Origin of the sequence: Nocardia sp. NPDC046763, assembly GCF_040645495.1 — a bacterium.
Classification (GTDB): domain Bacteria; phylum Actinomycetota; class Actinomycetes; order Mycobacteriales; family Mycobacteriaceae; genus Nocardia.
Genome location: NZ_JBEYYI010000014.1, coordinates 1 through 114719 on the forward strand (window position 1 = coordinate 1; position 114719 = coordinate 114719).

111 protein-coding genes (1 of these 111 running past the window's edge) are annotated in these 114719 nt (G+C 68.5%); 51 read left to right on the top strand and 60 right to left on the bottom strand.

Features of this window, described 5'->3' with window-relative positions:
* Positions 1-446: 446 nt before the first annotated feature.
* From tyrS to ABZ909_RS22620, 3 genes are all read right to left on the bottom strand, one after another.
* Positions 447-1727, bottom strand: coding sequence for a tyrosine--tRNA ligase (gene tyrS, locus ABZ909_RS22610; RefSeq protein WP_357002739.1), 1281 nt, complete (start codon positions 1725-1727; stop codon positions 447-449).
* Positions 1728-1942: 215 nt separating this feature from the next.
* Positions 1943-2368, bottom strand: coding sequence for a DoxX family protein (locus ABZ909_RS22615; protein ID WP_357002741.1), 426 nt, complete (start codon positions 2366-2368; stop codon positions 1943-1945).
* 105 nt (positions 2369-2473) lie between these two features.
* Positions 2474-3148, bottom strand: coding sequence for a FadR/GntR family transcriptional regulator (locus ABZ909_RS22620; RefSeq protein ID WP_357003069.1), 675 nt, complete (start codon positions 3146-3148; stop codon positions 2474-2476).
* Positions 3149-3363: 215 nt separating this feature from the next.
* Here ABZ909_RS22620 and ABZ909_RS22625 point away from each other — a divergent pair, with 215 nt between their 5' ends.
* On the top strand, positions 3364-4971 hold the full coding sequence (locus ABZ909_RS22625; protein ID WP_357002743.1) for a 2-isopropylmalate synthase: 1608 nt from the start codon (positions 3364-3366) through the stop codon (positions 4969-4971).
* A 6-nt stretch (positions 4972-4977) separates the two neighbouring features.
* Here ABZ909_RS22625 and ABZ909_RS22630 read toward each other — a convergent pair whose 3' ends face one another.
* From ABZ909_RS22630 to ABZ909_RS22650, 5 genes are all read right to left on the bottom strand, one after another.
* On the bottom strand, positions 4978-5553 hold the full coding sequence (locus ABZ909_RS22630) for a Clp protease N-terminal domain-containing protein (RefSeq protein WP_357002745.1): 576 nt from the start codon (positions 5551-5553) through the stop codon (positions 4978-4980).
* Between the two features lie 112 nt (positions 5554-5665).
* Positions 5666-6289, bottom strand: coding sequence for a DNA-3-methyladenine glycosylase (locus tag ABZ909_RS22635; protein ID WP_357002747.1), 624 nt, complete (start codon positions 6287-6289; stop codon positions 5666-5668).
* 91 nt (positions 6290-6380) lie between these two features.
* The gene (locus ABZ909_RS22640) at positions 6381-6674 is read right to left on the bottom strand and encodes a DUF3761 domain-containing protein (RefSeq protein WP_357002749.1); all 294 of its coding nucleotides are present in this window, start codon (positions 6672-6674) and stop codon (positions 6381-6383) included.
* Between the two features lie 122 nt (positions 6675-6796).
* The gene (locus ABZ909_RS22645; protein WP_357002750.1) at positions 6797-7720 is read right to left on the bottom strand and encodes an RNA polymerase sigma-70 factor; all 924 of its coding nucleotides are present in this window, start codon (positions 7718-7720) and stop codon (positions 6797-6799) included.
* A gap of 39 nt (positions 7721-7759) precedes the next feature.
* Positions 7760-8944 carry an FAD-dependent oxidoreductase gene (locus tag ABZ909_RS22650; protein WP_357002752.1) on the bottom strand — a complete coding sequence of 395 codons (1185 nt, stop codon included), beginning with the start codon at positions 8942-8944 and terminating at the stop codon, positions 7760-7762.
* Between the two features lie 179 nt (positions 8945-9123).
* Between ABZ909_RS22650 and ABZ909_RS22655 the strand changes: the two genes are divergently transcribed.
* Positions 9124-9843 (top strand): DsbA family oxidoreductase, encoded by a 720-nt coding sequence (locus ABZ909_RS22655; protein WP_357002754.1) that lies wholly within the window; start codon positions 9124-9126, stop codon positions 9841-9843.
* A gap of 6 nt (positions 9844-9849) precedes the next feature.
* On the opposite strand, the gene ABZ909_RS22660 is transcribed toward ABZ909_RS22655, so the two are convergent.
* Both ABZ909_RS22660 and ABZ909_RS22665 read right to left on the bottom strand, forming a co-directional pair.
* Complete coding sequence (locus tag ABZ909_RS22660) at positions 9850-11058, bottom strand: low temperature requirement protein A (RefSeq protein WP_357002756.1); 1209 nt, start codon at positions 11056-11058, stop codon at positions 9850-9852.
* Between the two features lie 71 nt (positions 11059-11129).
* Positions 11130-11702: a class I SAM-dependent methyltransferase gene (locus ABZ909_RS22665; protein WP_357002758.1), complete on the bottom strand. Its 573-nt coding sequence runs from the start codon at positions 11700-11702 to the stop codon at positions 11130-11132.
* A gap of 424 nt (positions 11703-12126) precedes the next feature.
* On the opposite strand from ABZ909_RS22665, the gene ABZ909_RS22670 reads away from it, so the two are divergent.
* Positions 12127-12840 carry a response regulator transcription factor gene (locus tag ABZ909_RS22670; protein ID WP_357002760.1) on the top strand — a complete coding sequence of 238 codons (714 nt, stop codon included), beginning with the start codon at positions 12127-12129 and terminating at the stop codon, positions 12838-12840.
* Complete coding sequence (locus ABZ909_RS22675) at positions 12830-13861, top strand: HAMP domain-containing sensor histidine kinase (RefSeq protein ID WP_357002762.1); 1032 nt, start codon at positions 12830-12832, stop codon at positions 13859-13861. The genes ABZ909_RS22670 and ABZ909_RS22675 overlap by 11 nt, the downstream gene beginning before the upstream one ends.
* Here the strand turns inward: ABZ909_RS22675 and ABZ909_RS22680 are convergent.
* The 4 genes from ABZ909_RS22680 to ABZ909_RS22695 form a co-directional block, all read right to left on the bottom strand.
* Positions 13788-14243 carry a hypothetical protein gene (locus ABZ909_RS22680; protein WP_357002764.1) on the bottom strand — a complete coding sequence of 152 codons (456 nt, stop codon included), beginning with the start codon at positions 14241-14243 and terminating at the stop codon, positions 13788-13790. The two genes, ABZ909_RS22675 and ABZ909_RS22680, sit on opposite strands and share 74 nt — an antisense overlap.
* Positions 14240-15346 (bottom strand): molybdopterin-dependent oxidoreductase, encoded by a 1107-nt coding sequence (locus ABZ909_RS22685; RefSeq protein WP_357002766.1) that lies wholly within the window; start codon positions 15344-15346, stop codon positions 14240-14242. Before ABZ909_RS22685 ends, ABZ909_RS22680 begins: the two co-directional genes overlap by 4 nt.
* A gap of 364 nt (positions 15347-15710) precedes the next feature.
* Entirely contained in the window at positions 15711-16400 is a 690-nt protein-coding gene (locus ABZ909_RS22690; protein ID WP_357002768.1) for a DUF2064 domain-containing protein, read from the bottom strand.
* Positions 16397-17062: a glycosyltransferase family 2 protein gene (locus ABZ909_RS22695; protein WP_357002770.1), complete on the bottom strand. Its 666-nt coding sequence runs from the start codon at positions 17060-17062 to the stop codon at positions 16397-16399. Before ABZ909_RS22695 ends, ABZ909_RS22690 begins: the two co-directional genes overlap by 4 nt.
* A gap of 125 nt (positions 17063-17187) precedes the next feature.
* Between ABZ909_RS22695 and ABZ909_RS22700 the strand changes: the two genes are divergently transcribed.
* Positions 17188-18573, top strand: coding sequence for a hypothetical protein (locus ABZ909_RS22700; RefSeq protein WP_357002771.1), 1386 nt, complete (start codon positions 17188-17190; stop codon positions 18571-18573).
* Between the two features lie 15 nt (positions 18574-18588).
* Here the strand turns inward: ABZ909_RS22700 and ABZ909_RS22705 are convergent, their stop codons facing one another.
* The gene (locus ABZ909_RS22705) at positions 18589-19647 is read right to left on the bottom strand and encodes an NAD-dependent epimerase/dehydratase family protein (RefSeq protein WP_357002773.1); all 1059 of its coding nucleotides are present in this window, start codon (positions 19645-19647) and stop codon (positions 18589-18591) included.
* A 209-nt stretch (positions 19648-19856) separates the two neighbouring features.
* On the opposite strand from ABZ909_RS22705, the gene ABZ909_RS22710 reads away from it, so the two are divergent.
* Genes ABZ909_RS22710 through ABZ909_RS22720 form a run of 3 tightly spaced genes read left to right on the top strand, consistent with a single transcriptional unit; the run spans position 19857 to position 22004 of the window.
* Entirely contained in the window at positions 19857-20591 is a 735-nt protein-coding gene (locus ABZ909_RS22710; protein WP_357002775.1) for an ABC transporter ATP-binding protein, read from the top strand.
* Complete coding sequence (locus ABZ909_RS22715) at positions 20588-21376, top strand: ABC transporter permease (RefSeq protein WP_357002777.1); 789 nt, start codon at positions 20588-20590, stop codon at positions 21374-21376. The genes ABZ909_RS22710 and ABZ909_RS22715 overlap by 4 nt, the downstream gene beginning before the upstream one ends.
* 16 nt (positions 21377-21392) lie before the next feature.
* Entirely contained in the window at positions 21393-22004 is a 612-nt protein-coding gene (locus ABZ909_RS22720) for a TetR family transcriptional regulator (RefSeq protein WP_357002779.1), read from the top strand.
* Positions 22005-22053: 49 nt separating this feature from the next.
* On the opposite strand, the gene ABZ909_RS22725 is transcribed toward ABZ909_RS22720, so the two are convergent.
* The 5 genes from ABZ909_RS22725 to ABZ909_RS22745 form a co-directional block, all read right to left on the bottom strand.
* Complete coding sequence (locus ABZ909_RS22725; RefSeq protein WP_357002781.1) at positions 22054-22884, bottom strand: SAM-dependent methyltransferase; 831 nt, start codon at positions 22882-22884, stop codon at positions 22054-22056.
* A 24-nt stretch (positions 22885-22908) separates the two neighbouring features.
* On the bottom strand, positions 22909-23817 hold the full coding sequence (locus ABZ909_RS22730) for a helix-turn-helix transcriptional regulator (RefSeq protein ID WP_357002783.1): 909 nt from the start codon (positions 23815-23817) through the stop codon (positions 22909-22911).
* Positions 23818-24157: 340 nt separating this feature from the next.
* The gene (locus tag ABZ909_RS22735; RefSeq protein ID WP_357002785.1) at positions 24158-24379 is read right to left on the bottom strand and encodes a Trm112 family protein; all 222 of its coding nucleotides are present in this window, start codon (positions 24377-24379) and stop codon (positions 24158-24160) included.
* Positions 24380-24389: 10 nt separating this feature from the next.
* The gene (locus ABZ909_RS22740) at positions 24390-24887 is read right to left on the bottom strand and encodes a GtrA family protein (RefSeq protein WP_357002787.1); all 498 of its coding nucleotides are present in this window, start codon (positions 24885-24887) and stop codon (positions 24390-24392) included.
* Positions 24884-27118, bottom strand: a complete 2235-nt coding sequence (locus ABZ909_RS22745; RefSeq protein WP_357003071.1) for a hypothetical protein — start codon at positions 27116-27118, stop codon at positions 24884-24886. Before ABZ909_RS22745 ends, ABZ909_RS22740 begins: the two co-directional genes overlap by 4 nt.
* A 370-nt stretch (positions 27119-27488) precedes the next feature.
* Here ABZ909_RS22745 and ABZ909_RS22750 point away from each other — a divergent pair, with 370 nt between their 5' ends.
* Together ABZ909_RS22750 and rffA are read left to right on the top strand one after the other, a co-directional pair.
* The gene (locus ABZ909_RS22750) at positions 27489-28544 is read left to right on the top strand and encodes a glycosyltransferase (RefSeq protein WP_357003073.1); all 1056 of its coding nucleotides are present in this window, start codon (positions 27489-27491) and stop codon (positions 28542-28544) included.
* Positions 28541-29680 carry a dTDP-4-amino-4,6-dideoxygalactose transaminase gene (gene rffA / locus ABZ909_RS22755; protein WP_357002789.1) on the top strand — a complete coding sequence of 380 codons (1140 nt, stop codon included), beginning with the start codon at positions 28541-28543 and terminating at the stop codon, positions 29678-29680. Before ABZ909_RS22750 ends, rffA begins: the two co-directional genes overlap by 4 nt.
* Positions 29681-29733: 53 nt before the next feature.
* Here the strand turns inward: rffA and ABZ909_RS22760 are convergent, their stop codons facing one another.
* Positions 29734-30180 carry a MarR family transcriptional regulator gene (locus ABZ909_RS22760; RefSeq protein WP_357002791.1) on the bottom strand — a complete coding sequence of 149 codons (447 nt, stop codon included), beginning with the start codon at positions 30178-30180 and terminating at the stop codon, positions 29734-29736.
* 143 nt (positions 30181-30323) lie between these two features.
* Here ABZ909_RS22760 and ABZ909_RS22765 point away from each other — a divergent pair, with 143 nt between their 5' ends.
* A complete protein-coding gene (locus tag ABZ909_RS22765) occupies positions 30324-31799 on the top strand; it encodes an MFS transporter (protein ID WP_357002793.1) in 1476 nt (491 codons plus the stop codon).
* Positions 31800-31831: 32 nt separating this feature from the next.
* On the opposite strand, the gene ABZ909_RS22770 is transcribed toward ABZ909_RS22765, so the two are convergent.
* From ABZ909_RS22770 to ABZ909_RS22780, 3 genes are all read right to left on the bottom strand, one after another.
* Entirely contained in the window at positions 31832-32704 is an 873-nt protein-coding gene (locus ABZ909_RS22770) for a sterol desaturase family protein (RefSeq protein ID WP_357002795.1), read from the bottom strand.
* Positions 32705-32785: 81 nt separating this feature from the next.
* The gene (locus ABZ909_RS22775; RefSeq protein ID WP_357002797.1) at positions 32786-33385 is read right to left on the bottom strand and encodes a TetR/AcrR family transcriptional regulator; all 600 of its coding nucleotides are present in this window, start codon (positions 33383-33385) and stop codon (positions 32786-32788) included.
* A 147-nt stretch (positions 33386-33532) separates the two neighbouring features.
* Positions 33533-36496, bottom strand: a complete 2964-nt coding sequence (locus ABZ909_RS22780) for an AMP-binding protein (protein ID WP_357002799.1) — start codon at positions 36494-36496, stop codon at positions 33533-33535.
* Between the two features lie 365 nt (positions 36497-36861).
* Here ABZ909_RS22780 and ABZ909_RS22785 point away from each other — a divergent pair, with 365 nt between their 5' ends.
* The 4 genes from ABZ909_RS22785 (at position 36862) to idi (ending at position 41611) form a co-directional block, all read left to right on the top strand.
* The gene (locus ABZ909_RS22785) at positions 36862-38268 is read left to right on the top strand and encodes a family 2B encapsulin nanocompartment shell protein (RefSeq protein WP_357002801.1); all 1407 of its coding nucleotides are present in this window, start codon (positions 36862-36864) and stop codon (positions 38266-38268) included.
* 15 nt (positions 38269-38283) lie between these two features.
* Positions 38284-40107, top strand: a complete 1824-nt coding sequence (locus ABZ909_RS22790) for a family 2 encapsulin nanocompartment cargo protein terpene cyclase (protein ID WP_357002803.1) — start codon at positions 38284-38286, stop codon at positions 40105-40107.
* A gap of 68 nt (positions 40108-40175) precedes the next feature.
* Complete coding sequence (locus tag ABZ909_RS22795) at positions 40176-41048, top strand: geranyl diphosphate 2-C-methyltransferase (RefSeq protein WP_357002805.1); 873 nt, start codon at positions 40176-40178, stop codon at positions 41046-41048.
* Entirely contained in the window at positions 41045-41611 is a 567-nt protein-coding gene (gene idi / locus ABZ909_RS22800) for an isopentenyl-diphosphate Delta-isomerase (RefSeq protein ID WP_357002807.1), read from the top strand. The genes ABZ909_RS22795 and idi overlap by 4 nt, the downstream gene beginning before the upstream one ends.
* Positions 41612-41648: 37 nt before the next feature.
* Here idi and ABZ909_RS22805 read toward each other — a convergent pair whose 3' ends face one another.
* The 3 genes from ABZ909_RS22805 to ABZ909_RS22815 all read right to left on the bottom strand — a co-directional run bounded on the left by ABZ909_RS22805 (position 41649) and on the right by ABZ909_RS22815 (position 45023).
* Complete coding sequence (locus ABZ909_RS22805) at positions 41649-42896, bottom strand: globin domain-containing protein (RefSeq protein WP_357002809.1); 1248 nt, start codon at positions 42894-42896, stop codon at positions 41649-41651.
* Positions 42897-42904: 8 nt separating this feature from the next.
* Positions 42905-43363 carry an Rrf2 family transcriptional regulator gene (locus ABZ909_RS22810; RefSeq protein WP_357002811.1) on the bottom strand — a complete coding sequence of 153 codons (459 nt, stop codon included), beginning with the start codon at positions 43361-43363 and terminating at the stop codon, positions 42905-42907.
* A gap of 169 nt (positions 43364-43532) precedes the next feature.
* Positions 43533-45023, bottom strand: a complete 1491-nt coding sequence (locus ABZ909_RS22815; RefSeq protein WP_357002813.1) for an NCS1 family nucleobase:cation symporter-1 — start codon at positions 45021-45023, stop codon at positions 43533-43535.
* Positions 45024-45165: 142 nt separating this feature from the next.
* Between ABZ909_RS22815 and ilvA the strand changes: the two genes are divergently transcribed.
* Positions 45166-46389, top strand: a complete 1224-nt coding sequence (gene ilvA, locus ABZ909_RS22820) for a threonine ammonia-lyase (protein WP_357002815.1) — start codon at positions 45166-45168, stop codon at positions 46387-46389.
* Positions 46390-46416: 27 nt separating this feature from the next.
* Here ilvA and ABZ909_RS22825 read toward each other — a convergent pair whose 3' ends face one another.
* Positions 46417-46740 carry a multidrug efflux SMR transporter gene (locus tag ABZ909_RS22825; protein WP_357002817.1) on the bottom strand — a complete coding sequence of 108 codons (324 nt, stop codon included), beginning with the start codon at positions 46738-46740 and terminating at the stop codon, positions 46417-46419.
* 113 nt (positions 46741-46853) lie between these two features.
* Here ABZ909_RS22825 and ABZ909_RS22830 point away from each other — a divergent pair, with 113 nt between their 5' ends.
* Entirely contained in the window at positions 46854-47483 is a 630-nt protein-coding gene (locus ABZ909_RS22830; protein ID WP_357002819.1) for a class I SAM-dependent methyltransferase, read from the top strand.
* Positions 47484-47621: 138 nt separating this feature from the next.
* Here the strand turns inward: ABZ909_RS22830 and ABZ909_RS22835 are convergent, their stop codons facing one another.
* Complete coding sequence (locus ABZ909_RS22835; protein WP_357002821.1) at positions 47622-50513, bottom strand: LuxR C-terminal-related transcriptional regulator; 2892 nt, start codon at positions 50511-50513, stop codon at positions 47622-47624.
* 188 nt (positions 50514-50701) lie between these two features.
* Between ABZ909_RS22835 and ABZ909_RS22840 the strand changes: the two genes are divergently transcribed.
* From ABZ909_RS22840 to ABZ909_RS22855, 4 genes are all read left to right on the top strand, one after another.
* The gene (locus tag ABZ909_RS22840; RefSeq protein WP_357002823.1) at positions 50702-51049 is read left to right on the top strand and encodes a VOC family protein; all 348 of its coding nucleotides are present in this window, start codon (positions 50702-50704) and stop codon (positions 51047-51049) included.
* Between the two features lie 49 nt (positions 51050-51098).
* Positions 51099-51554, top strand: a complete 456-nt coding sequence (locus ABZ909_RS22845; protein ID WP_357002825.1) for a DUF1801 domain-containing protein — start codon at positions 51099-51101, stop codon at positions 51552-51554.
* 58 nt (positions 51555-51612) lie between these two features.
* Positions 51613-51759 (top strand): hypothetical protein, encoded by a 147-nt coding sequence (locus ABZ909_RS22850; protein WP_357002827.1) that lies wholly within the window; start codon positions 51613-51615, stop codon positions 51757-51759.
* Positions 51760-51941: 182 nt separating this feature from the next.
* Positions 51942-52124, top strand: coding sequence for a hypothetical protein (locus ABZ909_RS22855; RefSeq protein WP_357002829.1), 183 nt, complete (start codon positions 51942-51944; stop codon positions 52122-52124).
* A 60-nt stretch (positions 52125-52184) separates the two neighbouring features.
* Here the strand turns inward: ABZ909_RS22855 and argH are convergent, their stop codons facing one another.
* Genes argH through ABZ909_RS22870 form a run of 3 tightly spaced genes read right to left on the bottom strand, consistent with a single transcriptional unit; the run spans position 52185 to position 55778 of the window.
* Positions 52185-53606 carry an argininosuccinate lyase gene (argH, locus tag ABZ909_RS22860; protein WP_357002831.1) on the bottom strand — a complete coding sequence of 474 codons (1422 nt, stop codon included), beginning with the start codon at positions 53604-53606 and terminating at the stop codon, positions 52185-52187.
* Positions 53603-54520, bottom strand: coding sequence for an SAM-dependent methyltransferase (locus ABZ909_RS22865; RefSeq protein ID WP_357002833.1), 918 nt, complete (start codon positions 54518-54520; stop codon positions 53603-53605). The genes argH and ABZ909_RS22865 overlap by 4 nt, the downstream gene beginning before the upstream one ends.
* A 55-nt stretch (positions 54521-54575) precedes the next feature.
* Positions 54576-55778: an argininosuccinate synthase gene (locus ABZ909_RS22870; RefSeq protein WP_354848500.1), complete on the bottom strand. Its 1203-nt coding sequence runs from the start codon at positions 55776-55778 to the stop codon at positions 54576-54578.
* A gap of 253 nt (positions 55779-56031) precedes the next feature.
* Here ABZ909_RS22870 and ABZ909_RS22875 point away from each other — a divergent pair, with 253 nt between their 5' ends.
* A complete protein-coding gene (locus ABZ909_RS22875; protein ID WP_357002835.1) occupies positions 56032-56799 on the top strand; it encodes a trans-aconitate 2-methyltransferase in 768 nt (255 codons plus the stop codon).
* A gap of 149 nt (positions 56800-56948) precedes the next feature.
* Positions 56949-57107: a hypothetical protein gene (locus tag ABZ909_RS22880; protein WP_357002837.1), complete on the top strand. Its 159-nt coding sequence runs from the start codon at positions 56949-56951 to the stop codon at positions 57105-57107.
* A gap of 25 nt (positions 57108-57132) precedes the next feature.
* On the opposite strand, the gene ABZ909_RS22885 is transcribed toward ABZ909_RS22880, so the two are convergent.
* Positions 57133-57282 (bottom strand): hypothetical protein, encoded by a 150-nt coding sequence (locus ABZ909_RS22885; protein ID WP_357002839.1) that lies wholly within the window; start codon positions 57280-57282, stop codon positions 57133-57135.
* 70 nt (positions 57283-57352) lie between these two features.
* Between ABZ909_RS22885 and ABZ909_RS22890 the strand changes: the two genes are divergently transcribed.
* From ABZ909_RS22890 to ABZ909_RS22940, 11 genes are all read left to right on the top strand, one after another.
* A complete protein-coding gene (locus ABZ909_RS22890) occupies positions 57353-57607 on the top strand; it encodes a hypothetical protein (RefSeq protein ID WP_357002840.1) in 255 nt (84 codons plus the stop codon).
* Positions 57608-57928: 321 nt separating this feature from the next.
* The gene (locus ABZ909_RS22895) at positions 57929-60253 is read left to right on the top strand and encodes a nitrate- and nitrite sensing domain-containing protein (protein WP_357002841.1); all 2325 of its coding nucleotides are present in this window, start codon (positions 57929-57931) and stop codon (positions 60251-60253) included.
* Positions 60250-60678, top strand: coding sequence for a roadblock/LC7 domain-containing protein (locus ABZ909_RS22900; protein WP_357002842.1), 429 nt, complete (start codon positions 60250-60252; stop codon positions 60676-60678). Before ABZ909_RS22895 ends, ABZ909_RS22900 begins: the two co-directional genes overlap by 4 nt.
* Positions 60675-61037, top strand: a complete 363-nt coding sequence (locus ABZ909_RS22905; protein ID WP_357002843.1) for a DUF742 domain-containing protein — start codon at positions 60675-60677, stop codon at positions 61035-61037. Before ABZ909_RS22900 ends, ABZ909_RS22905 begins: the two co-directional genes overlap by 4 nt.
* Positions 61038-61068: 31 nt before the next feature.
* Positions 61069-61605, top strand: a complete 537-nt coding sequence (locus tag ABZ909_RS22910; protein WP_357002844.1) for an ATP/GTP-binding protein — start codon at positions 61069-61071, stop codon at positions 61603-61605.
* Between the two features lie 14 nt (positions 61606-61619).
* Positions 61620-63401, top strand: coding sequence for a gamma-glutamyltransferase (locus tag ABZ909_RS22915; protein ID WP_357002845.1), 1782 nt, complete (start codon positions 61620-61622; stop codon positions 63399-63401).
* Positions 63402-63479: 78 nt separating this feature from the next.
* The gene (locus tag ABZ909_RS22920; protein WP_357002846.1) at positions 63480-65108 is read left to right on the top strand and encodes an ABC transporter substrate-binding protein; all 1629 of its coding nucleotides are present in this window, start codon (positions 63480-63482) and stop codon (positions 65106-65108) included.
* A gap of 5 nt (positions 65109-65113) precedes the next feature.
* On the top strand, positions 65114-66745 hold the full coding sequence (locus ABZ909_RS22925) for an ABC transporter substrate-binding protein (RefSeq protein WP_357002847.1): 1632 nt from the start codon (positions 65114-65116) through the stop codon (positions 66743-66745).
* A 5-nt stretch (positions 66746-66750) separates the two neighbouring features.
* Entirely contained in the window at positions 66751-67707 is a 957-nt protein-coding gene (locus ABZ909_RS22930) for an ABC transporter permease (protein WP_357002848.1), read from the top strand.
* Positions 67704-68675: an ABC transporter permease gene (locus ABZ909_RS22935; protein ID WP_357002849.1), complete on the top strand. Its 972-nt coding sequence runs from the start codon at positions 67704-67706 to the stop codon at positions 68673-68675. The genes ABZ909_RS22930 and ABZ909_RS22935 overlap by 4 nt, the downstream gene beginning before the upstream one ends.
* Before the next feature lie 10 nt (positions 68676-68685).
* On the top strand, positions 68686-70398 hold the full coding sequence (locus ABZ909_RS22940; RefSeq protein ID WP_357002850.1) for an ABC transporter ATP-binding protein: 1713 nt from the start codon (positions 68686-68688) through the stop codon (positions 70396-70398).
* A gap of 749 nt (positions 70399-71147) precedes the next feature.
* Here ABZ909_RS22940 and ABZ909_RS22945 read toward each other — a convergent pair.
* From ABZ909_RS22945 to argC, 6 genes are read right to left on the bottom strand one after another with little or no spacing between them, the layout of a single operon-like run.
* Positions 71148-71645: an arginine repressor gene (locus ABZ909_RS22945; protein ID WP_357003075.1), complete on the bottom strand. Its 498-nt coding sequence runs from the start codon at positions 71643-71645 to the stop codon at positions 71148-71150.
* A gap of 29 nt (positions 71646-71674) precedes the next feature.
* Entirely contained in the window at positions 71675-72619 is a 945-nt protein-coding gene (gene argF, locus ABZ909_RS22950) for an ornithine carbamoyltransferase (RefSeq protein ID WP_357002851.1), read from the bottom strand.
* A complete protein-coding gene (locus tag ABZ909_RS22955) occupies positions 72616-73809 on the bottom strand; it encodes an acetylornithine transaminase (RefSeq protein ID WP_357002852.1) in 1194 nt (397 codons plus the stop codon). The genes argF and ABZ909_RS22955 overlap by 4 nt, the downstream gene beginning before the upstream one ends.
* The gene (gene argB / locus ABZ909_RS22960; protein WP_357002853.1) at positions 73806-74705 is read right to left on the bottom strand and encodes an acetylglutamate kinase; all 900 of its coding nucleotides are present in this window, start codon (positions 74703-74705) and stop codon (positions 73806-73808) included. Before argB ends, ABZ909_RS22955 begins: the two co-directional genes overlap by 4 nt.
* A complete protein-coding gene (gene argJ / locus ABZ909_RS22965) occupies positions 74702-75910 on the bottom strand; it encodes a bifunctional glutamate N-acetyltransferase/amino-acid acetyltransferase ArgJ (RefSeq protein ID WP_357002854.1) in 1209 nt (402 codons plus the stop codon). The genes argB and argJ overlap by 4 nt, the downstream gene beginning before the upstream one ends.
* Positions 75907-76968 (bottom strand): N-acetyl-gamma-glutamyl-phosphate reductase, encoded by a 1062-nt coding sequence (argC, locus tag ABZ909_RS22970; protein WP_357002855.1) that lies wholly within the window; start codon positions 76966-76968, stop codon positions 75907-75909. Before argC ends, argJ begins: the two co-directional genes overlap by 4 nt.
* A 19-nt stretch (positions 76969-76987) precedes the next feature.
* Between argC and ABZ909_RS22975 the strand changes: the two genes are divergently transcribed.
* Positions 76988-78769 carry an LCP family protein gene (locus ABZ909_RS22975; RefSeq protein ID WP_357002856.1) on the top strand — a complete coding sequence of 594 codons (1782 nt, stop codon included), beginning with the start codon at positions 76988-76990 and terminating at the stop codon, positions 78767-78769.
* A 67-nt stretch (positions 78770-78836) separates the two neighbouring features.
* On the opposite strand, the gene ABZ909_RS22980 is transcribed toward ABZ909_RS22975, so the two are convergent.
* Positions 78837-79715: an RNA polymerase sigma-70 factor gene (locus ABZ909_RS22980; RefSeq protein WP_357003077.1), complete on the bottom strand. Its 879-nt coding sequence runs from the start codon at positions 79713-79715 to the stop codon at positions 78837-78839.
* A 243-nt stretch (positions 79716-79958) separates the two neighbouring features.
* On the opposite strand from ABZ909_RS22980, the gene ABZ909_RS22985 reads away from it, so the two are divergent.
* From ABZ909_RS22985 to ABZ909_RS23005, 5 genes are all read left to right on the top strand, one after another.
* Complete coding sequence (locus tag ABZ909_RS22985; protein WP_357003079.1) at positions 79959-80354, top strand: nitroreductase/quinone reductase family protein; 396 nt, start codon at positions 79959-79961, stop codon at positions 80352-80354.
* A gap of 358 nt (positions 80355-80712) precedes the next feature.
* Positions 80713-81459 (top strand): alpha/beta hydrolase, encoded by a 747-nt coding sequence (locus tag ABZ909_RS22990; RefSeq protein ID WP_357002857.1) that lies wholly within the window; start codon positions 80713-80715, stop codon positions 81457-81459.
* A 191-nt stretch (positions 81460-81650) separates the two neighbouring features.
* On the top strand, positions 81651-83213 hold the full coding sequence (locus tag ABZ909_RS22995; protein WP_357002858.1) for an FAD-dependent monooxygenase: 1563 nt from the start codon (positions 81651-81653) through the stop codon (positions 83211-83213).
* A 120-nt stretch (positions 83214-83333) separates the two neighbouring features.
* The gene (locus ABZ909_RS23000; protein WP_357002859.1) at positions 83334-84209 is read left to right on the top strand and encodes an alpha/beta hydrolase; all 876 of its coding nucleotides are present in this window, start codon (positions 83334-83336) and stop codon (positions 84207-84209) included.
* A 2-nt stretch (positions 84210-84211) separates the two neighbouring features.
* The gene (locus ABZ909_RS23005) at positions 84212-85309 is read left to right on the top strand and encodes a DJ-1/PfpI family protein (RefSeq protein ID WP_357002860.1); all 1098 of its coding nucleotides are present in this window, start codon (positions 84212-84214) and stop codon (positions 85307-85309) included.
* Between the two features lie 55 nt (positions 85310-85364).
* Here the strand turns inward: ABZ909_RS23005 and ABZ909_RS23010 are convergent, their stop codons facing one another.
* From ABZ909_RS23010 to ABZ909_RS23025, 4 genes are all read right to left on the bottom strand, one after another.
* Positions 85365-86834 (bottom strand): amino acid deaminase, encoded by a 1470-nt coding sequence (locus tag ABZ909_RS23010; RefSeq protein ID WP_357002861.1) that lies wholly within the window; start codon positions 86832-86834, stop codon positions 85365-85367.
* Positions 86835-86933: 99 nt separating this feature from the next.
* Positions 86934-87173: a hypothetical protein gene (locus tag ABZ909_RS23015; protein WP_357002862.1), complete on the bottom strand. Its 240-nt coding sequence runs from the start codon at positions 87171-87173 to the stop codon at positions 86934-86936.
* Positions 87174-87197: 24 nt separating this feature from the next.
* Positions 87198-88262: a hypothetical protein gene (locus tag ABZ909_RS23020; protein ID WP_357002864.1), complete on the bottom strand. Its 1065-nt coding sequence runs from the start codon at positions 88260-88262 to the stop codon at positions 87198-87200.
* A gap of 22 nt (positions 88263-88284) precedes the next feature.
* A complete protein-coding gene (locus tag ABZ909_RS23025) occupies positions 88285-88794 on the bottom strand; it encodes a hypothetical protein (RefSeq protein WP_357002866.1) in 510 nt (169 codons plus the stop codon).
* 322 nt (positions 88795-89116) lie between these two features.
* Between ABZ909_RS23025 and rho the strand changes: the two genes are divergently transcribed.
* The gene (rho, locus tag ABZ909_RS23030; protein WP_357002868.1) at positions 89117-90289 is read left to right on the top strand and encodes a transcription termination factor Rho; all 1173 of its coding nucleotides are present in this window, start codon (positions 89117-89119) and stop codon (positions 90287-90289) included.
* On the opposite strand, the gene ABZ909_RS23035 is transcribed toward rho, so the two are convergent.
* Positions 90276-91061 carry an alpha/beta hydrolase gene (locus ABZ909_RS23035; protein WP_357002870.1) on the bottom strand — a complete coding sequence of 262 codons (786 nt, stop codon included), beginning with the start codon at positions 91059-91061 and terminating at the stop codon, positions 90276-90278. The genes rho and ABZ909_RS23035 overlap by 14 nt on opposite strands.
* A 263-nt stretch (positions 91062-91324) precedes the next feature.
* Here ABZ909_RS23035 and ABZ909_RS23040 point away from each other — a divergent pair, with 263 nt between their 5' ends.
* Both ABZ909_RS23040 and ABZ909_RS23045 read left to right on the top strand, forming a co-directional pair.
* Positions 91325-91606: a hypothetical protein gene (locus ABZ909_RS23040; protein ID WP_357002872.1), complete on the top strand. Its 282-nt coding sequence runs from the start codon at positions 91325-91327 to the stop codon at positions 91604-91606.
* Between the two features lie 198 nt (positions 91607-91804).
* On the top strand, positions 91805-93256 hold the full coding sequence (locus tag ABZ909_RS23045; RefSeq protein WP_357002874.1) for a DUF222 domain-containing protein: 1452 nt from the start codon (positions 91805-91807) through the stop codon (positions 93254-93256).
* Positions 93257-93625: 369 nt separating this feature from the next.
* Here the strand turns inward: ABZ909_RS23045 and ABZ909_RS23050 are convergent, their stop codons facing one another.
* The 4 genes from ABZ909_RS23050 to ABZ909_RS23065 all read right to left on the bottom strand — a co-directional run bounded on the left by ABZ909_RS23050 (position 93626) and on the right by ABZ909_RS23065 (position 98755).
* The gene (locus tag ABZ909_RS23050) at positions 93626-94075 is read right to left on the bottom strand and encodes an IS110 family transposase (protein WP_357002876.1); all 450 of its coding nucleotides are present in this window, start codon (positions 94073-94075) and stop codon (positions 93626-93628) included.
* Between the two features lie 164 nt (positions 94076-94239).
* Positions 94240-96741, bottom strand: a complete 2502-nt coding sequence (gene pheT, locus ABZ909_RS23055; protein WP_357002878.1) for a phenylalanine--tRNA ligase subunit beta — start codon at positions 96739-96741, stop codon at positions 94240-94242.
* 32 nt (positions 96742-96773) lie between these two features.
* Positions 96774-97832 carry a phenylalanine--tRNA ligase subunit alpha gene (gene pheS, locus ABZ909_RS23060; protein WP_357002880.1) on the bottom strand — a complete coding sequence of 353 codons (1059 nt, stop codon included), beginning with the start codon at positions 97830-97832 and terminating at the stop codon, positions 96774-96776.
* Positions 97833-97945: 113 nt separating this feature from the next.
* Positions 97946-98755 carry an ion channel gene (locus ABZ909_RS23065; RefSeq protein WP_357002882.1) on the bottom strand — a complete coding sequence of 270 codons (810 nt, stop codon included), beginning with the start codon at positions 98753-98755 and terminating at the stop codon, positions 97946-97948.
* A 119-nt stretch (positions 98756-98874) separates the two neighbouring features.
* Between ABZ909_RS23065 and lipB the strand changes: the two genes are divergently transcribed.
* Positions 98875-99546: a lipoyl(octanoyl) transferase LipB gene (gene lipB, locus ABZ909_RS23070; RefSeq protein WP_357002884.1), complete on the top strand. Its 672-nt coding sequence runs from the start codon at positions 98875-98877 to the stop codon at positions 99544-99546.
* Positions 99547-99636: 90 nt separating this feature from the next.
* On the opposite strand, the gene ABZ909_RS23075 is transcribed toward lipB, so the two are convergent.
* Positions 99637-100161, bottom strand: a complete 525-nt coding sequence (locus ABZ909_RS23075; RefSeq protein WP_357002886.1) for a hypothetical protein — start codon at positions 100159-100161, stop codon at positions 99637-99639.
* 27 nt (positions 100162-100188) lie between these two features.
* Positions 100189-101643, bottom strand: coding sequence for an MFS transporter (locus tag ABZ909_RS23080; RefSeq protein WP_357002888.1), 1455 nt, complete (start codon positions 101641-101643; stop codon positions 100189-100191).
* Between the two features lie 102 nt (positions 101644-101745).
* Here ABZ909_RS23080 and ABZ909_RS23085 point away from each other — a divergent pair, with 102 nt between their 5' ends.
* Entirely contained in the window at positions 101746-102315 is a 570-nt protein-coding gene (locus ABZ909_RS23085; protein WP_357002890.1) for a TetR/AcrR family transcriptional regulator, read from the top strand.
* Between the two features lie 15 nt (positions 102316-102330).
* Here ABZ909_RS23085 and ABZ909_RS23090 read toward each other — a convergent pair whose 3' ends face one another.
* The 4 genes from ABZ909_RS23090 to infC all read right to left on the bottom strand — a co-directional run bounded on the left by ABZ909_RS23090 (position 102331) and on the right by infC (position 104606).
* Complete coding sequence (locus ABZ909_RS23090) at positions 102331-103128, bottom strand: RNA methyltransferase (protein WP_357002893.1); 798 nt, start codon at positions 103126-103128, stop codon at positions 102331-102333.
* A 37-nt stretch (positions 103129-103165) separates the two neighbouring features.
* Positions 103166-103546 carry a 50S ribosomal protein L20 gene (rplT, locus tag ABZ909_RS23095; RefSeq protein WP_040807291.1) on the bottom strand — a complete coding sequence of 127 codons (381 nt, stop codon included), beginning with the start codon at positions 103544-103546 and terminating at the stop codon, positions 103166-103168.
* 118 nt (positions 103547-103664) lie between these two features.
* Positions 103665-103859, bottom strand: coding sequence for a 50S ribosomal protein L35 (gene rpmI / locus ABZ909_RS23100; RefSeq protein WP_357002895.1), 195 nt, complete (start codon positions 103857-103859; stop codon positions 103665-103667).
* A gap of 60 nt (positions 103860-103919) precedes the next feature.
* On the bottom strand, positions 103920-104606 hold the full coding sequence (gene infC / locus ABZ909_RS23105) for a translation initiation factor IF-3 (RefSeq protein WP_357003081.1): 687 nt from the start codon (positions 104604-104606) through the stop codon (positions 103920-103922).
* Between the two features lie 330 nt (positions 104607-104936).
* Between infC and ABZ909_RS23110 the strand changes: the two genes are divergently transcribed.
* Positions 104937-105305: a DUF1844 domain-containing protein gene (locus ABZ909_RS23110; RefSeq protein WP_357003083.1), complete on the top strand. Its 369-nt coding sequence runs from the start codon at positions 104937-104939 to the stop codon at positions 105303-105305.
* A gap of 121 nt (positions 105306-105426) precedes the next feature.
* Here ABZ909_RS23110 and ABZ909_RS23115 read toward each other — a convergent pair whose 3' ends face one another.
* Both ABZ909_RS23115 and ABZ909_RS23120 read right to left on the bottom strand, forming a co-directional pair.
* Positions 105427-106041 carry a TetR/AcrR family transcriptional regulator gene (locus ABZ909_RS23115; RefSeq protein ID WP_357002897.1) on the bottom strand — a complete coding sequence of 205 codons (615 nt, stop codon included), beginning with the start codon at positions 106039-106041 and terminating at the stop codon, positions 105427-105429.
* A 6-nt stretch (positions 106042-106047) separates the two neighbouring features.
* Complete coding sequence (locus ABZ909_RS23120) at positions 106048-106884, bottom strand: methyltransferase domain-containing protein (protein ID WP_357002899.1); 837 nt, start codon at positions 106882-106884, stop codon at positions 106048-106050.
* Between the two features lie 127 nt (positions 106885-107011).
* Here ABZ909_RS23120 and ABZ909_RS23125 point away from each other — a divergent pair, with 127 nt between their 5' ends.
* Positions 107012-107713 carry an alpha/beta hydrolase gene (locus tag ABZ909_RS23125; RefSeq protein WP_357002901.1) on the top strand — a complete coding sequence of 234 codons (702 nt, stop codon included), beginning with the start codon at positions 107012-107014 and terminating at the stop codon, positions 107711-107713.
* Positions 107714-107752: 39 nt separating this feature from the next.
* Here the strand turns inward: ABZ909_RS23125 and ABZ909_RS23130 are convergent, their stop codons facing one another.
* On the bottom strand, positions 107753-107977 hold the full coding sequence (locus ABZ909_RS23130; protein ID WP_357002903.1) for a hypothetical protein: 225 nt from the start codon (positions 107975-107977) through the stop codon (positions 107753-107755).
* Positions 107978-108042: 65 nt separating this feature from the next.
* Between ABZ909_RS23130 and ABZ909_RS23135 the strand changes: the two genes are divergently transcribed.
* The 4 genes from ABZ909_RS23135 to ABZ909_RS23150 all read left to right on the top strand — a co-directional run bounded on the left by ABZ909_RS23135 (position 108043) and on the right by ABZ909_RS23150 (position 113944).
* A complete protein-coding gene (locus ABZ909_RS23135; RefSeq protein WP_357002905.1) occupies positions 108043-108867 on the top strand; it encodes an LppX_LprAFG lipoprotein in 825 nt (274 codons plus the stop codon).
* Positions 108868-109270: 403 nt separating this feature from the next.
* Entirely contained in the window at positions 109271-110680 is a 1410-nt protein-coding gene (locus ABZ909_RS23140) for a fatty acid desaturase (protein WP_357003085.1), read from the top strand.
* A 194-nt stretch (positions 110681-110874) separates the two neighbouring features.
* On the top strand, positions 110875-111984 hold the full coding sequence (locus ABZ909_RS23145; RefSeq protein ID WP_357003087.1) for a 3-oxoacyl-[acyl-carrier-protein] synthase III C-terminal domain-containing protein: 1110 nt from the start codon (positions 110875-110877) through the stop codon (positions 111982-111984).
* Positions 111985-112021: 37 nt separating this feature from the next.
* On the top strand, positions 112022-113944 hold the full coding sequence (locus tag ABZ909_RS23150) for an ATP-binding cassette domain-containing protein (RefSeq protein ID WP_357002907.1): 1923 nt from the start codon (positions 112022-112024) through the stop codon (positions 113942-113944).
* Between the two features lie 54 nt (positions 113945-113998).
* Here ABZ909_RS23150 and ABZ909_RS23155 read toward each other — a convergent pair whose 3' ends face one another.
* Together ABZ909_RS23155 and uvrA are read right to left on the bottom strand one after the other, a co-directional pair.
* On the bottom strand, positions 113999-114484 hold the full coding sequence (locus ABZ909_RS23155) for a RidA family protein (RefSeq protein WP_357002909.1): 486 nt from the start codon (positions 114482-114484) through the stop codon (positions 113999-114001).
* A 71-nt stretch (positions 114485-114555) separates the two neighbouring features.
* Positions 114556-114719 carry the end of an excinuclease ABC subunit UvrA gene (gene uvrA / locus ABZ909_RS23160; protein WP_357002911.1) on the bottom strand. The gene runs 2836 nt beyond the window's last position, so the window shows 164 of its 3000 coding nt (coding positions 2837-3000); the start codon falls outside the window, past its right edge — the gene reads right to left on this strand; the stop codon is at positions 114556-114558.

Sequence of the window (114719 nt, forward strand, 5' to 3'; positions counted from 1 at the left end):
ACGGGGGGTGTGAGGCCGGAACCAAATTTCAAAATTTGGCACTGACATTCATCGACACACTATTGAGTTCTCAAAGAACACACGCACAAGCAATCGATCCAAATTTGATTGGATGTCCTGCGAGGCAACTTTTCCAGCCTAGCCGCCAGACTCCGCAGAGTCAAGGGCCAACTTTCTGGCTGGCGTGTTCACGTCCGGCGCTCCTCGTCCAACCTCGTATCCGCTTCCGATGATTTCCAGCCTCTGAGCTGGGCTTTTCGGTCCCGGTCGGTGTCCGTGTCGCTCTGACCTGGACTAAGTTACGCGGCGGATAACGCGAGGTCAAATCCGCTGGTCGCGGATGCGTTTACGCTGGTAAAAGGGTTGCTGACCGGGGCGATCGGCGACCTGAGCCAGCGGTTTGTGACCCAGGTCATTTCGATCTTGTTTCGGTATCGGCGAACTGGTCAGTCGGCCGCGCGGCGCACGCCGGCGAAGTTCTTCTTGCCGCGACGCAGCACCAGCCAGCGCCCATGCAGGTAGTCGGCATCGGATGGGGTCCACTCCGGATCGGACACCTTCTCGTTGTTCACCGCGGCGCCGCCCTCGTTGACGGCGCGGCGGGCCGCACTGCGGCCCTCACACAGACCCGAGTCGACCAGCAGATCCACGATGGTGGAGGTTCCGGTCGCCTCGGCGACCTTGCCGTCGACCGCGGACTCGGCCAGGGCCGCCGACAGCGTGGCCTCGTCGAGCTCGCGCAGATCGCCGCGGCCGAACAGGGCCTGACTGGCCAACTGCACCGCATGGGTGTTCGCCTCGCCGTGCACGAGCGTGGTCATCTCGGCCGCCAGGCGCTTCTGGGCCTCGCGGGCAAAGGGGCGCTCGGCGGTCGCCTTCTCGAGCTCGTCCAGTTCCTCGCGGGAGAGGAACGTGAACCAGCGCAGGTAGCGGACCACGTCGGCGTCGGCCGTGTTCACGAAGTACTGGTACCAGGCGTAGGGGCTGGTCATCTCCGGGTCCAGCCAGAGGCTGCCGCCGCCGGTGGACTTGCCGAACTTCTTGCCGTCGGCCGAGGTCACCAGCGGGACGGTGAGGGCGTGCACGTGCTCGCCGTCGACGCGACGGTTGAGCTCTACGCCCGCGATGATGTTGCCCCACTGGTCCGAGCCGCCGACCTGCAGCGTGCAGCCGTATTCGCGGCGCAACTGCAGGAAGTCGTTGGCCTGCAACAGCATGTAGCTGAACTCGGTGTAGGACATGCCGTCCGACTCCAGCCGGCGCTTGACGGTGTCGCGGGCCAGCATCACGTTCACCGAGAAGTGCTTGCCGATGTCCCGCAGGAACGAGACCGTGCTCAGCGGGCCGGTCCAGTCCATGTTGTTGGCGATGATCGCCGAGTTCGGGCCGTCCAGATCCACGAAGCGCTCGAGCTGGGAGCGGATGCGGCCGGCCCATTCGGCGACGGTGTCGGTGGAGTTCATGGCGCGCTCGCCGACGTCGCGGGGGTCGCCGATGAGACCGGTCGCGCCACCGGCCAGCACGATCGGGCGGTGGCCCGCGCGCTGGAAGCGCTTGAGTGCCAGCAGGGGAACCAGGTGTCCGGCGTGCAGGCTGGCCGCGGTCGGGTCGAACCCGGCATAGAGGGTGATCGGGCCCTTGGCCGTGGCCGCACGCAGGGCGTCCAGGTCGGTGGACTGCGCGATCAACCCGCGCCAGGTCAGTTCATCGATGATGTCGCCGCTCACGCAGTCCATCTTTCCATTCCGCCTCTCCGCGACTTTTTCGCCCGGCCTTGGTGCCGTCGCCAGAACTGCCTGCGGCCGCCGGTGGAGAGCCGAAAGAATTTTGGCCGTCCCCGACGAGTTACCCCGGTCGCAACGAAATCAGTTGTCGCGTGACATACGAGGAACCCGCCGCCGAGTTTCGTCGGCGACGGGCTGGGGTGGAGCGATTGTTCGGGTCACTTCACCAGGTTGGTGAAGGTGGAGAAGGAGGCGCGGCGCTCGTAGGCGATCCAGGCGAAGACGCCGACCAGGATGAGCGGGAAGATCGCCATGGCCGGGGAGCCGAGGATAAAGGCCTGGGTGGCGGCGGCGCACACCATGGTGATGGACAGGCCCGCCGCGGCGGGGCCGTTCAGGCGGGCAACCAGCAGGCCGATGCCGCCGGAGACCTCGACCAGGCCGGTGAAGTAGCGGAACCAGTCGCCCCAGCCGATCTGGTGGAAGACGCGGACGGCGTCGGCCTGGCCCACGAACTTCGGCAGGCCGGAGGCGACGATGAAGAACAGGCCGAGCACGATCTGCAGGGTCCACAGCACACGGTTGCGGAGCTTGCCCGAGGTGGCGGTGGCGACGACGGTCGGGGTGGCGGCGATGGCGGTCATGTCGGATGTCCTTCCGGGGCTTGTCGGTTCGGTGTCGAACTCGCTTGCTCCCTAGGACGGGGGCCGTCGCGGAAACTCATCGCCGCTCGGCAGAACTTTTTTTGGCTAGGGCTCGAAGGCGGCTTTGAGCGCGGTCAGGTGGACGCGACTGGCGGTGGCGGCGGCCTCGGGATCGCGGGCGCGGATGGCGTCGTAGAGGTGCTCGTGCGCGTCGTGGTCGGTGGCCGGATCGCGCATGGGGCGGATGCGGAGCATGTCGATCATGGCGTGGCGCGAGCGCGGGACGAAGGCGTTGAACAGTTCGAGCAGGATGTCGTTGTGGGCGGCGGCCACGACCGTGCGGTGGAAGGCGGTGTCGGCGTCGACCAATCCCTCGACGGAGTCGCCGCTTTCGGCGCGAGCGGCCAGGGCGCGGAGCATGGCGCGCAGGTCGGCGGGGGTGCGGCGGCGGGCGGCCAGGGCGGCGCCCTCGGCCTCGATGGCGATGCGGGCCTCGATGACGGTGACGATGTCCGAGCGGCGCAGCACCGTGTCCCAGTCCTCGGCGACATCCAGGGCGGTGACGAAAACGCCCGCGCCCTGGCGGCTTTCGAGCACGCCCTTGCCGGCGAGTTCGCGAATGGCCTCGCGGAGCGTGGAGCGGCCGACGCCGAGCTGGGCGGCGAGCGTGGTCTCGCCGGGGAGGCGGTGGCCCAGCTGCCACTCCCCCGCACGAATTCGCGAGAGCAGGACCTCGGCGGCCTGGGCGGCGAGCGGATGCCTCTGTACCTGCGCCACTATTGCTCAGCCTCTCTACTTGTCTGAGGAGTGAATCCCCTCTAGTCTAGTCCACATGCTTCTGGGTGCCCTGCTTCTCCTTCACCGCCGCGGCGGGGTCTGACCGACCGGCACCCCGCTAGCGGGCTCGCTGTGCTGCGCCGGTCACCCCCTCCGACGCGAAAGCGAAATCTCCCGTGAGCACTCCCCCGAGCTGGAATCGTCAACAGTCGTCCGTCATGCCCTCGCATCGGTATCGCGATGTGTACCAGCGGGTTTCGGTGCCGCTGACCGAACGTGCCTGGCCCGCCAACCGGATCACGATCGCACCGCTGTGGGTGCCGGTGGATCTGCGCGACGGCAATCAGGCCCTGGCCGAGCCGATGGATCCCGACCGCAAGCGGCGGTTCTTCGAACTGCTGGTGGCCATGGGCTACAAGGAGATCGAGGTCGGGTACCCGAGCGCCTCGCAGACCGACTTCGATTTCGTGCGGTTGATCGGGGCCGAACGGCTGGCTCCCGAGGACGTCACCATCGTCGTCTTCACCCCCGCGCGCCGGGATCTGATCGAGCGGACCGTGGAATCGGTGCGCGGCATTCCCAACGATGTAGTCATCCACATGTACACCGCCACCGCGCCTACCTGGCGGAATGTGGTACTGGGCAAGACCCGCGAAGAGCTGGCCGAGCTGATCACCGCCGGCGGGCGCGATGTGCTGGAACTGGCCGGGGAAATGCCGAATGTCCGGTTCCAGTTCTCGCCCGAGGTGTTCATGCTGACCGAACCGGATTTCGTGCTGGAGGTCTGCGACCGCATGACGACGCTGTGGGACGCCACGCCCGAGCGGCCGGTGACGCTGAACCTGCCCGCGACGGTCGAGGTGGCGACGCCGAATGTGTACGCCGATCAGATCGAGTACATGCACCGGAACCTGGCACGGCGCGACAGCGTGATCCTGTCGGTGCACCCGCACAATGACCGCGGCACTGGGATCGCGTGCGCGGAGTTGGCGGTGCTGGCCGGGGCGCAGCGGGTCGAGGGGTGTGTGTTCGGCAATGGGGAGCGCACGGGCAATGTCGATCTGGCGACGCTGGCGTTGAATCTGCATGCGCAGGGCGTGGATCCGATGATCGACTTCTCCGATATCGACCAGGTGCGGCGGACCGTGGAGTACTGCACACGGCTGCCGGTGCACGAACGCCATCCCTACGCCGGTGATCTGGTGTACACGGCATATTCGGGAACGCATCAGGACGCGATCAAGAAGGGTTTCGCCGAACATCGCGAGCGGGCGGCCCGGCTGGGCCAGCCCGAACGTGAAATCGCCTGGGAGGTACCGTATCTGCCCATCGACCCGGCCGATGTCGGCCGCTCCTACGACGCGGTGATCCGGGTCAATTCACAGTCCGGCAAGGGTGGGATCGCGTATCTGCTGGAGACCGAGTACGGCCTGGAGTTGCCGCGCCGCCTGCAGATCGACTTCGCCCGCCACGTCCAGCACCACACCGATCGGACCGGGACCGAGGTGTCGGCGCGGACGCTGTGGGAGCTGTTCACCACGACCTACGCCGGGAGCCCGGCCGATTCGGATATCCCCGCCGACGCGACGGCCGAGGACGCCATCGGCCTGCTGGGCCGGCGTGGGTTCTCGGTCGAGGTGCTGTCGGTGACGCATCAGAGCGTGGACCACGCCGGAGTCGATCCGGCCGCCGCCTACCTGGAGTACCGCACGGACGACGGTGTGTCCTGGGCCTTCGGTACCGGTGAAAACTCGGCCCGTGCAACGGTTTCCGCCGTGCTGGCGGCCGGGGAACGGGCGGCCCGGGCGGTACCGCTGAGCGTGTAGCCGCGGCTACCCGACGACGTCGCCCTGGACGGTCCCGCTGCCGGGACCGCCCAGGCGGCGCTCGAGTTCGGCCACCCGGTGTTCGAGTTCGGTGATGCGCTGGCGGAGTTCGGCTTCGGCCGAGGGCGCGGCGGTCGGGCGGGGGCTCGCGGCCATGCGGGCGTCGATCCGGCCGCGGAGGTCATCGGGCGTGGCGCTCTCGCTGATGAGGACCTGCGAGGCCACGCCGGAGCCCTCGGCGACCAGGGCGAGCAACAGGTGTTCGGGGCCGATGTAGTTGTGCTGCAGGCGGATTGCCTCGCGCAGCGACATCTCCAGCACCTTCTTGGAGCGGGGTGTGAAGGGAATGTGCCCGGCGGGGGCGTGATTCTCCTGGACGCCGACCGCCTGGTTCACCCGCTCGCGGAGGCCGGAGAGGTCCAGGCCCACGTCCGCGAGGGCCTGCCCGGCGATCGGATCGCCGCCGTGCAGGATGCCGAGCAGCAGGTGTTCGGTCCCTATCCAGTCGTGCCCGAGCAGGCGGGCCTCCTCCTGGGCCAGCACGATGGCGCGGCGGGCAGTATCGGTGAACCGTTCGAACATGGGCTATTCCACCTAGGGTGAGCTGTCGATCCGTCCACCGTAGTCCTCCGGTCCGCCCGCCGATACGGACTCCGGTGCGCCGCTTGGCGCCCGGCGCGCGAACTGATCCGAACTAGGCGGAACGATCCAGCTTGGGAGCGCGCGGGCTGCGGCGGTAGGCCGACACCGCCGGGGAATCCGGCAGCCACAGGCGCCACGGACGATCGGCGGCCAGGCTCACCCCGACCCGTGGGCCGACGGATACGGCCGCGGGATCGGCAATCTCGGGGCCGAGCTCCAGGCGGATCGGCGCGTCCGGGTCGAAGAGGTGAGTTCCATAGTCGTCCAGGCGAATTCCGAGGGCGCTGCCGACATTGCCGGGGCCACGGGCCAGGTCGGCATCGGTTTTGGCGGCGGGGCGGCGGGTGCGGGCGACATCGTGGCCCGCGATGATCTCGCCCGCCCGGACGAGGACGGCACTGGCGACGCCGTCGGGACCGCTGGTGACGTTCACGCAGGTGTGCATGCCGTAGCTGAAGTAGACGTACAGCACGCCGGGCGGGCCGAACATGATCGCGTTGCGCGGAGTGCGGCCGCGGCCGGAGTGGGCTGCGGGGTCGGGCCACGGGCCGACCGGGTCGCTTCCGTAGGCCTCGGCCTCGACGATGCGCAGGCCCACCGGCCCGGACCAGAGCGTGCTGCCGAGCAGGCGCCGCGCGGCGCGCAGTGGTTCGACGGCAAGCTCTTCGGCACTCACGCCGACCTATTGTTCCGCACGGCCGTCCCGCCCGGAGTGCCGGGACGGCCGTGCGGGGCCGGTTACCGCGTGGCCGGAGCCGAACCGGTGGTCAGAGCCAGGCTGCGACGCCACCGTGGTGCGAGCAGGTGCCGCGGCGGTGCTGGCTGAAGCTGTAGGTGCCGTCCTGGCAGCGGGCGGTAGCTCCGTCCGGGACGGCGGGAGACTCTTCCGGACGCGGCACGCAGGCGCCGTTCACGTTCTCGTATTCGCTGGCGGCGCAGGCGGTGTGGAGCACCGGTGCGGCGACCGCGGGGCCGGCGAGCGCGCTGCTCGCACCGATGAAGGCCGCGGCGGCCCAGGGCAGGATATGTCGCGCCGCACGGCGCTTGGTATAGCCGATCACTACGAAATCCTTTGCAGAATAGCGGTGTCGAAGCGGGAGCGGATGCCCCCGATGAGCGCCGAATAGTACGGGACGGCTATCGCCGCGACCCCGGATTCCTGTCGACCGACCGATTCGGCGACCTATTCGCCGCCACCCTGCTGCTGAATACCGGCCAGTTTGTCCGGATTCACCTGGAAGCGGATGGTTTCGATGTGACCATCGCGAATGTCGTAGGTCAGGGCACCCATACGGTAGTCGCCGATCATGGCCAGGACACCGAGTTCGCCATTGATGTAGGCGGATTCGAAGCGGATGCCCGCGCTGCTCGGTTTGGCGATGGCGCCGAGCATCCAGCGAGCCACATGGTCGGGCCCGTAGAGCGGGCGGCGGGCGGCGGTGACCTTGCCGCCGCCGTCGTTCCACAGCGTCACGTCGGGGGCCAGAAGTTCCATGAGCGCGTTGACATCTCCGCCCTGGGCGGCGGCCATGAACTTCTCGGTGACCTCCGAGCGGATCGAGACATCGGTGTCGAAGCGCGGACGGCGCGAGTGCACGTGGGAGCGGGCGCGGTGGGAGATCTGGCGGACGGTGGCCTCGGGGCGGTCCAGGAAACCGGCGATCTCGGCATGCGAGTAGCCGAAGACCTCGCGCAGCACGAAGACCGCGCGCTCGACCGGGCTCAGGGTTTCGAGAACGACCAGCATGGCGGTCGACACGGTGTCGGCCGTCTCGGCCTCCTCTGCGGCGTCGGCGGTGGTGGTGAGCAGGGGTTCGGGCAGCCACGGCCCGACATAGGTCTCGCGGCTGGCGCGCGCCGAGGTGAGGCGGTTGAGCGCCAGATTGGTGACGGCGCGGACCAGATAGGACTTGGGGTGGGTGACCGTGTCCCGGTCCACCTCGTGCCATTTGATCCAGGCGTCCTGCAGGACGTCCTCGGCGTCGGTGACGGTGCCGAGCATCTGGTACGCGGTGCCGAACAGCAGCCGGCGGTGGGCGACGAACGGATCGATCGAATCGCCCTGCCGGGCAGCGGGTGTGGGCTGGTCGGGCGTGTGGTCCTGCATGGGACTCATACCTACCGGGTCTTACGAAATGAATCCATCTCATGCGATCGTGCGCGTGGCGCGGCCGCCGTTGGCGAGCTGCACCTGCATGTTCATGTGCTTGCTCATCTTGTAGACCGGTACCGGGCTGGCGCTGACCTGCTCCTTGTAGGTGACGGCGGCGCGGCCCTTCAGGTACCAGCGGCGCGGGGTGTCGTCGGCCTTGGTGAACTGGATGACCGCGTCCTTGCGGCCCAGGCTCACCGGCTGGTGGATGTAGCCGAAACGGAAGGGCTTCACGGTCTTTCCGCGCAGCCGGCGGGCCAGGCTGTCGGCGGCGTAGGCGGCGGTGGGCATGCCGCTCTGGCAGGTGCCGTGGAGGACGCCGAAGGGCATGCGCACCGCCGCGGCATCGCCGATGGGCAGGATCTCCGGGTGCGAGACCGAGCGCAGGGTGGTGTCGGTGACGATCAATCCGCGCTCGTCCACGGCGATTCCGGCCTGGGCGGCCAGCGGCGACACCTTCACGCCCGCGGTCCACAGGGTCAGGTCCGAGGCGATCAGGTCGCCGGTGGTCAGGCGCACGGCATCGGGCAGCACCTTGGCGACCTGCACACCGACCTTGCGGAGGATGCCGAGCCGGTCCAGAGCGCGGTTCAGGTGCGCGCGGGCCCCGTCGCCCATCATGTGGCCGGGTTCCTGCGCGCCGATCAGGGTCACGGTCAGGCCGGGGTGCGATTCGGCGATCTCGGTGGCGGCCTCGATACCGGTCAGACCACTGCCGACAACGGTGACAGTGCCTGCGGCAGCGGCGATTTCGGTGAGCCGGTGCGAGAAGCGGCGGGCCTGGCGCGGGTCGTTGAGGGTCCAGGCATGGTGGTCGGCGCCGGGCACGATCGAGGTGTCGGTGGCGCTGCCGAGGGCGTAGATCAGGGTGTCGTAGGGCATGTCGGTGGCGTCGTCGAGAGTGACGACGCGAGCCGCGGCGTCGATGGCGACGGCGGCCGCGCGGTGGAAGACCACGCCCGATCCGGCCAGCAGCTCGGGGATGCGGTGGTCGGCCAGTTCCTGCCCGGCGGCGATCTGGTGCATGCGCAGCCGCTCGGTGAAACGGTCCGAGGGGTTCACCAGCGTGATGCGGGCGTCCAGCTTGCGGGTGCGGCGGGCCAGGCGGATGGCGGCCAGCACGCCGGTGTAGCCGCCGCCGAGGACGACGATTCGGTGAGTATTGGTGGTGGCGTTCATGGTCGGCTCCGTGGGGCTCGTTCCTGCTGGGTCGGGCATGAGACAGGACAGCCCCGCGGAACGTGACAACCCGACGCTGTGAACTGGGTCACAGCGGAACATTCGGACCAGGTCGCCGGTTGGCAGAGGGGTGGCCGGACCCTCCGGCCTGCGGAAACAGCGTTGGAGCGTGAGGTGTGATGGCCGTAGAGGTCGAGATCTGGACCGATATCAACTGCCCGTTCTGCTATCTGGGCAAGCGGCGTTTCGAGGAGGCACTGGAGGCGTTCCCGCATCGGGACGCCGTCACGGTGGTGCACCGGTCCTTCGAACTGGACCCGATGCTGCCCCGGGATCACAGCGACGCGGTGGTCCCGCACATCGCGGAGAAGTACGGCATCAGCGAGGCGCAGGCCGCCGCCAATGAGCGCGGCATCGGCGCGCAGGCCGAGGCGATCGGCCTGCCCTATCTGACCTCGGGGCGGGACTTCGGGAACAGCTTCGACATGCATCGGCTGCTGCACTTCGCGCTCGAAAGGGGCAAGCAGGAGCAGCTGCTGGATGCCTTGTACGCGGCCAACTTCGCCGAGGACGAGCCGCTCTTCGGAGATACCGAACGGCTGGTTCAGGTCGCGGTGTCGGCCGGATTCGACGACGTGGCCGTACGCGAGGTGCTCGCGGATCCCGAGGCCTACGCCGATGCGGTGCGTGCCGACGAGGCCGAGGCCGCCCGGCTCGGCGCGCGCGGCGTGCCGTTCTTCGTGCTCGACCGCAAGTACGGGGTGTCGGGCGCGCAACCGTCGGAGGTGTTCGCGCAGGCGCTGGAACGGGCCTGGAGCGATCACGCGCCGGAGCTCGAGATCGTCGCGGACGGTGAGGCCTGCGGTCCCGACGGTTGTACGCTGCCGCAACGGGATTGAGCGCGGCTAGCGATCGCCGTCGCGAATGATCCGGTGCCCGATAGCCGAGACGTCCCGCAGGTACGTGCTGCGCTCACCGGATCGGAGTCGGAGCAGGTCGTCGGCGATCACGAACCCGTAGGCGACCACCATCAGGACCACGAGCTGTCCCCAGGCCACCCAGGCGATGCCGATCGGCGCGGTGGCCACGACGGCGATCGCGGCGATCAATCGCAGGCCCGGGCGGGGAATGCCCAGGGCCAGCCGGAACAGGCACTGGCCCAGCAGGAACAGAGCCACGCCGCCCGAAAGCGCCAGTGCCGCGGCCGTACTCGCGGGCTGATTGCCGTGCGCGATGGTCATGGAGATGCCGGCCGCCGTCAGGATGATGCCGAGCACCAGCACGAACAGTGAATAGCCGTAGGCGAGTACCGCGGTGCGGATCTGCGCCGGGCCCCGCAGTGCCCGCAGCCGGTGCTCACCGCGCTCGTCGTCGAAGCCGAAATAGGCCCACCACAGCACATATCCGAGGGTGAGGCCGAGGCCCGCGGTCGCGACCAGGCCGACGGTGAGGTCCATACCGGTCAGGTTCGCGCCGATGGCCACCACCGATTCGCCCAGCGCGATGATCACGACCAGACCGTGGCGTTCGCAGAAATGGCTGGGGCGGATGACGAATCCCTCGGTGCGGGCCAGGTACGGCGAAACCACCTGCACCGCGACCGCGATCATCCACAGCACGGCGCGCACCCAGCCCTCGGCGATGCCGCCCGCCAGCACCAGCGCCGCGGACACGGCATTGAGCGGCGCGAGTCGCAGGATCGCGGAGCTCGCCCCTCGGCTGGCCGACGTCGCGAACATGACGCTGTGCACCGTGTTGATCACGAAGTACCCGAGCCCGAAGGCCAGCCCGGAACCCTGGAACGCACTCGGAATCGTGATGGCGATGACGAAGAACCCGAACATGCCGATGAGCAGGAACGTGCGGCGCGACGAGTTGTTCGGGGCGACCTCATTGGTGAGGAACACGTACCCGCTGTACATCCACCAGATGATGGCGAACATGAGTGCCACATGCCCCAGCTCGGACCAGCCGGGATGGCGGGTGAAGGCGTGGGTGAGCTGGGTGATGGTGAAGACGAAGACGAGGTCGAAGAACAGTTCCAGGGTCGAGGCCCGGACCTGTCCGCCCTCCGCCTCGACCTCGTCGGCCGGGCCGGACATTTCGCTGGTCACGTCCTGAGCGTAGAGCCGGCCGGCTCCTGTCGCCGCCTGCGCCTGCCCCGGCCATCGCGCGCTCGGTGCGCTCAGGATCGCGCCAGCCAGGCGATCGGCCGCCCCGATACCGTGACCGCGGCGACCACGCGTAGCTCGGCGGCCGCGGCCAGCTCGGGGGCGCATTCGATGCCCACCCGCGCCCATCGCAAGGGCGTAACGGGTGCCGTTGCGAGGTTCGAGCGGGCGGGATGGACGATCGAACCCGTTCCGGCCGGGGCGAATTCGACGATCGCGACGCCGTCGGGGGCGAGCAGTTCCCGGGCCCGCCGCAGCACTCGCACCGGATCGCCGCCGATCCCGAGAATGCCGTCGGCGAGGATGGCGTACGACCACCGCCCGGTGCCGGGGAGCTGGGCGAAAAGGTCGCGATGGAGCGCGGGTACGCCCCGGAATCGGGCGGCGGCCACCGCCATCGGTGACAGATCCACACTCAACGCGGCGACGCCTTGCCGCAGCAGCCGATCGGCGCGCCGTCCCGAGCCGCAGGCCAGGTCGAGGGTCGGACCGTCGCAGCAGCAGATCAGCACTCGATCGAACCGCTCCGCCGCGGCCGCCCGCGTCATGGACCGCCCGGCCAGCCACTGCCGCCCACGCCCCGGCACGGCCCCGAGCCCGCGTCGCGAACCTCGGCGCGCGCCACCCAGCTCTCCGGGTTCCGCCCCGACAGCGTCATATCCCGCCCCCGATCCGGCAGGAAATTCGTTGCCGGGCAAGGCAATCACTGGGGCACGGCGCCTGTTCACCGAAGGCGGGTACTGCGCCGCCGACCCGTTCCCTCGCGCGCCTCGGCCGTGTCCGTAATGCTCGCCCGGTGATCGGTCCGGGCCCGAGCGGGTTCCGGGTGCGTCGGATCCACACTCGCGATGGCCTGCGGAGTCCGGCCTGTCGGGCGCGGGGTTCATGGTTTCGACGGTAGGTCCGTGGGAGCGTTCGAGCCGGTCACCGGTGGTGACGAAACTGTGACGGCGACCGCGGAAATGGCCCGGACCAGGTGATTCACGGTTCGACGCCGCCTAGGGTGGGGAGATGCGGATTCTGGTGGCGGATGACGATCCCGTGGTGCGCGAGGTGGTGCGGCGGTATCTGGAGCGGGACGGGCTCGAAGTGGTCGAGACCGCGGACGGGCCTGCGACCGCGGCCGTGCTGGCCCGGAACGAGATCGATCTGGCGGTGCTGGATGTGATGATGCCGCGGCCGGACGGGATCGATCTGACGCGGGCCGTGCGGGCGGGGGCGCATCCGGAGACGCCGATCATTCTGCTGACCGCGCTCGGCGAGGAGGACGACCGCGTGGTCGGGTTGCAGGCGGGGGCGGACGACTACGTGACCAAGCCGTTCAGTCCGCGCGAGCTGGCGCTGCGGGTGGCGTCGGTGCTGCGGCGCACGCATCCGCAGCCGGTGGCCGACGAGGTGCTGCGCGGAGACGGGGTGGAGTTGAACCGGGCGGCGCGGACCGTGGTGGCGGGCGGGACGCCGGTCGAATTGACCGCGCGCGAATTCGATCTGCTGGCCTTCCTGCTCGCGCATCAGCGGCGCGTCTTCAGCCGGCAGGAGTTGCTGGCCGAGGTGTGGGGCTGGAACTTCGGTGACCTGTCCACGGTCACCGTGCACGTCAAGCGGTTGCGCGCCAAACTGGGCGCCGCACATCGGATCGAGACGGTGTGGGGTCGCGGATATGCCTGGGGCCGCGCCGATCTCGGCACCGATCCAGGAAGCGAGGAGGTGTCCGGTGCCGACTGATACACCCGGGCTGATCGGGTACGCGCTGGCAGGCACGCTGCCGGTGGTGGTGGTCGGCGCACTGCTGCTGCGCTACACCCGCAATCGCGCGATGACCACGAGCATGGCCGTGCTGGTGCTGATACCGACGCTCGCCACCCTGTGCGGGGTGGTGGCGGTGAGCGGGCTCATGTTCGGGGCCGAATTCGAGCGCACCGCAGTGGTATTGGCCGTCGTCACCGCCGTCACCGTGCCCGCGGCGATTCTGCTCGGCCGCGAGCAGGCCCGTGCCACGGTGTGGGAGCGCGAGATGCTCGAGCAGGAGCGCGCGGCGGAACGGTCGCGGCGCGAGCTGGTGGCCTGGGTCAGCCACGATCTGCGCACCCCGCTGGCGGGGATTCGCGCCATGGGCGAGGCGCTGCTGGACGGGGTGGTGTCCCGTCCCGAGGATGTACAGCGGTACGCGGACCAGATTGTGCGCGAGACGAATCGACTCTCCGCGATGGTGGACGACCTGTTCGAGATGTCGAAGATCAATTCGGGAGCGCTGCGGCTGCAGATGGAGCCGGTGGATCTGCGCGAGCTCATCGACGAAGTGCTGGCGGCCAACCGGCCGACGGCCGAACGCGCCCGGATCACCCTGGCCGCAACGCAACCCGAGGACAAGATCGTGGTGGCGGGCAGCGATCGGGCGCTGGGCCGGGTGCTGACCAACCTGGTCGCCAATGCCATCGCGCACACCCCGCCCGGCGGGCGCATCGACATCTCGGCGGGCGCCGACGACGGGCACGCCTGGACCCGGGTCGACGACACCGGGCCCGGTATCTCCGAGGCCGATCTGCCGCGCATCTTCGAAGTCGCGTACCGCGGCAGCTCCGCCCGCTCCCCCGGCGCGGCCGAACTCGGCAGCAGCAGCGGCATGGGATTGGCCATTGCCGCCGGGCTGGTGGCGGCGCACCACGGGGACATCACCGCGCAGAATCGTTCCGACGGTGCGCGATTCGAGGTCCGGCTGCCACTGCTGACGACCGCCGGGCGGTGAACAGCAGGTACACGGCCACCCCCGCCCACACCACGGCGAGCGCGACCAGCAGACCGACGGTGTAGTCACGGTCCAGGATGGTGGCGTTGCCGGGGACCGCGCCCTCGCGGCCGAGGACCGGGACGGCGATGAGGATCAGGGCCAGGCTGATGAACGCGCCCACGGCGTAGGCGGGCCACCAGCGGGCGGGGAGCACGAGGCGGCCGAGCGCGCCGGCGAGGGCCGCGGCCGGGCCGAAGACCAGGTTCTCGGCGAGGATGACGCCGATGAACCAGACCGCGACCGAGCGCAGGTCCGGGGTGCTCATCTGCAGCAGCAGTTCGACGCCGTACGCGGCCAGGCCGATGCCCAGCGCGCCCAGCAGGATTCGTGTGATCGTCATGACAGTTCCTCGATCGATTTCAGCCATTTGGTCTGCAGGACGCCCGGGCGGCTGGGAGCGATGAGGCGGCAGGGGTAACCGTGGTCGAGGGCCAGGTCTTCGCCATTGAGGCGCAGGGCGATCAGCGTGGCGGCATCCACCACGTGGGTGCGAGGCAGGATGGACGAACCGTAGATGCCGGTCATCTCCAGGGACACGAAACGCACGTCGCCGCCGCCATATTCGCCCACCCGGGCCAGCAGGTCGCGCAGACGGACGCCGGACCAGCGGGCCTGCGCGCTCCAGCCTTCCACGCAGGCGATGGGCAGCGCGCTGTCGGTCTGCGGCAGGGCCTCCAGTTCGGCGCGGGAGAAACCGCGTTCGCGGCCACCGACTTTCACCGACAGCGTGTACCGCGGTGAGCCGGCGGTCTCGGTGACTCCAGCGGCTGCGGCAGTCCGGTTGATCGGAACACCTTGCGGGCCTTCGCCACTACGCGGCGCGAGCAGGGAGACCCAGCGCAGGAACGGGATCGACTGCCCCGCCACTGCCGGGCCCGCCACGACCGCGCCGAGTCCGGCCGCGGCGAGCACCGCGCGCCGCGAAACACCCGACTGCGCGTGTTCCGATTCCTCGGTCGCATCGGCATCCGCGACGGGGTCGTCGATCCGCCGCGAAAGCGCTTGCCGCACAATGGGAAGCTTGACCGCCAGATGCACAATGACCGATCCGAAGGCCACGTAGGCCATGGCGTGATGCGTGACGGTGAAGAAGAACTTCCACGGGTACAACTGCGCGGTATTGAACAGTCCGGTCACGATCTGGAACAGCACCGCGCCGATGAGTACCGCCACCGACATGCGTTCCAGCGCGTCCGGAATCCCCCGGCGCAGCGACGGTTTGATGAAGAACCGCGGGTACACCGACCAGAACTTCACCAGCAGCAGCGGGATCATCATGACCCCGACCGTCACGTGCGTGCCCTGCGTGAGCCGGTACAGCCACACCGGATGCGCGGGCCACCAGAACCAGTCCGGCGGATGCTGGATCAGGTGGCTGATCAGGCCGGTCACGAACAGGATGGTGATGCCGACGCCGAGGGCAATGCCCGTCCGCGCGGCCACGGCCGTGGAGCGGGCGGGACTCAGCCGATCGGAAAGCGCAGGCGGCAGCAACAGTTGGAGCGGCCCGGCCCCCTCGATCCGGCCGGGCCCTGCGACCGGGTCGGGCTGGGCCGTCCCGCCCGGCTGGGCCGTCCCGCCGGGTTGAGGTGTCCCGCCGGACTGGGCTGCCCCACCGGGTTGAGATGTCCCGCTGGACTGGTCCGTCTCGCCGGGCCGAGCTGTCGCGTTCGACTGGTCTTTTCCGCCGGATCGGACTGGCCCGCCGGGCAGTGCGGGTTGATCGGGCAGTGCGGTGTGTTCTGACATGGCGTCCGCGGCGGGGCCGGTTCGGGGCCCGCCGCGGGCTCCTTTCGAGGCTCGAATCTCAGAGTGGAACGGGGGTTTTCGCGGTCACCAGATCGGTGACCGCGCGCGCGAAGCGACCCCGGGACACGGCCGCCACGGAGACGGCGTCGGGGTAGGTGTCCACGTCGGTGAGGGTGGGCAGGGAGTGCACCCGGAACCCGCTGTGGCGCAGTGCGGTTGCGGTGAGCTCGCCGGTGCGGGAGGTCGACATGGGGACGTCGCTGAGCAGGTGCGCCGGGCGCGGCTCGGGGAGACCGAGAGCCCACCAGCCGCCGTCCGCCGCGGGACCGAGGACGGTGTCGCCGGTGGCCACCAGGCGCGCGGCCGAGCGGTTCAGCAGGTCCGCGTCGGCCTGCGGGGTGTCCATGCCGACCTGCAGCACCGGGACACCGAACTCGGCGGCATCGACGTGGGCGTTGGCGAGGCGTTCGCCGAAGCTGTCGCCGCGCTGCGGCACCACGGTCACCTCCCGCAGGGCGGCGGCCAGTTCGACCGAACGCTCGGCGCGGTCGAGGTCGCCTGTCCAGGCGACGACGCTGTGCCGGATGCCGCTCTCGCGCACCGCGTCCAGGGTGTCGAGCAGGGCGCAGGCCGCCAGATAGGCGGCGTCGACCGGTGAGAACGGCGGTGTGAGACGGGTTTTGGCGAATCCGGGGATGGGCGATTTGGCCATCACCAGCATGGTGGCGGGGACATCGGTCGGGTTCATCGCACGCTCCAGAAGTCTCGGGCGGCACGCACGGTGCCGAGCCAGGAACCGGAGACCTTGGACTCGCCGTGAGTCCGCGGCCGATAGGTGATGTCACGCTCCAGCACCAGCCAGCCCGCGCGGGCCGCGCCGGTGAGCAGGGCCAGCGGATAGCCGGACCGGGCATGCAGGTGTCCGAGCGCCTGCAGGCGGTCGCGACGGGCCACCCGCATGGCGCCGATATCGTGCACCCGCAGGCCGTAGCGGCGGCGCAGCCGGAAGGCGAAGGCCCAGTTGCCAATTCGCGCGTGTAGGGGTAGTGCGCCGGGTACCGCGGCACGGCGGCGGCCGACCACCATGTCGACGCCGGGGCTGAATTCGGCCACCAGCCGGGGCAGTTCGCCGGGATCGAGGGAGCCGTCGCCGTCCAGGACGGCGACCAGTTCGGTGCGGGCGGCGCCGACGCCGGCATGCACGGCGCTGCCGTAGCCGGGGGTCGATTCGGTCACCACGGTCGCTCCGGCGGCACGCGCGACCTCGGCGGTGCCGTCGGTGGAGCCGTTGTCCACCACGATCACCCGGTAGCCCACCGGAATTGCTGATAGTACGCCGGGAAGCGCTTCCGCTTCGTCCCGGCAAGGGATCACCACCGTGACCGCGGGTACGGAGTCCAATTCGGTCATGGCCTCGACCGTACGGCCAACCGGCGTCTTCCGACCCCGGGACACGCATGACGAAAGTATGACAAGAGCAGTAGAAATGGTGATCCGGACAGTTCCGGCGGGTTTCGGGGCCTAGGGTTTCCGCCATGGCGAACGCTTCCGCGACCCGGGTCGCGCGCTACGTCTCCACCCGTGTCGACGGCTACTGGGCGCTCGCGGCTCTGCTGTTGGTCCTCGTCGCCTTTCTGGTTCCGCGAATCGAGGGCAAACCCTGGCGGGACCGGCTCTACGCCGGGGCCGCGCCGATCTTCGGTGGCTGGCTGCCGCATGTGGGGTGGGGCACGGTGCCGGCCGTCGCCCTGGCCGCGGCCGTGGTGCGCTTCGGCCCGGACCTGGCGCGGCGGCTGTCCTGGGGACGGCTGCTGCTGGCGACGTGGGCGACGGCGGCGGCGTGGGCGTTCGCGCTGGCCATGGTGGACGGCTGGCAGCGCGGCTTCGCCGGCCGGCTCACCACCCGCGACGAGTACCTGCACGAGGTCGGCGGAGTGCACGACATCGGAGCCATGCTGCGCGGATTCTCCGGGCGCATCCTGGATTTCCAGCCCGATTCGTGGACGACCCACGTGTCCGGGCATCCGCCGGGCGCACTGCTGGTGTTCGTACTGCTGGACCGGATCGGACTGGGCGGCGGGGCCTGGGCGGGACTGCTGTGCGTGCTGGTCGGGACCAGTGCCGCGGCGGCGGTGCCGTTCGCCATCCGGGCGCTGGGGTCCGAGCATCGGGCCCGGGCCGCAACGCCTTTCCTCGCGCTCATGCCCGCGGTCATCTGGATCGCGGTCTCCGCGGACGGGCTCTTCGCCGGGGTGGGCGCCTGGGCGGTGGCATTGCTGGCGTCGGCGACCCGGCTGGAGCGGGGCTGGGTCCGGCTCGCACTGGCGTCCGGAGTGCTGTTCGGGTTCACCCTCTTCCTGAATTACGGCTTGGTGCTCATGGTGATTCCGGCCGCGGCGGTGCTGCTGGCCCGGTCGCCGCGGCCCGCGCTGCCGGCGCTCGCGGGTGCGCTCGCGGTGGTGGGAGTCTTCGCGGCGGCGGGATTCTGGTGGCTCACCGGCTATCACCTCGTGGTACAGCGCTACTACCAGGGCATTGCCAGCGAGCGACCCTACTCGTACTGGGTTTGGGGCAATCTCGCGGCGACGGTGTGCGCGGTGGGGCTGGCCACCGCCGCCGCGAGCAGCCGGGTGCTGATCGAGCTGAAGATCCTGCCGGTACAGCCATGGCGGAACTGGCTCTCGCGCTGGCGCTCCCACGTCGATCCGGCGGCGCTACTGGCCGCCGCCGGGATCACCGCCATCCTCATCGCGGACATCAGCGGGCTCAGCAAGGCCGAGACCGAACGCATCTGGCTGCCGTTCGATGTGTGGGCGCTGTCGGCGACCGCGCTGCTCCCCCGCCACAGCACACGCTTCTGGCTCGTCGTGCAGGCGGCGGGGGCACTGCTCGTCAACCACCTGATCCTGACGAATTGGTAATCGCCGCAGCCGAATTCACCGCCAGGTGGGGGCTCCGTTCCCGGAGACCGAGCGCAACGGCGCGGTCGCGAACTCGGCGAGCCCCAGGCTCGGCGTGACGGCGGCGACGAAACCCAGTGAGCGGCGGGCACGTTCGGGACTCGCCACGATGTGGCGGACGTCGCCGGCACGGTAGTCGCCGGTCACCACGGGCTGTTTGCCGCCGTAGGCACGGGCCAGCGTGGCGGCCACCTCGCCGATGGCGATCGGGGTGCCCGAGGCGATATTGAGCGGGGTGAACGCGCCCAGCGGGTGTTCGAGTGCGGCGACATTGGCCTCCGCGATGTCGCGGACGTGGATGAAATCACGGGCCTGCGTGCCGTCTTCGAACACGCGCGGGGCCTCACCGGCCTCGAGTGCGGAGCGGAAGATGGCCGCAACCCCGGAATACGGTGTGTCCCTGGGCATATCGGGTCCGTACACATTGTGGTACCGCAGCGCGGTGACGGTCCCGCCGGTGGCCGCGGCCCAGGCGATGGCGTAGTGCTCCTGCGCCACCTTGGACGCGGCGTAGAGGCTGCGCGGACGCAGGGGCGCGTCCTCGTCGATGGGCGTCCAGGCGAGAGGGCGGCCGTCGGGGCCGCGGTGGTCGAATCGGCCGTTGTCGAGATCGGTGCGGGTGCGCGGGGCCGGCTCGGCGGGCACGCCCGCGGAATCGACGTAGCGGCCCTCGCCATAGACCACCATCGAGGAGGCCAGCACCAGGTGGCGGCAGCGGGCGCGGTCCATGGCCGCGAGCAGCACGGCGGTGCCGAGGTCGTTGTGGCTGGCATAGGCCGGGGCGTCCTGGGCGCTGACGCCCGCGCCGACCACGGCGGCCTGATGACAGACGACGTCGACGCCGTGCAGGAGCTCGCCGAGGGCGTCCGGGTCCCGCACGTCCACCCGGGCGATGCCGGGCGGGGGCAGGGCGGCGGATCCGTGGGCGGCGGCGAGCATGAAGTCGGCCGCGACCACCTCGTGTCCGGCGGCCAGTGCCGCGCGGTGAATGTGCGAGCCGATGAATCCGGCTGCGCCGGTCAGGAGTACACGCATGCGGCGATTCTGGACGGCCCGCCGCCGGAATGCGCCCGGACCGGCCGACCTCGCGTGATTCGTCACGATTTGGTCAGCGTAATCGGTCAGATACGGCCAGATCGCCATGTCAGAAAACGACACGCAGCGGGGTCTTGCCCCGGAGCCCCGGATGGGCGCACAATTCATCGCGTAGTGAATTCAACACTCGATGAATTGAGGGTGACCCCGTGACGGCACCAGCGACGACAACCGACGCCATCGCCATCGAGCACCTGGAAGTGCGGCGCGGCGGGAATCAGGTTCTGCAGAACATCTCCCTGACCGTTCCCCGGGGCAGCATCACCGGACTGCTGGGACCGTCGGGGTGCGGGAAGACGACGCTCATGCGCAGCATCGTCGGGACACAGATCATCGAATCCGGGTCGGTGTCCGTGCTCGGCGAGGAGGCCGGATCGCGCGGGCTGCGGCGGCGGGTCGGGTACGTGACCCAGGAGCCGAGCATCTACGACGACCTCACCGTGGCCGACAATGTCGCGTATTTCGGTGCGCTGTACGGGGCGTCGTCCGCCGAGGTCGAAACGGCCCTGGCCGCCGTGGGTTTGGGCAGTCATGCCGGGCATCGCGGCAACGAGCTTTCCGGCGGTCAGCGCACCCGCGTGTCCCTGGCCTGCGCGCTGGTGGCAGATCCCGAGCTGCTGGTACTGGACGAGCCGACGGTCGGCCTGGACCCGGTGCTGCGCGCCGACCTGTGGGAGCAGTTCCAGGCGCTCGCGAAACAGGGCCGGACACTGCTGGTTTCGAGCCACGTCATGGACGAGGCCGAGCACTGCGACCGGCTGTTGCTCATGCGCGAGGGCCGGCTGCTGGCCCAGCTCACACCCGCCGAATTACGTTCCGACACAGGCGAATCCAGTCTGGAGAACGCCTTCCTCAAGCTGATCCGGATGGGAGAAGAGCTGTGACCGCGACCCTTTCACGCCCCGCGGGCCCACGGCCGCTGGGCTGCTACACCGCCACCACCGTGCGCATCCTGCGCCAGTTGCGCGCCGACAAGCGCACGGTCGCCATGATCGTGCTGGTGCCCGCGCTGCTCATGACACTGCTGTATTTCGTGTACAAGAACTATCCGACCATCCCGCATGCGCCGCGGCTGTTCGACCGGGTCGGCATCACCATGCTCGGCATCCTGCCGTTCGTGGTCATGTTCCTCATCACCGCCATCGCCATGCAGCGCGAACGAGTTTCGGGCACGCTGGAGCGGCTCATGACCACGCCGCTGTCCAAACTGGATCTGCTGGCCGGGTACGGCACCGCGTTCTCCATCGCGGCCGCGGTGCAGGCCGCGGTGGCCTGCCTGGTGGCGTTCTGGCTGCTCGGGTTGCAAGCGGCGGGCAGTCCGGGACTGGTCGTGCTCATCGCCGTGATCGACGCGGTGCTGGGCGTGGCGCTGGGCCTGCTGGCAAGCGCGTTCGCGCGCACCGAGTTTCAAGCCGTACAGTTCATGCCCGTGATCGTGCTGCCGCAGTTCTTCCTGTGCGGCCTGCTGGTGCCGCGTGGGCAGCTGCCGAGCTGGCTGGAGGCGATCAGCAATGTGCTGCCGCTCAGCTACGCCGTCGACGCGCTGGAGCAGGTGTCCACGCACACCGGAGCCACCGGGCAGATGTGGCGGGATGTGCTGATCGTGGCCGCCTTCGCCGCCGTCGCACTGGGATTGGGCGCCGCCACCCTACGCCGGCGCACCGCATGACCGGGAGACACGCGGCGTGAGCGGAGGCAACGGGATCCGCAGCGGACGGCGTCCGGGCAATTCCGGCACCCGGGAGGCGATTCTGGACGCCGCCCGGGTGCGCTTCGCCGAAGTCGGATTCGACCGGGCCTCCATCCGCTCCATCGCCACCGCGGCCGGAGTGGATCCCGCACTGGTACACCACTACTTCGGCACCAAACACCAATTGTTCGCCGCCGCCCTGCAACTCCCCGTCGATCCCCAGACCATCCTCGCCGGCTTCGCCGCAGTCCCGGTGGAAAACCTGGGCGAGCACATCATTCGCACCGTCGTCGGCATCTGGGACTCCCCCGTCGGCATGCCCGCCGTGGCCGCCATCCGCAGCCTCCTCGCCAGCGACGACCCCACCCTGGCCCGCACCTTCCTGCTGGAGGTGGTGCTGAAAGAGATTCGCCCCCTGGTCGATTCGCCGCCCGGCACCGGCGCCCAGCGTGCCGCCCTCGCCGCCTCGCAGCTGGCGGGCCTCCTCGTCACCCGCAAGATTCTCCGGCTGGAACCCATCGCCTCCATGACCATCGAGGACCTGGCCACCAACGTCGGTCCGACCCTGCAGCGCTATTTCACCGGCGACCTGCCCCAACACGACTGAGCACCGAGACCTCCGGTGGCCGCCGACGCCACCGGAGGTCTCGGCGTACTCAGGCCTTGCGGCCGATTCCGGCCCAGTACCAGGCGCTTTCGGCATCGGCGACAGGGGTCGGGCGGTCGGTGAGTTCGGGACGCCAGGCGGCGACAGGGACGAGACCCGGGTCGGTGAGGGTGGTGCCGGCGAACAGTTCGGCGGTGTCGGACTTGCTGCGGGGTTCGAAGGGGATTCCCGAGGCTTCGGCGGCGGCCTTGACGCCGGCCATGGCTTCGGGCGCGAAATCGGCTGTGGGGTGGGTGAGTACGACGTAGCTGCCGGAGGGGACCGCGTCCAGCAGGGTGGCGATGATGTCGTACGGGTGGTCACTGTCGCGGAAGTACATCATGATCGCGATCAGCATGATCGCGACCGGTTCGGACAGGTCGAGGGTCTCGGCCAGGTCCGGGTGGTCCAAGATCGAGCGGGGATCGTGCAGGTCCGCGTGGATGAAGCGGGTACGGCCCTGCGGGGTGCTCGCCATCAGCGCCCGTGCGTGGGCCAGCACGATCGGATCCTTGTCGACGTAGACGATCCGCGCCCCGGGGTCCAGGGCCTGCGCGACCTCGTGGGTGTTGCCCGCGGTCGGGATGCCCGTGCCGATATCGAGGAACTGGGTAATCCCGGCCTCGGCGACCAGATAGCGCACCGCCCTCGCCAGAAACGCGCGATTGGCGCGGGCCATGGTCTTGATGGTGGGCACATGTTCGGCGATAGCGTCGCCCAGCGCCCGGTCGGCCGAGTAGTTCTCCTTGCCGCCGAGCCAGTAGTCGTAGACGCGGGCTTCGTGGGCGACGGTGGTGTCGATTTTGATCGGCAGATGTCCGTCGAAGGGACTGTCGGACATGGACTCTCTGTTCTCGTCGAGACGCTAGGGCGCGTCGGAGGGTTGGGCACTGCGGAGTCGATCGAGGAAATCGCCCGTGCGCGCGGGCGGCGCGGCGCACACGCACAGCCGGTCCCAGACCTCGTTGAAACGATCCAGGTCACCGCGCTTGTCGAGGAACAGCATGCCGTTCGGATGCTCCAGATGGGCGATGTCGCCGAATTCCGGGGCCGCGAACCGCAGCAGGGTGAACGCGGAACCACTGATGGCGGGGCCGCCCACGTGGTCGGGCAGCACCTGCACCGTGATGTTGGGCCGCGCCGACAGCTCGGCGAGGTGCTCCAATTGCCCCTGCCAGACCTCGAATCCGCCGAGGGGGCGGCGCAGGGCGGCCTCCTCGATGACGAGCCAGACCCGTGGGGAATCGACGCGATCGAGCAGCTGCTGGCGGCGGACCAGCTGCTCGACGCGCCGGTGGATGTCGATCGCCGAGGCACAGTGGGCGAGCGCGAGCACAGTGTGCGCATAGGACGGGGTCCGCGCCAGATCGGGAACCAGACATGGTGCGTAGCAACGGATCAGGGAGGAGGCGTCCTCGAGCGCCAGATAGGTTTCCGCGCGCGCCTTGGTCAGATCCGCGCCCACCTGCCACCGCCCGATCGCGTTCGCCCGGTTCGCCATCCGCAGCAGATCCGCCTGGAGATCGCCGTCGTCGACGCCGTACCTGGTCAGCAGGTCCTCGATGTCCATCGCGCGGAACGTCACCCGGCCCGCCTCCAGCCGGCTGATCTTCGAATGCGAAGCGCGGATGGCCCGGCCGGCCGATTCGCCGCTGATACCGGCCTCCTCCCGCAATCTCCGCAAGCGCAGCCCGACCGCCCGCCGCAGCAGCGCCGGATCCTCCTCCGCATCAGCCTCATCACCGGACACCGTACCGACGACATCGTTGATCACTAGCACTCCCGTCGGCATAGGCATCGCGTATCAGAGTGTGCCACAACGAATTCCATCTCACCTGTCGAGCCGCAGCAGGTACCCTGAGCGGGGACGTACGTCGCGGGCCCGGCCACAGGCACACCGACCCGTTGCGGCATCCACCCCGGATGTTGCTGCGTGACAGGGCTGTACGGCGTGCGATACCGCGGCGCGGTGGCAGCGGCAACGAGTGCGAGCACCGTGACGAGCAAGGCCAGGCCCGTCGCCACGAACAGCAGCCACGCACCGACCCCGAGATCACCGAATCCGACCGGGCCGAAGTGGCCGCTCGCGAAAGGAGGCGGTGGGAGTGGGTGACTCAGTTCTGGGTGAGGAAGAGGGTGTGTTCGTCGTCGGAGACGTCGCGGGCCTCGTCGACGAGGAGGACCGGGATGCCGTTGTCGACCGGGTAGGCGCGGCGCAGGCGGGGGTTGTAGAGCACGGTGTCACCGGTGGCGGTGTGGACCAGCTGCAGGGGGCCCTTGTCCTGCGGGCAGGCGAGCAGGCTCAGCAGGGTGGGGTCCAGGTTTTCCTCCGACATGTCCGACAACCTACCGGTCGGCGGGAGTGGGAGGGGAATCGGCGGGGCGACGGAAGCTGATGTGGCGATGGCCGAAGTAGCTGGCCACCGCGACCAGGCCCATGACCACCACGGCGGCCGGTTTGGCGGGGACGCGCAGCAGGGAGACGGCCAGTTGCAGCAGCACCATGTTCAGCACCATGCCAACGGCGTTCACGCCGACGAAGGCCACGAAGTCGCGCAGTAGGTGGCCACGTACCCGGAACACCAGGGTGCGGTGCAGGACGAAGGCCACCACCATGCTGACCGCGTAGGCCAGCGCCACCGACAGCGCCGCGGCCACGTCCTTGGACACCACGCCGCCGAGGACGGTCAGCCATACGATGGTGAGCACCATGCCCATCAGCGTGTTGAAGCCGCCGACCAGGGCGAAGGCGACCTCCTGCCGGCGCACCAGCCGGAGCAGCGGACCGGCCGGTGCGGTCTCGGCGGGCGCGGCTCCGTGCTTCGAGGGGCGCGTCTCGGTCACTTGGCGGTGCCCACCAGTTCGCGGTCCGGGTCGTCGTCGAGCTGTTCGGCCACAGGCGCGTCCTGGCCGCGACGACGCGAGCGAACGTACAACCACTGGAGCAGCCCGAGGCCGACGAGTCCGGCCGCGGCACCGCCGATTCCGATCTTCCAGCCTGGCGGCCGCCAGCTCACCTCCAGCACGGCTTTGTCGGTGCCGGCCGGAATGTCCACGGCCACGAAGACTTTCGCGACGGTGTGGAACGGGACGGTCTTGCCGTTGAGAGTGACGCGGTAGCCGGGCCAGCCCAGGCGCGCGAAGGTGACGCGGCCGCCGGTCTCCGAGGAGACCTGCACACGGCTGGTGGTGTCGGTCTCGTCGAGCGAGGTGGCGGTGGCATCGTGGGCGTCGCCGACGCGGCCGTTGACCGTGGAGATCGGGCCGTTGTCGCGCTCGAGCACCCAGATGTACTTCTCGTGCCCGGGCACGTCGACGAAGTGCCAGCCCTCCGGGGCGGGTTGGTCGCCGGCGTCGGGGAACATGGCCTTCTGCAGCACGACCCGGTCGATCAGCATGAGGTCGGCGAGGGTGCGGCCGGTGGTCGGCTCGGCGCTGAACAGCCGGCGGTAGGCGTCGGGGCAGACGCTGGAGTCCCAGCGCATGCAGAGCATTTCGCCGAAGTAGAAGTGCCCGTTGGGCGTATAGCCGTTGACGTAGTCCTCTTGCAGGTCCTTGGCGTAGTTGCCCCACACCAGCGACCCGTAGGCGCCCTGCAGGTTCTTGTCGGCGGGCTGCAGCAGGCCACGGTCGGAGAGCTGGAGGGTGGTGCCGGCCTGGAACTTCGGGAAGGCCGCCATGGCCTCGTTGCGGTCGGCGGGCAGGTTCCACGACATGGGCGTGGGCTGCACCCACCACACCTGGAACCAGGCGATCGGCACCATGGCGGCGATGACCAGGGCGGTGGCCCCGGTGGCGCCGCGGGTGCGGCCCAGCCAGACCGCGCCGAACCCGAGGGCGATCACCACGGCGGCCGAGCCCAGGTGCCACAGCACGTCGTGCGGGTCGGCGGAGAAGGTGCGCACCCACAGCGCCAGGACCAGCACCAGCGCCGAGATGATCCGCGTGTTGCGGTCCCGCAGCGTGGCGAAGCGCCCCAGCAGCACGCACACCAGCACGAGCAGACCCAGCGCCAGCATCGGCAGCACACGCGCGGGCCAGCGCAGCGGGCCGACAGTGCCGGGCCCGGCGGTCCACATGAGCGCCATCAGTGCGAACAGGGCAATCGCCACGAACTGCTTCCAGTGTTTCTGCGCCGCTTTCCAATCCACGAACGCCAGCGCCGGGATCAGGAACCAGGCGATGTAGGTCATGGGCAACGGCTGCACGTAACCCCACCACGAGGTGAACGCCGGCATGGTGGTCGGCAGGCTGGCATTCAGCGACTCGGACCACGGCACGGTCAGGAACTGGTCGTTATTGATCTGCGAATTGCCGCGCCAGCTCACCTGCGCCGACAGCATCGAGGGCAGGAAGGTCAGCAGACCCGCCGCGCCCGCGCAGGCCGCTGCGGCGGCCAGGCGCAGCAGCGGGCCGAACGCGACGCGCCACTGCGGCCAGGTCCGCGGCCCCCGGCACACCAGGTAGCCGACGGCCACCGCGGCCAGCATGAGCACGGCCTCGACCGCGGGGAACACGTATTGCACCGAGATCGCCAGGTACAGGTACACGAAGACCGGGATCGGACCGCCCTGGCCGCGCAGGTAGCGCTCCGAGGACGCCCAGGCGTGGATCATCCACGCGGTGCCGGCCATGGCGGTGAACCAGCTGGCCGAGTCGAAGAACAGGAAGAAACCGGTGAACGGCATGGCCACCCCGGCCACCGCGGCCCACTGCGGGCGGGCGCCGTACACCAGGCACACCCGGTACATGCCGAGCCCGGTGATGATCGCGAAGACCAGCTTCACGATGGTCGCGTACACGGCCAGGTTGGGCACCGAGGGCGCGATCAGATCGATCAGCAGCTGCGGCGGATTGAACAGTCCCGCTTCCTCATTGGTGTAATTGCCCGTCATCCACTGGTCCGGAATCAGCAGCGGGAAATGGCCGTCGCGGAAGGCGCGGCCGAAGAACACCCACAGGCCCGTGTACTGGGATTCGGTGTCGTCGGTGAAGAAGTGGCGGGAGTTGGCCAGGATGACAGCCAGATAGCCGAGGGTCACCCCGATCGAAGTGACGATGCCCCAGCGGTACACCTCGCGCCGAGCCGCCTTATTGTCCTGCCCGGATTCGGCGGCCCCGACCACCTTGGAAACTGAGCTTTCCACCACGAGTTCCAGACCCTACAGGGCGGCGATGTCGATGGCACTTACGCCAAGCCCTTGGGAGGTATGGGCGCCGTTGCGGGGGGTGGACATGGGGAACGATGGGCCGGGTGTCGATACTTCGCCTCGATTGCCGCGCCGAGCAGCGTGTTAGAGTTCAGCGCGGCTCGGGCTCCGGTTTCCGGTGTGGAGTTCCGGCGCACACCGTCATCGAAAGTACATTCAGCTGATGCCGATTCCGTCCGCCCGCACCTACGCGAGCGACCCCAGCGTGACCTCCGGCAGCGAGCGCCCGGCGCGGGTGCACGCCGTCTCCGTCGTGGTGCCCGTGTACCGCGGCGAGGAGACGATCGCCGCACTGGTCAGTGAGCTGGACAAGCTCGGGGAGCCGGTCGCCACGCCGCAGGGCGCCACCTTCCGGGTCGAGGAGATCGTGCTGGTGCACGATCACGGGCCCGACCGCTCCGACGTGGTGCTGCAGCAGCTCGCCGAAACCTATCCGCAGGTGCGGGTGGTGTGGTTGAGCCGCAACTATGGCCAGGATGCCGCCACCATCGCCGGTATGGCCGCCGCGCAGGGCGACTGGACCGTCACCATGGACGAGGACGGCCAGCACGATCCGGCCTTCATCGCCGACTTCCTGGACACGGCGCTCGAGCAGCGCGCCGATCTGGTCTACTCCAAGCCGGTCAACACCCGCCCGCACGGCTTCCTGCGCAATGTCACCTCGCGCGGCGCGAAGATCGTGCTGGCGACGGTGTTCGCGTTCCCGGACTCCACCCGCTTCGAGAGCTACCGGCTGATCCGCGGCGATGTCGCGCGGCAGCTGGCGCAGGTCGCCTCCAATGGCGTGTACCTGGATGTGGCGCTCACCTGGGTGGTGGGCGAGGCGGCGCAGGTGCCGGTGCAGTTGCGCGCCGAGGGCCGCGAGGAGTCCGGTTACAACTACCGGCGGCTTTTCTCGCTGTTCTGGAAGATGGTGCTGTGCAGCGGAACTCGCGGCCTGCGGCTGGTGAGCATGCTGGGTGTGACGCTGGCGCTGGGCGGGCTGGCCATGGCCGGGTGGGTGGTGTACCACAGGCTGACCGACAGCGGCACCGACCCCGAAGGCTGGGCCTCGCTCATGACGGTGCTGCTGCTGTGCTCGGGTGCGGTGCTGTTCTCGCTGGGTTTGATCGCCGAATACCTCGGTGTGGCACTGCATGTGCTGGTCGGCAAGCCGCTGTATCTGACGGTGGATTCGCCGACGCCGCGGCCGCAGCAGTCGCGCGGCGGCATCCGCTACGACGGTGGAGATCACCACGACGGCACGACGAATCGGTTCGACGAAGACATCGAGGGGGAGCTCCGCGCGTGAGCAGTGACCGCATCATCTTCAGCCGCCCGTTCCGCGCCGCGCGCGAGCTGCCGAATGTGGAGGCCGTGCTGTCCTCGGACCACAGCCACGGCGACGGTCCCTTCACCGCGACGGCCACCACGAAACTGCGTGACATCACCGGTGCGCCGCACGCACTGCTCACCACCTCGTGCACGCACGCGCTCGAAATGGCCGGGCTGCTGCTGGAACTCGGGCCCGAGGACGAGGTGATCGTGCCGAGTTTCGCGTTCACCTCCAGCGCGACAGCCATGGCGTTGCGCGGCGCGACCGTGGTGTTCGCCGATATCGACGCCGCCACCGGCAATCTGGATCCGGAGTCGGTGGCCGCGGTGGTCACCCCGCGCACCAAAGCCGTGATGGTCATCCACTACGGCGGCGTGGCCGCCGACATGGAGGGTCTGCAGCGGCTGGCCGACGCGCACGGCTTCGCCATCATCGAGGACAATGCGCACGGCCTGGGCGGCTACTATCGGGGCCGCCCGCTGGGCACCATCGGCACGGTGGGCGCGCTGTCCTTCCACGACACCAAGAACGTGCACTGCGGTGAGGGCGGCGCGGTGCTGCTCACCGACGAAATACTCATGGCGCGTGCGGAAATCATTCGCGAGAAGGGCACCGACCGGGCTCGCTTCCTGCGTGGCGCGGTGGACAAGTATTCCTGGCAGGACATCGGATCCTCCTACCTGCCCAGCGAATTGAACGCCGCAGTCCTCGACGCCCAGCTCGCCGAATTCGACATCATCCAGCGCAACCGCCACCGCGTGTGGGACACCTACGCAGCCGCCCTCCCGGACTGGGCCGCCCGCAACGACATTCGCCTCATGACGGTGCCGTCGGACCGCGAGCACACCGCGCACCTCTACTACCTGCGCGTACCCACCGAGCACCGTCGCGACGACCTCATCGCCCACCTGTCCCAGCGCGGCATCGTGGCCCCCTTCCACTACGTCCCCCTGGACTCCTCCCCCGCCGGCCTCAAGCTCGGCCGCACCCCGTTCCCGTGCGTGCGCAGCGCCGAGTTCTCGGCCACCCTGGTCCGCCTCCCCCTGTGGCCGGGCCTCACCGAGGATCAGCTGACCCGCGTCGTCGACGGCGTCACCAGCTTCACCGTCTAGTAGCCGCGGGCCCGGCGGCATCGCGGATGCCGTTGCCACACAAGGGGTCCGTGTCAGGGACGGGGGGAGATTCGGTTTCGGTAGCGGTCGATGTCGGCGTTCAGGCGCGAGAGGGAGTCGGCGAGCGCGGTGACCTCCTCGTCGGTCCAGTCGGCGACGATCTCGTCGAGATGGCGGATGCTCTGTGCGCGTTCGCCGTTCAGGCGGGACGCGCCTTCCGGGGTGAGGCGGAACTTGCGGGCGATGCCGCCGTCGGGGTCGGGGATGCGGTCGGCGAGGCCGGCGCGGAGCAGCGCCGCGGTCTGCCGGTTCAGGGTGGAGACGTCGAGGCCGAGGATTTCGCTGAGCCGGCCGATGGACATCGGGCCGTCGGCTTCGAGCAGGCTCAACAGCAGGTAGGCACTGCGATCGAGGCTGGTGTCGGTCGCCTTGCGCGCGATGAGGCTGAAACGGCCCATCAGCATGGTCTGGAATTCCAGCAATTCGGTGGGCTTGGGCACGTCCCGTCCTTCCGCGATCCGCATTGACCTGCGGGTTCAACCCCTGTTCACCCACACCCTAGCGTTGTGCATCCACCATTGCATGTGCATCTTGCACTTTATGTGTACAGTACACATGATTACGCGCATCGTGAGGAGATCCCATGACCCAACCCGATTCCGCTACGGCGTCCGGCTCGACGCCGGCGCGCACGGGCGCGGGCCGCACCCTCGCGGTGCTCGCCTACGCCGGTGTCATCGCGTCGCTCATGCAGACGCTGGTGGTGCCGCTGCTGGGTGAGCTACCCCGCATCCTGAATACGTCGGCCTCGAACACCACCTGGGTCGTCACCATCACGCTGCTCGTCGCGGCCGTCGCCACCCCCGTCGCGGGCCGGCTCGGCGACATGTACGGCAAGCGGCGCATGATGATCGCCTCCACCATTCCGCTCATCATCGGATCGATCGTGTGCGCGGTGTCCGATTCGCTGGTGCCGATGATCGTCGGCCGCGGCCTGCAGGGGCTCGGTGTGGGCATCATCCCGCTCGCCATCGCCCTGCTGCGCGATGTGATGCCCGCCGAACGGCTCGGCTCGTCGATCGCGCTGATCAGCTCGTCCCTCGGCATCGGCGGCGCACTGGGCCTGCCGATCGCCTCGGCCGTCACCCAGTACAGCAGCTGGCGTGTGATGTTCTGGGTCGCAGCGGGTCTGGTGGGCATCGCCACCGCGTTGATCGTGACCCTGGTGCCCGAGGGCAGCTCGGAAGGACCGTCGGGACGTTTCGACATTCCGGGCGCGGTGCTGCTCGGCGCCGGTCTGGTGTCGTTCCTGTTGCCCGTGTCGAAAGGCGCGACCTGGGGCTGGACCAGCGGTACCACGCTGGGCTTGTTCGCTGCGGCGGTCGTCGTCCTGCTCGCCTGGGGTTGGTGGGAGCTGCGGTCGCCCGAGCCGCTGGTGGACCTGCGCACCACCGCGCGTCCGCAGGTGCTGGTCACCAACCTCGCGAGCGTCTCGATCGGCGTCGGCATGTACGCACTGCAGTTGAGCATGCCGCAGCTGTTGCAGCTGCCGACGTCGCTCGGTTACGGCCTGGGCCAGTCGATGATCATGATGGGTCTGTGGATGGCCCCCGGCGGCATCATGATGATGCTCATCTCACCGGTGGGCGCCCGCCTGTCCGCCGCGCGCGGCCCGAAGATCACCCTGTTCACCGGCGCATTGACCATGGCGGCCGGCTACGGGGTGGCACAGCTGACGATGGGCTCCACCTGGGGTCTGGAGCTGGTGAACATCATCTGCAGCACGGGTGTGGCGCTCGCGTACGGCGCGATGCCAGCGCTGATCATGAGTGGGGTGCCGCTGTCGGAGACGGCCGCCGCCAACAGCTTCAACACCCTGATGCGCTCGATCGGCACCTCCGTCTCCTCGGCGGTCGTGGGCGCGGTGCTGGCGCAGCTGACCATCTCGGTTGGCGGCCATGCCATTCCGACCGAGAACGGCTTCCGCACGGTGTTCCTGATCGGCAGCGTGGCCTGCCTGGTATCGGCGGTGATCGCGCTCATGATCCCGGCCCGCAAGGCGGTCGCGGCCCGCACCACCGCAGCGGCCGAGCCACAGAAGGTGCTGGCGGAGAACTGAATCGGGGCACCGGCTCACCGCCCGGTGCGAGCTCAGGCGGGCTGGTCGCGCAGTTCCGCGGGCTGCCAGCCCGGCGGGGCGAAGATGTAGCCGAGTTTGTTGCGGTAGCCGTCGGCGGTGCGGACGTCCCGGATGATGTTGCCGTACTCGCGGTACTGCAGCTTCAGGAGGTTGTAGGTGCCGACCGGTTTGGTGAGACCGTAGGTGGGGCGGTGGATTTCGGGCTGGAAGGTGCCGAACATGCGGTCCCAGATAATGAGGATGCCCGCGTAGTTCTTGTCGAGGTATTCGGGGTCGCTGCCGTGGTGGACGCGGTGATGGGACGGGGTGTTGAAGACGAATTCGATGGGGGCCCGGAGCTTTCCGATGGTCTCGGTGTGGGTGAAGAACTGGTAGATCTGGTTGAGGATGAAGGCGATGTAGATCGTCCAGGGAGCGAAGCCCAGCAGCGGCAGGGGCGCCCAGAAGATGACCTCGGACCACGGATTCCACTTCTGCCGCAGGGCGGTTCCGAAGTTGAAGTACTCGCTCGAGTGATGGGCCTGGTGGGCCGCCCAGCCGATACGGACGCGGTGAGAGAAGCGGTGGTTGAGGTAGTAGAGCAGGTCGAGGACCACCATCAGCAGCACCCAGCTCCACCAGGCGCCGGTCGGAAGGTGCCAGGGTGCGAGATAGGTCCATATCAGGACGAACACCACCAGGCTGGCCGTCTTGAACACGAACGACGACACGATCGAGCCCAACCCCATGCTCAGGCTGGTGCGGGTGTCGCGTGCCAGATACCCGGTCGCATGCTCGCGGTCGGCATCCCGCAGCGACGTCATCTCCACTGCGATACACAGCAGAAAGACCGGGATCGCATAGAGCAGCGGCGTATTGATCTCATGCCAGACCTGCGAAAACATCGAACCTCCACAAATTGACCAATTCGTAATTTACCAATCGGTCAATTCAATGGCAAGAGTCCGCGACCGTTCCCGGTCGAATCAGGTGAGGGCTGCGAACAGGCGGGCGCTGCGCGCGATCATGGCCTCGGCCGTCTCGTCGGGATGGCTCAGCCACCAGTCGACGAGCGCGGCGACCAGTCCGGTCCACACGGCGATCAGCGCGGACAGATCCCGCGGATCGGTCAGCCCGTGCCCCGCCACGAACGCGCCCACGCCCTGGTCGGCTTGTGCATCGATGCGGGCGCGCGCGGCCAGCGCTGCCTCCGCCGCGGGCCCCTCGGCAGGGTGGGATTGGTCGTGCACGACCTTCCAATCGTAGGGCCGCGGTTCGAGCGCGGTGAAGATCGCAGCCAGCGCGCGCTCGGCCATCTCCAGCGACGCCGTCCCCGACATGGCCTCGTCGATCGCATCTCCGAGCACCCCGGCGGCCCGCTCCACGCAGGCCACGTACAACCCGTCCTTGGATCCGAAATACCCGTACACCAACGGTTTCGACACCCCGGCCCCCGCCGCCACCACGGCCGGCGACAGCCCCGCGTACCCGACCCGCGCGATCTCCGCGGCCGCCACATCGAGGATCTGCGCCTCCCGCTCGGCTCGCGGCACCCCCTTGGTCCCCGCCGCGCCGACCCGCTTCACGGCTCCGCTCCCACCTCCGATATCCGATCGCATGCTCGAAAATTACCATTCGGTCAATTCGATGGATCGCAGGCGAAATGCGAACGCGCCCCGGCCCTGCCGTGTCTTCTTCGGTGCGACACGGTGGCGGGGGCGCGTTCGAGACGATCAGCCGAACAGGCGCGCGGCGAGGTCGGGGGTGAGGATCTCGTAGGCCTCGGTGGTGCGGTTGTACCACCAGGTGCGGTCGTCGGGTTCGGCGCGGCCCGCAGCCTGCACCGCCCGCGTCGAGGGACGGTAGGTGGAGCTGCGGGGGATGTCGTCCACGACGTAGACGATGTCGGGGCGCTGGTCGGGAGCCAGGGCCCGGACTGCCTCGGTCACATCCTTGGGAGCCAGGCCGAAGCCCGCACGGACGCTCACCGCGGCGACCGCGAGGATGCGGTCACCGGCGGGGAGGCCGAAGGCCACCTCCATGTCGACGGCGGTGATGTCGTTCAGCACGTCGACGATCGGCTGGGTGTAGACCGGGCCGCGCGGCGTCGGAATGACGGTGTCGCGACGGTCCATGAGCCAGTAGTCGCCGTCGCTGTCGCGCCGGAAGAGGTTCTCGGTGGGCATCCAGGCGTCGCCGGGGGCGAAGACGCCGCGCAGCCCGCCCGCGGAGAGGTCGACGAGGTCGGAGACGGTGCCGATGAGCAGCCCCACCTCGTTGTCGGCGCAGCGCCGCGCGAAACCGCTGTCCTCGACCAGGATTTCGTCGGTCAGCGGGTCGTAGGCGATGAGTTCGACCTTCGCGGTGCCCGGTACCGGACGGCCCTTGGAGCCGATCTTGGCGCCGGAGACGTTGGCCAGCACCACATCTCCCTCGATGGAGGCGTAGAACTCCAGCACCTTGGCGGGCGCGAATCGCTCCTCGGTGCGCCGCCACAGGCCCGCGGGCATACCGGAGCCGATGAACAGGCGGATCGGATGCGCATGCCCGTCGGCGAAGGTGTCGGCGTCGAGGATGTCGCGCAGCATGGTCCAGGTGTAGGTGACCACGGTGACGCCGTAGCGGTGCACCTCCTCGGCGAACCGCGCCGGTTCCAGCGAGCGGGCCAGCGCGATGCGGCTGCCGCCGGCCACCGCGCCACCCAGGCTCACCAGCAATCCGGACGAATGGTGCAGCGGCGCAAGGCAGTACACGGTGTCGTGGCGGCCCAGATCCGCCGCCGACGCGGTGCCGAAGGCCGACAGCGCCCAGCGGTGATTGGTGACCTGCTTGACGTCGAACTTGTCGCCGGTGCCGGTGACCAGGATGAAGGCCAGCTCGCGCGCCAGGCCCGGATTCGGCCGGTACCAGGCGGGCAGCTCCACCTGCGCCGGGTCGATCTGCTCCAGGTCGACCACATCGGCGCCCGGCGGAATATCGAGGCTGCGGGCATTGCCGCCGCCGAGCACCAGCACCCGGTGACCGGTGGCGGCCGCGCTGGCGAGGTTCTCCGGATCGGCGATGAGCAGCTTGGTGCCGGTCAGGTCCGCGACCTTGGAGAGTTCACTCCCCGGCGCCAGCAGCACCGCGACCGCGCCCAGCCGCGAGAGCGCGGCGATGGCGGCCAGCGCGCTCGGCCGGGTCTCCATGACCACGCCGACCCGGGTGGCCGGCCGCACGCCGACGGAGATCAGCCCGCGCACCACATTGTCGATGCGCTGGTTGACCGCCTCCTGGGTGTGCACGCGGTCGTCGAACACGAACAGCTCGCGCTGCGGCGCGCGCCGCGCCTGCTCGGCGACCAAGCGGCCCAGCGAGATTCGGGTGTGCGGCTGGATCATGCCCAGCCGGGTCAGCCGGGGCAGCGCGCGGGCGGCCTCACTGGTGAGTTCGACCGTGCCGCGCAGCGTCTGCCCGGCCACGCCCTCGATGGTCTTCCCGACGCTGGTTCCGGCCTCGGCCAGGGTGCCGAGGGCGTGCACGACCCGGGTGAGCCCGGTGCGCGGGCCGTTGCGGACCACCTCGGTGCTCATGCGCTCGACCTGCTCGGGCAGTTCGCCGCGGCCGCTGAGGTAGTTCACCCAGTCGCGCACCACGGGCCAGGTCTGCCTGGTGGCCGTGGAGCCCGACACCAGTCCGAAATGCCCGGCCACAATGCTGGTCTCGTACACATCGGCATTGGGCGCGGCGTGCACGATGCCGCGCACGGCGGCGGGCTGGCCGATGTCGTCGACCTCGCCGACGAACGCCAGGATCGGGCACTTGATCTCCGCCAGCGAGATGAGCTGATCGCGGATCACGAAGCCGCCCAGCATCATTCGATTGTGCTTGACGAACTGCTGAAGCAGATCGGTGAGCGCGGGACCGGGGTAGCCGAGCCAGCCGTCGACCTCGAGAAAGCGGCGCTGGCGCTCCTTGGGCAGCAGCGCCTCGCGGTTGTGCAGCTGGCGCAGGAAGTCGATGCGGGCGCGGGCGGTCTTGACCGGGTCCAGGGCCTGGAAGCCCAGGCGCACCATGGAATCGGTGATGGGCAGCCGGTTCAGCACGTGGTCGGTGAGGAAGTCGGCGGCGTCGGAGACCAGCCCGTGCGGCAGGCCGAAGGGCATGCCCGCGACGGCGTCGACCGGGCTGCCGAAGGTCACGATGGACTCGACGCCCTTGCCGTAGCGGTAGGCCGCGGTCTGGTAGGCGAACATGCCGCCCTGCGAGTACCCCATGAGATGCACGGCGCGGCCGGTGATTTCGGTGACGGTGTCGACGACACTCGAGACCGCCAGCACGTGGTCGGCCAGATCCCGGTCCCAGCCGCCTTCTTCGGTGGCCGGTGAGCCGAAATCGACCACCCAGCAATCGATTCCGCCCTGGTGCAGAATGCCGACCGCCCCGTCGGCGACATTCACGTCCCAGATCTCGGCGGTCACCATGATGGGCGGCACCAGCACCACCACCGGACGGTCCGCCCCGGTGTCGTCCGGGAAGTAGTGCCGCAGGCGGTACATCCGCTTGCGCTCCACCACCTCGTACGGCGACGATTCGATGTCGTGAACCAGTCCCCCGAACCGGATCACCTCGAGCCCGTTCTGTGCGGTCGCGACGAGTCGCTCGATCGGACCCACCACGGACCTCGTATTGAATTTCACGGCTTCTCTCCCAGACATTTCCTGGCCTTGACCAGCGTCACCCGCCCCGACGCGTCGCGATGAGCTTGCCATACGTCCACCCTACTGCGCTGGCGCTGTGACCAGCACCATGCGGGCTACGCGTGGCGGAGCGATCCGGGCCCGCGCCAAAGCAAACCGGCCGTTCGGGGTTTACGGGGCACAGCAACATCCCAGGCATCATGTTTTGGCATTTCGGCGCGTCGGGTGATCCGGAGCTCTACCATCGGGATCACTGGAAACGCACTGTCGCGCTTGTCAATTCACTCACTTGACTAATTCATGCAGGCCCGTTCGGGTCTGCTGTTTCGCCGTGGACTCCACCGCCTTCCGTCGCGGTGGCCCTTCGAGGTGAGGACCGCAGCATGACCATCGAAATGCCCCTTCAGACCGAAAACGGCCAGCGCAAGTCGCTCAGTACCGCTGCCGCTCACCAGCTGGCGCACACCACCAAATCCGAACCGCAGATGCAGGGCATCAGCTCCCGCTGGCTGACCCGTTCGCTGCCGTGGAGCCAGGTGAAGGGCGGTATCTACCGCGTCAACCGGCGCCTCACGCACACCGTCGGCAACGGCGAGGTGGAGTACGTCATCAACGGCCCGCACGCCCGGGTCATCCCGCTCGAACTGCAGGAGCTGCCGCAGCTGCGCGGCTTCGCCGACGAGGAGATCCTGGCCACCGTGGCCGGCCGCTTCGAGCAGCGGGATCTGCCCGCCGGCACCGTGGTCGCCGAGTTCGGCAACCCGATGGATCAGGTGCTGCTGATCGTGCACGGCAAACTCTCCAAGATCGGCACCGGCGAGTACGGCGAGTCCACCAAGCTGGGCATGCTGGGCGGCGGCGACTTCTTCGGCGACCAGACCCTCACCGATCCGGACGCCATCTGGCCGGTCACCATCAAGACGCTCACGCCCACCACCATGCTGGTGCTCGCCCGCTCCACCGTGAACCAGCTGACCGAGAACATTCCGGCACTGGCGGAACACCTTTCCGCCGTAGCACAGGCCCCGTCGCTGCCGCAGAACAAGTACGGCGAGGCCGAGATCGTGATCTCCTCCGGCCACTCCGGGGAACCGATGCTCGAGGGCACCTACGTCGACTACGACGACCAGCCCCGCGAGTACGAGCTCAGCCTGGCCCAGTCGGTGCTGCGCGTGCACACCCGCGTCGCCGACCTGTTCAACGACCCGATGGATCAGATCGAGCAGCAGCTGCGCCTGACCATCGAGGCCCTCTACGAGCGCCGCGAGTACGACCTGGTCAACAACCCGGACTTCGGCCTGCTCAACAACTGTGACATCAAACAGCGGATCTACACCGAATCCGGCGCGCCTACTCCGGACGATATGGACGAACTGCTCTCCATGCGCCGCAGCACCAAGCTGTTCCTGGCCCACCCCAAGGCGATTGCCGCGTTCGGGCGCGAATGCACCAAGCGTGGAATCTATCCCGACCCGGTGGAGGTGGACGGCCATCGCGTGCCCGCCTGGCGCGGGGTGCCGATCTTCCCGTGCGGCAAGATCCCGGTCAGTGACACCCACACCACATCGATTCTCGCCATGCGCACCGGCGAGAAGGACCAGGGCGTGATCGGCTTGCACCAGACCGGAATTCCGGACGAGTACGAGCCCAGCCTGAACGTTCGGTTCAAGGGCATCGACGATCAATCGATCATCTCCTACCTGGTCAGCTGCTACTACTCGGCCGCCGTCCTGGTCCCCGACGCGCTCGGCATTCTCGACAATGTGCTGGTCGCCCGCCAGTCCGACTGAGCGAGGTGTGCTGTCATGTCGGTGCTCTCACGTGCCGCGGCCCCGCCTGCCACCCATGAGGTGGCGGCGGCCGTCGCCGCCCTGCTGACCAACCTCGACACCACCGCGCCCCAAACCCTGCTCACGGCAACCGAAGCCATTGCCGCCCTCGATGATGATCCCCGCCTCGGCGCCTCCGACGCCGCCGAGGCGCACGCCCCCCGACGGCTGCTCGGCCCCTCCGGCCTCGGGGCCCCGAGCCTCCGCGTGAACCTACCCACCCCCCAGGTGATCACGGAGCTCGCGGGACAGGCATCGCGTCCGCCGTCGCCTGCCGGCGGCGCGGTGCCGACGCCCAGACCCCCGATCTCTCCACTCGCCCAACCCCTCCGCCCCATCCCCCGCACCCTGGGCTCCGGCCACCTCCCCTCCCCTCCGTCCGAAACCCGTGCCGCGGGACAGAGTTCGCCCAGCCCGACGGCGCGGCGGGTTGCGAGCGGCCCCACCGGAATCGGTACGAGCTCGGCATTTCACCGAGGCGGAGTCCCCCGGGGCTTCCCACCGGTCGCGCCGACTTCGCCTGCGGCACGGGCGGACACCGTGGTCCGGGCCGATGCGGCGGCTCCGGCTGTCGCCACCTCGGCGGCTGCTCGGCCCGATACTCCGAGCGCGGCTCCCGAAAGGGCCCTCGATCGGGCGTGGGACCTCGAGTCGATCACCGAGCTGGCTCGCGGGATTCCGGGCTCCACGGCGGTCGAGCCCGGCACCACTATGGCGGGCGGGGCATCGGAGGCCGCGAGTTCTGCTGGGGCCGAGCGGGTTTCGCACGGTCCGAGCGGCATCGGGACCGGATCGACGCGGCGGGCGCGGGGGGCGGCTATTCCGGCGCTCTACTGTCCGCCGCCGGTGCGGGACAATCCGGCGCTGGCGGAGGCTGTGAATTTCGGGATCATCGCGTGGGCCGAGGAGATCGGGCTGTACGAAGGGCGGCTGGATGATCTGCGGAAGGCCGACTTCGGGCGGCTGATCATGCTGGCGCATCCGGATTGCGATGATGCGGACCGATTGCTGGCGGCGGCCAAGTGCGCGGTGTCGGAGTGGTCGGTGGACGACTACTACTGCGAGGAGGACGCCAGCGATATCGCGCCGGACGGCAGCAGGTCGAGCCCCGAGGCCGAGCTCGGGCCGCGGCTCGAATTGGCCGCCGCCGCCATGGATCCCGTGCATCTGCCACCGCGGTACCAGGTCAAGGTGGAGGAGGCCATGCAGAGCGATCCGATTCTGCGGGCATTCCGGACCTCCTTCGAGCATCTGTCGCGATTCGCCACCCCGACCCAGGTGGCGCGGCTGCGCACCGAGATCGCGGGCTGGTTCATCGCCCTGGGCGCCGAGGCGGGGTGGCGCGCGGCGGGCCGCATGCCGCCGGTCTGGGAATACCTGCTGAACCGGCAACCGCACAGCTTCCTGCCCTGCATGGCCCCGATCGACGCGGTCGGCGGCTACGAGGTGCCGGCCGCGGAGTACACCGATCCGCGGGTGCGGCGGGTGGTCACCACCGCCGCGCTGGCCAGCCAGATGGTCAACGACCTCTACTCCATGGCGCGCGAAGACCTCTCCGGCGGACGGGAATTCAACCTCCCCACCGTGCTCGCCGCCGAGGAGCAGTGCTCTCGCCGCCAGGCCGTCCAGCGCACCGCCGAGGTCCACGACGAACTGGTGCACCGCTTCGAGGCCGAGGCGGGCGCCCTCGCCGCCGCCGGCTCCCCGGAGCTGCGCCGCTTCCTGACCGGACTGTGGGCCTGGATGGGCGGCAACCGGGCCTGGCACGCGGACAGCCGCCGCTACAACGAAACCCCGTGAATCACACCGCCCTTCGATGCGCGCAGTACTTCCAGCGTCATATCACCCATTCGAGAGGATGACCTGCCATGACCGCGCTCCACCCCCGGCCGGATGCCGTGCTGAAGACCGAATACCAGAAATCGGTCGCGTCCTACTGGAACAACAATCCCAATGACGATCGCGTCAACACCAAGCTCGGCGAGGTGGACGGGCTCTACCACCATCACTACGGCATCGGCGATCCGGACCTGTCGGTCCTGGAAGGCCCCGAGGAGACCCAGCAGGAACGGATCGTCAAGGAACTGCATCGCCTGGAGACCGCACAGGCCGACATCCTGCTCGGCCAACTCGGCGACGTCCGTCCCGGCGACCGGCTCATGGACGGCGGATCCGGTCGCGGCGGCACCAGCTTCATGGCCAACCAGCGCTTCGGCTGCGAGGTGGACGGCGTCACCATCTCCGAATACCAGGTGGGTTTCGCCAATGAGCAGGCCCGCGAGCGCGGTGTCGCCGACAAGGTGCGCTTCCACTTCGAGAACATGCTCGACACCGGTTTCGAGTCCGGCTCCAGGCGCGGCATCTGGACCAATGAAACCACCATGTACGTGGACCTTCTCGAATTGTTCGCGGAGTTCTCCCGCCTGCTCGAGCCGGGCGGCCGCTACGTCTGCATCACCGGCTGCTCCAATGACGTGTTCGGCGCCCGCTCGGCCTCGGTGAGCTGGATCGACGCCCACTACGGCTGCAATATCCATCCGCGCAGCCGCTACTTCCAGGCGCTGGCCGCCAACGGCCTGGTCCCCATCGCGGTCACCGACCTCACCCCCGCTACCATTCCGTACTGGGAGCTGCGCACCCGGTCCGAACTCGCGACCGGCGTCGAGAAACCCTTCCTGACCTCGTACAAGGAGGGCAGCTTCCAGTACCTGATGATCACCGCCGATAAGGTGGTCCGGTGACCGGCACCCTCGACGCATCCGACACCACCTCGGTGGTGGACCGTGAGACCCTGCTCGTCGAACTGGTCGACGAGCAGGGCCGGGCGCAGGGTGCGCTGTCGGTGGCCGCGGCCCATACCGCGCCCGGGCGGCTGCATCGGGCCTTCTCGGTGCTGCTGTTCGATGCCGCCGGGCGGGTGCTGCTGCAGCAGCGGGCGGGCGTGAAGACGCGCTTCCCGCTGCTGTGGACCAACACCTGCTGCGGGCATCCGGAGCCGGGGCAGGCGGTGGTGGAGGCGGCCGCCAAGCGGCTGCACGAGGAACTCGGCGTCACAGCCGAGCTCTCCGAGGCCGGCACCTTCACCTACCAGGCCACCGATCCGAATACCGGCCGCGTCGAGTTCGAATTCGATCACGTCCTCATCGGACGGCTGGAAGGCGCCGCGCCGCACCCGAATCCGGACGAGGTCGCCGATATCGCGTGGATCCGGCCGGACGCCCTCGCCGAGAACGTGGTGGCCGAACCCGCGCGCTACACCCCGTGGTTGAGCGGAGTGCTGCGGATCATCGCGGCGCGCGACTAGCGTCGATCGCGGCCAGGGCTCGATAGCCCGCCCGCGGTCAGGCGAGGGCGGGCTGCTGATCGGCGTCGAGCAGCCAGTCGTTCGGCGCGAAGAGCTCGAAATGGACTCGGTCCGAGGGGATTCCGGCGGACATGAGCTGGGCGCGCACGTGCTGCAGGAAGCCGGTGCCACCGCACAGGTAGTAGTCCGCGTCCTCCGGCAGATCGACCCGGGTCAGGTCCAGCAGCCCGTGGCCGTCGGCCTCGTACCAGGCGCGGAGGTACACGTCCGCCAGCCGGTGGGCGAGCGCGTCGACCGTCTCGCGCAGGGGGTGCGCGGTGATGGAGCGGTCCGCGTGCAGGATGACCGTCCGGCGCGTGGGGGTTTCGGCCGCCAGGTATTCCAGGATGCCCGCCATCGGGGTGACGCCGATGCCCGCGGAGATGAGCACGACCGGCGTGGTGGCCGCGGTGTCGATGGTGAGATCGCCGAAGGGCAGCGTGATTTCGAGCGTGTCGCCCACGCCGACAGTGTCGTGCAGCCAGTTCGAGACCTCACCGGCCGGCGTGTCCGCGGCGGCGGGCACCTTGCGCACCGTGAAGGCGAGCCGGCCGTCGCCGCCGCGATTGATCAGGCTGTACTGACGCAGCTGGCGGGCGCCGTCGGGCAGCCGGGCGCCGACCGAGATGTACTGTCCCGGAACGAATCCCGGCAGCGGCGCGGACGGATCGGCGGACTCCACCACGAAGGTGGCCACACCCGACGGGTCGTCGATGCGCTGCACCACCCGGGTCTCGCGGAACACGTCACCGGGCACGACGCCCGCGGCGTCGTAGAGTTCCCGCTCGAAATCGATGAGCGTGGTTGCCATCAGCCAATACACGCGATCCCAGGCCGCGGCGATCTCGGGGGTCACCACGTCCGCACCCAGCACCTCGACGATGGCGGCGAACAGATGCTCGTGGACGATGCGGTATTCGGGCTCGGTGACACCCAGTGAGGCGTGCTTGTGGCCGATGCGGGCCAGTAGTTCCCGCGGGTGCGGCAGGCTCGGGTCGACGAGGTGGGTGGCGAACACGGCGATGGAGGCGGCGAGCGCATTCTGCTGTGCGCCCTGATGCTGGTTGCCGCGGTTGAAGCGGTCGCGCAGCAGCTCCGGGTGGGCGGTGAACATCTTGGCGTAGAACAGCGGGGTGATCTGGTCGATGTGCGCGGCCACCAACGGCAGGGTCGCGACGATCACCTCGGCGTGCTCGGGTTCCAGTTCGGGGAAGGTGTTCAGCGTGGAATCCGGCGCGAGCCTCATGAGGTCTCCTAGGTGTCGATGAGTGAAGCCGCCGGGAATACCGGCATATACAGCAGCTCCACGGTGCGCTGATCCACCAGATCGGACAGGACGTACCGATCGAGTTCGGCGTAGAAGGCGTTCTGCGCGGTGGCGAGGACGCCCCGCAAACGGCACGCATTCGCCAATCGGCACGGATTGTCGCCGCCACACTCGATGACTTCGTTATCACATTCGAGCTGCCGAACAATAGTGCCGATGGTGGTTTTTCTACCCGCCTCGGTCAGGAATATCCCGCCGGTCCGTCCGCGCTGGGACTCGACATAGCCCAGTTCGGCGAGCCGGGAGATGGCCTTCGCAACGTAGTTTTCGGAAGCATTCACCTGTCGCGCAATGAGTTTGACGGTGACTCTTTCCTCGGCGCCGCTACTGACCGCTAGGCGCATGAGCGACCGTAAGCCGAGATCGGTGAACCGGGAGAGCTGCATGAGCACATACGGTACTTATTCCGATTGAGAAAAGCAGGTTTTCCTGCTGTGCGCTTTAATACGCGACTCCGTGCGGATTATGTAACGCCGGACACATTTTCGGGAGACGATCTATTACTGATTCAGCAAATCCCTGGCAGCGACCGGCATCGCTGCCAGGGATATCCCCTCAGGCTTCGACCATGAGCTTGCTGCGCGTGGCCAGCGCGTAGTAGATGACCAGTGCCAGACCACATCCGATGAACCAGCTGTACTGGGCCGCGGTGTGCATGCCGTAGACGTCCTTGGCCAGTACCGGGAACACCGCAGCGATGGCGCCGATCACGGTGGCGATCACCGCGACCGGATTGAAACCGTTGCGGTACCAGTACTTTCCGCTGTCGGCCATGGTGAACAGCTCGTCCACCACAATGGTCCGCTTGTGCACCAGGTAGTAGTCGGCGATGAGCACCCCGAACAGCGGGCCGATGAACGCGCCCAGTACCTCGAGGGTGTAGTGGATGACGTCCGGATTGTTGTACAGGTTCCACGGCGTGATCAGCACCGACCCGACCGCGGCGATCATCCCGCCCATGCGCCAGCTGATCTTCTGCGGGCTCACGTGCGAGAAGTCGAAGGCCGGGGAGATGAAGTTGGCGACGATATTGATGCCGACCGTGGCGATGGTGAAGGTCAGCGCGCCCAGCACGATGGCGAAGGTGGAGTCGATGCGCGAGACGGTCTCGACCGGATCGGTGATGAGCTCGCCGTACACCGGGATGGTCAGCGACGCGGTGATCACCACCAGCAGCGAGAACGCCAGGAAGTTGACCGGCAGCCCGAGCAGGTTGCCGCGCTTCACCGCCGCCATGGACTTGCTGTAGCGGGAGAAGTCACCGAAGTTCAGCATCGGCCCGCAGAAATAGGACACCACCAGCGCGATCGCGCCCAGGACCACGGGTAGCGCGTCCCAGCCGCGGTACTTCACCGCACCCAGCTGCAGGTCGATGGCGCTCCAGCCGGCCTTGTAGATCAGGTACCCACACAGGAAGAACATGACGACATACACGGCGGGACCGCAGAAGTCGATGAACTTGCGGATGGACTCCATGCCCTGCCAGAACACGGCCGCCTGCACCAGCCACAGCACCAGGTAGGCACACCAGCCCAGCAGCGACAGGCCGAGGAACCCGTAATCGCCGGACTTCGCGTAAGGCGCCAGGCTCGGGAAGAGCTTGACCGCCACCACGATCAGCGCCGCCGAGGCCAGGTAGGTCTGAATCCCGTACCAGGCCACCGCGATCAGGCCGCGGATGATGGCCGGGATGTTCGCGCCCTTCACACCGAAGGCGCTGCGACACATGACCGGATACGGCACGCCCGCCCGCTGGCTGGGCGCGGCCACCAGATTGCACAGGAAATATACGATCATGATGCCGATGAGCAGGGCGGCCAGCACCTGCCAGCCGGCCAGCCCGAGGGCGAAAAGGCTGCCCGCCGTGACGTATCCGCCGACGCTGTGCACATCCGACATCCAGAAGGCGAAGATGTGGTACGGGCCCCAGGTCTGTTTCTTCAGGGGGGCGAGATCGTCATTGGTCAGCCTGGGGTCGTAGTCTGGAGCGGGTGTCGCCGCGGTGGGCTCCGCGCCCGCCGACGCGGGGGTGACGATGTCGGTCATGGGGTGGTATCCGATCCGAAAGCCGATGATGGTGGGCCCAAGGTAGGAACGAGCCGTTCCCCGTGGATTGCTTTTCGGTTTCCGGGCCATTGCGCGATCCGTATATCTTTCGGGAACGACAAGCGGGTGAATACCTGGCAACATGGCCCGCATGGAGCTCATGGCGCGGATCGAAGCGGCGGCGACCCTGCTGACACCGGTGATCCGGCGGACTCCCGTGGTGGCCTCGCGGGTGCTGTCGGAGCGTATCGGGCACGAGGTCTGGTTGAAGTGCGAGAACCTACAGCGCACGGGATCATTCAAGCCGCGCGGCGCCTACAACCGGATCGCCAATCTGTCCGCGGCCGAGCGGGCGCACGGGGTGGTGGCGGCCAGCGCGGGCAATCACGCGCAGGGGGTGGCGTGGGCGGCGACCTCGCTCGGGATCGACTCCACGGTGTTCATGCCGGTGGGTGCGGCGCTGCCGAAACTGGTAGCCACCAGGGCCTATGGCGCGACCGTGCATCAAGTGGGCGATACCATCGACCAATCCCTCTCCGCCGCACGGGATTTCGCGGAACGCACCGGAGCGACCCTGGTGCACCCGTTCGATCACATCGATATCGTGGCCGGACAGGCGACGGTCGGGCTCGAAATCCTCGACCAGCTCCCGGATGTCGGCACGGTGCTCGTGCCGACGGGCGGCGGCGGCCTGCTCGCCGGGGTGGCCGCGGCGGTGCAGCGGCTGAAGCCGCAGGTCCGGGTGATCGGTGTGCAGGCCGCCGAGGCGGCCGCGTGGCCCGCCTCGCTCGCGGCCGGGAAACCGGTGGCGCTGGAACAGATGTCCACCATGGCCGACGGCATCGCCGTGGGCCTGCCCGGTGAGGTGCCGTTCGAGCACATCGTGGCCAGCGCGCCCACCATCGTCACGGTCGACGAGGATTCGCTGTCCAAGGCGCTGCTGTTGTGCATGGAGCGGGCCAAACTGATCGTCGAGCCCGCGGGCGCGGCGGGCGTCGCGGCGCTGATGGCCTGCAGCCCAGCCGAACTCGCGCTGGAGGGGCCGGTCTGCGCCATCTTGTCCGGCGGCAATATCGACCCGCTGCTGCTGACCCGCGTGATCGGCCACGGCCTCAGCGCCGCCGGCCGCTACCTGGCGGCCCGCATCACCATCTCCGACCGCCCCGGCAGCCTGTCCCGCCTGCTCGCCGAGCTCGGCCGCACCGGCGCCAGTGTCCTGGACGTGGTCCACTCCCGCACCGGCGCCTGGCTCGCCATCGACGAGGTCGAGGTGCTGCTGACCCTCGAAACCCGCGGCCCCGCCCACCGCGACGAGATGCTCACCGCCCTCACCGACGCCGGATACCTGGTGCGCGTACAGGATTGACGAGAGCGGGGACCGCACTGCCCACAGTCAGTGCGCCCCACCGAGTTCCAGCGCCAGCACCCCCGCGATCACCAGCACGATCCCCCCGAGCTGCATCGCGGTGATTCCCTCGTCCAGGAACAACGCCCCGATCGTTGCCACCGCCACCACCCCCACCGCCGACCAGATCCCATACGCCACCCCGATCGCCATCCCCCGCTTCAGCGCCTGCGACAGAAAATAGAACGCCGCCCCATATCCGATCACGACGATGATCGAAGGCACCAGCCTGCTGAACCCCTCCGAGATCTTCAGCGAAACAGTCGCCGTCACCTCACACGCAATCGCCAGCGCAAGCAACAACAAGGTCATGACCGCACAATAACCAGCCTCCGCCGCACCACCGGAGTGCCTGTGCGACACCCGCTGATCGAGGTGTCGACAAGTTCCTCTCCGCTCGGCGGTGAGCGGACTACTCTACAGCGATGAGGATGGTCGGGCGCGGGCTGGCCGGGATCGCCGGGCAGCTCGGAAATCCCCACGGGTGGGCGGGGTCGGTGGTCGCGGCCGTGCTGAACCGGGGAAATCGGTATCTGATCGAGGCGGCCGTGGATGCCGCGCAGGTGCGGCGCGGCCAGACCGTGGCCGATATCGGATTCGGTGGCGGGGCGGGGCTGGGACTGCTGCTGGAACGGGCAGGGGCGAACGGCACCGTGCACGGGATCGAGATCTCGCGGGATATGTTGTCGCGGGCCGGGTATCGCTACGGACGGTTTCTCGAAGCGGGACGGCTGCGGCTCGAACCCGGGTCCCTGACCGAATTGCCGCTCGCCACGGCGAGTGTGGATGCCGCCATCACGGTCAACACGGTGTACTTCCTGGCCGAGCTGGAGCGCGCGTGCGCCGAGCTGCGACGGGTGCTGCGGCCCGGCGGCCGGGTGGTGGTGGGTGTCGGCGAGCCGGAGGCCATGGCGAGAATGCCGTTCACCCGCTACGGGATCCGGCTGCGGCCGGTGGCCGAGGTGATCGGAGCGCTCGAACGGGCCGGTCTGGTCGTCGAGCACGGCGTCATCGAACGCTGGCCGATCGACGGGCACTTCCTGGTCGGTCGATGAGGCCGGTGCCGGACCGCACCCGGGCCGATGCCCTGGTCACCGTGCTCGACACCGATGCTAAGCAGCGCAAGGATAGAGCGAAATGCCAGGTCAAGTCGGTGTCCGGGTCGGCGGAGCCAAATATGCGGTGCTGAACCGTCAGAGGTGCACGAGCGCGGTCATCGGGGCGACACCCAGGGTGGTGAGCATGGCCGCCCCCTCGGTGGCGTCCGCGCCACCGGCCAGGATCCGGGTCCGGGCGGACTGGTAGACGCAGCCTGCGGCATCGAACGTGGTTGCGGTGGACAGCAATCGGTCCCGATCCTTGGCCAGCAGCGCTTCGGCCCGGTCGATGATGGCCGCGGCCACCGGGTTTCCGGTGACCTCGGTCCGCGCCTGCGCGAGATCGCCTGAGGCGGCGGTGTTCCCGGTCATGGCGGCTGCTTCGGCGTGCAGGGCCAGATACCACGGCAGCCACACGCCGGTCACCCGGGCGCGCGCCTCGGCCGGGGTCAGTTCGGTGCGTTCCAGCGCGTCCTCCGGCTGGCCGTGGTGCAGCATGAGCAGCGCGTCGAAGACGGCCTGGTAGCCATCGGCATCCGTGGCCGGGGTGCCGAGTTGCTGGAGTACGCCGGTCCATTCGCGTTCGGCGTCGTAGTCGTCGCGCAGGCCGTGGATCATGCGCACCCCGGCCACGGCCGCGCCGAGCGCCGAGCGGGCCGGGCGTTCCTCGCGATGCCAGGCCTCGAGGAAGCGAGCGCTGTGGGTGAGGACGTCATCGACATTGCCCGCCAACGCATCCGCCACCAGCAGGCGGCTGGTCGCGGTATGTCCGACCTCGGCCAGCATGGGATGCTCGGCAAGCTGCCGTCCCCAGCGGCGCGCTCCGGCCAGATCGCCCACCCCGAGGCCGAATTCGGTCGCCTGGCCCAGCGCGTCGATCAGTTCGTGGGTGCCGACCGGGTTGTCCGGCGTGGTCGAGAGCAGCCGGATACGCCGCCGTGCGGTGGCCGCGGCGGCGCGCAACTCCCCGGTGCGACTCTGGGCGGCGGCGAGAGCATCGAGGGCAGCGGATTCGGCGAACGGGTCACGGGTGCTGTGCGTGAGCTCGACAGCTCGCTCCGCACTCGAAACCGCTTCCGGCGCAGGAACATCGGTAACGCGCTGCGGCGCACCGAAGGGATTGGCGAGCAGGACGGCCTCGGCCAGTGCGATGGCGGCCCGCGCCGGATCAACCGCGACGACCCCGGCCCGAGCGATATCGGGCGGAGCAGCGGAAGTGGGCACGGTATCTGCCCCCGCCGCAACGGCCGGGGCGGCGGAGGTTGGTGCGGCGGCGAGGCGGCGCGCCTCGGCGACGAGTGCGACCAGGTCTTCGCGGGCCGGGATGTGCTCGAACTTGCCCCAGAATCGGTAGGCGGATGCTGCCGCGGTCGCCAGGTCGATGGATGCGGCGGCGGAATCCCCGGCACGCTGGGCGAATTCGGCGGCGGCGTGGTGCAGGCGGTACATGTCGTCGCCGTTGCCCTGACAACCGGCCGCGGCCGCCGCGTGCCGCAGCAATTCCGCTGCGGCGGCCGGGTCGTCGGAGAGGTAGGCGGCTTGCTCGTAGCGCCATTGGGATTCGCCGGTGAGGTGCCGGGTGAACATCAAGGGGGCAAGTAGCCGCGCCAGGCCGTAGGCGTCGCTTCGGCGGTCGGGTTGTTCGCAGGCCCAGCCCAGCGCGGCACGGAAATCGTCTGCGGCGGCATCGAATCGGGCCCGCCAGTCGGCGCGCACTATCGAGAGGTCGCTCGCCTCGGCCAGGCACCAGCGCAGATGTCCGGCGCGGGCGTCGGCCGTCTCGCCGGCTGCCTCGAGCTGTTCGAGCCCGTACTGCCGGATGGTCTCCAGTGCGCGGAATTGGGTACCGGTCGGCGTATCCGTCACCACCAACAGGCTCTGTTCGACCAGTCGCGCCAATCCGGCTGCCACCGCGCCTTTATCGAGGCCTGCCGCGTCCGCCGCGGCCTCGACGGGGAACACGGTCATGAATACCGAGACCCGCCGCAGCAGCATCCGGTCCTCGGGCTCGAGCAGGGCGTGGCTCCAGTCCAGGGCCGCGCGCACCGAGCGGTGCCGATCGTCGGCGCGGGCGCCGCCGGAGAGCATGCGCAGTTGATCGTCCAGACCGGCTGCGAGCCCGTCCAATCCGAGCGTGGTCCAGCGGGCGGCCGCCAGCTCGATGGCCAGCGCCACGCCGTCGAGGCGCTCGCAGAAGGTCGCGACCCGGTCGCGCATGGCGTGGTTGGGCGGCCAGCCGCCCGCCGCCGCCCGATCCATGAACAGGGCGACCGCGTCCGAATCACCTTCCCCGGCAAGCGACATCGGCGGGACGGTGTACACGCGCTCGAAGGGCACCATCAGCCGGGCGCGGCTGGTGGCCAGCACGCTCATCCCCGGACACGCCTCCAGCAACTGCTCCACGAACGGGGCGACGCCGTCCCGCACGTGTTCGCAATTGTCCAGCACCAGCAGCGCGTTCCGGTCTGCGAGCGCGGCCAGCACGGCTCGGTCGAAGCCGCGGCCGGGCTGCTCACCGATGCCGAGCGCCATGGCGACGGTGCCCGCGACCACACACATATCCGGGCTGGTGATCGGCACCAGGTCGACGAACCACACGCCATCGGCGAAGTCGGCGGCCACGTCCGCCACGGCCGCCAGGGCGAGCCGGGTCTTGCCGACGCCGCCGGGGCCGACCGCGGTGACCTGCCGCTGCGTCTTGATCAGCTCGGTGAGTTCGGCCCGCTCCCGGGTGCGACCGATGAACGAGGTCAACGGTTTCGGCAGCGCGGGCGCGGGTCGCGGACTCGCGGTGCGGGTCGCGGCGGCGTACAGAGCCAGGGCCCGCCGGTCGGACATGTCCAGCTTCCGCAGCAGCGAGGACACGTGGCTCTCCACCGTGCGCACCGAGATGAACAGTCGCGCACCGATCTCGGCATTACTGAGGTGCTCGCCCACCAGGGTCAGCACTTCCGCCTCACGAGAGGAGATCTCCGACGTCACAGCCATGAATTCAGTCTGCCGCATCGGCCGTCGGAAGACGGTACCGGTGGGTTCGGTGTTGCTCTCCGTGGTGGATTCCGTGGTCACCACGGATGTGACCGAGGGGCCCCGGGAGCGAAGCTGAATGCACACCGGGTTCGCAGGAGCCAACCGGACGACAGGGTCGCTTCGGACCCCCACTCACCAGGAGAATCATGACCACGCTGGGCATCAGGACCGTGCTGCACCCCGTCTCCGACCTCGCCGCCGCCAAGACCGTCTACGCCGCGCTGCTGGGCATCGAGCCCCAGACCGACTCCCCGTACTACATCGGTTTCGAGTCCGCGGGCCAGCACATCGGCCTGGTCCCCGCGGGCAGCCCGCAGAGCCCGGCCGCCCCCGTCTCCTACTGGCACGTCGGCGATATCGAGGCCAAGGTCGCCGAGCTCACCGCCGCCGGCGCGACCGTCCAGCAACCCGCGCGCGAGGTGGGCGGCGGCCGCCTCGTCGCCACCCTCACCGATGCCGACGGCAATGTCCTGGGCCTCATCCAGGACCGCTGACCGCTCCCCCACCCGGTCCTCTCCCTTACTCCCGCAAAGGAATCCAGCCATGGCCACCGAGACCACCACCAAGAAGACCACCGTCGGCTTCAGCGCCGAAGAGCGCGCCGCCATGAAAGCCCATGCCGCGGAACTGAAGACCGCCGCCCGCCGCGGCTCCCGCTCCGCCAAGGCCGACGGCGAACAGGACGTGCTGGCCAAGATCGCCGAAATGACCGGCTCCGACCGTGAGATCGCCGAACGCCTTCACGCCCTCATCAAATCCGTGGCCCCCGAACTCACCTGCAAGACCTGGTACGGCATGCCGTCCTACGTGCGCGACGGCAAGATCGTCTGCTTCTTCCAGACCGCCGCCAAGTTCAAGACCCGCTACGCCACCCTCGGCTTCAACGACATCGCCAACCTCGACGATGGTGACCTGTGGCCCGTCAACTACGCACTGCAGGCCATGACCCCCGCGGTCGAAGCCCGCGTCACCGAACTCGTGAAGAAGGCCCTGGGCTAGTACCGCCTCCGGGAAGGTTGACGGTGTAACCCAGCCACCCATGGTGGCGGGTTACACCATGGGGCGTCGACCTGGTGATGCGGCGGGCCGTGCGCAGCAGCTACGCGGGTGGGTCGGTGCGGCCGCCGTCGCGGAACCCGACGAGGTTGTCCGCGCCGAGCTGGTGAAACTCCTGGAGCGGGCGACCTTGGACCTCGAGCAATAAATGGGATGCGTCGAACGCCCGGGCCCGGTTACGGTGCTCCGCATGTGGCTGCAGCTGTTCTCCTGAGCACGATTCGTTTGTGACGCCCGGCGGTCTGCCGAATTGACCGTGCCTGTGGCATTCCCGATTCCGACCGGCGATCGAACCCGGTCCGTCGGTCACGCATACCCATAGGAGGACTCATGCCCGAGCACTTTCCGCTGCCCGAAATCCCTGCCGAGGACCCCGTCGAACGCCCGTTGTCGCGGCGCGAACGGCGCGGGAAGGGCGACAAGAAGCAGCAGACCACCGCGAACGGCAAGGTGCACGACTCCGGTCGTGCCGCGGTGCCCGCCGCGAAACACGTGAATTATCGACGCGGATGACGAAAGCGGCCCGTTGGGTTTCCAGGTCGGAAATCCAACGGGCCGTTACCGTTTCGAGTATCAGCTGAGCCAGGCGCGCTGGGTGGCGGCGGTGCCGCGCACCTCCTCGAGCTGCTTGGCGACCTGGGTGCCGGCCGTGCCGCCGCGGGCATTGCGGGAGGCGATGGAGCCTTCGACGGTGAGGACCTCACGGACACCGGGGGTCAGGGCCGGGTCGACGGCGGCGAACTCCGCGTCGGTGAGCTCGTCCAGGCCGACGCCGCGCGACTCGGCGACGCGAACGCAACCGCCCGCGGCCTCGTGCGCGACGCGGAACGGAACACCCTGGCGGACAAGCCATTCGGCGATATCGGTGGCGAGGGTGAAGCCCGCGGGGGCGAGCTCGGCCATGCGGTCGGTGTGGAAGGTCAGGGTGGAGACCAGGCCCGCGATGGCGGGCAGCAGCAGTTCGAGCTGGGCGACCGAGTCGAAGACCGGCTCCTTGTCCTCCTGCAGGTCACGGTTGTACGCCAGCGGCTGGGCCTTCAGGGTCGCGAGCAGGCCGGTGACATTTCCGATGAGGCGGCCCGCCTTGCCGCGGGTGAGCTCGGAGACATCCGGGTTCTTCTTCTGCGGCATGATCGAGGAGCCGGTGGACCAGGCGTCGGCCAGGGTGATGTAGCCGAATTCCGGTGTGCTCCAGATGATCACCTCTTCGGCCATGCGACTCAGATCGACGGCGATCATGGCCAGCACGAACGCGGCCTCGGCGGCGAAGTCGCGCGAGGAGGTTGCGTCGATGGAGTTCGCGGCGGAGGAGTCGAAGTTCAGTTCGGCGGCAATGGCTTCCGGATCCAGGCCCAGCGAGGAGCCCGCCAGCGCGCCGGAACCGTACGGCGACACCGCGGCCCGCTTGTCGAAGTCGCGGATCCGGTCGATGTCGCGCAGCAGCGGGTGGGCGTGCGCGAGCAGGTGGTGGGCCAGCAGCACCGGCTGGGCGGCCTGCAGGTGGGTCTTGCCCGGCATGACCGCCTCCGGGTGCGCGGCGGCCTGCTCGACCAGGGCGTCCACCACGTCGAGCACCCCGGAGGCGATGCGCCGCACCGCATCCCGCAACCACATGCGGAACAGCGTGGCCACCTGGTCGTTGCGGGAGCGGCCCGCACGCAGGCGGCCACCGAGCTCGGTGCCGACCCGGTCGATCAGCCCGCGCTCCAGCGCGCCGTGCACGTCCTCATCGGATTCGAGGGGGCCGAACGCGCCCGATTCCACGTCCGTCGCAAGCTGATCCAGGCCCGCGAGCATGCCCGCGAGGTCGGTCTCCGACAGCAGCCCGGCCTTGTGCAGCACGCGCGCATGGGCCTTGGAGGCGCGAATGTCGTACGGCGCGAGCGCCCAGTCGAAGTGGGTCGACTTGCTCAGCGCCGCCATCGCCGCGGCCGGGCCGGACGCGAAGCGTCCACCCCACAGCGCGCCTTCATTGGTGCTGCCGCCCTGGGTCATAGCGTGTCGTCTCCTCGCGGTTTCGTCGCGGTCATCAGAATGTGTTGGGTCATACCGGCCCTGACCGCCTCGGGAACGGCCCGGCCGCGGTCCTCGAGCAGGGTGACCGGGTCGCCCTCGGTGACCAGCCAGCGGTGCATGGCGAACCAGCCGCGGGGGTCCTGTCGGTCCTCCCACGGGTAGAGCAGGTCTTCCAGGTCGAGCTTCAGCCCGGCATCCGCCATCACCTTGCGGCGCCGCTCCCGGAACTCGTCGCCCAGATCACCGGACCCGGTGCCGAGGTTGATCGCCATCCGGCTGCCCGGCGCGCTGAGCTCCACCACGCGCTCGAGCAGTCGAGTCTGGGCGTGACCGGGCAGGTAGCGCAGCAGCCCCTCCGCCAGCCAGGCGGTCGGCTGGTCCGGTTCGAAACCCTTGTCCAGCAGGGCTTTCGGCCAGTCCTGCCGCAGATCGACCGGCACCTCGCGACGATCGGCCGTCGGCTCGTCATCGGCGAGCGCCCGGGCCTTGAACGCCAGCACCTTCGGCTGATCGAGCTCGAAAATCCGGGTCTCCGAGGGCCATTCGAGCCGGTAGGCCCGCGCGTCCAGCCCGGCGGCCAGGATCACGATCTGCCTGATCCCGGCCCGCACGGCCGCGGCGAAATACTCGTCGAAGTAGACGGTGCGGGCCACCAGGACATTGCCCATCGACCAGGCCTGGTAGTCGCCGTCGCTGATGCTCCGGCGGCTCAGCGCCCCGGACATCATGGCGTTCCAGCCCTCGGACCCGACCGCCGCCACCAGCTTCGCCGCGTACGCGTCGTGGAACAGGGCGTCCTCGCGGCTGGTCTCGTAGGCGCGAATGGCCGCGACGCCGATGGCGGTCGCGCCCACGCTCTCCGTGATGTCCCAACTGTCGTCATCGGTTCGCATGGGCGCGTCTCCTTCGGCCGGTGCTCGGAACAAAAACCGCCCCGGTCGCAGGCTACTACTTGCTGTTGAGATCCCGCCGCGCCGCGACCTTGGAGGACAGGCCGTGGATCTGGACGAAGCCCTTGGCCAGCGACTGGTCGAAGGTGTCGCCCTCGTCGTAGGTGGCGAGGTTGAAGTCGTAGAGCGACTCGTCGGAGCGACGGCCGTTGACCACGACGCTGCCGCCGTGCAGGACCATCCGGACATCGCCGGACACGTGCTGCTGGGTCTCGGCGACGAACGCGTCCAGCGCGCGCTTCAGCGGCGAGTACCACAGGCCGTCGTACACCAACTCGCCCCAGCGCTGTTCGACCTGCCGCTTGTAGCGGCCCAGCTCGCGCTCGATGGTCACCGCTTCCATCTCCTGGTGCGCGGTGATCAGCGCGATGGCGCCGGGGGCCTCGTAGATCTCGCGGCTCTTGATGCCGACGAGCCGGTCCTCGACCATGTCGAGCCGGCCCACGCCCTGGCGGCCGGCCCGCTTGTTCAGCTCGGTGATGGCCTCGAGCATGGTGACCGGGCGGCCGTCGATGGCGACCGGCACACCCTTGTCGAAGGTGACGATGAGCTCGTCGGGCGCCTCGAAGTTGACGGTCGGGTCGACGGTGTAGTCGTAGACGTCCTTGGTCGGGGCGTTCCACAGGTCCTCGAGGAAGCCGGTCTCGACCGCGCGGCCCCACAGGTTCTGGTCGATGGAGAACGGCGACTTCTTGGACACGTTGATCGGCAGCTTGTTCTCGCCGGCGAACTCGATGGCCTTCTCACGGGTCCAGGCGTAGTCGCGGACCGGCGCGATGACCTTCAGGTCGGGCGCGAGCGCGCCGATGCCGACCTCGAAACGGACCTGGTCGTTGCCCTTGCCGGTGCAGCCGTGCGAGACGGTGTCGGCGCCGTGGTACTCGGCGGCCTCGACCAGGTGCTTGACGATCAGCGGCCGGGAGATGGCCGAGACCAGCGGGTAGCGGCCCATGTAGAGGGCGTTGGCCTGGATGGTGGGCAGGCAGTACTCGTTGGCGAACTCGTCGCGCGCGTCCACGACGATGGACTCGACGGCGCCACAGTCCAGCGCGCGCTGGCGCACGTCGTTCATGTCCTCGCCACCCTGGCCGAGGTCGATGGCGACGGCGACGACCTCCGCGCCGGTCTCCTTACCGATCCAGCTGATGGCGACTGAGGTGTCCAGCCCGCCGGAGTAGGCGAGTACGACGCGCTTGGTCATAGTCCGTGTGCTCCTCGATTGTTCGTATAGGCCCTCGACCGGTGCGCTGCCCCGCGGTCCCGTCCCGGTCCCTCTGGCGCGCTCCGTCGTCCTGCAAATGATTATGCATGACGATGCAATCCCATTCATAACCGGGGCCTTCACCTGCGTGGGTCCGACCGCCGGCGACCGTCACATCCTTGCACCGGAACCCGGCGAGGAATACAGTACGAACGTACGGTTTGGGAAATTCGACGTTCATGCGGAGGGACCCATGTGGGATCCGGACAAGTACCTCGCCTTCGACGACCTACGCGCGCGGCCGTTCTTCGATCTGGTCGGGCGGGTCGGTGCGGACAAACCCCGGCGGGTGGCCGATGTCGGCTGCGGCCCGGGGAATCTCACCGTGGCACTCGCGGCCAGGTGGCCGGAAGCAACCCTCGAGGCGTTCGACTCCTCACCTGAAATGGTCGCCGCGGCACGGGAACTCGGCATCGATGCCACCGTCGCTGATGTCCGCGACTGGCGGCCCGCACCGGACACCGACGTGGTGGTGACCAACGCCGTGCTGCAGTGGGTACCGGATCATCTTGCGCTGCTGCCGGATTGGGTAGCAGCCCTGCCGGACGGAGCCTGGCTGGCGATTCAGGTACCCGGGAACTTCGATGCGCCTTCACATCTCGCGATCCGGGAGCTCGCGTCGTCACCGCGGTGGCAGGAACGGCTGGAGGCGGCGGGGATTCTGGATCGGCAGGCGGTCCCCGATCCCGCCGGATACGCCGGGGTGCTGACGGCGGCCGGGTGCCGGGTCGATGCCTGGGAGACCACCTATCTGCAACCGCTGACCGGGGACGATCCGGTACTGGAATGGGTGACCGGAACCGCACTGCGTCCGGTCCGCGACGCGCTCGACGATGCAGCGTGGCCGGACTTCCGGGCCGAGCTCGCGCCACTGCTGCGATCGGCCTATCCGCAGCAGCCGGACGGTGTCACCTGGTTGCCGTTCCGTCGCGTGTTCGCGGTCGCGCACAAGCCGGAGTGAGAGGAACCGGTCGCCTCCTCGGAGCGGCCGGTCGGCACCGAATCCGGCAAATGTCCGAAACCCACCCTTCGGTGTGATTCACGATCACGGCGTACGCCGCTGTGCCACGCTGGAAGTCGACACTTCCGGGCCAACCGAAGGATCCTGCCATGCTCTCGACACTCGCACAGAACCTGGGCACCCTCGGCCGCGACATCCTGTCCATCGGAGGAGCGGCACTGCAGTTCGCCCAGGATCTCATCTCCTCCGGCGGCACCGGCCAGGGCGGCGGCGGTGCCTACCCGCCCGGCCAGTACCCGTTCAACTGACGTAGTGGAACCACCCGCCGGCCATTCAACGGCAGGTGGCCATCCATTCCCGCATGGTGAGCAAGGCCGGATGGAGGCGCCGCAGAACGGGAATATCGGCGCGATAGCCGGATTCGCCGAACCAGAAGAACATTCGCGATTCGGGACCCATCATGCGGAGCAAGCGCTGCGGCATGCGGGCATAGCCACGTCCCCGGTGGTGGCGGCGATCTGCGGGACGGTGAGTTCGTCCCCGGCGATTTCCAGTGCGCGGCCGAGGTATTCGCCCGGATCGGCGGGGCTCCGCCGACCACGACCTCTCCCCCCCGCACCGCACCCCGGACGCCACCGATCGCCGCGCCTTCCGGCTGGCCCTGACCACCGCGGGTGAGAAGCAGCGCCGGGCGATCGCCGGCCTCCAGGAATCGGTCAGCGCCACGGCCTTCGCCGCCCTCATCCCCGCGGGACGCACCCAGCCGGCCGGACTGCTGACGAAAGTCCTCACGCCACACCAGGAATGACCTGCATTAAGTCGGGAGCACCGGGAATTAAGCGACTCTCGAGTTGACTGGTGCGTACCGGTGTGAAAGCTTTCAGACGGCTGCCGTGGGCTCGATTTCAGCACTCACGGACTTTCAGAGGAGTTACAGCTGGTGCGTCCAATCCTATGGCGCGAAATGTCAAGGGACAGAACGGAGTCGGGGACTGCGTCAGCTGCGGACGCACAGCCGGTACCGAGGGTTGCATTCACCGGGATATTGCGCGCCCGGACAATTGGCGGGCAGCTTTCTCGAATCTTGGCGTTCGCTTTGATTTTGGTTCTTGTTCCCTTGGCAGCGACCGTGCAACGGGCGTATAAGGATTACCGCGAATCCGACGACACCCGCCAGGCCGTATCGCTGGCCCTCGACGTCCAGGACCTGACCGACCAGATCCAGCGCGAACTCGGCCTCAGCAACGGCCTGCTCGGCGGTGACAACAGCCTGCAGCCGGCGCTGATCGCGCAGCGGCGCACCGTCGACAGCACGCTCGGCGCGGTCAAGGACGCGGCAGCGGGAGACGCGCCCGGCGCGGATCAGGTGCGCGCGGCGCTCACGCAGTTGAATCTCTTGGCGAACACCCGCACTCAGGTCGATACGCGCCGCGTCAGCAGGCCGGTCGTGCTCAAGTTCTATGGCGACGCGGTAAGTGCGCTGAATCAGCTGACGCTCGGCCTCGATCGGGCCGATGACGCGCAATTGCAGCGCGGATTGCAAGCGTTCTACGCGCTCGGCGCGGTCAAGGAGCAGTTCGACAAGGAGCGCGGCTTCCTCAATGGCGTCTTCGTGGCAGGGCACTTCTCCGGCGGCGAGTACGGGCAGTTCATGGAGATCCGTTCGGCCAAACAGTCTGCCCTGCAATCGTTTTCCCGCTATGCCGACAAGAACCGACAGGGCGATCTGGACGATGCCATGCGCGGTGACGACGCCACCGTGGCCGAGCACGACGAGAGCATCGCGCTCGCCTCGGGCGACGGGACGCTGGCCCGCCCGGTGGATCCGGCGACCTGGTGGACGCGGCTGACCGGTCTCATCGACGCGCAACGGGCCGTGCAGAAGGCCGTCGGCGACGACATCCGTTCGCGCGCCGATCAACTGCGCGACGCGGCGCAGACCCAGCTGATCGTCTTCCTGATCGGCGCGGCGATCGCCATCGCCGCCATGATCGCGCTGGTGCTCGCCTCGGTGCGCGCCCTGGTGCGCCCGCTGGCCGCGCTGGCCGGGGAGGCCGATGAGGTGGCGTCCCGGCGGCTGCCGGAGGTCATCGACGCGTGGTCGCAGGCCGCCGACAGCGCACCGGACGCGCCCCGCGCCGTGCTGACGCCCGCCGGCGCGAGTGCCGAGATCGCCGCCGTCGCAGGCGCATTGGATCGTGTGCAGACCACCGCCTTCGAACTCGCCTCGCAGCAGGCGCTGGGCCGGCGCAACACCATCGAGTCGATGGGCAGCCTGGCGCGCCGCAATCAGAAGCTGGTGCACCGGCAGCTCGCCCTGATCAGCCACTTCGAACGCGAGGAGCTCGACCCGCAGGGTCTGGCGAATCTGTTCGAATTGGATCACCTTGCCACCCGCATGCGCCGCAATGCCGAGAGCCTGCTGGTGCTCGTCGGTGAGAACAGCCCGCGGCGGCTGACGCAGCCGATCTCGCTGGTCAATGTGATCCGCGCGGGCATGTCGGAGGTGGACGACTATCGGCGAGTGGTGTTGCGCCGCATCGAAGATGTGCTCATCGTGGGCACGGCGGCCAGCGAACTCTCCCATATGCTCGCCGAATTGCTCGAGAACGGTCTGGCCTTTTCGCCACCCGATCTGGATGTCGAGGTCTACGGCCGCCGTGCGGCACAGGGGTATCTGCTGGCAGTGGTCGACCACGGTGTCGGCATGTCGGCCGAGCAGCTGGCCCAGTCCAATGCCAAGTTGCGGGGCGAACAGGACTTCATCGTCGCGCCGACCCGCTACTTGGGTCACTACGTGGTCGGCCGGCTGGCCCAGCGCCTGGGCATCGAGATCGAGCTGAGCACCTCGCCGGTCAGCGGCATCGTCGCCCGGCTGACCCTGCCTCCGGAATTGCTTGCGGCCGATGGGGATCTGGAACCCGAGACCGTGCGGGAGCCGACCGGCGCCACCACGATCGAACCGACGTGGGGCTCGGATCCGGCACCGGTGAGCGCGCCGATGCCGGAGCCGGCACACGTCGCGGTCCCGGTCGTTGCCGAGCCCGACGCCGCGCTGGTGAGCCGGGTGCCCGAGGCCGTCACCGCGCCGGTGAGCCGGATGCCCGAACCGGAGACGCCGCCGAGGATCGTCGACCGGCCGGAGCCCACCGGCCTGGCGACCACGCGCAATGGTTTGGTCAGGCGCAACAAGGTCGCTCGCGCCGCCGCCGCCGCCGCACCGGAGCAGCCTCGCGCCGAGGCCGCCCCGCCCCCGCCGCCGGAGCCGGCGGCCGACCGGACCCCCGAGCAGACCCGTTCCATGCTGGCCGCCTTCCGGGCGGGCCACGAGCGCGGCATCGAGATCTACTCGACCTCCTCCGGGTTGTCGCCGATCACCCGCGAGATGTCCCCCCGCACGACAGATTCCGCATCACTACCCCCGTCCGTGACGACCCGAGAGGAGATCCGGTGACCGCCCAGCTGCCGAGTGCCGATCCCCATACCTTCAGCTGGCTGCTGGCGAACTTCGTTCGCGATACCCCGGGGGTCCGCGATACCGTCGCGGTCTCCTCCGACGGGCTGCTCATCGCCATGTCCGACGGTTTGGAACGGGTCGCGGCAGATCGCCTGGCCGCCATGGTGTCCGGGCTCACCAGCCTGGCCACCAGCGCCTCGCGCAGCTACGCCTTCGAGGGTCTCAAGCTGATCATGATCGAGATGAAGCGCGGCTTCCTGCTCGTCTCGGCCATGGGCAACGGCAGTTGCCTGGGTGTGATCGCGGACGGCAATTGCGATGTCGGCCTGCTCGGCTACGAGATGTCCATCCTGGCCGAACGCGCCGGCTCGCTGCTGGATCCGGCGCTCATCACGGAGCTACGAGAGACCCTGCGCCGATGAGAGATTCCGACTCGGTCCGCGCAGACCTCGACGACAGTACGCACGATTTCGTCCGGCCCTTCGTCGTCACCGGTGGCCGCACCACCCCGGTGATCGAGGGCCTGCGCATCGAAACCCTGGTGCACGCGGCGCCGCACGCGTACTCCGCGCCCATCCAGCTCGAACAGCGCGAGGTGGTGCGGTTGTGCCAGCAGCCGACTTCCATCGCCGAAATCGCTGCCGCACTGCATGTTCCGGTCGGCGTCGCCAAGGTGATCGTGAGCGATCTCGCCGCCGGCGGCTATCTGACGGTCCGCGAGGCGCCCGAGCTGTCCACCGCCGCCATCGAGAGGATCCGGGACCTTGTCCGCGCACTCTGACGTTCGTACCTCCCCACGCACACCGTCCTCGGTGAAGATCGTGATCAGTGGCGGATTCGGCGTCGGCAAGACGACTTTCATCGGTGCGATCTCCGAGATCGAGCCGCTGGCCACCGAGGCCGCCATGACCGAAGCCTCGATCAATGTCGACGATCCGGGTCACCGCGCGGACAAGACCCAGACCACGGTGGCGCTCGACTTCGGCCGCATCACCCTGGATCGGTCGCTGATCCTCTACCTGTTCGGCACGCCCGGCCAGGAGCGGTTCGTCTTCCTGTGGGACGACCTGGTGGACGGTGCGCTCGGCGCGGTGATCGTGGTCGACACCAGCCGCATCGACGACTGCTATCCGGTGCTGGACTACTTCGAGCAGACCGGGACCCCGTTCGTGGTCGTGGTCAACCGCTTCGACGGCGAACCGCGCTTCGATCTGGAGGAGGTGCGCGAGGCGCTGGAACTCGACGACGACATTCCCGTGCTGGAATGCGATGCGCGCGACCGTGAATCGGTGAAGAACGTGCTGGTAGCTCTGCTCGAGCAGGTGCTGTACCACCGGCTGGCGGTGTAGAGGAGTCCCGGGCAATGTTCACCACGCGTCCCACCCTGCAGGGCACCTTCGGCATGGTGTCCTCCACCCACTGGCTGGCCTCGGCCACCGCCATGGCGGTGCTCGAGGACGACGGCAATGCCTTCGACGCCGCCGTGGCCGCGGCCTTCGTGCTGCATGTCGTGGAGCCGCACCTCAATGGCCCCGCCGGCGAGGTGCCGATCATCCTCGCGCCAGCTGGGCAGGCCCCACGGGTGCTGTGCGGCCAGGGCCCGGCGCCGGCCGGCGCGACCATTGACCACTACCGGGGGCTGGGCCTCGAATTGGTGCCCGGCACCGGGCCTTTGGCCGCCGCGGTGCCCGGCGCGTTCGACGCCTGGATGCTGCTGCTGCGCGATCACGGGACCAAGCGGCTGGCGGAGGTGCTGTCCTACGCCATCGGCTACGCCGAGCGCGGACATCCGGCGGTGGAGCGGATCGGCGCGACCATCGCCGAGGTCCAGGGGCTGTTCGAAACCGAGTGGACCAGTTCCGCGGCCGTGTATCTGAGCGACGGCAAGCCGCCCGCGCCGGGCGCGCTGCTGCGCAATCAGGCACTGGCCGACACCTGGCGGCGGGTGCTGGCCGAGGCCGAGGCGGCCGGTGCGGACCGGGACGCGCAGATCGAAGCGGCCCGGCGAGTGTGGCGGACCGGTTTCATCGCCGAGGCGCTGGCCGCCGCGGCCACGCGACCGACCATGGACACCTCCGGCGAGCGGCACACCGGCACGCTCGGACTAGAGGATCTGGCGAATTTCGAGGCCACCCACGAGGATCCGGCCACCTACGACTGGAATGGCTGGACCATCGCCAAGGCCGGACTGTGGAGTCAGGGACCGGTGTTCCTGCAGCAGCTCGCGCTGCTGACCGAGCCGCCGGCCTACGGCACGCCCGAGTACTACCACGTCCTCATCGAGGGCTCGAAGCTCGCCATGGCCGATCGCGAAGCCTGGTACGGCGACAGCACGCCGGTCACGCTCGAGCAGTTGCTGTCGCCGGAGTACAACGCCGGGCGGCGGGCGCTGATCGGGGAGAAGTCCTCGGAGGAGCTGCGTCCCGGCAGCCCGGACGGCCTGACGCCCCGGCTCAGTTCCTATGCGCGATCGAATTCGGCTGGCGGGGTGGCTGTTCCGCTCGGCGCGGGCGAGCCGACTGTCGCCTCCAACGGCGGCACCCGGGGCGACACCTGTCATCTCGACGTGGTGGACCGCTGGGGCAATATGATCGCGGCGACGCCCAGCGGCGGCTGGCTGCAATCCAATCCGGTGGTGCCGGAACTGGGCTTCCCGCTCGGCACCCGCCTGCAAATGTCGTGGCTCGAGCCCGAGCTCCCGAATTCGCTCGTCCCCGGCCGTCGTCCGCGCACCACGCTGACCCCGTCGCTGGCGCTGCGCGACGGCGAGGCGGTCATGGCGTTCGGCACTCCCGGTGGCGATCAACAAGATCAGTGGAGCTTGCACTTCTTCCTGGCGGTCGCGCTGGGTGAGCGGGTGCGCGGGAGCCTCGATCTGCAAGGGGCGATCGACGCGCCGAACTGGCATCAGGAGAGCTTTCCCGGATCGTTCTATCCGCGGCTCATGAATCCCGGTGTGACGGTGGTGGAATCGCGGATCGGCGACGACGTGATCACCGACCTGGAGCGCCGGGGTCACCGCATCACCGTCGGCGGCCCGTGGTCGGAGGGCCGGCTGTGCGCCGTGGCCCGCGATCCGGAGACCGGTGTGCTCGCCGCCGGATCCAATCCCCGGGGCATGCAGGGATACGCGGCCGGTCGATGAAAAGAACAGCATATGAACGGAATTGCGTGGCGGTTGTCCGGCGCGGAATTCATCGGATGTTGAAGTAGGTTGTTGCGCATGCTCGTTCGCCTCGCCAGGCTGTTCGGCCTCGGCATGGTCGCCGTCACGCTCGCGTCCTGCGCGGCACTGCAGTATCCCGACCACACCGCCACACACGCCGATGATTTCGGCACCCCGGTGGGCAGCCAGTCGGTCCGGACGGGCGGCGATCTGGTGATGGGTCTGTCGGCCGAACCCGACCGCCTCGACCCGACCACCTCCAGCTCGCTCTACACCCGTTACGTGATGAGCTCGATCTGCGAAAAGCTCTACGACAACGACGCTTCCGGCAACCTGGTCCCGCAGTTGGCGACCGCCCTGCCGGCGGTGTCGCCGGACGGGCTGACGGTCACCATCCCGGTTCGCACGGGCATCAAGTTCGCCGACGGCACGCCGTTCGACGCGGTCGCCGTGCAGACCAGCCTGCAGCGGCATTTCAGCTTGAAGACCTCGCAACGGACCAGTGAGATGGGCCCGATCGCGGGCATCGAGGCGAATGGCGCGGCGGAGGTGGTGATCCACTACAAGAAGCCGTTCGCGCCCATCACCGCGGCGCTGGCCGACCGGGCCGGAATGATCATGTCCCCGGCCGAACTGACCAAGGCGGGAGACAATTTCGGGGATCATCCGGTGTGCGTCGGCCCGTTCAAGTTCGTGGCGCGGGTGCCGCAGACCTCGATCGTGGTCGAGCGCGATCCGCTGTATTACGACGCGGCGCAGGTGCATCTCGACACCGTCACCTACCGCATCATGACCGAGGCCAATATTCGTGCGGCCAACCTGCGCTCCGGTGACATCCAGGTCGCCGACACCATCAGCCCGCAGGATGCCGATGCGCTGGAAAAGGATTCGAGTCTGCGCCTGTTGCAGTCGCGGGGCCTCAACTTCCGGGGCCTGTACCTGAACATCGGAAACGTGGACGGCGTGGGCAAGCCCGCCAAGCCGATCGACACCCCGCTGGCCAAGGATGCCCGTGTCCGCGAGGCACTCTCGCTGAGCATCGATCGAAACACCTTGGTCGACACGGTATTCAACAATTGGTTCGAGGCAGCGTGCTCGCCGATCGTGCCGCGGAGCACCTACGCCACGCCCGCCGGAATCGCCTGTCCCGCTTACGATCCCCAGCGTGCCCGGCAACTGCTCGCCGAGGCGGGGGTGAAGACCCCGTACCGGGTGAGGTTGCAGGTGCAGAACACACAGGACCAGCTCCGGTACGCGCAGGCACTGCAGGCCGATATCGCGGCGGGTGGATTCGAGCTGGATATCGTCCCGACCGAGTACTCGACCCTGCTCGACGTGCAGAAGCGCGGAACCTATGAGGCGCTGATGCTGGGCTGGTCGGGTCGAATCGACCCGGACGGCAATATCTCCCGGTTCATGACGACCGGGTCCGGCGGCAACTACTCCGGCTACAGCTCGCCGGCGCTCGACGATCTGCTCGGGCAGGCGGCCCGCACCACCGACACCGCGCGCCGTGCGGATCTGTACGGGCGAGCGGTGCAGATCATCCAGAAGGACAACCCATACATCTACACCTACCGCGAGCGGCTGCTGACGGTGCATTCCACCAAGGTGACCGGCATCGAGACGTACCCCGACGGTGTCGTGCGGGTGGGCAAGGCCGCGTTCCTCATGGACAAGGGCTGAGGACCATGCGCATTCGCTTGCTCCGGGCCCTCGCCCTCGGTGTCACCGCCCTCGCGGTGGCCTCGTGCTCGCACAGCCAGGCGCCGGTCGCCATCGCCACGCACGCCGACGATTACGGGCAACCGGTCGGTGACCAGCAGGTACAACAGGGCGGCGATCTGGTGATGGGGCTGTCCAACGATCCGGACCGCCTGGACCCGACCACCTCCAGCTCGCTCTACACGCGCTACGTGATGAGCACGATCTGCGAAAAGCTCTACGACAACAACGCTTCCGGCAACCTCGTCCCCCAGCTGGCCACGGAGCTGCCGCGCTTCTCCGACGACGGCCTGACGGTCACCATCCCGATTCGCACCGGGGTCAGCTTCGCCGACGGCACGCCGTTCGACGCGGCCGCGGTCCGTACCAGCCTGCGGCGGCACCTGAGCATGGAGGGCTCGCAGCGCAGCGCCGAACTCGGCCCGATCGCCGAGGTCGAAACGGACGGTCCCGCCCAAGTGGTGATCCACTACCGCACGCCCTTCGCGCCGATCACCGCCGCGCTCGCCGACCGCGCCGGAATGATCATGTCGCCGACCGCGCTCAAGGAGGAGGGCAACGACTTCGGCGACCATCCGGTGTGTGTCGGCCCGTTCAAGTTCGCGCAGCGCACGGCGCAGACCTCCATCGTGGTTGAGCGTGATCCCCTGTACTACGACGCCCAGAACGTGCACTTCGACACCATCACCTATCGCATCATGGCCGACCCCAAGGCTCGCACGGCCGCGCTGCACTCGGGTGCGATCCAGGTCGCGGACACCATGTCGCCCCAGGACGCCGACGCGCTGAGCACAGATCCCCGTCTGCACCTGCTGGTTTCGGGTTCGTTCGGCTTCCAGGGCTTCTACCTGAACATCGGCAATGTGGACGGTGCGGGCAAGACGCCGAAGCAGATCGACACCCCGCTCGCCAAGGATCCTCGTATCCGCCAGGCGCTCTCGCTGAGCATCGATCGGCAGGCGTTGGTGGACAAGGCGTTCAAGGGCTGGTACGACCCGGCGTGCACGGCCATCGCACCGCTCACCTCCTATGCGACGCAGGCCAGTACGGCGTGCCCGGCCTTCGATCCGGAGCGCTCGCGCCGGTTGCTGGCCGAGGCGGGGGTGCAGACTCCCTACCCGATCTCCATGCAGGTCATGAATGTCGCCGACCAGCTCGAATACGCGCAGGTGCTGCGGGACGCGGTGGCCGCCGGCGGATTCGATCTGCGGATCGTGCCGACCGAATACTCGGCCATGCTCGACGCGCAGAAGCGCGGCACCTATGAGGCGCTGCTGCTGGGCTGGTCCGGGCGCCTGGACCCGGACGGCAATATCGCCCGCTTTCTCGTGACGGGTTCCACCGGCAACTACACCGGATACAGCTCCCCCTCGTTGGACGATGTGCTGGCCTGGGCCGCGCACACCACCAGTCCCGCGCGGCGCGGGGCCCTGTACGAGCAGGCGGTCCGGTCCATCGCGCGGGACAACCCGTACATCTACACCTATCGGCTGCGCAACCTGACCGCGCACTCGACCCGGGTGACCGGGATCGAGGTGTACGCCGACGGCGCGGTCCGGCTCGGCAAGGCGGCGTTCGTCTCGGAACGGAATAGCTGAAAACCATGTTGCAGTTTGTCTTCCACCGCCTCTGGCAATCCGCGGTGACGCTGGTGCTGGTCTCGCTGGTCGTGTTTGCCGGAGTGCGCGCGCTGCCCGGCGACCCGGCCACGGCGATGGCCGGTGAACAGGCGGATCCGGCGACCATCGCCGCGGTGCGGACCGATCTGGGGTTGGATCGGTCGCTGCCGGTGCAGTATCTGGACTTCGCCGGGCACGCGTTGCACGGTGACTTCGGCCGGTCCATTCGGACCGGAACCCCCGTGGGCCACATGATTCGGGTGACCCTGCCGGTCACCCTCGAATTGGCGCTGTACGCCGTGCTCATCGCGGTGCTGGTCGGCGTGATCGGCGGCGTGATCGCCGCGGCGTATCGCGGGCGCTGGCCCGAATGGGTGGTCAACGGCGTCTCGCTGGTCGGGTTGTCGGTGCCCACCTTCTGGCTGGGCATCCTCGCCGTGCTCTACCTGTCGGTCGGGCTGGGGCTGTTCCCGGCGTCGGGATATGTGTCCCCGTTCGAGCATCCGTTGCGCGGCCTCTACTTCCTGACGCTGCCCGCGCTGATCCTGGGCGTGACGCACGCGGCGGTCGTGCAGCGGCAGACGCGCTCGTCCATGGTGGAGACGCTGACCGCCGACTTCGTTCGCACGGCCCGGGCCAAGGGGCTCGCACCGCGCACGGTGATCCTGCACTACGGGCTGCGCAACAGCCTGATCGTGGTGACCACGGTCATCGGCCTGCAGCTCGGCCTGCTCATCGCGGGCACGGTGGTCACCGAGCGCATCTTCAGCCTGCCCGGCATCGGGAAGCTGACCCTGGATTCGGTGTTCTCCCGGGACTATCCGGTGATTCAAGCGGTCGTGCTGGTGATCGCCGCGTCCTACATCGTGATCAATCTGCTGGTCGACGTGCTGTACACGGTGATCGACCCGCGAGTGCGAGTGTCCGGGAGGGCGCAGTGACTGTGTCGGAGAGCACCGAGTCCAGCCCCGAGGATGCCGGGGTGGACCTCGAGGCGCCCGCGGAATCCACTCCGGTGGAGACCGAATCACCTGTGGCCGAACCCGATTCACCCACGACTACCCCGCCGCCCACGGCGGTGCGCGGTCGCGTGCTGCGCCGCTTGCGGGCCAATCCGCTGGGCATGGTCGGCGCGGCGTTGCTGCTGATCGTGATCGCGGCCGGGGTGTTCGCGCCCCTATTGGCTCCCTACTCGCCCGCCGAGGTGCATTTCCCGACCCCGTTCCAGAAGCCGGGGACGGTCGGATTCGCGCTGGGCACAGACGATCTGGGACGCGACGTGCTCTCGCGGGTGCTGTACGGCACCCGCGCCTCGCTCGAGGTGGGCGTGCTGGCGGTGCTGTGCGCGGTGGTCGTCGGGGTGCCGATGGGTCTGGCCGGGTATTGGCGGTGGCTGGACGCGGTGCTGTCGCGGATCGCGGACACAGTACTGGCCTTCCCGTTCGTCATGCTCGCCGTCGGGCTCACCGCCCTCTACGGCGGGGGCCTCACCCAGGCCGCCATCGCCCTCGGCGTCGCGCAGGTGCCGGTCATGATGCGGGTGGTGCGCGCGGAGACGTTGCGGCTCGAGGAAACCGACTTCGTGCTCGCGGCCCGCGCCATGCACGTCCCGTCATGGCGCATTCTCGGCGAGCACGTCGTGCCCAATGCGCTGGGCCCGATCATCGTGCAGGCCACCGTGATCATGCCGACTGCCGTGCTCGGCGAGGCGATCCTGTCGTTCCTGGGTCTGGGCATCAAGCCGCCGAAACCCAGCCTGGGCATCATGCTTTCGGACGCGCAGCAGTATCTGATGCGCACACCGTGGCCGGGCATCTTCCCGGGTGTGACGCTGCTGCTGATCTGCTTGGGATTCAATCTTTTCGGCGATGCGCTGCGCGATGCGCTCGATCCGAAGACGAGCCGTTGAAGGGACCGCGATGAGCGAATCACTGTTGGAGATCAGCGATCTGCGCGTGGACTTCGGCGCGGTCACGGCCGTGGACGGGGTCGACGTGACGGTTGCGCCCGGTGAGCGCGTCGCACTGGTCGGCGCCTCCGGATCCGGCAAATCCTCACTCGCGCACGCGATCATCGGCCTGCTTCCCGGCTCCGGCCGAGTCCGTGACGGGAGCATCCGGTGGCGGGGTACGGACATCACCCGCGCCGATGAGAAGCAGATGCGCGGGATCCGCGGCAAGGAAATCGGTTTGGTGCCGCAGGACCCGATGTCGAACCTGAATCCCGTGTCCCGGGTGGGACGACAGGTGTCGGAAACCCTGGTGGCACACGGCCTCTGCTCGGGGCGAGCGGCTTCGGACCGAGCGATCGAATTGCTCGGCGAGGCGGGCCTGTCCGAGCCGGCCCGGCGCGCGCGCCAGTACCCGCACGAACTCTCCGGCGGCCAGCGCCAGCGCGCGCTGATCGCCATCGGCCTGTCCTGCCGGCCCGGCCTGCTGATCGCCGACGAGCCCACCTCCGCCCTCGACGTCACCGTGCAACGCCGGATCCTCGACCATCTGGAAGAACTCACCAAGGAATTGGGGACCGCGCTGCTGCTGGTCACCCACGACCTGGCACTGGCGGCCGAGCGGGCGGACCGGGTGCTGGTGATGTCCGAGGGGCGGATCGTCGAATCCGGCCCCGCCCGCGAGGTATTGACCGATCCACAGGAGGACTACACCCGCCGACTGGTGGCCGCCGCGCCGGCGCGCCTCACGGTGCTCCCGCCGACCGAGGAGACCACCGACTCCGAGTCCGCTGTCACGGAAGAGCCTCCGATACTGGAGGTTTCGCAGCTCACCAAGGAGTTCCGAATCCGGGGCCGCCGCGAAGTGGTTCGTGCTGTCGACAATATTTCGTTCACCGTCGGCCGTGGCCGCACCACCGCCATTGTCGGCGAATCAGGTTCGGGCAAGACCACCACCTCCCGCATGGTGCTGGGACTGCTGCCCGCCACCTCCGGCATCGTGCGATTCGACGGCGAGGAGGTGGCGACCCTGCGCGGCGCACGGCTCCGGGCGGCACGGCGCGCGATGCAGCCGGTCTTCCAGGACCCGTACTCGTCGCTGGACCCGATGTGGACGGTCGAACGCCTCATCACGGAACCGTTGCGCGCCTTCGCAACCGGCGACCGCACCACCCACCGCGCCCGCGTCACCGAACTCCTCGACCAGGTGGCGCTCCCCGCGAGCCTCGCCCACCGCTACCCGCACGAGCTGTCCGGCGGTCAACGCCAGCGAGTGGCCATCGCCCGCGCCCTGGCCGTCGAACCCCGCCTCATGATCTGCGACGAGCCCGTCTCGGCCCTGGATGTCCTGGTACAGAACCAAATCCTCACCCTCCTCGCCACCCTCCAGTCCGAACTGAACCTCAGCTACCTGTTCATCACCCACGACCTGGCTGTCGTGCGCGCCCTCGCCCACGACGTGGTGGTCATGCGCAACGGCCGAATCCTGGAACAGGGCCCCACCGACCGAATCCTCAACTCCCCCAACGACCCTTACACCCGAGACCTCCTGGCCGCCATCCCCGGCGCCACCGCTCCCCAGCCCGCGGAGGCCACGGAGGACACGGAGGCCACGGAGGCCACGGAGGACACGGAGGACAGCGAATCCTCAACCCTCCCAGAATTGTCCGACCAGCCCCACTGATCGGAAGTACTCGCGGGAGTTCGAGGGCTTCGCCCCCACCGCCCCTGGACCCGATCGAGCACGCAGTAGCCCGCATCGTCGGCGAGCCGCACGACCTGGGGCTCACGCACCGGCAGGCGCAATCCGGCGCGATCCAGGCCACGCGGGTCGGGCGGGCGCAGGCGAGCGGTGCGGCCGCCGGGCTCCAGGGGTGGGGTGGGCGGCCGCGGTGGCAGGTCCGGCAACCGAACCGGTTGCGGCACAGTGATATCCGACCAGGTGATGACGGTCTGTCGTTCGGCGCGGAAGAGTAGGCCGCCGCGAATCCAGTGGGAGGCCAGGATCCGCCCGGACAGCACGACCTCGAGTACGGTGAAGCGGCCGCCGTAGGGTTCCGGTGCGGCTTCGGATACGGCGTGGAAACCGCAGCTGCAGTCCTCGTCCGGCACCGCGTGACTCCGACCGCGCCGGCATTCGGCGATCGCGTCGCGCGGGTAGGGCGCCCCGCCGGTCGCCGGAATGAACCGATCCCCGTCGATGTGCCGGGCCACCTTGCGGGCCATGACCACCCAGACCCCGTCGTCGGTCCGGCGCAGGCTGGGCCGGACCACCTCGGGGACGTGAGGCCGCTCCCGCGTCCCGGCTTCGAAGGATCCGATCAGTCCATAGCCTTCGCACATGTGCGTTCCTTGCTCGGGGATGTCCTTCCTACCGAGCGTACGCCCGTACCTCTACCCCACTACCGCAATTATCCTGCGGCACAGTCCGATTCAGGCCAGCTGTTCGATCTTGGCGGCGAGTTCCGCGCCGGTCATGGGCTCGCGCGCGATGACGGCGATGGTGTCGTCGCCCGCGATGGTGCCGACCACCTCCGGCAGGGCGGCGCGGTCGAGGGCGCTGGCCAGGAAGTGCGCGGCGCCCGGCGGGGTACGCAGGACTGCGATATTGCCGCTGGCGTCGGTGGAGACCAGCAGGTCGCCGAGCAGTTTCGAGAGCCGCTCGGTGCCGCCGGTCACGCCGCGGACAGGGCTGCCGTCCTCGGGAACCACATACACGCCGGCGCCGCCGTCGGCCGCGCGCAGCTTGACCGCGCCGAGTTCGTCGAGGTCGCGGGACAGTGTCGCCTGGGTGGTCTCGATGCCCTCGGACGAGAGCAGCACGGCCAGTTCCGACTGGCTGCGCACCTCGTGCTGGGAGAGGATGGCGACGATCCGGGCCTGGCGGCCGGCGCGGGTGCGGGCAATGGCCGCACCCGACTTGCCGGACACCGGTGCGGCCGTGCGACGTTCGCCGCTGCTCACCTCTCGCCTCGCTGGTGTCGCTCCAGCAGCCACACCAGCAGCGCCTTCTGCGCGTGCAGGCGGTTCTCGGCCTCGTCCCAGACCGCGCTGTGCGGGCCGTCGATGACCTCGTCGGTGATCTCCTCACCGCGGTGCGCCGGAAGGCAGTGCAGCACCGTCACATCCGCGGCCGCACGGGCCAGCAGCCCGGCATTGACCTGGAAGGGACGGAACGGGGCGACGCGGTCGCGGCCGTCGTTCTCCTGGCCCATGGAGGTCCAGGCATCGGTGACCAGCGCGTCCGCGCCCTCGGCCGCGGCCTGCGGGTCATCGGTGATGGTGATGGTCGCGCCGGTCTCGGCGGCGCGTTTCTGGGCGGCGTCGACGATCCAGCCGAACGGCTCGAAACCCTCGGGGGCGGCGATGGTCACGTTCATGCCCGCGGTGGCGCCGCCGAGCATGAGCGAGTGCGCCATATTGTTCGCGCCGTCGCCGAGATAGGTGAGGTTGCGGCCGCTCAGGTCGGAGCCCTTGCGCTCCTTCAGCGTCTGCAGATCCGCCAGCACCTGGCAGGGGTGGAACTCGTTGGACAGCGCGTTGACCACGGGAACCGTTGCGGCACCGGCCATCTCGTCCAGACGCGCCTGCTCGAAGGTGCGCCAGACGATGGCGTCCACATACCGCGACAGCACCCGGCCGGTGTCGGCGAGGGTCTCCTCGCGTCCCAGCTGAGTGTCGCGGCCGTCGACCACGACGGCGTGCCCGCCGAGCTGGGCGATGCCCATCTCGAAGGAGAACCGGGTCCGGGTGGAGTTCTTCTCGAACATGACCGCGACGCCGCGCGGGCCCTCCAGCGGCCGCCGCGACTGCGGTGCGGCCTTCAATTCCGCTGCCAGCGCGAGGATCTCGGCCTGCTCGGCGGGGGTGACGTCATCGTCACGCAGGAAATGCCGGATAGTCACTTGGTCTCCTTCTGGGCCTGGGCGGCATCGAGGATGCCGGGCAGGTCGGACAGGAAGTTCTCCGCCTGGGTCTCGGTGAGCACCAGGGGCGGAGCGAGGCGAATCACGTTGGGCTTGGCCGGATTCAGCAGGTACCCGGCCTCCCGGGCGGCCAGCTCCACGTCCGTGGAGGCATCGGCGGTCAGCTGGATACCGATGAGCAGGCCCGCACCCCGCACGTGGTCGACCAGCGGGTGGCCGAGGGTCTCGATCCCGTCGACGAGGATCTTGCCCACCGTCTCCACGTGCGAGAGCAGACCGTCTTCGTCGATGGTCCGCAGCACGGCCAGCGCCGCCGCCGCGCACACCGGATTGCCTCCGAAGGTGGTGCCGTGCATGCCCGGCTGCAGCAGCTCCGCGGCCGGGCCCTGGGCCAGCACGGCGCCGATGGGCAGGCCGCCGCCGAGGCCCTTGGCCAGGGTGATGACATCGGGCACGATGCCCGCGGCCTGGTGCGCGTAGAACGCGCCGGTGCGGCCGATTCCGGTCTGCACCTCGTCCAGGATCAGCAGCGCGCCTTGCTCTTTGGTGATGGCGCGGGCCTTGGCCAGGTAGTCGGCCGGGGGCACCACGACGCCGCTCTCCCCCATGATGGGTTCCAGGAACACCGCGGCCGTGTCCTTGTCGACGGCGGCGGCCAGGGCCAGCGCGTCACCATAGGGCACGTGGATCACGCCGGGCGGCATGGGCTCGAACGGTTCCCGCTTCGAGGGCTGACCGGTCAGCGCGAGCGCGCCCATGGTGCGGCCGTGGAAGGCCTCCTCGCAGGCGATGATCTTCCTCCGCCCGGTCAGCCGCGCCATCTTGAAGGCGGCCTCGTTGGCCTCGGTGCCGGAGTTGCAGAAGAACGCCTTCCCGTGCCCGTCGCCGAAGTGCGCGAGCAGCCGCTCGGCCAGCTCGATGACCGGTTCGCTGGCATACAGGTTCGAGACGTGACCTAGGGTGCCGAGCTGCTGGGTGACCGCGGACAGGATGGCCGGGTGCGCGTGGCCGAGGCTGTTGACCGCGATGCCGCCCAGGAAGTCGAGGTAGCGCTTGCCGTCGGCGTCGTAGACGACCGCGCCCGCGCCGCGCACCAGCGCCACCTTGGGGGTGCCGTAGTTGTTCATCAGCGCGGTGTTCCACCGCTGCTGGATGTCGGCTGTGCTCATGAGATCTCCTGTGCGGGGGTGACCATCGTGCCGATGCCTTCCCCGGTGAACAGTTCCAGCAGGACCGAGTGGGCGACACGTCCGTCGATCACGTGCGCGGTGGGAACGCCGCACTCGACGGCACGCAGGCAGGCTTCCATCTTGGGCACCATGCCCTCGTCCAGCGACGGCAGCAACTTGGCCAGCTCGTCGGTGTCGATGCGGCTGGTCAGCGAGGACCGGTCCGGCCAATTCGTGTACAGGCCCTCGACATCGGTGAGGATGACCAGCTTCTCCGCGCCGATGCCCTGGGCCAGCGCGGCAGCGGCGGTGTCGGCGTTGATGTTGTGCACCACGCCGTCGGCGTCCGGGGCGATGGTGGAGACCACCGGAATCCGGCCCGCCGCAATGAGATCCAGCACGGCCTCCGGCTTCACCTCGGTGACGTCGCCGACCAGGCCGATATCGGTGGCCTCACCGTCGACCTGCACGGTGCGGCGGGTGGCGGTGAACAGCCGGGCGTCCTCGCCGGAGATGCCGACCGCGTACGGGCCATGGGCGTTGATGAGCCCCACCAGTTCCCGGCCGACCTGACCGAACAGCACCATGCGCACGACGTCCATGACCTCGGGCGTGGTGACGCGGAAGCCGCCGCGGAATTCGCCCGTCATGCCGAGCTTCTTCAGCATGGCGCTGATCTGCGGCCCGCCGCCGTGCACCACCACCGGGTGTACGCCGACGGTGCGCAGGAACGCCATGTCGGCCGCGAAGGCCCGCTTCAGCTCGTCGTCGATCATGGCGTTGCCGCCGTACTTCACGACCACGATCTTGTCGCGGAACTTCTGCAGCCACGGCAGCGCGTCGGCGAGAACGTGCGCCTTGTCGAGGGCCGAAAGCTGTTTCACCACATCGCTCATGAGCTGTAGGCCGAGTTCTCTTCGACATAACCGTGCGAGAGGTCGGTGGTGCGGACGGTGGCCTTGCCGTCGCCGAGACCCAGCTCCACGAGCACCTGGATGTCGGGGCCGGACAGGTCGACCTCGCGGGCGCCCGGCGCGCCCGCGCCGTCGATGCACACCGGAGATCCGTTGAACGACACCGAGACCCGATCCGGATCCAGTTCGATGGGCGCGATGCCGATGGACGCCAGCACCCGGCCCCAGTTCGGGTCGGAGCCGAAGAAGGCGGTCTTGACCAGGCTGTCGCGGGCCAGCGCCCGCGCGCCGATGAGCGCTTCCTCTTCGCTGACAGCGCCCTGCACGGTGATGTGCACGCGCTTGGTGACGCCCTCGGCATCCGACATGAGCTGCTCGGCCAGGTCGTCGCAGACCGCGAGCACGGCCGCGTTCAGATCCGCCTGGCCGGGGGCGACGCCCGAGGCGCCGTTGGCCAGCAGCAGCACGGTGTCGTTGGTGGAGCAGGAGCCGTCCACGTCGAGCCGGTCGAAGGTGTACCTGGTGGCATTGCGCAGCGCCTCGTCCAGCTGCTGCGGGGTGGCGACCACATCGGTGGTGAGCACCACGAGCATGGTGGCCAGCGACGGCGCGAGCATGCCCGCGCCCTTGGCCATGCCGCCCACATTCCACTTGTCCTGGTGGTGGAAGGCGGTTTCCTTCGGCACGGTATCGGTGGTCATGATGGCCCGCGCGGCCTCGGCGCCGCCGGACAGGCCGCCGCCCATCTCGTGCACGATCTCGGTGACGGCCGGGATGAGCTTGTCCATGGGCAGCCGGTCGCCGATCAAACCGGTGGAGCAGACCGCGATCTCGCCCGCGCCGGTCTCGGTTCCCCAGTTGCTCAACGCCTTCGCCAGTTCCTCGGCGGTCGCGTGGGTGTCCTGGAAGCCGCCCGGGCCGGTGCACGCGTTGGCGCCACCGGAATTCAGGATGACCGCGCGCAGCCGGCCGCCGGTCAGCACCTGCTGCGACCACAGCACCGGCGCGGCCTTGACCTTGTTGCGGGTGAACACGCCCGCGGCCGCGTACTCCGGGCCCTCGTTGAACACCAGCGCCAGGTCCGGCTTGCCGCTCTTCTTGATGCCGGCGGCGATGCCCGCGGCCCGGAAGCCCAGCGGTGCGGTGACGCCCTGGGTCCGCACCAGCTTGCCGTTGTCGATCGTCACGGTGCCACTCCTACGGTGGAAAGTCCTGCGGTCTCGTCGATTCCGAGAGCCAGATTCATCGATTGCACCGCGGCGCCCGCGGTGCCCTTGGTCAGGTTGTCGATCGCGCCGATGACCACCAGCAGCCCGGCGTCGGTGTCGACGGTGACCTGGAGGGTGACGGCATTGGAGCCGAGCACCGAACCGGTCTGCGGCAGTACGCCTTCCGGCAGCAGGTGCACGAAAGGCTCGTCGGCATAGGCCTTCTCGTAGACGGCGCGGGCGGTGGCGGCGTCCACGGTGGTGGGGGCGGTGCAGGTGGCCAGGATGCCGCGCGGCAGCGGGGCCAGCACCGGGGTGAACGACACGCTCACGTCGGCGTCGGATCCGGTGGCAGCCTTCAGGTTCTGCGCGATCTCGGGGGTGTGCCGGTGCGCGCCCGCGATGCCGTAGGCCCGCAGCGAGCCCATCACCTCCGAGCCCAGCAGGCCCACATCGAGTTTGCGGCCCGCGCCCGACGTGCCGCTCACCGCAACCACATTCACGCGCGGTTCGATGATTCCGGCCGCGACTGCCGGGGCCAGCGCCAGGCTCGACACGGTCGGGTAGCAGCCGGGGACGGCGATCCGGGTGGCGCCGCGCAGCTTCTCGCGCCCGCCGGGCAGCTCGGGCAACCCGTAGGGCCAGCTGCCGGCGTGCGGGGTGCCGTAATACCTCTCCCACGCCGCCGCGTCGGTGAGCCGGAAGTCGGCGCCGCAGTCGATGATGATCGTGGATTCCGGCAACGCCGTGGCGATCGCCGCGGACTGCCCGTGCGGCAGGCCGAGGAAGATCACATCGTGGCCGGAGAGCTCCTCGACGGTGGTGGGCGCGAGCACCCGATCGGCCAGCGGCAGCAGATGCGGCTGCAGCTCACCCAGGGTGGTACCGGCGTTGGACCCCGCGGTCAGCGCCCCGATCTCGAGGCGCCCGCTTCGGTAGGCTGGATGGCCGAGCAGCAGGCGCAGGACTTCACCGCCCGCGTACCCGCTCGCACCAGCTACCGCGACCCGCAGGGGCCCGCTCGAGGTATCCACCATGTGATGATTATGCACGACCGTGCAAGCTCATTCACAACCGGGCGGAAATCTGACAGAGAGCGCCGCTTACGGCACACTCGACAGCGCCATGTACGACGACGCCACCCAACCGCTGCCGGTCGTCGGCCCCCAGCCGGGCCGCACCCGCCGGGCACCGGAGACGCCAAACCCGACTCCCCGCCGCTCGCGGCGCGCCGAGGCGGACTCCACCAGCCGGCGCGCGGACAAGCGGCGCACCGATGGCAAGCGTGATCGCAGCGGCGGCAAGCCGGAGCGCACCGCGGCCCAGCGCGAGCGCGACAAACGCCTGCGCCTCGCCGGACGCGGCATCACGGCCCTGGTGGCCGCGGGTGTGATCGGTGTAACAGGTCTGGTCTGGTACGGCCGCAACGACTTCGATTCCGGCTTCGTCCGCTCGGGCGCGATCTCACCGGAGGACGTCAATCTCGACGGCGACATCAATATGCTGCTGATCGGCCTGGACACCCGGAAAGACCTGAACGGCAACGATCTGCCAAAGGACATCCTCGACCAGCTGCACGCCGGCGACGGCACCGAGGGCGGCTACAACGCCAATTCGCTGATCCTGGTGCACATTCCGAAAGACCTGAAGCACATCATCGCGTTCTCCATTCCGCGCGACGATTACGTTCCGGTGCAGGGCATTCCGGGCTACGACCACGCCAAGATCAAAGAGTCCTACGGCCTCAAGAAGTACACGGTCGAGGAGAAACTCAAGGCGAAGGGCATGTCCGACGGGCCCGACCTGGAGCGTCAGGGCCGGGAAGCGGGCCGCGCCAGCATCGTCCAGACTGTGAAAGCGCTCACAGGCGTGCCCATCAACCGGTTCGCGGAGATCTCCCTGGCCGGCTTCTACGACCTCGCGACCGCGCTCGGCGGTGTCGACGTGTGCCTCAATCACGCCGTGGACGACAGCTACTACTCCGGCGCGCAGTTCCCCGCCGGACCCCAGCACCTGGACGGCTCCGACGCGCTGGCGTTCGTGCGGCAGCGGCACGAGCTGGAGAACGGCGACCTCGACCGCACACACCGGCAGCAGGCGTTCCTGACCTCGGTGGCCAATTCCATGAAGAGCTCGGGCACGCTGGCCAACCCGGGCCGGCTCAAGGCGCTGATGGATGTGGCGCACAAGGATGTGGTGCTGTCGGACGGCTGGAGCCTCACCGATTTCGCCACCACGCTGGGCCGCGCGGAGAACCCGACGGTGGAGTTCCGCACGCTGCCGGTGCTGCGCTACGACACGGTCGACGGCCAGGACGTGAACGTCATCGATCCGGTGGCCATCAAGAAGATGGTGCGCGAGGCGTTCGGCGTCTCCACCCCGGCCGCGCCCAGCGCCCCCGCCACCACGCCCACCTCGACCCTGGACGTGGTCAATGCCAGCGGCACGCCCGGTCAGGCCGCCAAGGTGTCGAAGTTGCTGACCGCCAAGGGATTCCCGGCCGGTGACGTGGCCAACGCCACCTCCGCCGACGGCACCACCTCGACCGTCTACTACGGCACCGGCGCAGACACCGACGCCAAGCAGTTGTCGGAGATGTTCGGTGGCATCCCGGTGAGCCCGTCCACCGAGGTGTCCAGCGGGCACGTGAAGCTGGTCGTCGGCGCCGACCTCGAGATTCCGGCATCGCTGGACCCGACCGCCGCCACCACCAGCCCGACCACCACCGTGGGCGGCTCCTCGACCAGCGCCGCGGCCACCGACACCACCACGGACTCACCCGATTCCGGCAAGCCCGTCACCACCCAGATCGGTTCGAAGATCCCCTGCGTGAATTGATCCACCCGCGGCCGGTCGCTGAAATCCCCAGTCACACAACGGTTCAGCGGCCGCCGAGCACCCCGGGTCACCGTTCCAGGGTGCGGGTCCGTTCGGCGGTGCCCAGCTTGTCCGGGTTGCGGATGGCGTACAGCCCGGTGATGCGGTCGCCGAAAGTCTCGATAAGCTCGACGGTGTCGAGGCGTCCGTCGGCGGTGCGCAGCAGCAGGGCCGGCAGCGCATTGTAGGTGCCGACCTCGACGGTCATGTCCGCCATGGCTTTCCGGCTCAGCCCGATCAGATAGTGGGCGACGCGTTCCGCGCCGACGACCGGGCGGCGCGCCGCGCTCACCTTGCCGCCGCCATCGGCGATCTGGACGACATCGGGGGCCAGCACATCCATGAGGGTCTGCAGGTCACCGGTTTGCGTGGCCCGCAGGAACCGGTCGATCACCTCGCGGCTGGTCTCGGAGTCGGGTTCGAAGCGCTTGCGCCGGGACCGCACGTGCGCGCGGGCCCGATGCGCGATCTGGCGCACGGTGGCATCGGATTTGCCGACCATGCCGGCGATATCGACAAAGCTGTGGCCGAACACCTCCGACAGCACGAACACCGCACGTTCGGTGGGCCCGAGGGTCTCGAGCACCAGCAGCATGGCCATCGACACCGATTCGGCCAGCAGCACATCATGACTGGCGTCGGATTCGGTGCGAATGGGCTCGGGCAGCCAGCTGCCGACGTAGTCCTCACGGCGGCGGCGCACGGTCCGCAGGTGGTTGAGCGCCTGCCGGGTGACGATGGTGGTGAGGTAGGCGCGCGGATGCTCGATCCGCGCCGGATCGGTCTCGCGCCAGCGAAGATAGCTGTCCTGCAACACATCCTCGGCGTCGGCGGCGCTGCCGAGCAGCTCGTAGGCGATGGTGAACAGCAGCGGCCGCAGCCGATCGAACGCGTCCACCCCGCTCATCGGTCCGGTATCAGCGCCGATGCTCATATCCGAAGCCTAATCACGAACCGGGCGAACACGAGACCACCCTTCAGGAGCCACTACGTCAACTCACTGGACAGCATGTACATTGAGCCGCGTACGGCCGCCGACCCGAAGGGACATCCAATGCCCGGCACCGATTCCGGCCCGCTGACCCTGGCGGGTCGCTTCAACTAATACTCCAGCACCCATCTCGGCGCGGTAGCCCGCTGCTATGCCCGCCTGCACCGCCGCCTCTTCGACCGTTTCGGCGGCACCCGCTTCACTACCCTCTTCGGCCACCCCGTCCTCGAATTGACCGTCCCCGGCCGCAAATCCGGCCAGCCCCGCCCGGTGATGCTCATGCTGGTTCGCTCCGGCGACACCCTCCTGGTCTGCGGCTCCAATGGCGGCAACCCCGGCACTCCCAACTGGTGGAAAAACCTCCTCGCCACCGACCGCGCCGACGTCCGCATCGGCCGCGAAACGTTCCCCGTCACGACCCGCGTAGTCACCGACGACACCGAATACGCCACCCACTGGCGAACCCTCGCCGCCGCCTACCCCCACTTCACCACCTACCGAGCCCTGAGCCCCCGCCACTTTCCCATCGCCGTCCTCACCCGCGCCGACGCCTGAACCATGCGGTGATCACCGGCAGCTTTCGCCACCGGGCTCCACGCACACCGCGAATTACCATGCGACCGTTGCCATCTGCGACGTCGACCGTATCCATCGACTATGTCGACGAGGCGCGATTCCGAGCCCCCGACGCGAACGGCACTTGCTCGCTGCACACAGCAGACCTCGTGATGCGTCGCTTGCGGCCTCCGTGTCCGGGTTGATACCGTGCCGTGGACCGTGACATCACGAAGGAGGTGAGACCCATGAATGACGTATCAAGGTGGGTGCTCCCCATCGTGGTCGCGGTTGGGCGTACGAAGTAGCTGTCGCCGGGAGCGCCTGTGTTGCAAGGCATTCCGAGAGGCAGAACATCATGCACCTGAACTTCACCGCGGAGACGTCGGAAAACGGCGTCCGTGAACGCGATTTCCTCCTGGGCGAGATCACCGGCGTACTGTGGTCGCCCGAATCCGTGTCCGAGAACGCACCCCTGATCCTGCTGGGTCACAGTGGCGGCGTGCACAAGCGCGCCCCGAACCTGGTGACGACGGCGCGTCACTTCGTGACCGAATCCGGTTACCGGGTGGCCGCCATCGACGCCCCGGGGCACGGCGACCGGCCGCGCAACGCGGAGGACCAGCGGTGGGCCGACGCGCTGCACGCGGCGCGGGCCGCCGGGGAACCGATGGACTCGATCATCGCCGAGTTCAATATGTCCCTGGCCGAGCGGGCCGTGCCGGAGTGGCAGGCCACCCTGGACGCGCTGCAGGCGCTGCCGGAGATCGGCCCGGCCGCTCCGGTCGGCTACGGCGGCATCACCCTGGGCACCGTCATCGGCATGATGCTGGTGGCCGCCGAGCCCCGCATCCGGGCCGCGACCTTCAACAGCGTCTTCGTGTTCGACGCACTGTTCGAGGCCGCACGCAAGATCACCATCCCCCTCACCCTCCAGGTCGCCTGGAACGATGAGGAGATCGACCGGAGGCCCAGCTTCGACCTGTTCGAGGCGTTCGCGTCGGAGGAAAAGACGCTGCTGGCGAATCCTGGCCGGCACAATCAGATGGCCAGGACCCAGCCCGATTTCGCGGCGGCGTTCATGCGCCACCATTTGGGCCGGTAGCCGAAAGAGTCCATCCGGCAACGGATGACCCCGGCAACGGATGACCCCGGCAACGGATGACCATCGACAAAGGGAAGCGGTGACCCGCTTCCCTTTTCAAGGTATATCGCACCCCCGGGCTTGCGGCAAGACCCCCGGTATGCCGCAGAATCGCTGACCGTAGCCGGAATCCATGGAATGGAGTAGCGCGAGTGCGTGTGACGAATGCCGACGTGATCATTGCGGGCGCGGGCCCGACGGGTCTGATGCTGGCCGCCGAACTGCTGGCGGCCGGAGTGCGGCCGGTGGTCCTGGAGCGGCAGCCGCAGCTGCGGACCGTGCCGAAGGCCAATGGTTTCAGCGGGCAGATCCTGCAATTGCTGAGCTATCGAGGCGTGCTGGATCGGTTCGAATCGGCCGGCGCGGCGGTCGCCGCCCCCACGGCGGCCTTCCCGTTCGGCGGACTGCATGTGGACCTGAGCCCGCTGCCGGATCCGCCGCTGCGCGCGCTGCACCTTGCGCAGCCGCGGCTCGAGCAGCTGCTCGACGAGCTGGTGCGCGAGCGCGGTGGCGAGGTGCGGCGCGGGCACACCGTGACCGGGATCGATCAGGACGGCGCCGGGGTCACCGTGGCGGTGTCGGGCCCGGACGGTCCGTATCAGCTGACCGCTCACTATGTCGTGGGCTGCGACGGTGCGCGCAGCAAGGTCCGCGAGCTGGCGGGAATCCCCTTCCCCGGCATCACCTATCCGGAGGTCAACCGCCTGGGTCAGGTCGCCGTGGCGGCCGGGGTGACCGTGCTGGACAACGGCGATCTCGACGTCGCCGGGCACGGTGTCGTCCCCGCCGGTTTCACCCGCACAGATCGGGGCGTGTTCGCGGTCGGCTCGCTCGCCAACGGCCTGCTCATGGTGCAGACCACCGAGGACACCGTCACCGAGACCGATGACAACGAGCCGATGACCCTGGAGGAGCTGGGCGACAGCATCCGCCGCGTGCTGGGCGTCCACCTGCCGCTGGGTGAGCCGATCCGGTTGTCCCGCTACCAGTTCCAGGCACGGCAGGCCGAAAGCTTCCGTGCCGGACGGATTCTGGTGGCCGGCGATGCCGCGCACACGTTCCCGGCCACGGGTGTGGGCCTCAACGCGGGCATGCTCGACGCGGTGAATCTGGCCTGGAAGCTGGCCGCCGACATCGAAGGCCGGGCCTCGGACGGGCTGCTGGACAGCTACCATGCGGAGCGTTCCTTCGCGGCGGCCCGCACCATGGTGCACACCCAGGCGCAGGCGGCGCTGCGGCGCGGCGACGATCCGGCGGCCGAGGCACTGCGGACGCTCTTCCAGGAACTGCTCACCGACGCACCGGCCCTGCAGCGGCTCGGGGCCATGATCGCGGGCGCCGACATCCGCTATCCGATGCCGAATCCCAATGACCATCCGCTGACCGGAGCCTTCCTCTCCGATCTGCGCCTGCACACCGGCATCGCCCAGTCCCTGCACGACGCCCGCCCCGTGCTGCTAGATCTCGCCGACCGCGCGGACCTGCGCGAGATCGCGGAGCAGTGGGGCGACCGCGTCGACATCCGGACCGCCACCACCGTCGACCGGCCCGCCGATGCCGTCCTGATCCGCCCGGACGCCCACATCGCCTGGGCCGCAACGGTCGGCGAATCCTCCGCCACCGCCGAACCCGGGTTGCGGGACGCGCTGACCACCTGGTTCGGCGCACCGACGCGGGTGCCCGTGTCGAGCGCGGGAAACACGGTCAGCGACTGACCAGTTCGGCCACACCGCTGATCCGTCCGGCCCGAGCCCTCGGCCCGGACCGATTTCCGGCGTTCAATTCCGGCATGCCGCAAACGCGGCCGGAACGAAATCGCTTGGAAGGACCGGGAAATGACCGAGTTCGTAACGCTCGAGCACGGGCGGATCGCGTGTGACGTGGCCGGGGACGGACCGCTGGTGGTGCTGTCGCACGGCATGGGGACCTGGCGGCAGGAGTTCCGGCACCTGGTCGGGCCGCTGGTCGCGGCCGGATACCGGGTGGTGAACGCCGATATGCGCGGACACGGCGAATCCAGCCTGGACTGGCCCTCGGTGACCGGGAAGGAAGCCATCAGCCGCACCGACGTGGCCCACGACCTGCTGGGTGTCATCCGGCATTTCGGGGGACCCGCGGTCATCATCGGGCATTCGCTGTCGGGCGGCTCGGCGACCATCGCGGCGGCGGAAGCCCCCGAATTGGTGAGCGCCATCGTCGAGGTCGACCCGTTCACCCTCACCCAGCAGCTGCATGTCGGCACGATGATCACCAGCCGCCGTTACCGCCGCGGCATGTTGCGCCTGTTCGCCACGCAGGGGCTGAAGTCCCCCACCTGGTGGTTCCGTTACCTCGACATCGCTTACCCGACCAAGCCCGCCGATCAGGACAGCTACCTCGACGAACTGCGGACCGTCCTGCGGCAGCCCGGACGCTGGGCGGAATTCATGAAGACCGGCGCGACCACTCCGGCCGACGCCCACGCCCGAATCGCCGATATTCGTTGCCCCGCACTGGTGCTCATGGGCGCCGAGGATCCGGACTTCGCCGACCCGGAGGCCGAGGCCGAAGCGGTCGTGGCCGCCATGCCGCCCGGACTGGGCCAGGTCGCCATGGTGGCAGGCGCAGGCCACTACCCGCACGCGCAGTGCGCCGACCGGGTGGCCGACCTGGTCATCCCGTTCCTCGACCGGCACACCGCCCGCCCCACACCCGAATCGGTCAGCCACTGACCATGGCAGCCGAGCCCGGCGACTGCGATGATGTCGGGATGCCCGCGCCTCGCACCATCGTTTTCGTTGTCTACCAGGGCATGCAGCTGTCCGAGCTGGCCGGGCCGCTGGATGTGTTCGCGCTGCTCAACGGCGTCCGCGAAAGGCCGCCCGCGCTACTGCCGCCGGTTCTGCAGGAGCATCCCATCGGTTCGGCGGATTCGGACGACGCGGCCCTGCCCTACCGCCTGCTGACCGCCTCGCCCGGGGGCCGCCCGATCACCGCGGACGGCGGCCTCACTCTCTCGGTGGAGCATTCGCTGCACGACATCGCCGCCGGCGACGACTTCGACACCCTGATCGTCGTGGGCGGCATGGCCTCCGGGCCGGCCGGGGCGGAGGTGGTGCGGGAGCTGCCCGCCCTGGCCCGCAAGGCGCGGCGGGTGACCTCGGTGTGTGCGGGCGCGCTGCTGCTGGCCGCGGCCGGGTTGCTCGACGGCTACCGGGCCACCACCCACTGGGCCTCGACCGACCTGATGGCCCAGCGTTATCCGCGGGTCACCGTCGAACCGGATCGCATCTACGTCCGCGACCGCAATCGCTGGACGTCGGCGGGCATGTCGGCGGGTATCGATCTGGCCCTGGCACTGGTCGAGGACGACTACGGCCGGGAGATCGCCGCCATGATCGCGCGGCTGTACGTGGTGTTCACCCGCCGTCCCGGCGGGCAGACCCAATTCAGCGCGCAGCTGCGCACCCATCCCGCGCGCACGCCCGCCATCCGCGCGGTGCAGCAGTGGCTGCCCGATCACCTCGACGCGAACCTCGGGGTGGCCGAGCTGGCCCGCCGCGCGGGCATGAGCGAACGCAACTTCGCCCGGGCCTTCCGCCTCGAAACCGGCAGTACGCCTGCGGCTTTCGTGGAGGATCTGCGCGTCGAGGCGGCCCGACGCCTGCTGGAGTCCACCGAGCTGACCATCGGTGCGATCGCCCGCCAGATCGGCTACCGCCACGGCGAGACCCTGCATCGGGTGTTCGGCCGCCGCCTGGCCACCACGCCCGAACGCTATCGGCAGCATTTCGCCACCGGCGCGGCTCAATTGGCGGGGACCAGCGAGTAGATCGACCAGAGGCGTTGCGGCAGTTCGAATTCGAAGAGCGGCTGCGACATCCCGCTCAGAAATACGTGTGCAGGAAGTCGACGATCCGCGGCCGCTCGGCGTCGGCGTCATCGATCACCGGGATGAGACGCCACTTGTCGAACGCGGTGCAGGGATGCGAAAGCCCCAGTCGCACCACACTTCCCACCGGCACCTCGTCGTCCGAAGCACCCGGCAGCCGCAGGAAGGCGTGCTGATCGTTCAAGGCCGAAACATGCGCGCCGGCAGGCAGCGACGTGGTCGCAACCGCCGAGAGCCCGCTGTTCGCCGGTCCCGCCATTCGCTGTGGAACTGGCAATCCCAGATCGAACGGAACATCGCGCCTCCCGGCATCGAGCAGCGCGAGTTCCGCTTCCGGGCGGGACACACATCGTGCCCATCCGTGCATGGCCGACCGCAGCGGATGCTCCGCGTGCCCCGCGGCCAATGGTGAAATCCCGGAGTAGAACCCGTCATCGTGCACGAGATACGCGCCGGACCGCAGCACGACCACTGTCGGAACCCCGTGCGCGCCATCCTCATCCGCCAGTCGGGCCAGTCGCTCCACGACGAGGTCCGGATATGCGCTGCCGCCGGCGGTCACGATCGCCCGACGGCGGGCCCGATCAGTCCGGGAATTCGATCCATACCGGGCGGAACCGGCGGGCGCGGGCGAATCGGCCGCCGGCGGCGAGGCTTCCTCCGCGCGGCCAGCCACGGACTGGAATACGAACTCGTCATATCGGCCTGCAGCCATGAGCTCCTGATGCAGGATCGCGAGCTCGTCCAGGTAGTGCCGCACGGCCGCGATGGATTCCGGGGTGCGGTCATGGGCGAGTGCGGCCTCGTAACCGCCGACCCCTGCGAGTCGCAGCCGCTGTGACTTGTGGACCGCGTCGGCAACGGCGTGGGCGGCGGCCAGACCGCGGGCGCCGGTACGCCCGTGCGGGCCACCGAGTTCCACGACGACGTTCAGCCGGACGCCATCGGGCGCGGACTCGAGATGGCGCTCCATCTCCCGGACCGCACCGACGCCGTCGACCCAGCTGTAGAGCTCGAAATCGGGGTCACACGCGATTTCCGTCGCCGCCCAGTGCAACCCGATCGGATCCACCAGGGTATTGGCCAGCACGATGCGGTCGAGGCCGAACGACCGCCCGACCTGGGCCTGCCAGCCGGTGGCGAGGGTGATACCCCAGGAGCCGGTCTCGAGCTGTTCGGCCCAGAGCTGGGGCGACATGGAGGTCTTGCCGTGCGGGGCGAGCCGGACGCCGGCGGCGCGCGCCCAGTCGGCCATGACGGCCCGGTTCGTGTCCAGCGCGGAGCGGTCCATGGTGAGCACCGGCGTCTGCAAGTCGTCCAGGTGCGGATTCGTGGCCAGGTATTCGCGGACGGTCAGTCCCCAGGCGGCCGGGGGTAGCGACTTGTGCCGCGGGCCCAGGACAGCGTCGCCACAGGCGAGGACGCTGTCGCTGAGGGCTGCGGCGACTCCCTTGTCGAGGGCCATGACGCTCCTTTCGGTCGAGGCAACGGTGCATTGCTCGAGTCGAAGCAATCATGCATGGCACGATCCGCGACGCGTGCACCCGCCCGCGGGCTCGAGGCCCTACTCGATGCCGATGTGCTGGTGGTCGGTGCGGATGCGGCCGTCCTCGTCCAGCGCGAGAATGTCCGTCCCGCCGCCGACCACGGTGCCATCGGTGGTCACCATCGACCAGGTGAAGACGATGACCTGCTTCAACAGCACCGTCGCCTTCGCGGGTGCGATGCGCTGCGCGATTCCCTCCGGGGAATGAGCGGGTTCGCCCGTGAGGGAATGAAACAGGGCCGCACGCGGTTTCAGCATGCGGCCCTGTTCGCAGGTCTCGGGTCAGTTCCCGGCGAGCACCGCGAGCACCGGTTCGGACAGGAAGAACGGCTCCAACCGCTCGCGAATCAGCTTGGCCAGCACGCCGTTCCGCTTGGCGGCCTCCACCACGGCCGGGCCGTAGCGCAGGATCTCCTCGGCGACGACCGCCTCGGACAGTCCCAGCTCGGGCAGCATGGCCGCCAGGGTGTGGTCGCCGTACTTCTCGAAGAACACCTCGACGCCCTGGTCCACCAGCACGCCGACGTACTCCTTGTTGCGGGTGGTCAGCGCGATCCGGTAGATGATCAGCGCCAGCTCGTACAGGTCCTGCTGGGACAGGTACTCGCGCAGCCCGCTGACCGGCTCGCCGGCGTGCAGGTCCCAGAATTCCATGGCCGCGTCGTGCACCGGGGCGTCGCGCAGCATTTCGCGAATGGCATTGTTGGTCCGCTTGAGCGCGAATTGCGCGCCCTTGCCCGCCATTTCGCCGATGAAGGTGCCGCCGGCCTTCTCCGCCGCCTTGCGGGCGGTCTTGGCGGCATTGGTGCCCATGGAGACCAGCGATCCGACGCCGGGAATCTTTCCGGCGATCTGCTTGTTGGTCTCCATGAAATCGTCGACCAGCTTGTCCACGAACTTGGCGGCGACGGTCGCGATGAGGGGACTCTCGGTCAGCCGTTCCAGGATGCGTTCCTGGGCCTGGTGCATGCCGAAGATCTTCTCCAGCAGTTGCTCGACCGGCTCGCGCTCCACCACGTCACCGAGGGTGTAGTCGGTGTTCCCGGCAATGTTCTCGTACAGCGAGTTGGCCAGCGTGCCGACCATTTCACCCAGTACCGGGCTGCCGCCGATCAGATCGATGACATTGGCGACGGTCTGCTTGGCCTGATCGATCTCCACCACATCGCGGAAGATGATGGTGTCGGCGACACCGACCACGGCTTCCACGTCGCGGGCGATCACTTCGGCGAAGCGGTCACCGCTGACTTCGGCGACAATGAAGTCGACCTGCAGATCCAGGAGCTTCTCGGCGATTTCGCGTGGCGTCCGCGACGGCGTATCGGACTCGGTCAAGGTTCCACCCATCAATTGAAGATGGAACGCCTGATCACTCGGAATCGTTGCCGTGCACCGATTTTCGAATCTGTTCCAGACGTTCCCGCGCGGCCTTCGCCCGCGCATCCCACTGTTCCTCGACGCTACGGCCCACTGGTGTCTGCCGATCGAGTTCGCCCATCCCCTGCGATGTCCCGTAGCGCTGCTCGACCTTATCGCGAACTGACTCGAAAGTAGGGACGCCGCCGGAGGTATACCCGCCGATCGACGGACCTGTTGGGATACCCGCAGGCGGTACCGGTATCCCGGTGACCACGGGACCCACTCCCACCTGCCCGGATGCGGGGACCGTCCCAGACTGCGGATAGCCTTCCACCGGCAGCGTGTCCGGAGTCACATCGATGACATCCGGCGCATGACCCAGGGTGGCCGCCAGTGACTGCGCCACCGCGTGCAGCGCGGCCAGCCCGGCCTTGCCGTCGGTGGCGGCCTCGACCACCGCCGCGAGTTCGGCGTCCGGCAGCTGCGCCAACAACGCCACGAGTTCCTTGGCATCGCTCATGGTTCCAGGCTACGCAGCGCGGGGACCGCGGGGGCCTTGCACAGTGCGCCGGAATCGGAACATTGCGCGGAATTCGGGGACGGCGTACGGTGAGGGCGTCGCAATCCCGTGGATGCAGGTCGACGCCGAGTCCCTCCCACGCGATTTCTTCCCTCCCCGAGCCGGTTATCCGGTGGCGCTGTAGCTCTCAGACGGAGCTGCACCGCCACTCGCGAGCCACTCGGATTCACCGGCGGTCGTCTACCGCCTTCGGCCGCATCCGGCCACACCAATCACTCACTCCCGGTGCACAAGTCACCCGATCCCCTCAAGGAGAACTCTCATGACCACCATCGATCCCACCCCGCGGGTTGCCCACACCGACGCGACCCCGGCTCTCGAACACATCGAAACCCTCACGCCCGCAACGGGAATCCTGGATATCCATGGCCAGAGCGGTGTGCTGCGCCGCAGCGGATACCTGCCCGGCCCCGACGACATCCACGTGCCCACCCGTTTGATCCGGAGCCACGGCCTGCGCCGCGGCGATGCCCTCGCCGGCCTGGCACAGTCGAATATCAAGAACGGCAAGCTCGCCCCCCTGGTGCGGGTCGACACCGTGAACGACCTCCCGGTCGCCGAGATCTCCCCGCGACCGCACTTCCAGGACCTGACCCCCATCCATCCCAATGAGCGGCTGCGACTCGAAACCGGGCCGCACCAGCTCACCACCCGCGTCACCGACCTCATGATGCCGATCGGCAAGGGTCAGCGCGCCTTGATCGTGGCGCCGCCCAAGGCGGGCAAAACCTCTGTGCTGCAGGCGATCGCACACGGCATCGCCGCCAACCACCCGGAGGCGCACCTGATGCTGGTGCTGGTCGGCGAACGCCCCGAGGAGGTCACCGACCTCTCGCGCGGGGTACCCGCCGAGGTGATCGCCGCGACCTTCGACCACTCCCCGGCCGAACAGACCGCCCTTGCCGAACTGGCCGTCGAGCGCGCCCAACGGCTCGCCGAACAGGGCCGGGACGTCGTCGTCCTGCTCGACTCCCTGACCCGGCTCGCCCGCGCCTACAATATGACCGGATCCGCCTCGGGCCGAATCCTTTCCGGCGGTGTGGATTCCATGGCATTGACGCCGCCGAAGCGGTTCCTGGGCGCGGCCCGCAATATCGAACACGGCGGATCGCTGACCATCATCGCCACCGCACTCGTCGAAACCGGTTCACTCGCCGACACCGTCATCTTCGAGGAGTACAAGAGCACCGGCAATGCCGAGCTCAAACTCGACCGCGGACTGGCGAGCCGCCACGTCTTCCCGGCCGTGGACATCGCCAAGTCCAGCACCCGCCGCGACGAACTGCTGTTCGCCCCCGACGAGCGGCTGGCCGTGGACAGACTCCGCCGCACCCTGGCCGAGCTGGACGATCAGCGCGCCCTCGACCTGCTCCTCGACGGACTGCGCAAGACCGGCAGCAATGCCGAATTCCTCGCCAATATCATCCGGAAGTGAGGCGCTTGGGCGGCAGCACCCCGGCCGCCCAGGTCGCCACCGTCTCCGCCCAGCCCGGGAATCCGATGAGGTCGTTGTGCATGCCGCCCGGATAGATCACCAGCTCTTTGGGCTCGGGCGCGGCGGCGTGGAGGTCGCGGCCCATCCGTACGGGCAGGAGTTCGTCCGTGTCGCCGTGCATGATCATGACCGGGCAGGTCAGGGTGCGAATCCGCGGCAGGCTGGGATAGGCGTCGGGCACGAACAGCTTCGGCAGGAACGGATATACCGCGACCGCCGCGTCCCGCATGCCTGTGAAGGTCGACATGAGCAGCAGTGCGGCGGGCGGAAAGGCATTCGCGAGCTCGAGCATCACGCCGCCGCCGAGCGACTTTCCCAGATACACCAACCGGTTGGCGTCTACTCCCGGTTGCGCGAGCAATGCCTCCCGCGCCGCCCGCACATCCAGATAAGTCCCGCGCTCATTCGCCTGGCCGGTGCTGCGCCCATACCCGCGATAGTCGAAGACCATCACATCGAACCCGACCGCCGCGAGCATGGCCAGCATCGGCGACCGATCCCCGATATTCCCGCCGTTCCCGTGCGCGAACAAGATGTGCCCCAGCGGTTCCCCGACCGCCCGCACGAACCAGGCATCGATGGTCTCGCCATCCGTCGTGCGCAGCGACAGCTCCTCGTAGGCGATGCCATACATCTCCGGAGTCGCCAGAATCCGCCGATCGCCCGGCTGATAGCTGAGCGCATTGAGGATGGGGGTCGCCGGATGCCACATGGTTCTTTCTTACCTCCCCGCCTCCCCGCCCGCCGAGAGACCTCACCCGCATTGCCCGATTCGACATATTCGCCACCTTCGATTCGGACATCGAATTCGAACCGGACGGTTCCGTCGGTGTCTCGAGATATGTTGCGGCACATGACATTCGACGTACACCTGATCCAGACGGACACCCTCGCCGGTCCGGAATCCCCGGACGACGTGGTCATCCGGTCCGACCTGCTGCCGCCCCGCACGCACGGTTCCATAACCGCGGCATCGTGGACCGGAAGATCTGGGATGGCCTGCGCATTCCGGTCCGCACGGCCGCCAGAGACCGCTGCGAGATCTGCGGCGACCAGGTGATCCGCAACGGCCGCATCGGACGCCCCGACTGCCACGAGGAGTGGGTCTTCGAGTTCCGCGCCGACCAGCCCGTCCAGCGCCTGCAACGCCTGACCGTCCGCTGCCCCGGCTGCCACCAGGTCCAGCATTCCGGCCGCGCCCGGGTAAAGGGCTTTGGAGTACGGATCTCGACCTGTCGGCACTCCACGGCCGACTGATCGTCCACGGCTATCCGGGCCTGCATATAGCCGCCGCCGACCGAGCCGCGCTCGGCAATTCCTTCTTCGGACTCCCACCGCGCAGGACGGCCCATCTCGCGCGAGCCGATTTGCCTGGAACATACGCGATTCTGAAAAGCATTGCATCACAATGCAATTCATCTTCTGTTGTGATCATGCGCGCGGTAGAATTAGCACATGGATTCGAAGGGGGAAACACTCGACACGTGCGGCATCGCCGAATTGGCAGCCGCCGTCGAGACCCTGTCGAATTCCGTCCTGCACGGCAACCTGAACCCGTTCTCCGATGGTGATGTCGTGGAGTTGATGCAGCGCCTGGAAACCTGCAAACGTCAACTGTCGGCGCTGGATTCACGTTTGATCATCGAGGCCTGTAATCGTTCGCTGCCCGAAGGCAGTGGGGCGAAGGATGTGGTGCCGTTCCTGCGGCAGACGTTGGGGTTGTCGAAATACGACGCGTCGGTGCGGGTGAAGATCACCCGTCAGTGCGGAGAGTTCTTCGAACCCTCCGGTCACCTGCGCCCGGCCACGTTCGTCGAGACCGCCGAAGCCTTTACGGCAGGCGACATCTCGCGCGATCACGTCCGCAACATCATCGATGTCATGAACCACCTGCCCACCGACATCCCCGCCGAGACCCGCGCGGAGGCCGAAGACATCCTCGTCGGCCACTCCCGCATCGGGTGGCCCGATGACCTGCCCAAGATCGGCCGCGACATCCTCGCCCGCATCGACCCCGACGGCAAGGTCGTCTCCGACGCCGACCGCCGACGCCGCCGGGGGCTGATCCTGGGCCGCCCCGGAGTGGATGGGATGTCGTGGATCGAGGGCTGGATCACTCCTGAGCTGCGGGCCCTGCTCGATGCCGTCTTCGCCAAGCTCGCTCGCCCGGGCATGTGCAACATCGACGACATCGACAGCGTTGCCCCTACGGTCAAGGTCGTCGACTCGAAGGCCCTCGAAGCCGCCGCACGCCGTGACCGTCGCGACGCCGGTCAACGCACCCACGACGCACTGTTCGCGCTGCTGCAGCCGGGTGTCGACCCCGCCAAGCTGGGATCGCACCGTGGTCTGCCGGTTCAGGCCATCCTGACCATGAACCTCGCCGACCTCGAGCGTGGAGCCGGGGTCGCGACCACCGCCTCCGGTGGCCACGTCAGCATCAACGAGGCGTTGAAAATGGCTGAGGGCACCCGCCCGGTCCTCGCGGTCCTCGACTCAGACGGGCTGCCGCTGTACCTGGGTCGCTGCGAACGACTGGCCACCCCCGCCCAACGCCTGGCATTGATCGCCCGCGACAAAGGCTGCACCCGCCCCGGCTGCGATGCACCCGCCTCGATGTGCGCGGTACACCACATCACCGATTGGGGCAAAGGCGGACCCACCGACCTGACCAATCTGACCTTGGTGTGCGATCGCTGCCACGCGCTGGTCAACGACAGTGCAGAGGGTTGGAAAACCCTTGTCATGGGCAAAGATTCCCCGTATCGGGGACGTACGGGTTGGATTGCCCCGAAACGTCTCGACCCCACGGGCACCCCGCGCGTGAACGACAGACATCACGTGGGGCAGCGGGTCGCCGCTGCGATCGAATCGAGTTGCCTGAGGTGGGGTTCACGGGCCGCATGAAACCTCGGCTGCGCATGTTCCTGCTGGCGTGCGCAGGGCACGGGGAGGTGTGGTTACGTCGCCTGCCCTACCGGACTTGGGCTGACGCCAGGTTGAGAGCCGCCACCCACCGATCCCGGCCCACGGACGGCACGGATCACCTTCTCGAGACAAAAGACTTCAGCGCTCCTTCCCCAAGCCGGGCACCGCGACCGCATCGCTGCCGGCAACCTCCCGCCGACCCATCATGCGGATGCCCCAGCCCCCGTGATCCAAGCGAATACCTCCTGCAGCGACATCCACATGCAGGTTCAAAGGTGAGCGGGCCGGTATCCGAAGGCGCGGCCCCAAGCCCGGCCCCCTCCCTTCTCCAGGATGCTCCTATAGATGTCAAGCACCTTGCGGGAGCGGGGTTTTGGTGGTGTTCGGCGTGGTGAGGGTGTGGTAGATCTCGCGGCTGACGTAGCGTTTGGGGCAGCGGATGATGTCTCTTTTGGCCAGGCCCTGGGCGGTGCGGCGTTCGACGTAGGCGCGGGTGGGCTGGTGGTGGCGCAGACGGACGATGACGATGCGGTAGAGGGCGGCGTTGGCTTTGCGGTCGCCACCGCGGTTGAGGCGGTGGCGGTCGGTGCGGCCGGAGGAGGCCGGGATCGGTGCGGTGCCGGTGAGTTTGGCGAACGCGGCTTCGGAGCGGATGCGCCCTGGGTTGTCCCCGGCGGTGACCAGTAGTTGCCCGGCAGTGTCGGGTCCGACCCCGGGTAGTTCGAGCAGCGCCGGATTGATCTGTGTGACAAGTGTTTTGATCAGTGCGTCGAGGCAGGAACAGGAAGCACTCAACATCCAGGGGCAGCTACTGGAAGATCTGAGTCCGGAGTGGAACAACCGCCGCAATCACTCGGAACAACGCGATCACTACCGGTGACGTTGGGAAGGGGCGGCTCATACCGGGAAATGACAACGGAGGCCCCCTTTTTCGGGAACCTCCGTTGTCTTGCTGCTTCAGGTCAGGCGCGGATGACCGCTCCCACCGCTGCGGAGGCGGCGGCCACTGCGGCATCGCGGGCGGCGCTGGCCTCGTCCTCGGTGAGGGTGCGGTCGATGGCGCGGAAGCGCAGCGCGTAGGTCAGGGACTTGCGGCCCTCACCGGCCTGCGCGCCCTCGTAGACATCGAAGAGCGAGATGTTTTCGAGCAGCTCGCCCGCGCCGGTGCGGAGGGCGTCCTCCACGGCGGCCGCGGACACGGCCTTGTCGACGCTGACCGACACGTCCTGCAGCACCGCGGGGAACGCGGAAACCACGGGGGTGGGCCGGATTTCGCGCAGCGGCAGCGCGTCGAGGTCGAGTTCCACAGCGCAGGTGCGTGGGGGCAGGCCCGAGCGCTCCAGGACAGCGGGGTGCAGTTCACCAGCATGGCCGACAACGACCCCGTCGACGACGAGCTCGGCGCAACGGCCCGGGTGCCACGGAAGGTATTGCGCGGCCCGACGTTCGATCACCAGGTCCGAAGCGTCGGCGATCGCGTCCACCAGGGCGAAGGCGTCGCTCGCCTCGACCGCACGACCCGCACCCCACGGGCCACGCGGCTCGCGGCGGCCGGTGAGCACGGCACCGATGTGGATCGGCTGCTCCGGCAGCGACCGCAGCAGCGCGCCGATCTCGTCCTCGGTGGGACGGCGGTCGACGGGCAGCGGGCCCACCGGCACGGTCTGCTCGGTCGGCAGGGTGACCTGGCCGATGCCGTAGATGGCGAGGTCCCGCTCCCCGCGGGAGATATTGCGGGCGGCGATCTCCAGCAGCCCGGGCAGCAGCGTGGAGGACAGCTCGGCGCGCTCGACATCGAGCGGGTTGAGCACGCGCAGCGTCTTGCGGCGCGAGTCATCCGCGTCCAGGCCCCAGGTGTCGAAGACGCCGCCGGGCATGAAGACCGGTGCGGGCACCTCGACGCAGCCCTCGAATGCCAGCGCCTTGCTCACCGCGCGGCGGCGGCGCTGCTGGGCGGTGAGGCCGCGGCCGGCGGGGGCGGTCGGCAGCACCGACGGGATCTTGTCCAGACCCTCCAGGCGCAGCACCTCCTCCACCAGGTCGGCGGGCTGGGTGAGGTCGGGCCGCCAGCTCGGCGGTGTGACGACCAGCTGCCCGTGCCCGGACTCACTGACGCCGACCTCGATGGCGCAGCCCACCTGCTGCAAGCGGCGAGTGGCGGCGCCGGGCGCGTAGTGCACGCCCGCGGTGCGGTCGGCCAGGTCGATGTCCATGGCGATCGGCTGCCGGGCCGGGGTGGGCGCTCGCACGTCGGTCAGCACGGATTCGACTGTGCCACCGGCGATCTCGGCCAGCAGCGTGGCGGCGCGATCCAGGGCGGCCACGTTGACCTCGGGGTCCACGATCCGCTCGAACCGGCGGCTGGCCTCGGAACCGAGCTTGTGGCGGCGCGCGGTGCGGGCCACGGCCACGGGGTTCCAGGTAGCGGCCTCGAGCAGGATGTCGGTGGAGGTGCCGGATACCTCGGTGCTCGCGCCGCCCATGATGCCGGCGAGCGAGATGACGCCGCTGTCGTCGGCGATCACCACGTCCTCGGCGTCGAGGGTGCGCTCGGCCTCGTCGAGGGTGCGCAGGGTTTCGCCCTTGTGCGCGCGGCGCACCACGAAACCACCCTGCACCTTCGCGGCGTCGAAGGCGTGCAGCGGCTGCCCCAACTCGAGCATCACGTAGTTGGTGACGTCGACCGCCGGCGAGATCGGGCGCACGCCCGACAGCAGCAGGCGACGCTGCAGCCACCACGGACTCACGGCCTTCGGATCGATCCCGGTCACCCGGCGCACCGTGAAGCGCGTGCACAGCGACTCGGGCTCGAGCTTCACCGACCAGGCCTCGGCCTCGTCGTCCGGCAGCAGCCGCACGGCCGGGTCGCCGTATTCCAGGTCGAAGCCGCAGGCCAGTTCACGCGCCAAGCCGCGCGCCGAGAAAGCGTAGCCGCGGTCGGGGGTGATGGCCAGCTCGATGACCGTATCGTCCAGGCCCAGCAGCTCATTGGCGTCCGCACCGGGCTCGGCGGTGCCGGGCTCGAGCACCAGGATGCCGCTGTGGTCCTTCCCGATCCCCAGTTCGGCGACCGAGCAGATCATGCCATTGCTGGTGTGGCCGTAGGTCTTCCGCGACGCGATCTGGAAGCCACCGGGCAGCACGCCACCGGGCAGCACCACGACCACCAGGTCGCCAACGGCAAAATTCCGTGCACCGCAGACGATCTCCTGCAGCTCGGGATTGCCGACGTCGACCTTGCAGAAGCGGATCGGCTTCTTGAACTCGGTCAGCTCGGTGATCTCGGCGACCCGTCCGACCACCAGCGGGTGCTCGATGTCACCCTGCACCTGGTGCAGTTGGTCGACCTCTTCGACCTCCAGACCGACCCGGACGAACCCCGCGTCGAGCTCCTCTGGCGTCACCGACCACCCGGGGGTGGTCCGCTGCAGGATTTCCGTCAGCCAGGACTGCGCTACTCGCACTTGACGTTTCGCTTCCTCGTATCGGGGTCAGGTCAGGACTGGATGCCGAACGGCAGCGTGAAGCGCACATCGCCCTCGACGATGTCGCGCATGTCCGGCAGGCCGTTGCGGAACTGCAGGGTCCGCTCCAGACCCATGCCGAACGCGAAACCGCTGTACACCTCGGGATCGATGCCGCTGGCGATGAGCACCTTCGGGTTCACCATGCCGCAGCCGCCCCACTCGACCCAGCCGGGGCCGCCCTTCTTGTCCTCGAACCACACGTCCACCTCGGCGGACGGCTCGGTGAAGGGGAAGAAGCTGGGCCGCATGCGCGTGGTGGTGTTCGGACCGAACAGGGCCCGCGCGAAGGAGTCCAGGGTGCCCTTGAGGTGGGCCATGGTCAGGCCCTTGTCGATGGCCAGACCCTCGATCTGCGAGAACACCGGGGTGTGGGTGGCGTCCAGCTCGTCGGTGCGGAAGGTCCGCCCCGGGCAGACCACGTAGATCGGCAGCTCACGAGACAGCATGGAGCGCACCTGAACCGGCGAGGTGTGCGTGCGCAGCACCTGCCGCGAACCCTCCGGCGCGATGTGGAAGGTGTCCTGCATGGTGCGGGCCGGGTGGTCCGGCAGGAAGTTGAGGGCGTCGAAGTTGAAGTGCTCGGTCTCGACCTCGGGACCCTCGGCGACCTCCCAGCCCATGGCCACGAACACGTCCGCGACCCGCTCGGACAGCACCGAGATCGGGTGCCGCGCGCCCTCGGCGTGCCGACGGGCGGGCAGGGTGACGTCGATTGTCTCGGCGACCAGGACCGCCGCGTCACGCTCGGCGAGCAGCTCGGCCTGGCGGGTCTCGTACGCCTGCGACACGCGGCCGCGCGCGACATTGACGCGCTTGCCGGCGTCGGCCTTCTCCTCCTTGGGCAGCGTGCCCAGGGACCGCTGCGCCAGCGAGATCGGCGACTTGCCACCCATGTACTCGGTCTTGGCGACAGCCAGCTCGTCCAGGGTCGAGGCCGAGGCGAACGCCTTCTCAGCAGCTTCCGCGGCAGCGGAGAGCGACTCCTCGCTCAACGCAGCGGTCTGCTCGGCACTGTTGTCATCGGCCACGATGGTTCGTCACTCCCCAGGCTGGTTACGGGTCGGGCGGAAACTCTTTGTCAGCATCGGTACTGCGTACCCATTGTTGCTGGTCGCATCGTAATCCTTGTAATCAGGCCGCCTCACCCGGATTTTCCCAGCTCGCGGACCCCTTGCTGGCGTGGTGCACCCAGCTCGGCACGCAGCTCGGCGATTTCGGCCCGCAACGACCGCACCTCGCCGATCAACTCGTCGAGTTCGCGGTCGGCCCGTTCGACGCCCTCGTCCACCGTGCGCAGCCGGTCGATGACCCAACTGGTGACGGTACCGATGGCGAAGGAGATCAAGCCGATCCCGACGGTCATCAGCACCACCGCGATCAGCCTGCCCTCGACCGTCACCGGGTAGAAGTCCCCGTAACCGACCGTGGTGACCGACACCACCGACCACCACGCCGCCTCACCGAGACTGTGGATATTGCTCCCCGGGGCATCCCGTTCGGCGTCGAACACGGCGACGCTGCACAGCAATACGAGCAGCATCGAACTCACCCCGACGAACATCGTCAGCCGCACCCGCGCCTGGAACCGGGTGTGCCGGTCGACCGCGTCGATGATCAGCAGGGCCGCACGCAGCAGTCGCAGCGGGCGCAGCGGCGGCACCAGCACGATCGACAGGTCCAGCCAGTTGTTGCGCAGAAACCGCCTTCGATCGGTCGAAATGCGCAGGCGGAACAGGAAATCGACGGAGAACAGCAGCCAGATCGCGATATCGACCCGGGTCAGCCAGGCATCCAGCGACGGGGTGCGGCCGTGGTCGAGCACCTGCCACACATAGGAGACCAGAAAGGCGACGGCCAGGACAGTGAAGGGCACGGTGGTCGCCCGCTCCCAGAGCACACGCCGACTCGGGTGGCGGACGAACATCACGACCGCGGTATCGGTCTCGGGCATGGGCTGACCATCTCGTGTCGGATCGACTGGACGTCGATGAAAGGCAGCATCGACACACAGCAGGATCGCATTGGCGCCCGGGCCCGGGCACGGCGGGCAGCGGTGGTACCAATGAATTCGTGAAGTCCCGGCCGCTGACCCTCATCGACGACACCGACACCCTCATCGAGTACTCGGCGGCAATGGACCGCATGCAGGAGATGTGGGAGGAGCGCGTCGCCGACCAGCGCCCCGACACCCTGTGGCTGCTGAGCCACGAACCCATCTTCACCGCCGGGGCCCGGACCCCCGAGACCCACTTCCCCGCCCCCGAGACCGATATCCCGGTCCTCCTGACCCGCCGGGGCGGCCAGCTCACATATCACGGGCCCGGCCAGCTCGTGGGCTATCTCATCGTCAGACTGCAACCCGGCGAAGGCGTCGTCGACCTCATTCGCGACGTGGAACACCGAATCGTCACGGCCCTCGCCGAGCTCGGCATTCCCGCCGAACGCCGGGACACCCCGCCGGGTTCCGAACTCCTGACCGGCGTCTGGACCCGCGATACCGGCCGCAAGATCACCTCCATCGGCATGCGCGTCGGCCGCAACGTCTCCACGCACGGCTTCGCTCTCAACGTCATCGGTGACCTCACCCCCTGGAAGCTCGCGGTCGCCTGCGGTATGCCCGATGTCGACATGACCTCCGTCGAGCGGGAACTCCCCGGGCAACAGCCGCCGACGATGGACCGGGTGGTCGCCACCATCGCCACCGCCTTCGAGGCCGCCGCCGCTCCGAGCCCGACGCCATAACCGGGCACCGCGACGCGGTGGATCTCCCCTGAATGCGTTGCGCCCCTTCCGGACCGGTCCGGAAGGGGCGCAAGGCGGTTCGTGCCGGCGTTACTCTGGCGCACCGGTTGCCAGAGACGCCGTTCGAGGGGCGGATCGGATCGTCGACACCGATCCGAGAGCGGCGAACAAGGCCACGCCGATGTAGACCAGTTGCTCGGGAATGCGGAACCACAGCGGTGTGGCCGCGTGACCATCGAAGGGGATGTTGTCCACTGCCGCATGGATGTTCGCGGGGAGCAGCAGGACGAACATCAGGGCCAGGGCCAGACCCGCGAGGCGGCGGACCGGGACGAGGATCAGGCCGAGGGCGCCCAGGTATTCCAGGACGCCGGTGGCGTAGACGGTGAAATCGGGGAACGGAACGAAGGACGGGACCATGGCGACCAGGTCGCTGTGGTGGGGCATGACCGTCACGGAGTCGGGGACGAAGTGGGCGGTGCCGGTCATGACGAGCATGAAGGCGAGGCCGTGGGCGGCGGACGCCTGCCACGTGGCGAAGCGGGCGACGCCCAGCGCGCCCAGGAGGCGGAGGATCAGAGTGGGGATGGACAGCAGGAGCAGGGTCTCGTACATGAGGCACCTCCGTGGGGACGAACCCGGTCAGTGAGCGAAAGCCGTTGTACCGGTGGATGATTCGGCGATCACCTGCCGAGTGGGCAGCAGCAACGCAACCAGCGCGCCGACCGCGACGATGGCCGCGCCCACCTTGATCGCGGGAATGAGGCCGTCCACGTACTCCTGCGGGCTCAGATACGAGCCGTGCGAGGCGAACACCGACGCCAGCACCGCGACACCCATGGCAACACCCACCTCACGGATGGTGTTGTTGGCGCCGGAGGCCATGCCCCGATCGGCCGGGGCGGCGCTGGCCATGACGGCGGTGGCGGTGGGCGCGAAGGTCAGGCCCATGCCGATGCCGCCCAGCACGAAGGGCAGGACGAAAGAACCGTAGGCGACGTCGACGGTCGCGATCAGAGCCATCCACAGCAGCGCCGCCGACAGGAACACCTGACCGATGGCGATCAGCGGCCGCACACCCACCCGATCGACGATCAGCCCGGCGAGCGGAGCCACCACCATCGGGGCCATGGTCCACGGCAGCGTCCGGATTCCGGACTGCAGCGGCGTGTAGCCCTGGACCACCTGGAAATACTGGGCGAGCAGGAAGATCGAGCCGAAGACGCCGAGGGAGAAGGTGAAGAGCACGGTATTGACCGCGGTGAAGCTGCGCGAACGGAACAGCCGCAGCGGCAGCATGGGATCGGCCGAGCGGTTCTCCCACAGCACGAACGCCGCCAGCAGTGCCGCGCCGCCGATCAGTCCGGTCAGCACCTTGGCCGAGGTCCACCCGTCGTCCGCGCCGTGGATCACGCCCCAGACCACCGCCAGCACGCCACCCGCCGAGAGCAGCAGCCCGATCGGGTCCAATTTCCGTGCGCCGCCGAAGGATTCGTTCAGGATACGGGCGGCGAGCGGAGCGGCGACGATGCCGATCGGAACGTTGATCCAGAAGATCCACTGCCAGCTGAGTCCGTCGACGACCGCGCCGCCGACCACGGGTCCGAGCGCCACGCCGAGCCCGGAGATGCCGCCCCAGATGCCGATGGCCGCGCTGCGCATCCTCTCCGGTACCGCCGCCGACAGCAGTGTCAGCGACAGCGGCATCACCGCCGCCCCGCCGAAGCCCTGCACCGCCCGTGAGGCGATGAGCATCCACGGCTCGGTGGCCAGCGCGCACGCCGCCGAGGCCGCCGTGAACAGCGCGATGCCCATGACGAACATCCGCCGGCGGCCGATCCGGTCACCGAGCGCGGCGGCGGTGAGCAGCAGCGACGCGAAGGACAGCGTGTAGGCGTTCACGAACCACTGCAGGTCGGTGAGCGACGCGTGCAGTTCGGTGCGGATGACCGGCAGCGCGTTGGTGACCACGAGATTGTCCAGCGTGACCATGAACATCGGGATGCCCACGGCCGCCAGGATCGCGCCCAGCGGCCGACGCCGGGCGGCATCGACGACCTCGTCGGTGAGGGTTGAGGTTTCCAGTGTTTCAGCCATGACCAATCCTTGTTGTTATCGACTGATAACTAGAGAGTATGCATCGACTGATAACATGTCAATGGGACGCTGGATTCCCGATGAGGAGGAGGCTCGACAGTCATGACCAGGACCCGGATGACGGCCGGCGAACGCAGCGAAGAGGTACTCGGGGCGGCCATCTCCGCCTTCGCCGAATCCGGTTACGCGGGAACCAAAACCGACGAGATCGCCCGCCGCGCCGGAGTCTCGCAGCCGTATGTCATCCGCCTGTTCGGCACCAAGCAGCAGCTGTTCCTGGCCGTCCTGGAACGAGTCTGCGACCGTATCGAAGAGCTGTTCCGTGCCGGGGCCGCACAGGCCCCCGACGACGCCACGCCCAAGGATCGCCTGGATGCCATGGGTGACCGCTTCGGCGACTTCCTGCTGGAAGGCGACCTGCCGCGGGTCTTCCTGCAGGGCATCGCCGCGGCCGCGGACCCGGCCATCGGGGACGCCATTCGCACCCGCTTCGGCGATATCTATCTACTGGCCCACGAGGTCACCGGCGCATCGATCAGCGAGGTGCGCCGATTCATGGCCGCCGGCATGCTGCTGACCAATATGACCGCCATGCAGGTCACCGGCCCTGATCCGGTACCCGCGTCCTGGGCCGAGGAGATCCTCGAGAACCTCGGTACCGAGGGCATCTGACCCTCGGCATCCGGATCACTTCGCGTGCTGGACCCGCGCGCTCGCGTAGAGGCAAATGGCCGCCGCGGCAGCGAGATTCAGGCTCTCGGCGCGGCCGTGGATGGGAATGCGGACCCGGTGGGTGGCGCGGGCGGCGATGGCCTTGTCCAGGCCGTGCGCCTCGTTGCCGAACAGCCAGGCGACGGGGCCGCGCAGGATCTCGTCGGCATCGTCAAGATCGACCTCACCCTTGGCGGTGGTCGCCAGCACGGCGATCCCGGCGTGTTCGAGGGCATCGAGGGCGGTATCGATATCGCGGGAGCGGGCCACGGGAACGTGGAAAAGACTTCCGGCGCAGGCGCGCACGCATTTGCCGTTGTGCGGATCGACCGAATCACCGGCCAGCACAACGCCATCCGCGCCGACCGCGTCGGCGACCCGGATCAGGGTGCCGGCATTGCCGGGGTCGGCGATCTCGACCGGGACGGCCAGCATGCGCGGGGACGCGTCGATGATCTCCGGCAGCGGCACATCCACCTGGCGGCACACCGCGATCAGGCCGGGCGGAGTCACGGTCTCCCCCAGCATCTCCGCGGCACGGTCACTGACCAGCGTGGTCCGCACCCGTTGTGCGGCGGCGCCGGCCACCAGCTCGTGTTCGCGTTCGGCGGCCTTGGAGGAGTAGAACAGCTCCTCGATCCGCCCGGCGTCCAGTGCGGCCTCCACCGAATTCGCGCCCTCGGCCAGGAACAGGCCGGTCTTGCGGCGCACCGGCGCGCGATGGAGCTTGACCGCAGAAACGACCCGCGGGTTGTGCTCGGAGAGCACGTCCACGGGTCGTTTCGAGTGTTGTGTCGTCACGCAGGCCGAATCAGGCGGCCGGGGCGTTGACGTCGGCGGGCAGCGCGGCCTTGGCGGCGGCCACCAGCTGGGCGAACGCCTCGGCGTCGGACACCGCGAGCTCGGCCAGGATCTTGCGGTCCACCTCGATGCCGGCGGCCTTCAGGCCCTGCATGAAGCGGTTGTAGGTCATGTCGTTCAGACGCGCGGCGGCGTTGATACGAGTGATCCACAGCTGACGGAAGTCACCCTTCCGCGCCCGGCGGTCCCGGTAGGCGTAGGTGAGCGAGTGCAGCTGCTGTTCCTTGGCCTTGCGGTACAGGCGCGACCGCTGGCCACGGTAGCCCTTGGAGGCCTCGAGAACGGAACGGCGCTTCTTCTGAGCGTTGACGGCCCTTTTGACGCGTGCCACTTGTCAGTCCTTGATCGAATTAGGGGCGCTGAGTCCTTCGCGTGGACCCGGTGAGTGCGCCCGAGGTTGGTCGGTGATGCGTTCCGCGAACGGATCGCGAGCGGCTGGCTCAGCCGAATTACTTGGCGAGCAGCTTCTTGACGCGAGCGGCGTCCGCCTTCGCGACGACCTCCACGCCGTCCAGACGACGAGTCCGGGTGGACGGCTTGTGCTCGAGCAGGTGGCGACGGTTCGCCTGCTGACGCAGCAGCTTGCCGCTGCCCGACACCTTGAATCGCTTCGAGGCGCCACTGTGGCTCTTCATCTTCGGCATGGATTCCTCAATCTGTCGTGCCGGTGGCGCGCGTCAGCACGCCACCGGAGCTTCTCGTTATTACTGCTGCGGGGTGGCCGGTTCGGCAGCCGGAGCTGCGGTCTCGGCCGGGGCCGGAGCCGGGGCCTCGGCCTGGACCGTGCCGCCCTGGGCCGCGGACTGCTGGGCCTTCACCCGCGTCTTCGCACCCTTGTGGGGCGCGAGGACCATGGTCATGTTCCGGCCGTCCTGCTTGGCCGAAGTTTCGACGAAACCGAGGTCGGCGACGTCGGCGGCCAGTCGCTGCAAGAGCCGGAAGCCGAGTTCCGGACGCGACTGCTCGCGACCACGGAACATGATGGTGACCTTGACCTTCGACCCGGCCTCGAGGAAGCGCATCACGTGGCCGCGCTTGGTGGCGTAGTCGTGGTCATCGATCTTCGGCCGGAGCTTCTGCTCCTTGATCACGGTCTGAACCTGGTTCTTCCGGGACTCACGCGCCTTCTGCGCGGTCTCGTACTTGAACTTGCCGTAGTCCATGATCTTGCACACCGGCGGGCGTGCATCCGGCGCGACCTCGACCAGGTCGAGGTCAGCTTCCTGAGCGACGCGTAGTGCATCTTCAACACGCACGATCCCAACCTGCTCGCCACCCGGTCCGATGAGTCGGACCTCGGGAACGCGGATGCGATCGTTGATGCGGGTCTCAGTGCTGATGGGGCCTCCTAGGTCAAGCGGTTCGTCAACGACCGCAAGCAATAACTGCAACCCCAATTCCAACACGAAAGCCCCGTGTTGGTATTTCACCACCACGGGGCCCGAGTCGACCGATCCGCGACGCAAACAGCTCGCATCGCACCGCACGCAGGAAAAACCCACACGCAGAACCCATCAGGCAAATGATGGGCGACCGGACCGCCTGATCTGACCGGAAAGGCCGATCGACGGTGGGAGTCGGGCTCCACTTGATGCCCCGAGTCGGTTGCAGGAACCAGTCCGGGACGGTCGTCGCGGAAGAGTCTAACACTCATAGCGGTGAGCTCCGAATCGGCGGGCCCCGCGACCAGCACCGACCCGCACGATGGGATGCTCTACCGCATGAGCGAGGCAATCACGAGCGACGAATCGGCCCTCATCGACGGCGAGGTGGTCCGCGAACTGGCCGAGATCCCTGCCGTCGAGGTCATCAGCCGCGCCGCCGTCATGCTGATGAGCTCCGCCGCCGAGAAGCTCGGCCTCGGCGAAGCCGATCCTGCCACCAGCCCCCACCTCGACCTCGACGAGGCCCGCCGCGTCATCACCGCCCTCGCCGGCCTGATCACCGCTTCCGTCGAATACCTCGGCCCGCACGCCGGCCCCCTCCGCGAAGGCCTCCAATCCCTCCAGCGCGCCTTCCGCGAATCCTCCGCCTACCCCGACGCCCCCGGCGCCGGCCCGGGCGAGAAGTACACCGGCCCGGTGTACTGAATCAACCGCTCGGCCGATTTCGCGGCCGATCCACCCCCGCCCACTCATTGGCCTGCGGCCGTAGGTCGAGAACCTGGGCCGACCGCGCCCCAGCGGTGGAAATCGCTTGCAGCTGAGCCGCTCAGGGGTGGGGTGCGATTCCGGCGAGGAGGGTCGCGACTACGGCGTCCACGTCGACTTCGGCGTGCCGGGCGCCGGGGAGCATTGCGGTGAGGACGGTGTCGTGACAGATGCCGACGAGGAGGGCGGTTGCGGCGGCGGTGTCGGCGTCCGAAGCGAGGCGGGACAGGTCACGTTCGGCGCTGAGGTAGCGGGCCAGTAGTTCGCGCCAATCATCATTGTGGGCTTTGGATTCGACGTAGCGGGCCAGTACGGCCGGACTGGACAGCAGGCCGGTGAAGACCGGGAGAACCGCGCGGTGCAGGGTAAGGCCGGCGTGCAGGTACAGCGCCAGGTTCTCCTCGACGGTCGCGGTACCGGGGGTGGGCAGGGGGCCCAGGTCGGCGTGGGCGGCGGCGACGTGGGCGCCGACGGCTGCGGCCAGCAGGGCGTCCTTGTCGGGGAAGTGGTTGTAGAGGACGCCGTCGGCGACACCGGCCGCGCGGGCGATGGCGCGGACGGTGAGGCCGGCTGCACCCTGGCCGGCGAGGAGGCGCTGGGCGGTGGTGACGAGGTGGTCGCGGAGGTTGCGGTCGTCGTCGGTGCCGCGCAGCACCGCTGCCTTTCTCGGGGACATGGGTTCTTACGGTAGCGGGCGGGTCGCGGTGACCAGGTAGGCCGCATTGCGGAGCCGGACGCCGTCCGGGGTGACGAAGGGGCTCAGGGCGGTCGAGATGGCCGTGCGGACTGCGCTGTCGGTGGTGAAACCGGACAGCGAGCGGTGGTAGCGCAGCGGGCCCCAGTCGATGATGAAGTCGGTGGCGTCGTCCAGGTCGCGACCCCAGAGACCGTCGGCCTCATGGTGTTCGACGTCGATGTCGCGGAAACCGGCGGCGGTCAACAGGTCTCGGATGGCGTCGGGGTCGGCCAGCGGACCGTTGGTGTGCGCGATCTCGAAGTCGGTGAGATGCTGTGCGGCCGCACCGAATACGACCCCGAGGTCGGTGCCGGGCATGGGCGGCATGGTGGCGAAGGCGAGGCGACCGCCGGGGTGCAGAGCCCGGGCGATATTGGTGAAGGCGGCCACCGGGTCGGCGAAGAACATGATGCCGAAGCGGCTCAAGGCAGCGTCGAAAGTGTTGTCGGGGAAGGGGAATACCTGGGCGTCGCCTTGTTCGAAGGTGACGTTGTGGACAGCCTCGGCGGTGGCGAGGGTGCGAGCCCGGGTGAGCATCGGGCCGGAGAGGTCGATGCCGGTGGCGGATCCGGCACCGGTGCGGCGGGCGGCGGCGCGGGTCAATTGGCCGTTGCCGCAACCGATGTCGAGAACCTGATCACCGGTGGATACGCGGGCGGCGGTCAGCAGGGGCTCATTGAAGCCGTGGTTCACCGCGTCGTAGCGGTCGTGGTTGCCGGCCCAGTGTTCGCCCTCGTAGCCGTTCCAGGCATCAGACTGGGCGGTATTGACAATTTCGGTCACAATAGACTCCTTAATGAACAATGGTTCATGAACGTACGTTCATAATGCGCTCAGCCCTCCACTCGGGTCAAGAGGCCCCGGGAGACATGGGGTTTCGGCTGTCGGTGGGCTGTGCAATCCTCAGGACATGGCACGGATACTGCTGGTTCCCGGCTTCTGGCTGGGCGCATGGGCGTGGGAGGAAGTGGCCGAGCAGTTGCGGTCACTCGGGGACGAGGTCGAGGCGCTGACCCTGCCGGGTCTGGATCCGGCAGATCCACAGCGGTTGTCGGCGACCCTGGAGACACAGGCGCGCGCGATCGTCGCGGCCGGCCGCGAGGGCGATGTGCTGGTGGCCCATTCGGGCGCCGGTGCGGTCGCGTACATGGCGACAGATCTGGCGCCGGAACTGTTTTCGCGCGTCGTCTACGCCGACAGCGCGCCCATGCCGGAGGGGTTCGTCCTCAACCCGGCCCTCCGGGACGCGGCGGAGTTTCCGCTACCGGACACCTGGGCCGAGGTGGAGGCCATGGGGAACAGCCTGGCCGGATTGGACGAGGCGACGCTGGCGCGCTTCCGGGAGCGGGCGGTGCCGGTCCCGGCCGGCGTGGCGGGCCACCCGGTAACGCTCGGCGATTCGGCTGCGCGACTGAAGGTTCCGACCACCGTGATCTGCTGCAGCTTCCCCTCGGAGCTGGTCCAGCAGCTACGCGACGCCGGGGAGCCGCCGCTGTTCCGGGAGCTGCGGAACATCGACGCGGAGTACGTGGACCTGCCGACCGGGCACTGGCCGATGTGGTCGAAACCGGAGGAACTCGCCGAGTTGATCCATGAGACCGCACAGCACTGATTCCCCTGAAATCTCAACGACCAGCTGAAATTTCAGCGATCAATTGGCTAATATCCAGCGACAGAATTGCCGCAAATAGTCGGTCGCTCGGCTTGCTGTCAGCTCAGCGAAGCCGTTAACACTCGCCACCACGTGGGAAATAATGAGTTGCAGGGTAATCGCCTGCGCGGCTCGATGATCTAAAGCTTTGGCGTCACGCGGGTGGTGCTGGTTGGATGCCGGAGTATCGCCTCGTTCGACACGGACGCGGGCGAAGTCCTGCATACTACGACGGGCAGCGGCAAGGCTGTCCTCACATCGAGATCGAACGGAATCTTCGGGGGTTGTACATGAATGAACTGATGTCCCAAGCCAAAGGTGGACGCCGCATCCGGCGCAGCGTCCTTCCGATCATGATCGCCGCCGCCGCGACCGCCGCGCTGGTGTCGGGCTGCTCCTCGTCCTCCAGCTCGGACAGCAAGGCCACCACCTCGCAGGCGGCCCCGCCGTCGCAGCTGCCCGACGGCGCGCAGATCGTCGCCGAATCCGCCAAGACCACCCAGACCCTGCAGTCGGTGCACGTGGTCATGGATGTCCAGAACCTTCCCACCCTCCCGGTCGAGAGCCTCGAGGCCGACGTCACCAACCAGCCGCAGGGCCAGGGCCAGGCCATCGGTCAGGCCAAGGTCAAGGTCAAGCCGGACGCCGACTTCACCGACACCAAGTTCATGGTCGTCGACAAGACCCTCTACACCGGCGACGGCAGCAAGTACTCCCCGGTCGGCCCCGCCGAGAAGATCTACGATCCGGGCGTTCTCCTGGACAAGGACAAGGGCCTCGCCAATGTCATTGCGCAGGTGAAGAACGCGAAGGCCGAAGGCCGCGAGAAGATCGACGGCGTCGACACCGTGAAGGTGAGCGGCACCATCGACGCCTCGGTGTTCGACCCGGTCGTGCCGCAGATCGGCAAGGACGGCGGCACCTTCCCCATCACCCTGTACATCAAGGACGTCGCTCCGCCGAGCGGCGCCGGCACCACGCTGCCGTCCACGGCCGCCTCGCCGGGCACCGGCCCCAACCTGGTGCGCGCCGTGGTGACCAAGGACGCGGGCACCGTCACGGTTACCCTGTCCAACTGGGCGAAGCCGGTCCACGTCACCAAGCCCGGCAGCTGATCGCGCGCATCACTGTCGTGTGAGTTCGGAGCCGGTTCGGGGAAAAAGCAACGGCGGCAACGGCTGTCGTCCGCCCACCCCGGACCGGCTTTCGCATTTCGGCACACAGTCCGATATGCCATTGCCCACAATGAATTCCGGCCCGCCCCGCGAGCTGGTTAGTCCGCAGCTATCTCGGCTGCACGCTTAAGAGATTGTTCAGTGAAATGCAAGGCGCGGCAGCGACGATTTCGTCAGAAAGTTCAAACGTCGTGCCTGCGTGTGGAGGGATGCTATGACGATCGAACGACCCGAGGCCGAGGCGACGATCGAACGACCCGAGGCCGAGGCGACGATCGAACGCCCGGAAGCCGAGGCGACGATCGAACGCCCGGAACCCGAAGGGGAGTTCCGCCGACCCCCGATGGACGGCCCACCGCCTGTATCGAATGTCTGGGTCTACAACGGCAAAGCCTACGACCTCAGCGACTGGATTTCCAAGCATCCGGGCGGCGAGTTCTTCATCGGCCGGACCAAGAATCGCGACATCACCTCGATCGTCGGTTCGTACCACAAGAATCCGGAGGCCATCGGCCGCATCCTGAAGAAGTACGCACTGGATCGCGACGCCCTACCCGAGGACATCCACCCCAAGGCCAACGCGCCCGCCTTCCTCTTCAACGAGGGCTTCGACAGCTGGCGCGACACCCCGCAGTTCACCTTCGACAACAAGGACGACCTGCTCCACCAGGTGAAGGCCCGGCTCAAGGAACCCGAGCTGGCCGGCCGCATCCGGCGCATGGACACCTACTTCAACATCGTGGTGGCCACGCTGGCCGTGCTGTACTTCGCGGTGCAGGGCCTGCGGTTGTTCGAGCGCAGCTGGATGCCGCTGCCGGTGTTCGTGATCGCCATGGTGTTGCTGCGCAGCTCGCTGGCCGGCTTCGGGCACTACGCCATCCACCGCGCCCAGAAGGGCATGAACAAGATCTACACGAATGCCTTCGACTTCAATTACGTCGCACTGGCTTTCGTGACCGCGGACGGCCACGCCCTGCTGCACCACCCGCACACTCAGAGTGAAGTCGACATCAAGAAGAACGTCTTCACCATGATGATGCGGGTCCCGCGGCTGTACCGGGTGCCGATCCACACCCTGCACAAGTTCGGTCACACCATCACCGGCATGACCATCCGCCTGCTCGACGTCTGCCGCCTCACCCGCAAGGTGGGCATCAAGGACATGTACGGCACCTGGGGCGGTGCGCTGCCGCACTTCATCGGTTCCTTCGGCGTGCGCTTCCTGCTGCTGGGCGAGCTGATCGTGTTCACCGTGATGGGCGACTTCTGGGCCTGGGCACTGCAATTCGTGATCACGCTGTGGATCTCCACCTTCCTGGTCGTGGCCAGCCACGACTTCGAACTGGAGACCGAGGAGATCGAGTCGAACTCCGAGGACTGGGGCGTCAACCAGATCGAGCAGGCCTACGACCTCAAGGTGGTCGGCAACCGCTACGTCGACTGCTTCCTGTCCGCGGGCCTGAGTTCGCACCGGGTGCATCACGTCCTGCCCTACCAGCGCAGTGGTTTCGCGAACATCGCGACCGAGGACGTGCTGCGCGAGGAGTCCGCGAAGTTCGGGGTGGAGTGGCTGCCGGCCAAGAGTTTCTTCACCGACCGCTTCCCCAAGCAGATCCGCACCTACATTCTCGCGCCGTCCGACGACGCGGTGGAGCGCAAGTGGGGGTTCGTCAAGGAGCACTTCTCACCACTTGCTCTGAAGACCTGCGCCGTCTACACGGTTCAGGGCTTCACCGGAATCGGAACCGTCTGAACCGATTCCACCACCGCGGTGCGTTCGCACATGCACCGGCCGCACCGCGGGTCGTCATATCGAAACGAGGGGAGAATTTCGTGTCAATCACCATCGATGAAGGGGGCGCCCGCCCTTCGACGGCGGCGACCCGGCTCGCGGGGGGCGAGCCCGGCTCGGCCTTCCTACATCGCGAAGGCTTCGCGCCCGCCCCGCTGCCGCCCACCCCGCCGACCACCGTCGGCGTGATCGAATCCATCGCGACCGGTTCGCCGGACCAGATCTTCTCGCAGGCCGACGCCGCCGCCCAGGTGGCCGGACTGTTCACCGATCCGGTGCAGCAGGCCCGGATTCCGCGGATCTACCAGAAGACCCGCATCACCACCCGCCACCTCGCGGTCGACCCGATCGACCCCGAATTCCTGTCCTACAGCAAGGAAGTCGGCACCATCCGGGACCGCATGAACACCTTCTACGAGCACGCGGTGCCGCTGGCCGTGGAGGTGGCCGGGCGCGCCACCGCGCATCTGGAGGACCGGGCGTCGCAGATCGGCATGCTGGTCTTCGCCACCAGCACCGGCTTCATCGCGCCCGGTGTGGACGTGGCCGTGGTCAAGCAACTGGGCCTGTCCCCCGCCGTCAACCGCGTCATCGTGAACTTCATGGGTTGCGCCGCGGCCATGAACTCGGTGCGCGCCGCGGTGGACTACGTCCGGGCGCACCCGGACAAGAAAGCGCTGGTCATCTGCATCGAACTGAGCTCGGTGAACGCCGTGTTCGACGACAATATCAACGATGTCATCATCCACAGCCTCTTCGGAGACGGATGCGGCGCGGTGGTGGTCGGGGCCAGCCAGCCGCAGCAGCCGCTGCCGGCCGGCGCGGTGGTGATCCGCGACAGCTTCAGCTACCTGTTCGACGACGCGGAGGACGGAATCGTCCTGGGCGTCAACGACAATGGCATCACCTGCGAGCTGTCGGAGAACCTGCCGCAGTACATTATGCGCGGCGTGGACCCGGTGGTGACCGGCGTGCTGGCGCGCAATGGCATGACCAAGTCCGACATCGACCTGTGGGCGATCCACCCGGGTGGCCCGAAGATCATCGAGGAGTCCGTGCGCTCGCTCGGCCTCGGCTCCGAGCAGGCGGCAACCAGCTGGGACGTACTCGCCGAGTACGGCAACATGCTCAGCGTCTCGCTGATCTTCGTGCTCGAGCAGATGATCGCGCAGCAGGCCACACAGCCGATATCGACCGGGGTGGCGTTCTCGTTCGCACCCGGCGTCACCCTCGAGGGTGTCGTCTTCGACATCATCCGCCCCTGATCCGGGCATCAGTTTCCGTCCAGAGAGCCCAGCAGCCATGCAACTCATCAGATTCCTCATCTCCATCTCGTGGATGCGGATCGCCGGCGTCATCGCCTCCGGTCTGGTCTGCGGTGCGGCCAATACCTACCTGGTGACATTGATTCGGGGAGTGGTGTCACCGGAACCGCATCCGGGCGTCACGGTGCAGGCGTTCGTCGCGACCGCGCTGATCATCCTGGTCAGCGGCGTGATCTCGCAGGTGCTGCTGATCCGGCTCGCGCAGGAGGCCATCTACCGCCTGCGCGCGGACCTGAGCGCTCGCATCGTGTCCGCGCCGCTCGAACACCTCGAGCGGCTCGGGCAGCACCGCCTCATCGCGACCCTGACCGAGGATGTGCGGTCACTGTCGCAGGCGGTCACCGCCATTCCGAGCATCTGCATCGACCTGGCGACCATCATCGGCTGCTTCGTGTTCCTCGCGATCGTGTCCGGCCCGATCTTCGCCACCACCGTCGTGGGTACCCTGCTCGGAATCGCCTGTGTCGAAACGGTTCTCAAGAAGGTGCGGCACCTGTACCAGGCCGCCCGCGAGAACGAGGACGGCCTGCTGCGGTCCTTCCAAGAGGTGTCGCTGGGCATCAAGGAGCTCAAGCTGCACCGCGGGCGGCGGCGCGACTTCATGGATCGGCAGCTGCTCGGCTCCGCTGAGCAGCTGCGGGTGCAGAACGTCGACGCCGGCTCCAAGTTCACCTTCGCCCAGGGTTTCGGCCAGCTGCTGCAGCTGGGCACCATGGCCCTGATCCTGTTCGGCCTGGCGCGCGCCCTGGACCTGCCGCAGAACGTCATGGTCGGCTACGTCCTGGTCACCACGTTCCTCTCGATGCCCATGCAGAACTTCATGCACCGCATTCCCGACCTGCTGCGCGGTGACGTGGCACTGGCCAAGATTCGCTCGCTGAATCTGTCCATCCAGACCGCGCACGACGAATCCACGCTGCCCTACACCGAGCGTCCTGCCGCCACCGCAGCGCGGCTGGAACTCAACGACGTCAGCTACAACTACCTGACCGAAGCGCCGCCGGCCTTCCCGCCCGTGCCGGGTGGTCCGCCGCCCGGCACCGGAGCGCACCCGGGTGGCGGTGCGCGGCCGCACTCCGGCGGCGGCGGACGACCCGGCGCACCCGGTGCGCCCATGGGCGGACGGCCCGGACCGCATCCGGGTGGCCGGCCCGGCGGCCCGCCGCCCGGCCACGGCCCGCGCGGCACCGATCGGCCGGATGTCAACGGCCACCGGTTCGTCGACCACGGCGGCCACCCCGTCCCGATGGGCGCGCCCATGGCGCCGCCCCAGGCCGACGGGTCCGGCTTCCACCTCGGACCGCTCGACCTGACCTTCTCACCCGGTCAGATCAGCTTCATCGTGGGCGGCAACGGCAGCGGCAAGTCGACGCTGGCCAAACTGATCACGGGCCTGTACGTCCCGCAGCACGGCCACCTGTCGCTCAATGGCGAGACGATCGACCACGAGAACATCGAGTGGTTCCGGCAGAACTCGTCGGCGGTCTTCACCGACTTCCACCTGTTCGAGGACTACCTGGGCTTCGACGAAGGCGTCGACGAGGAGGTCCGCAAGTATCTGAAGGAACTCCAGATCGACCACAAGGTCACCGTGGAGAACGGCCGACTGTCCACCATCGCGCTCTCCCAGGGGCAGCGAAAGCGCCTGGCGCTCTTGACCGCCCTGCTCGAAGATCGCCCGATCTACATGTTCGACGAGTGGGCCGCGGACCAGGAACCCAAGTTCCGCGACGTCTTCTACCGGGAAATCCTGGTGAAGCTCAAGGAACGCGGTAAGACCGTCATCGTGATCACCCACGATGACCGCTACTTCGACTGCGCCGACCAGATCGTGAAACTCGACTTCGGCCACATCGCCGAGGTCAAGGAACTCAGCCCGCCGCTCGCGGCCGCCGAGTAGGCACGAAATACGAAGGCCCCGTACCGATTCCGGTGCGGGGCCGGTCGTCTGTGCTCAACCGTCGATCTCCACTTCGGCCGCGACGGTGACGCAATAGCCGAGGGGCAGGGTGGTCATACCGACAGCTGTGCGTGCGTGCCGGCCGATCTCCGGGCCGAACACGTCGAGAACCACGTCGGAAAAGCCATTGATCACGGTCGTCGTGCCCGCGAAGCCGTGGTCGGCGTTCACCATGCCATTGACCATGAGCCACGCCGAGATCCGGTCCAGATCACCGAGTTCGACCTCCAGGGCCGCGATCATGGCCAGGGCCGCGCCCCGCGCGGATTCGGCTGCCGCGGCAGGCGATACGACACTCGGCACCTTGCCGAACGGACCGGCCGGACGCCCGTCGTCGGTGAGCGCACCGTGCCCCGACACCAGAACCCGCCGCCCCGAAACCCGAACCCACGCAAACGGAACATTCAGACCGGGCGGCGGCTTCACGACCGGAGGCAGCTGGATCCCCAACCCCGTCAACCGTTCCGCGACAACTCCCATGACCACCCCTTCCGATCCTGAATGATGGCATGCCGACCGGGAGTGAACGGCCCGATCGGCACCCGTGAGCATCAGCGGAGAGCGGCGGCCTTGCGGCGGGCGGCGGCTGCCTTCTTGGCGGCGGTGGCCTGGGCGTCGGTCTTCGGGGCGGCCTTCTTGGCCGGAGCCTTCTTGGCTGCCTTCTTTGCTGGCATGGGTTCGGCGAGGGAAGCGGACCGGGCGGCGAGGACGTCCT

Bases quoted from the DNA above. Each gene is read 5' to 3' on its own strand.
- ABZ909_RS22990 (WP_357002857.1), top strand. From the start codon at position 80,713: ATGCACCTGAACTTCACCGCGGAGACGTCGGAAAACGGCGTCCGTGAA.
- ABZ909_RS22955 (WP_357002852.1), bottom strand. From the start codon at position 73,809: ATGAGCACAGCCGACATCCAGCAGCGGTGGAACACCGCGCTGATGAAC.
- ABZ909_RS22670 (WP_357002760.1), top strand. From the start codon at position 12,127: ATGCGGATTCTGGTGGCGGATGACGATCCCGTGGTGCGCGAGGTGGTG.
- ilvA (WP_357002815.1), top strand. From the start codon at position 45,166: ATGGCCCGCATGGAGCTCATGGCGCGGATCGAAGCGGCGGCGACCCTG.
- ABZ909_RS22840 (WP_357002823.1), top strand. From the start codon at position 50,702: ATGACCACGCTGGGCATCAGGACCGTGCTGCACCCCGTCTCCGACCTC.
- ABZ909_RS22765 (WP_357002793.1), top strand. From the start codon at position 30,324: ATGACCCAACCCGATTCCGCTACGGCGTCCGGCTCGACGCCGGCGCGC.
- rpmI (WP_357002895.1), bottom strand. From the start codon at position 103,859: ATGCCGAAGATGAAGAGCCACAGTGGCGCCTCGAAGCGATTCAAGGTG.
- ABZ909_RS22625 (WP_357002743.1), top strand. From the start codon at position 3,364: ATGCCCTCGCATCGGTATCGCGATGTGTACCAGCGGGTTTCGGTGCCG.
- ABZ909_RS23155 (WP_357002909.1), bottom strand. From the start codon at position 114,484: ATGGGAGTTGTCGCGGAACGGTTGACGGGGTTGGGGATCCAGCTGCCT.
- ABZ909_RS22780 (WP_357002799.1), bottom strand. From the start codon at position 36,496: ATGTCTGGGAGAGAAGCCGTGAAATTCAATACGAGGTCCGTGGTGGGT.
- ABZ909_RS22695 (WP_357002770.1), bottom strand. From the start codon at position 17,062: ATGACCGAATTGGACTCCGTACCCGCGGTCACGGTGGTGATCCCTTGC.
- ABZ909_RS23045 (WP_357002874.1), top strand. From the start codon at position 91,805: ATGGATTCGAAGGGGGAAACACTCGACACGTGCGGCATCGCCGAATTG.
- ABZ909_RS23110 (WP_357003083.1), top strand. From the start codon at position 104,937: ATGAGCGAGGCAATCACGAGCGACGAATCGGCCCTCATCGACGGCGAG.
- ABZ909_RS22915 (WP_357002845.1), top strand. From the start codon at position 61,620: ATGTTCACCACGCGTCCCACCCTGCAGGGCACCTTCGGCATGGTGTCC.
- ABZ909_RS23115 (WP_357002897.1), bottom strand. From the start codon at position 106,041: ATGTCCCCGAGAAAGGCAGCGGTGCTGCGCGGCACCGACGACGACCGC.
- argH (WP_357002831.1), bottom strand. From the start codon at position 53,606: ATGACCCAGGGCGGCAGCACCAATGAAGGCGCGCTGTGGGGTGGACGC.
- ABZ909_RS23020 (WP_357002864.1), bottom strand. From the start codon at position 88,262: ATGGGTGGAACCTTGACCGAGTCCGATACGCCGTCGCGGACGCCACGC.
- ABZ909_RS22790 (WP_357002803.1), top strand. From the start codon at position 38,284: ATGTCGGTGCTCTCACGTGCCGCGGCCCCGCCTGCCACCCATGAGGTG.
- ABZ909_RS22980 (WP_357003077.1), bottom strand. From the start codon at position 79,715: ATGAGCGGGGTGGACGCGTTCGATCGGCTGCGGCCGCTGCTGTTCACC.
- ABZ909_RS23015 (WP_357002862.1), bottom strand. From the start codon at position 87,173: ATGCTGAAACCGCGTGCGGCCCTGTTTCATTCCCTCACGGGCGAACCC.
- ABZ909_RS22925 (WP_357002847.1), top strand. From the start codon at position 65,114: ATGCGCATTCGCTTGCTCCGGGCCCTCGCCCTCGGTGTCACCGCCCTC.
- ABZ909_RS23005 (WP_357002860.1), top strand. From the start codon at position 84,212: ATGGCAGCCGAGCCCGGCGACTGCGATGATGTCGGGATGCCCGCGCCT.
- ABZ909_RS23065 (WP_357002882.1), bottom strand. From the start codon at position 98,755: ATGCCCGAGACCGATACCGCGGTCGTGATGTTCGTCCGCCACCCGAGT.
- ABZ909_RS22805 (WP_357002809.1), bottom strand. From the start codon at position 42,896: ATGAGGCTCGCGCCGGATTCCACGCTGAACACCTTCCCCGAACTGGAA.
- ABZ909_RS22905 (WP_357002843.1), top strand. From the start codon at position 60,675: ATGAGAGATTCCGACTCGGTCCGCGCAGACCTCGACGACAGTACGCAC.
- ABZ909_RS22645 (WP_357002750.1), bottom strand. From the start codon at position 7,720: ATGCAGGACCACACGCCCGACCAGCCCACACCCGCTGCCCGGCAGGGC.
- ABZ909_RS23150 (WP_357002907.1), top strand. From the start codon at position 112,022: ATGCAACTCATCAGATTCCTCATCTCCATCTCGTGGATGCGGATCGCC.
- ABZ909_RS22845 (WP_357002825.1), top strand. From the start codon at position 51,099: ATGGCCACCGAGACCACCACCAAGAAGACCACCGTCGGCTTCAGCGCC.
- ABZ909_RS22655 (WP_357002754.1), top strand. From the start codon at position 9,124: ATGGCCGTAGAGGTCGAGATCTGGACCGATATCAACTGCCCGTTCTGC.
- ABZ909_RS22830 (WP_357002819.1), top strand. From the start codon at position 46,854: ATGAGGATGGTCGGGCGCGGGCTGGCCGGGATCGCCGGGCAGCTCGGA.
- ABZ909_RS22650 (WP_357002752.1), bottom strand. From the start codon at position 8,944: ATGAACGCCACCACCAATACTCACCGAATCGTCGTCCTCGGCGGCGGC.
- ABZ909_RS23000 (WP_357002859.1), top strand. From the start codon at position 83,334: ATGACCGAGTTCGTAACGCTCGAGCACGGGCGGATCGCGTGTGACGTG.
- ABZ909_RS22690 (WP_357002768.1), bottom strand. From the start codon at position 16,400: ATGAACCCGACCGATGTCCCCGCCACCATGCTGGTGATGGCCAAATCG.
- ABZ909_RS23080 (WP_357002888.1), bottom strand. From the start codon at position 101,643: ATGGCTGAAACACTGGAAACCTCAACCCTCACCGACGAGGTCGTCGAT.
- ABZ909_RS22770 (WP_357002795.1), bottom strand. From the start codon at position 32,704: ATGTTTTCGCAGGTCTGGCATGAGATCAATACGCCGCTGCTCTATGCG.
- ABZ909_RS22920 (WP_357002846.1), top strand. From the start codon at position 63,480: ATGCTCGTTCGCCTCGCCAGGCTGTTCGGCCTCGGCATGGTCGCCGTC.
- ABZ909_RS22825 (WP_357002817.1), bottom strand. From the start codon at position 46,740: ATGACCTTGTTGTTGCTTGCGCTGGCGATTGCGTGTGAGGTGACGGCG.
- ABZ909_RS23025 (WP_357002866.1), bottom strand. From the start codon at position 88,794: ATGAGCGATGCCAAGGAACTCGTGGCGTTGTTGGCGCAGCTGCCGGAC.
- ABZ909_RS23125 (WP_357002901.1), top strand. From the start codon at position 107,012: ATGGCACGGATACTGCTGGTTCCCGGCTTCTGGCTGGGCGCATGGGCG.
- ABZ909_RS22705 (WP_357002773.1), bottom strand. From the start codon at position 19,647: ATGCGTGTACTCCTGACCGGCGCAGCCGGATTCATCGGCTCGCACATT.
- ABZ909_RS22735 (WP_357002785.1), bottom strand. From the start codon at position 24,379: ATGTCGGAGGAAAACCTGGACCCCACCCTGCTGAGCCTGCTCGCCTGC.
- ABZ909_RS22885 (WP_357002839.1), bottom strand. From the start codon at position 57,282: ATGCCGCAGCGCTTGCTCCGCATGATGGGTCCCGAATCGCGAATGTTC.
- ABZ909_RS23075 (WP_357002886.1), bottom strand. From the start codon at position 100,161: ATGTACGAGACCCTGCTCCTGCTGTCCATCCCCACTCTGATCCTCCGC.
- ABZ909_RS22865 (WP_357002833.1), bottom strand. From the start codon at position 54,520: ATGCGAACCGATGACGACAGTTGGGACATCACGGAGAGCGTGGGCGCG.
- ABZ909_RS22880 (WP_357002837.1), top strand. From the start codon at position 56,949: ATGCTCTCGACACTCGCACAGAACCTGGGCACCCTCGGCCGCGACATC.
- ABZ909_RS22630 (WP_357002745.1), bottom strand. From the start codon at position 5,553: ATGTTCGAACGGTTCACCGATACTGCCCGCCGCGCCATCGTGCTGGCC.
- ABZ909_RS22815 (WP_357002813.1), bottom strand. From the start codon at position 45,023: ATGACCGACATCGTCACCCCCGCGTCGGCGGGCGCGGAGCCCACCGCG.
- ABZ909_RS23135 (WP_357002905.1), top strand. From the start codon at position 108,043: ATGAATGAACTGATGTCCCAAGCCAAAGGTGGACGCCGCATCCGGCGC.
- ABZ909_RS22930 (WP_357002848.1), top strand. From the start codon at position 66,751: ATGTTGCAGTTTGTCTTCCACCGCCTCTGGCAATCCGCGGTGACGCTG.
- ABZ909_RS22855 (WP_357002829.1), top strand. From the start codon at position 51,942: ATGCCCGAGCACTTTCCGCTGCCCGAAATCCCTGCCGAGGACCCCGTC.
- ABZ909_RS22835 (WP_357002821.1), bottom strand. From the start codon at position 50,513: ATGGCTGTGACGTCGGAGATCTCCTCTCGTGAGGCGGAAGTGCTGACC.
- ABZ909_RS22785 (WP_357002801.1), top strand. From the start codon at position 36,862: ATGACCATCGAAATGCCCCTTCAGACCGAAAACGGCCAGCGCAAGTCG.
- ABZ909_RS22810 (WP_357002811.1), bottom strand. From the start codon at position 43,363: ATGCAGCTCTCCCGGTTCACCGATCTCGGCTTACGGTCGCTCATGCGC.
- ABZ909_RS23085 (WP_357002890.1), top strand. From the start codon at position 101,746: ATGACCAGGACCCGGATGACGGCCGGCGAACGCAGCGAAGAGGTACTC.
- ABZ909_RS23035 (WP_357002870.1), bottom strand. From the start codon at position 91,061: ATGTGGCATCCGGCGACCCCCATCCTCAATGCGCTCAGCTATCAGCCG.
- ABZ909_RS22680 (WP_357002764.1), bottom strand. From the start codon at position 14,243: ATGACGATCACACGAATCCTGCTGGGCGCGCTGGGCATCGGCCTGGCC.
- ABZ909_RS23140 (WP_357003085.1), top strand. From the start codon at position 109,271: ATGGACGGCCCACCGCCTGTATCGAATGTCTGGGTCTACAACGGCAAA.
- ABZ909_RS22795 (WP_357002805.1), top strand. From the start codon at position 40,176: ATGACCGCGCTCCACCCCCGGCCGGATGCCGTGCTGAAGACCGAATAC.
- ABZ909_RS22700 (WP_357002771.1), top strand. From the start codon at position 17,188: ATGGCGAACGCTTCCGCGACCCGGGTCGCGCGCTACGTCTCCACCCGT.
- ABZ909_RS22725 (WP_357002781.1), bottom strand. From the start codon at position 22,884: ATGTCCGACAGTCCCTTCGACGGACATCTGCCGATCAAAATCGACACC.
- ABZ909_RS23010 (WP_357002861.1), bottom strand. From the start codon at position 86,834: ATGGCCCTCGACAAGGGAGTCGCCGCAGCCCTCAGCGACAGCGTCCTC.
- ABZ909_RS22615 (WP_357002741.1), bottom strand. From the start codon at position 2,368: ATGACCGCCATCGCCGCCACCCCGACCGTCGTCGCCACCGCCACCTCG.
- ABZ909_RS22850 (WP_357002827.1), top strand. From the start codon at position 51,613: ATGGGGCGTCGACCTGGTGATGCGGCGGGCCGTGCGCAGCAGCTACGC.
- argC (WP_357002855.1), bottom strand. From the start codon at position 76,968: ATGGTGGATACCTCGAGCGGGCCCCTGCGGGTCGCGGTAGCTGGTGCG.
- ABZ909_RS23130 (WP_357002903.1), bottom strand. From the start codon at position 107,977: ATGCAGGACTTCGCCCGCGTCCGTGTCGAACGAGGCGATACTCCGGCA.
- ABZ909_RS22940 (WP_357002850.1), top strand. From the start codon at position 68,686: ATGAGCGAATCACTGTTGGAGATCAGCGATCTGCGCGTGGACTTCGGC.
- ABZ909_RS22870 (WP_354848500.1), bottom strand. From the start codon at position 55,778: ATGACCAAGCGCGTCGTACTCGCCTACTCCGGCGGGCTGGACACCTCA.
- ABZ909_RS22875 (WP_357002835.1), top strand. From the start codon at position 56,032: ATGTGGGATCCGGACAAGTACCTCGCCTTCGACGACCTACGCGCGCGG.
- ABZ909_RS23050 (WP_357002876.1), bottom strand. From the start codon at position 94,075: ATGTTGAGTGCTTCCTGTTCCTGCCTCGACGCACTGATCAAAACACTT.
- rho (WP_357002868.1), top strand. From the start codon at position 89,117: ATGACCACCATCGATCCCACCCCGCGGGTTGCCCACACCGACGCGACC.
- argB (WP_357002853.1), bottom strand. From the start codon at position 74,705: ATGAGCGATGTGGTGAAACAGCTTTCGGCCCTCGACAAGGCGCACGTT.